We start from the raw sequence: 113238 nt of genomic DNA on the forward strand, positions 1-113238 counted from the left end.
GCCATCCCATGTTGGCGATCGCGCGTGCAGGCCACGGCAACCCCGGAATTCTCATCGACGAAATCGACAAGGCCGCGATTGGCCGCGACTATGGCCGGCTGTTCGATCGCCTGCTGGCGTTCCTGGAGTCGGAGACCGCGCGTCAATACCCTGATCCCGCATTGCAGACCACGCTGGACCTACGCCATGTTTCTTACGTCGCCACCGCCAATCACACCGACACGCTGCCGTCCCCGTTGCGCGACCGATTTCGGCAGATCGAATTTCCGAAGCCCGCCGCAGAGGACCTCGAGGCCTTGCTGCCTGCCGTGATCGCCGACATCTTGCGTGATCGTGGTCTCGACCGTCGCTGGATGATTCCGTTCACGACGGCGGAGAAGCAGGCTATTGCCCGCCACTGGCATGGCGGCTCGGTCCGCCGCTTGCGCCGGGTCGTGGAGGTCGTGATGCGCGAGCATGACGCTTGGGCCGCCCGCAACTGAGCGATGTTGTTCGATCGCGAGACGGTCCTGCCGATGCACATTATTTGTGGCGCAGGTTGCGCTCGCGTGCGTCTCGCGCCGACAGCGGCCCAGCATCGGTAGCGCCCGAGCGATCTTGGCTCCCGCACTGGACACGAGTGTTCTCGCCAGCCCAGCCCTGACTGCCCGGAAACTGCGCATCACCGGGTTGGTCTCGTCCAAAGATCGGGAGCTTAAGACCGTCAGCGATCCGGCTTGGGTTTCGGGCGGCGACGATGGGGGAGCTGCCTCGCGCGGTCGATGCTGCCGGTGCGGGGCTCTCGGGCGGCTTCGATCCTCACGTAGCCGACCAGTTTCCGGCCATGCTGCTGGTGGCCGTAGTGAGACTGGGTCTTGTCGGTACCGTGCCCCGCGGCAATAGCGACCTCCCTGCCCGCCCCGTAAGTTGCCTTCAGGTCGGCGACAACTTGGTTCCTTACGACGTAGGGCGTGATGGACACCGCGACATCGCGAAAAACACGCTCGCCAAGCCTGACAAGCGCTTTGCGGAAGGCGTCGGTTGAGGCGATCGTCACGACCTGGCACCCGCCTGCGCACAAATCGGCAAGGCACTGCGCTGGCCCTCCGATAATGGTCCAGTCCACGGTGATGGTGGTGCGGCCGGTGCCATATCGGCCACGGTGGCTCTTGGCCGGTGTATATTCGATCGAGAGCTCATTTTCTTTCATGGAAAGGCGAACGCCCAGCCGATGCACGTCGTTGCGCAGCCCTTCAGTCAATTCTTCGGGTCTGATCGCAGCGATCAGGCAAACCGCAAGCGCCGCTTGATATGGCCAGCCCTTGGAAACGCCATCCCACAGCTCTCTCGTCCAGTCGCCCCCTCTCTTGTGCAGGACTGCCAAGACGTTCTTCTTTCCGCCCTGGGCACCCTCAGATTCTTCCTTCTTTCCGCCCTGGTCACCCTCAGATTCTTCGCATTCTTCCGTCTGTTCAGCCTCAATCGGCTTCCAGCGGGAAGGCCCGTTCTCGAAGGGCAGAACGCCGGGCTCGCAAGGGGGGTCGAGCGCCAACGATTTCTCCACCGGGATCAACACCCGATGAAGCCGACGCGCATATTCCAGAGCGAGATCTGCATCGCCCCGCTCCGCGGCGTCGTAGCAGCCCCAGAAGAGGTTGATTAAAGTAATCCTTGCCGCAGTATGAAATGCAGCACGGGAAAAATAATAGGTGTGGCGGCTACTGCGCGGCCTCAACGGATCGAGATTGCCCGTTGCCAGCATGCGCTCGAACTCCCCGAGATAGGCATCGAGCGTATTCGGGCTGACTTCGCGCTTGGGAATGCGATCGCAACATGCCCGCGTACGCTCCAACAGTTTCCGGACGTTTACGTTCATTGCTGGACTAGCCTCCTTATTGTCGGACGCCGAGCGTCCAGAAAAGTGCTTGGTGTAGGATGGTCGTGATGCAGTTCGAGCCGTTGGCGACAGATCGCGTCCGACTACATGGAGGTCGGGTCTCGCGTATGCGGGTCCGAGGCTCGCGCGGGAGCAGGGCTATCCGAAAATAGTCCCGGAAACCTGGCGCGGAACGATCGGCGCCTCGGTCGCGCCGCCGAGCAATCCACATTTCTTTCCGAGTTCGCCGATCGCCGAAGAGTTGGCCCCCGCCAGAAAACCGACGAACGACGCGAGCTGAGCGGAAGACAGAGCGGTGACCAGCATGACCGCGAGCCGATCCAGCTCTTCCGGAGAAACGCCGGCGCGGCGGCTACGGCTAGAGCTACCCTTCGTCTCGTTGATGCGCTCCACGACGATTGCGAAGGTCGGGATATCTCCCGCGGCGATCTCTGCCAAGATAGCCTCGACCAACTCGGGGGCAACGCCCTTGGCGCCGAGCTTATAAGCAATACTGGAGGGTACTTTCGAAACGGCCTCGGGCCCGTAGCAGTCAGACAGCCTCGCCACGTTCATGTAGTTCTGCAGCGTGCGAAGGCTTTCGGTGTAAGCTTCTTTGCAGTAGGTGAGAAACTCACCCTTCTGCAGCTTGGATTTCACCTCGATGAGTGCTTTGCCGGCATCGATGCCACAGTCGATCGAGGATCGGATAGACGCTCGAATTTGCATCGTCAGACGCCGAACTTCCTCGCGATGCTCGGCCGGGATCTTCGTGTAGTCGTAAGTATCGACGTCCCTCATGCGGTCCTCTCAGGCTGAAACCCAGTGGACCCCCCGTAGGACTGCCGCCCTACCCCGCGAGTAGATTAGATCCCTTCGGAATTCCGTCAAGGCAATTTGATCAACTCAAATAAAAAATCTTAAAAAGCGAAATTGTTTCGCTTTCGGAAACATATAAAGACCAAAAGCACTACTTTAGTGCTTTGCTATCAGCTACTCGTCGGCACCAAGCCAATCATCATGACGAGAGCTTTTAACGAGATTGGTCCGTTAATCTCTATCCACTGATGCATCTATCAGGATTAGAGATGTGTCGTGCGCCCAACAGACCAATGGCAACTTGTTTGGCACGAGGACCGAGTGCACACACGTGCTTCGCGTGGCTCCATAGAGCACAGGCTGCCTGCCGTGCCCGAAAATACCGACGCATCGAAAATTTCGCTCTCGTCGCGCGAATTGGATGCCGGGGCAAAAAACGAAACTGTTTCGCTTTCTCGATCGGGATGCTTTTGAGCGGGAGTTCGCTACCTGCCCTTCCAGTTCGGGGCGCGCTTGTTGAGGAAAGCGTCCATGCCCTCGCGGAAATCCTCGCTCATATAGGCTTTCAGGATCAGGTCCTCGCCCTCTTCGCGCGACAGCGTGCGGCGGATGCGACGCACCGCCTCCTTGGTTGCTTCCAGCGTCAGCGGCGCATGGCTGGCGACGAGCTTTGCGGTCTCGTCGGCACGGCGCTGCAGCGTCTCGACGTCGGGCACGACCTCGTTGAGCAGGCCGAGGGCCAGCGCCTCCTGCGCCTCGACGAGGCGCGCCTTGAAGATCAGATCCTTGGTGCGGGCAGGCCCGACCAGCGCGACGACGCGGCTGATGTTGGACATCGACAGGCAGTTGCCGAGCGTGCGCGCGATCGGAAAGCCCATCCGCGTCGTCTCGGTGCCGATGCGGAGATCGCAGCAGGCCGCGATGCCGGCACCGCCGCCGGTGCAGGCCCCGGCGATGGCCGCGATCACCGGCACGCGGCACTGCTCCAGCGTGCCGAGCACGCGGTCGATGCGGGCCTCGTAGTCGAGCGCGTCCTGCGCGGTCTTGAAGGCGCGAAATTGCAAGATGTCGGTGCCGGAGGCGAACGCCTTGTCGCCGGCGCCGGTCAGGATCAGTGCCTTGATCGAACGGTCGGCGTTGATCTCCTGGCAGATCTCCGCCATGCGGTCATACATGGCGAAAGTCATGGCGTTGCGCGCTTGCGGGCGGTTGAAGGTGATCCGCGCGATGCCGTCCTGGACGGAGTAGAGCAGGTCTTCGTTGGCAGTCGGTGCGTTCATCGCGCGCTCACTTTCGTTACTTCAGTTCGTTCGCCCTTAAGCGCCCGGATCCCTAAGCGACTTGGGCCTTGGTGATCGGCACCACGTCGCGTCCCTTCAGGACGTCCATGGCCGCCAGCACGCCGCCGCTCCGATGCGGGATCTTTGCAAGATCGAGACCCATCTCGACACCAGCGAGGGTGCCCATCAGCATCAGATCGTTGAAATGGCCGATATGGCCGATGCGGAACACCTTGCCCTTGACCTTGTTCAGGCCGGTGCCGAGCGACATGTCGAAATTTTCCAGCACCACCTTGCGGAAGGCGTCGGCGTCGTGACCCTCGGGCACGCGCACGCCGGTCAGCGCCGGCGAATGCGCGGCCGGATCGGCGCATTGCGTCTCCAGGCCCCAGACCTTGACGGCGGCGCGAGTCGCTGCACTGTGGCGCTTGTGTCGGGCCCAGACATTCTCCAGCCCCTCCTCCTCGAGCATCTTCACGGCTTCGCGCAGGCCGTAGAGCAGATTGGTCGCGGGCGTGTAGGGGAAGGTGCCGAGCTTGTTGAAGCTGATGACCTCCTGCCAGTCCCAATAGGAGCGCATGCCCGGATTGGCCTTGGCAACGGCGAGCGCCTTTTCCGAGATGGCGTTGAAGCCAAGCCCCGGCGGCAGCATCAGGCCCTTCTGGGAGCCCGCGACCGAGACGTCGATGCCCCAGGCATCGTGCTCATATTCCATCGAGCCGAGGCCGGAGATGGTGTCGACCATCAGCAGCGCCGGATGTTTTGTGCGGTCGAGTATCTTGCGCACCTCCAGCGGCGGCGTCACGCAGCCGGTCGAGGTCTCGTTGTGGACGACGCAGACCGCCTTGATGGCGTGCTGCTTGTCCGCGGCAAGGCGCTTCTCGATCTCGGCGAGGTCGGCGCCATGGCGCCAGTCGCTCGGGATGAAGTCGACGTCGAGCTTGAACTTGTCGGCGATGCCGCGCCAGAGCACGGCGAACTGGCCGGTCTCGCACATCAAGACCTTGTCGCCGGGCGCGAACACATTGACCATCGCCGCTTCCCACGCACCGGTGCCGGACGAGGGGAAGATGATCACGGGCTGCTTGGTGCGGAACACCCGCTGCATCGCAGCGAGGACGGCAAAACCGAGCTCGGCGAACTCCGGACCGCGATGGTCCAGCGTCGGCATGTCCATCGCCCGCAGCACCCGATCGGGCACGTTGGTCGGTCCTGGAATCTGTAAGAAATGCCTTCCAGTATGCACGGTCATCGGCGTCCTTCCCGGTCTAGCCTTGGTTTGGTGGGCGCCGAATAGCACCATTTGACCGGCTTGTCCCCTCCTCCAAAAGAGGACGTCCGTGGATCGTGGGCCGGCCCGTCTGCCATCCGCTCCCACCGCGACCACCCTTACGTGCCGGCGATCTTCAGATGCGGCGAGGCGTTGCCTTGGGGACGCTGCTCCAAGAGCTTCATCGCGGCATCGACACCGCCGGAGCGATGTGGCACGCCGGCGACCGACAGACCCATCTCGACGCCGGTGAGCGCGCCGAGCAACGTCAGCGCGTTGCATTCGCCGAGATGCCCGATGCGGAAGACTTTTCCGGCGACCTTCGAAAGCCCAGAGCCGAGCGACATGTTGTAATTGTCGAGCACCACTTTCCGGAACTGGTCGGCATCATGGCCGGGCGGCATCAGCACCGCGGTCAGCACCGGCGAGAATTCCGAGGGCTCCTGGCAGAGCACTTCGAGCCCCCAATGATGGACGGCGGCGCGCGTCGCGGCGGCAAGCCGCTGATGCCTGGCGAATACGTTGTCGAGCCCCTCCTCGAGCAGCATCGCGATCGCCTCGCGCAGGCCGTAGAGCAGATTGGTCGCCGGCGTATAGGGGAAGAAGCCTTTTGCGTTCGGCTTGAGCATCTCCTCCCAGTCGAAATAGGAGCGCGGCATCCTGTTGGTCTTGGACGCGGCCAGCGCCTTCTCCGAGATCGCGTTGAAGCCGAGGCCGGGCGGCAGCATAAAACCCTTCTGCGAGCAGCTGACGCTGACGTCGACCTTCCACTCGTCGTGGCGATAGTCGACCGAGCCGAGCGAGGAGATGGTGTCGACCATCAGCAGTGCGGGATGGCCCGTGCGGTCGATTGCGGCGCGGATCTCGGCGATGCGGCTGGTCGCGCCGGTCGAGGTTTCGTTGTGCACGACCATGACGGCCTTGATCGCGTGCGCGGTATCCCCAGCGAGCTTCGCCTCGATCACCGCCGGATCGGCGCCGCGGCGCCAGTCGCCCGGGATGAAATCGACCTCGATGCCGAAACGGCCGGCCATCTGCCGCCACATCGTGGCGAAATGGCCGGTCTCGACCATCAGCACTTTGTCGCCCGGCGACAGGGTGTTGACGATGGCGGCCTCCCAGGCGCCGGTCCCCGACGAGGGGAAGATCACCACGGGTCCCTTGGTCTGGAAGATCTTCTGGCTGCCTTCGAGCACGGTGCGGCCAAGCTCGCCGAACTCCGCGCTGCGATGATCAATGACAGGCATGTCCATGGCGCGCAGGATGCGCTCGGGGACCGGGCTCGGGCCGGGAATCTGCAGGAAATGGCGTCCCTGATGCATGAAGACCTCCTCGTCGGCGGTAATGGACCGGCTTCTTCCATCATTTTGCATTCATTTTTTGTCTCTTCAATCGAAATTTGGTATTCGATTGTGGACGTCGACGCGACCAAACGGGCAAACTACTGTGCTGCAAATGAAATCCACGATTCCCGACACCGGAGTTCCGATCACCCCGCCCGACGCGAATGGCCGCGACCGCCAGGAGGCGTCGCTTCACGGCGAGATCCTGCTGCGGCTGCGCGACTATGTGGTCGAGGGCAACATCCCCGCGGGCGGGCGCGTTCCCGAGCGGCAGCTCTGCGAGATGCTCGGCATCTCCCGCACGCCCTTGCGCGAGGCCTTGAAGGTACTCGCCGCCGAGGGGCTGATCGAGCTGCTACCCAACCGCGGCGCGCGGGTGCGCCAACTCAGCCGGCGCGACCTGGAGGAGCTGTTCGATGTCATGGCGGGACTGGAAAGCCTGGCCGGGCGCCTCGCCTGCGAGACCATCACCGATGCCGAGATCACCGCGATCGAGCAGCTGCATTACGAAATGTACGGCCACTACCTGCACCGCGACATGCACGGCTATTTCCAGGCCAACCAGCGCATTCACGAAAGCATCGTCGCGGCCGCCCGTAACGAGACGCTGAAGACCGCCTACGCCAATTTTGCCGGCCGCATTCGCCGCGTCCGCTACTCCGCCAATTTCGCCCGGAAGCGGCAGCGTTGGGCGGAGGCGATGCGCGAGCACGAGGCCATCCTCGATGCACTGCGCCGCCGCGCCGGCAGCGAGCTCAGCGACATCTTGTTCCAGCACCTGCGCAACAAGCGGATGGCGGCGATCGAGCACCTGACCGAGCCCCAAGAGGGCGCACAGGCATCGCCCTAAGACCCGATCAGCTTGCTCATTTTGAATTCATAATGTAACCGGCAAACGCAAGAGTGAATAATCCGCTGGGCGGAACGCCCCTGTGGATCACCTCGGGATCAGGGATGACCAACGCCTCCTCGCTCGAACGACGCCTGCGCGCGGAAATGACCGGCGACGTCCTGTTCGACCGCTTCAGCCGCGGCCGCTACGCCACCGACGCCTCGTTCTACCAGATCATGCCGGCCGGCGTGGTGGTGCCCCGGACCATGGACGAGGCCTTGCTGTCGCTGGCGATTGCCCGCGACGAGGGGGTGAAGGTGACCCCGCGCGGCGGCGGCACCTCGCAATGCGGCCAGACGGTCAATGACGGTTTGGTCGTCGATCTCTCCAAGCACCTGAACCGGATCCTGTCGCTCGATGTCGAGGGCCGAACCTGCGTCGTCGAGCCCGGCATCGTGCTCGACGACCTCAACCGTCAGCTCAAAACGCACGGCCTGTGGTTTCCCGTGGACGTTTCCACGGCCTCGCGCGCCACCATCGGCGGCATGGCCGGCAACAATTCCTGCGGCGGCCGCAGCTTGCGCTACGGCACCATGCGCGACAACACCCTCTCGATGGAGGCATCGCTCGCTGATGGCACGCTGAGCCGCTTCGGCGAGGTGTCGCGCGATCTCTCCGACGTTGATGCGCCCGACAGCACCCGCGCCCTATTCCGCGACATGCTCGATCTCGGCACACGCGAGGCCGAAGAGATCGCGGCGCGCTTCCCGAAAGTGCAGCGCCGGGTCGGCGGGTACAATCTCGATGCGCTGGTGCCCCGCAATGCGCCGAACAACATGGCGCATCTCTTGGTCGGCTCGGAAGGTACCCTCGCCTTCACCACCAAGGTCGAGCTGAAGCTGTGGCCCGTGATCCGCAACAAGGCGCTCGGCGTCTGTCACTTCGGCAGTTTTTACGAGGCGATGGATGCGGCCCAGCACCTCGTCAAGCTCAAGCCGATCGCGGTCGAGCTGGTCGACCGCACCATGATCGCACTCGGCCGCGACATCGCGATGTTTCGTCCGATCATCTCCGCGGCGATCAAGGGCGATCCGGACGCGGTATTGGTGGTCGAGTTCGCGGAAGAGGACCAGGCGGACAATCTCTTGCGCCTCAAGCAGCTCACCGAAATGATGGGCGATCTCGGCTTCGGCTGGAACAAGGACACGCGCAAATGGGGCGGCGTGGTCGAGATCACCGAGCCGGCGCTGCAGAGCGGCATTGCCGATTTCCGCGCCGCCGGCCTCAACGTCATGATGTCGATGAAGCAGGAGGGCAAGCCGGTCTCCTTCGTCGAGGACTGCGCCGTGCCGCTGCCGCATCTCGCCGATTATACCGCACGGCTGAACGAAGTGTTTGCCAGGCACGGCACCAGCGGCACGATGTATGCACACGCCTCCGAGGGCTGCCTGCATGTGCGTCCGGTGCTGAATTTGAAGCTGGAGAAGGACGTCAAGGCGATGCGGGCCATCGCCGAAGAGGCCTTCGCGCTGGTGCGCGAGTACAAAGGCTCGCATTCGGGCGAGCATGGCGACGGCTTGGTGCGCTCCGAATTCCACGAGACCATGTTCGGCGAGCGTCTCGTTGCCGACTTCAGGGAGGTGAAGCGGCGCTTCGATCCCAAGGGCGTCCTCAACCCCGGCAAGATCGTCGATGCGCCCAAGATGGACGACCGCTCGCTGTTCCGCTTCAAGCCCGACTATCGCGTCGGCGAGCTGAAGACGAAGCTCGACTGGTCGGCCTATCCCGGCGCCGGCGGCGGCTTCCAGGGCGCGGTCGAGATGTGCAACAACAACGGCGCCTGCCGCAAGCTGGAGGGCGGCGTGATGTGTCCCTCCTACCGCGCGACGCGCAACGAAAAGGACGTCACGCGAGGACGTGCAAACACGCTGCGTCTCGCGATCTCCGGCCAGCTTGGCCCCGATGCGCTCGCGTCCGACGAGATGATGGAGACTTTAAAACTGTGCGTCTCCTGCAAGGCCTGTCGCCACGAATGCCCCACCGGCGTCGACATCGCCAAGATGAAGATCGAGGTGCTCGCGGCGCGGGCCGCCAGCCACGGCCTGACGCTGCGCGACCGCCTGGTCGGCTACCTCCCGCGCTATGCCAGCCTTGCTTCGCGCTTCGCGCCGCTGGCGAATTTGCGCAACCGCAGCCCGCTGCTGCGAAAGCTGTTTGAGCGCTTTGCCGACATCAGCGCGCGCCGGGCGCTACCCGCGTTCCGTAGCGACGTGTTCGTGCCGCCGGCCGAAAGCGTCGGGCCGGAAAGCGGCCGCGAGGTCGTGCTGTTCGCCGACACCTTTAATCGCATCTATGAGCGCGAGAACCTGGACGCCGCGCTGCGCGTGCTCACGGCTGGCGGCTATCGCATTCACATGCCGAAGCCTGCAAACGGCAACCGCCCTTTGTGCTGCGGTCGCACGTTCCTCTCGGCAGGTCTCGTCGACGAAGCCAAAGCCGAGCTCGACCGGCTGGTGTCGGTCTTCGCGCCCTTCGCCGCGCGCGGCGTGCCGATCGTGGGCCTGGAGCCGAGCTGCCTCCTGACGCTGCGCGACGAGCTCGCATCGCTGCGCAAGGACAACGACGCCAAGGCCGTCGGCGCCCACGCGCTGACCTTCGAGGAGTTCCTGGTGCGCGAGGCCGAGGCCGGACGGCTGCAATTGCCGCTCGGGACCGTCGCGGACAAGGCCGTGGTGCACGGCCATTGCCACCAGAAATCCTTCGGCGCGTTCAAGCCGGTCGAGCAGGTGCTGCGGCTCGTCCCCGGCCTTGAGGTCGAGACCATCGAATCGAGCTGTTGCGGCATGGCCGGCGCCTTCGGCTACGGCGCAGACACCTACGATGCCTCGATCGAGATGGCCGAGCTGTCGCTGCTGCCGGCCGTCCGACGTGCGGATCAGAATACGCTGGTCGTCGCCGACGGCACCTCCTGCCGCCATCAGATCCGCGACGGCACGCAGCGCGAGGCCCTTCACGTCGCGCGCGTGCTGGCGATGAGCCTCGATCGCGCCGAAACCGATTCCACTTCTCCAGCTGCAAAGGAAACCAGCCATGGCTGACCTCACGCTCGACACCGCCCGCAAGATCCTCGACGCCGCTTTCGCAAAATCCGCCGAGCTGAAGCTCAAGCCGCTGGTCGTCACCATTCTCGACGCGCGCGGCGTGCTCAAGCTCGCCGCCGCGCAGGACGGCACCAGCCTGATGCGCGCCGAGATCGCCCACGGCAAGGCCTATGGCGCGCTCGCCATGGGCATGGGCTCGCGGGCGCTATTCCAGCGCGCGCAGGAGCAGGCCTATTTCATCGACGCCGTGAACACGATTGCGAAGGGCGCACTGGTGCCTGTTCCCGGCGGCGTGCTCATCATGGACGGCACGACGCTGATTGGCGCGGTCGGCGTCTCCGGCGACACCTCCGACAATGACGAGGCCTGCGCGGTGGCGGGCATCCAGGCGGCGGGGTTGAAGGCGAACGCGGGGTAGCGGTCTGCATCCAGGCTACAAGGTCGTTCGCTGCCCGCAGCGGAAAGGTCTCTGGATTTGCTTCGCTCCGCTCGCCATGACGAGCTGGTGGCACGCTCTCACTACACTTTCGTTGTCATCGCCCGGTCTGATGTTCAGCCCGGGGACATGACCGACGGGTGTTCGGGGACATAGCCGACACATCATAGTGCAGGGATTTGGCAGTAAAGGGAGGCCAAGTCCATGCCCTGGCGAGAGGTGTCGGTGATGGTTCAGCGGCGGGAGTTCGTGCGGCTTGCGATGCAGGAGGGAGCGAACCGGCGGGAGCTCTGCCGGCGGTTCAATATCCATCCCGACACGGGCTACAAATGGCTTGCACGATGGCAAGCGGATCACCGTCTGCCGCCTTCGCTAAAGCTTCGGCGCCCCTGGACCTTCACCCCGGCGAAGCCTTGGCGCAGCCGGGTCGCGGGCATGACAGTCACGGTGTACGTGCGTGCGTCGTTCCTTCGCGCCCCATCCTCACCTCCCCGTCCAGACCGGCTTGCGCTTCTCGCTGAACGCCTTCAGCCCCTCCTTCGCATCCTCGGTCATTGCCAGCAGCGCGATCTGGCTTTCGGTGTAGGCGATGCTCTCATCGAACGACATCGCGGCGATGGCGCGCATGGCGTATTTGCCGCGGCGGATCGCGGTCGGGGATTTGTCGACGATGCGGCTGATCAGCCAGTCGACCTTGGCGTCGAGCTCGGCGGCGGGCACGACGTAGTTGAGCAGGCCCGCAGCTTGCGCGGCCTTCGCATCGAACGGCTCGCCGGTCAGCGCCCATTCGTTGACGAGACGAGGCGGCGCGCTCCTCTGCAACAGGCTCAGCACCTGCATCGGAAACACGCCGACCTTCACCTCGGGCAGACCGAAGATGACGTGATCGGCGGCAACCGCCATGTCGGTCATGCAGAGCAGGCCCATGCCGCCGGCCATGCAGACGCCACTGAGGCGCGCGATCGCCGGCTTGGTCGCGTTCTGGGACAGGCGCAGCAGGTCGGCATAGTCGACATTCGGCTTGGAATGATCCATCGCGAACGCCGCGCCGGAGTTCTGCAGATCCGCGCCCGCGCAGAACGCCTTGTCTCCCGCGCCCGTCAGCACAATGACGCGGACGTCCTTGTCCTCATGCGCGTCGCGATAGCCGCGTGTGATGCCGGCGATGACATCGCCGTTCAGCGCGTTGCGTTTCTCCGGCCGGTTGATGGTGATCCAGAGCGCCTGCCCGCGCTTTTCGATGATGACGGCAGTGGTGTCGGTCATGGCACGCTCGCTTCATTGGCTCCGTTTTACCGCCATTTGCGGCAGCTCGGGCGAGAGGTGCAAGCGCAAACTGCGGGGCCGCGCCGCTTTAGCGCCTCGACACAAATTGCGCGGCGATCCCCATGCGCACTCAGGCGACCGCTTTCCTGATCCAGACCTTGTTGTCGTGGAACGCGGCCCCGCCGATCGGAGCGATCGTGTCCGCGCCCGTCAGCATGTTGATGCCGCGGCCGCCGATATGGCCCTTGTTCGGGTGAACGGATTCGGCAATCAGCACGCCGCGCCGCACGCCCTCGAACACGGTTGCGACCAGTGTGGTCTCGCCGCGGCTGTTGCCGAGCGTCACCGCATCGCCATCGGCGATGCCGAGCGTGGCTGCATCCAGGGGATGGATCATCACGCTGGCCCTGCCCTCGCGCGCCTGCGACGACGGCGTCTCGTTGAAAGTCGTGTTGAGGAAGCTGCGCGAGGGGCTGGTCGCGAGGCGGAACGGGTGGTCCTGGTCGGTATGCTCGATCACGGCCCAATGGTCCGGCAGCGAGGGCATCTTGTCGAAATCGCCCATCGTCCGGCCGAACGGCGGGTGCGCCCAATCCGCCCTGAAGTGGAATTTCCCGTCGGCGTGGGCGAAGCCGTCGAGATAATGCGAGGTGCGGAAGTCCGGCTGCAGGTCGCGCCAGATGTCGGCTTCGAGGCCGGCGATGTCGCCGTGATTGCTCAGCTTCAGCGTCGCGTCGATCAGTTCACGCGGCGTCATCTCGAAGCCCGGATGCTTGGCGCCGAGCCGCGGCGCCAGCGCCTGCAGCAGCTCGTGGTTGGAGCGGCATTCGCCGGGCGGATCGATCAGCTTCGGCCCGACCGAGATGTGCTGGTGACCGCCGCCGTAATAGAGATCGTCATGCTCCATGAACATGGTCGCCGGCAGTACGATGTCGGCCATCTCGGCGGTCTCGGTCATGAACTGCTCGTGCACCGCGACGAACAGATCCTCGCGCGCAAAGCCCTGCCGCACCAGCGACTGCTCCGGCGCCACCGTCATCGGGTTGGTGTTCTGGATCAGCAGCGCCTTGACCGGGCCCTTGCCCTGCAGAGCTTCGGCATCGCCGGTAAGGATGCGGCCGATCTGCGACTGGTCGAGCGCGCGCGTCGACTTGTCGATGGCGTCGTGGCCTTCGATGATGGATTCGTTGAAATGCCACAGCGCGTAATTGTTGAAGAAGGCGCCGCCGCCTTCATATTGCCAGGCGCCCGTCACCGCGGGAATGCAGAGCGCCGCATGCATCTGCGTCGCGCCGTTGCGCGAGCGGGTGAAGCCGTAGCCGAGGCGGAGGAAGGTCCGCTTGGTCTCGCCGACCGCCTTGGCAAAGGCCTCGATCTCCGCGACGGGCACGCCGCAGATGGCGGACGCCCATTCCGGCGTGCGCGTCTTCAGATGCGCCTCGAGCTCGGCAGGGCAGTCCGTGTATTTATCCATGTAGGCGCGGTCGGCATAGCCCTCGCGGAACAGGACATGCATCACGCCGCAGGCGAAGGCGCCGTCGGTGCCAGGGCGCAGGATGATCTTGATGTCGGCCTGCTTCATGGTCTCGTTGTCGTAGATGTCGACCGCCGCGATCTTGGCGCCGCGCTCCTTGCGGGCACGGGAGGCGTGCGTCATCACGTTGACCTGGGTGTTGACGGGGTTGGTGCCCCAGATCACGACGAGGTCGGACAGCGCCATCTCGCGGGGGTCGACGCCGGCGATCTTGCCGGTGCCGATCGCAAAGCCGATGCGCGCGACGTTGGAGCAGATCGTCTGATAGAAGCGCGAATACTTCTTGACGTGCGTCAGACGGTTGAGCCCGTCGCGCATCACGAGGCCCATCGTGCCGGCGTAGTAGTAGGGCCAGACCGATTCCGCCCCGAACTCGCGCTCGGCCTGATTGAAGCGCTGCGCGATCTCGTCGAGCGCCTCGTCCCACGAGATGCGCGCGAACTGACCGGAGCCTTTCGGCCCAATGCGGCGCATCGGGAATGTCAGCCGCTCGGGGTGATGGATGCGCTCGGCATAGCGGGCGACCTTGGCGCAGACGACGCCGGCCGTATAGGTCTGTTTTTTCGAACCTCGGACGCGGCCGATGCTGCGGCCCTCGACCACCTCGACATCGAGGGCACAGGCCGAGGGGCAGTCGTGCGGACAGGTCGAATGGCGGATCTCGATCTTGGCGTGCTGGTTCATGTCCAGTTCGTAACACCAAATTACCAGCCGGCCGAGCGCATTTATCCGGCAAGGCCCATGCGATTTGCTCAAACCGCGCATGCTGCAGGTTCCTGCTGCGGCCGCGAAATGCGGACCGCCACACCGACATCCGCCCGGTATTCCCGGCCCAATCACTGCCGTGAGGCGTCGACAGTCCGCATTCCCTGCCGCTACAGTACCGGCCAACAAGAACGATATCAGGGAGGTGGGCATGACAGCCCGAAGCTTCATGCTGGCGCTGGCGGCCGGCCTGCTCGCAGCATTCTCCGCATCCCCCTCCTCCGGGCAGGATTATCCCAACCGCGCAGTCCGGATCGTGGTGCCCTTTGGCGCCGGCGGGCCGGCGGACGTCGCGGCCCGGCTGATCGGCAACGTGCTCCAGGAGAGCTTTGGCCAGCCCTTCGTGATCGAGAACCGCACCGGGGCAGGTGGCGTCATCGGCACGGTGGAAGCTGCGAAATCGCCGGCCGACGGCTACACGTTGCTGATGATGTCCAACACGCAGACCGCGAATGAATCGCTGCTGACGCCGGACAAGCGCAAATACGAGCTGATGCGCGACCTCGCGCCGATCGCGCCGGTGAACTATTCCGATCTCGTCATCGTGGTGAACCCGCAGGTCCCGGCGAAGACGTTGCCAGAGTTCATCGCGCTCGCCAAGGCGCAGCCGGGCAAGCTGAACTACGCCTCTTCCGGCCAGGGCACGCCCTATCACATGGCCGGCGAGCTGTTCAAAGCGATGGCGGGCATCCATATCGTCCACGTGCCCTATCGCAACAGCGGCGAGGCGCGCAGCGGCGTGATCGGCGGACAGGTGCAGATGATGATCGACGCGGTGCCGGCAATGGCCCCGAATGTCGCCGAAAACCAGGTCCGCGCGCTCGCCACCACGGGCAAGCAGCGTTCCGCGGTGCTGCCGAACGTGCCGACCGCGATCGAAGCCGGGGTGCCTGGTTACGAGGCCACGATCTGGCTCGGCCTGATGGCGCCCGCGGGCACACCCAAGGCCGTCATCGACAAGCTCAATGCGGCGGTGAACGCAATGGTGAAGCGGCCCGACATCGTCAAGCTCTGGACCGAACAGGGCGCCATGCCCATGTCGATGACGCCGCAGGAATTCGACAAATTCCTGCGCGGCGACATTGAAAAATGGGCCGATGTAGTCAAGAAGTTCGACAGGTCCTGAGGCCGCACTGCTCATGCCCTCTCTTCAATTCCGCCTCAATGGCGCAGCGATCGCCGTGGACGTCGATCCGGACCAGACGCTGCTCGACGTGCTGCGCAGCCGGCTCGGCGTCACCGGTCCGCATTTCGGCTGCGGAGCCGGTGAGTGCGGCGCTTGTCATGTTATGGTCGACGACCGCGCGATGACCTCCTGCGACATGCCGATGTGGTCGGTCGAGAACAAGGACGTCGTCACGGTGGAAGGCCTCGGCACAATGCAGCAGCCGCATCCGCTGCAACGCGCCTTCATCGCCGAGCAGGCGATGCAATGCGGCTATTGCGTCTCGGGAATCCTGATCAGCGCAGCCGCGCTGCTGAAACGGAATCCGTCGCCGACGGAGGCCGAGGTGAGAGAGGCGCTCGACCGCAATCTGTGCCGCTGCGGATCGCATAATCGCATGGTCCGTGCCGTGCTGCGCGCAGCCTCTGAGATGGCCGAGCCATGACCTCCCCTGCCCCGAAACTGCCGGTCAGTCTCGTGGCCAATCCCAGGCTGTCATCTTGGGTGCAGTTCACCGATGGCGGCCGCGTGGCAATCTCGCCCGGCAAGGTCGAGATCGGCCAGGGCATTGTCACGGCGCTGGCCCAGATCGCGGCGGACGAGCTCGACGTCGATCTCGGCCGCATTGACATGATCCGCGCCTCGACGGCGATGAGCCCGAACGAAGGTGTCACCTCGGGCAGCCTGTCAATCCAGCAATCCGGCCGTGCGCTGCGCCATGCCTGCGCCGAGGTGCGGCAACGTTTCCTCGCGGCCGCATCGGAACGTCTCGGTGTCGATGCAGCGTTGCTCGATATCGATGACGGCACGATCTCGGGTCCCGGCAATGTCAGGACCAGCTACTGGGAGCTCGCTGGCGAGGTCTCGCTCGACCGCGACGCCACCGCGGGCGCGCCAGCGAAGAGCGCTGCGGGGCGCGCCCTCGCCGGACATTCGGTCCCGCGGGTCGACATTCCCGACAAGGTGTTCGCACGACCACGATTCATCCACGATTGCCCGCTGCCTGGCCTGCTCCACGGGCGCGTGCTGCGGCCGGATGTCTCGCGCGCCAAATTGATTGCTCTCGACAAAGTCGCGACGGGTGCGGTCCCCGGCCTCGTCACGGTCGTCCGCGACGGCAGCTTTGCAGGCGTGGTTGCCGACAGCGAGGCCGCGGCGGAAGCCGCTCTGAAGATCTTGCGCAAGGGCGCGACATGGTCGACCGGCGAACCGCTGCCCGATGAAGACGATCTCGCGGGCTTCCTGAAAAGCCAGCCGGTCCAGACCACCGTCATCGACGCCAGGATGGCGACCTCTCCGAAGCAAGCCATGCGGACCTTGCGCCGGCAATACACCCGCCCCTACATCGCGCATGCCTCGATCGCGCCCTCCTGCGCCATGGCGCGATGGGAGGGTGATCGGGTCCACGTCTGGACGCACAGCCAGGGCATCTATCTGCTGCGCGCTGATCTCGCGATCGTGCTCAAGCTGCCCGCAGAAAGCATCATCGTCGAGCACATGGAGGGCGCCGGCTGCTACGGTCACAACGCGGCCGACGACGTCGCGCTCGATGCCGTGCTGCTGGCGAAAGCGGCCAGCAGCCGTCCGGTGCGGGTACAGTGGTCGCGCCATGACGAGATGAGCCATGCGCCGTTTGGTGCGGCGATGGCCATCGAGATCGAGGCTGACCTCGATGCGGACAATGAGATCGTCGGCTGGCGCCATGCGATCTGGAGCAACGGCCATGCGGCGCGGCCCGGACGCGCGGCGCAACCGGCGTTGCTCGCGGCTAGCGAGATCGAGAACCCTTATCCGCGCATGATCTCTTCCAATCCACCGGCTGCGAATGGCGGCGGCGGTGATCGCAACTCCGTACCTCTCTATGATGATTTTCCAGCCTGGACGATCACGAGCCACCGGCTGCTGACGATGCCCGTGCGCACCTCCGCGCTGCGGACCCTCGGCGCGCAAGGCAATGTATTCGCCATCGAGTCCCTGATCGACGAGATCGCGGCCCTGCGGGGCGAGGACCCGATCGCATTCCGCTTGCGCCACCTGCGCGACGAACGGGCGAAGGACGTGATCCGCGTCGCAGCGCGACGCGCGCAGTGGAAGCCGCAGAAGCGATCCGGCATCGGCTACGGCGTCGGCTTTGCCCGCTACAAGAACACGGGGGCCTATTGCGCCGCGATTGCGGAGATTGAAGGCGCGGAGGACATCCGCGTGAAGCGGCTGACGCTTGCGGTCGATGTCGGCGAGGCCATCAATCCCGATGGCGTCATCAATCAGATCGAGGGCGGCGCCATCCAGGCCACGAGCTGGGTGCTGAAGGAGCGCGTCCGCTTCGACCGGACGCGCATCACCTCGGCCTCCTGGACCGACTATCCGATCCTGAGGTTCAGCGAGGTGCCGGCGGTGGATGTCGAGATCATCCAACGGCCCGAGATCGAGCCGGTCGGCGCCGGTGAAGCCGCGCACGGCCCGGTGACGGCAGCGATCGCCAATGCGGTCTACGATTGCCTCGGCGTACGCGTGCGCGACCTGCCGATTACGCGCGACCGGATCATTGCAGCTGCGGAGCTTGCATCGTGACCACCGTGAATATTTTGAGCGGGGGTGCCGCGCAAGGCCTGGTGCGCGGCCTCACTGAGACCTTCAAGGCGCAGACCGGCCTCAGTATCGACGGCGAGTTCGGCGCAGTCGGCATCATGGCCGACAAGCTGCGCGCCGGTACGGCGGCCGATCTCGTGATCCTGACGCAGGCGCTCCTCGCAAAACTGGCCGAGGAGACGCTCGTCATTCCCTCCTCGATCGCGAATGTCGGCCGGGTCGAGACCGCACTCGCGGTCCGCAGCCGCGATCCCCGGGTGGAGGTGAAGACCGAAGCCGATTTGCGCGAGATGCTGCGTTCCGCCGACGCCATCTACGTCCCGGACACGAAGGCGTCCACGGCGGGACAGCACATCGCAAAGCTGATGGATCAGCTCGGCATCGCCTATGAGGTTGCTTCGCGCCTGAAGATATTTCCGAACGGCGCGACGGCGATGCGCGAGCTTGCGGCCTCCACTGCGCAAAGGCCGATCGGCTGTACTCAGGCCACCGAGATTATTGCCACCGACGGCATCGCATTGTCGGGATCACTGCCGCCGGGCTGCGAACTCGTGACGATGTACACGGCCGGCGTCACCGCGCGGGCCGCACATCCAAAGGAGGCCGCTGCGCTGGTGGCATTATTGACCGGCGCAGACCGGAGGGAACTGCGCCGGCGCGTGGGATTTGCCGACTAAACGGCCGGCCTATTTGTGCAGCTGGGTGAGCCCGGTCGGCGGACCGTCGACCGCGGTCCAGCCGCCGTCAACGAACAGCGTGCTGCCGCTGACATAGCTCGCGGCGTCCGAGGCCAGATAGGCCACGGCAGTCGCGACTTCGTCGGCGCTGCTCCAGCGATTGAACACGGTGTGGCCGGCGTAGAGATTGTAAATGTCGGGCCGCTGCTTGAATGGGCCGGTCAGCGCGGTCTCGGCGATGCTGGGCGCGATCGCGTTGACGCGCACGCCGGCATGGCCGACCTCGGAGGCAAAGCCCTTCACCAAGAGGCCTATCGCTGCCTTGGTCGAGCCGTAGACGCCGAGGCCGGGCTCGATGGTGACCGCGCGCACCGAGGAGCAGGCGATGATGCTGCCGCCGTTCTGCTCCACCATGATGCGGCCGAAAGCCTGGAAGAACCACACCGTGCCCTTGACGTTGAGATTGAGGACGCGATCGAGATCCTCCTCGGTGTAGTCGAGGATGGTCTTGCGGATGTTGAGCCCCGGCGTCGTCACGGCAATGTCGAGCCGCGGAAACTTCTGCATGACGGTTTTGGCTAGCGCATTGACATCAGCAGCGCTTGCGGCGTCGCAACTAGCTGCCTCCGCCCAGCCGCCCCTGTCGCGAATGCCGGCGGCAGTTGCCTCCGCCGCATCAAACGCGCGATCGGCGCAGACGACGCGGGCGCCGAGATCCGCAAGCGCCTCGGCCGATGACTTGCCGATGCCGGAAGCCGCGCCAAGCACGACCGCGGTCTTGCCGGTGAGATCGAAGAGCTTGCGATAGTCCGTCACTGATAGCTTCTCCCTGGTGCTGCTAACCCTTGTAGCCCATCAAAAGACGCGGCAGCCACAGCGAGAATGCAGGAACGTAGGTCACGAACATCAGCGCTGCGATCAGCGCTGCATAGAACGGCAGGATGGTCCGCATCACCGCCCCCACCGAGATGCCGCCAATGGCGCAGCCCACGAATTGCGTCGTTCCGACCGGCGGAGTGTTGAGCCCGAGGGCGCAGTTGATCAGCATCAGCATGCCGAACTGCACCGGATCCATGCCCGCCTTCATCGCGATCGGCAGGAAGATCGGGGTGCAGATCAGGATGGTCGCCGCCATGTCCATGAACGTGCCGAGCACGAACAGGATGATGTTGATGAGCAGGAAGATCATCCAGGGTTGCGTCGACACCTTGCTCATCAAATCGCCGGCGAAGTCGGCCACCTCATAGAGCCCCATCAGGTACTGGAACATGGTGGAGACGCCGATCAGGAGCAGCACCACACCCGTCGTCTTCACCGCCTTGGCCGCGGCCCGCAGGAAGTTCTGCAAAGTCATGGTGCGGTAGATCAAGAAGGTCAGCAGGATCGTGTAGGTGACCGCAACGGCGGCGGATTCGGTGGCCGTGAAGACGCCGGACAGGATGCCGGCGAGGATGATGCCGACGATCAGCAGGCCCGGCAGCGCGGCCGCGAACGAACGGAAAACCTCGGCCCAGCCCGGGAACTTGCCGGCGGGATAGCCGCGCTTCACCGCGACCGCATAGGCGGCGACCAGCATGCACACCATCAGCACCAGCGCCGGCAAAAGGCCCGCGGCGATCAGGGCGCCGATCGAGACCTTGCCGCCGGCGGCCAGCGCATAGATGATCATGTTGTGGCTGGTCGGCATCAAGGCTCCGACCAGCGAGGCGTGGGTGGTGACGTTGACGGCGTAGTCGGTGTCGAACCCTTCCTTCTTCATCATCGGGATCATCACCGCACCCATTGCCGACACGTCGGCTACGGGCGAGCCCGAGACGCCGCCGAACAGCGTGCAGGCAACCACGTTCGACATGCCGAGGCCACCGCGGATGTGCCCGACGAGGTTCTTGGCGAGCTTCACGATCTTGTCGGCGACGCCGCCATGCAGCATCAGCTCGCCGCTGAAGACGAAGAACGGAATGGCGAGGAACGAGAAGATGTTCATCCCCGACATCATCTGCTGGAAGATGACGGCGACCGGCAGGCCTTCGTAGAGGATGGTGCAGATCGCCGACAGGCCGATCGCGAAGGCGACGGGGACGCCGAGGACGAGAAAGCCGAAGAAGGTGGCGCCGAGGATGATCAGTTCCATGAGGGGACGACCTCTTCGCCGCGCAGGAGCGCAATGATGTGCTCAATTGAAAACGAAACGATCAGGATGCCGGAGGCGATCAGCGGCACGTAGCGGATCACCTCGGGCAGGCCGAGATTGGGGATCTTCACGGTGCCGACCGATGCCCCGAGGATCCAGCCGTTATAGGCCATCGCAATCCCGAACACGGCCACCAGGACGTGGATCACGATCTCGATCTTCTCTCGCACATGATGCGGAAGCATGACCAGCAGACTGTCCATGCCGATGTGTCCGGCATCGCGCACGCCGACGGCGGCGCCGATCAGCGTGACATACAGAATGAGGACCAGGGCAAGATTCTCGGTCCAGGTCGGGCTGGAATTGAGCACGTAGCGTCCGAACACCTGGTAGAAGACGATGGTGACGATGACGACCAGTCCGGCCACCGACAGATACATGCCCACGCGCGCGATGGGTGCATTGATCCGCGAGAGCAGGCCGGAGGACGGCCGTCCCGTGACCGCCTCCTGCTCGTGATCTGCGACGTGTGGGTCTGTCATCCCGCGCCTCTCTCGCGAGGGTCCGGTGTCACCTTGCAGCGACGCCGGACCCGATCCGCCGTGCTTCTACTTCGTGTCCTGGATGCGCTTGACGAGGCTCTGCAGCTTCTCGTCGCCGGCGAACTTCTGATACACAGGCTTCATCGCATCGACGAACTCCTGCTTGTTGGCGATGGTCACGACCTGAACGCCGGCTGCCTCGACGGTCTTGCGGGAGGCCTGCTCACGCTCGTCCCAGAGCTTGCGCATGACGGGGACCGATTCCTTGGCTGCCTTGCGGATCATGGCCTGATCGTCCTTGCCCAGTGTGTCCCAGACCTTCTTCGACATGACCAGGACTTCGGGCGCGAGCGAGTGCTCGGTGACGTTGTAGAACTTAGCGGCCTCGAAGTGACGCGAGGATTCGTAGGACGGCCAGTTGTTCTCGGCAGCGTCCACGAGGCCGGTCTTGAGCGCGGTATAGACCTCGCCATACGGCATCGGAGTCGGATTGGCCCCGAGGCTCTGGATCATGCCGACCCACAGGTCGGACTGCTGCACGCGGATCTTCAGGCCTTTGAGGTCGGCGAGCGACTTGACCGGTGCCTTGACGGTGTAGACCGAGCGCGCGCCGCTGTCGTAATAGGCAAGGCCGACCAGGCCCGCAGGCTCCATCGCGGCCAGGATCTCATCGCCGATCGGACCGTCGAGGACGGTGCGCATGTGCTGCGTATCCCGGAAGACGAAAGGCAGGCAGAGGGCGATGGTTTCGGGCACGAAGTTGTTGAGCGGCGATGAGTTGATGCGCATCATGTCGAGCGCGCCGATCTTGAGCTGCTCGATCGTGTCCTTCTCTGAGCCCAGGGCCCCATTGGGAAACACCTTCACGCCGAGCTTGCCGCCGCTCGCGGCTGCGAGCTGCTTGCCCATGAACTTGACGGCCTCGACGGTCGGATAGTCGGCAGGGTGCACGTCGGCGGAGCGGAAATCGCGTGCGGTCGCCAGGGACGCTGAAACCGCCAGTGCAACGGCTGTGATGATACCGGTTAGCGTCTTCATCTGGGCTTTCCTCCTGGGTTGATTGGATTGATTATATCGTTGTCGGGGCGGCTGCTGGCCGCCTTGGGTCGCTCCACTTCAGGTGTGAAGTCAAGCACCAAGTCGTCCCTAGGGCGGCCGGCATTCTCTGTCCAAGCCAAATCCGGCATCGATCAATGCAAGAGTTGCATCGATCGATCTGGGGCAAGTCATGGAGAGCACGGGCCTGGTTGGCGTCGCCCGCACGTGAATTGACGCTACCAAGATGGCCCCTCAAGATGTCGGAAACTTCCGGATCTACTTGAGGGAATGCCCATGCCGCGGAAGCTGATCGATATCTCGGTGCCGCTCACAAACGACGTGACCGCCGATCCGCCCGGCAATCACCCGACGATTCAGTATATCGATCACCAGCAGGGCCTGCCGCGCATGCTGCAGTTCTTCGACGGCCTCAAGGCGGAAGACCTTCCGGACGGCCAGGGCTGGGCGGTCGAGCAGGTCTCGCTCTCCACCCACAACGGCACTCATCTCGATGCGCCCTGGCACTTCCATCCGACCATGAACCGCGGCGAGCGGTCGTGGACCATCGACGAGGTGCCGCTGGAATGGTGCTTTCAGCCCGGCGTGAAGCTCGACTTTCGGCATCTGCCCGACGGCTACGTGGCGAGTGCCGAGGATGTCGAGAAGGAGCTGAAGCGCATCGGACACCGGCTGTCGCCGCTGGAGATCGTCGTCGTCAACACCAGCGCCGGCGCAAAATTCGGCAAGGCCGACTACGTCAATTCCGGCTGCGGCATGGGCTATGAAGCCACCATGTACCTGCTCGAACGCGGCGTGCGGCTGACCGGCACCGACGGCTGGAGCTGGGATGCGCCGTTCGTCTACACCGCCAAGAAGTATGCCGAAACAAAAGATGCCGGCCTGATCTGGGAGGGCCATAAGGCGGGACGGCATATCGGCTATTGCCATCTCGAGAAGCTGCACAATCTCGACCTGCTGCCTTCGACAGGATTCACGATCTCGTGCTTCCCGGTGAAGATCGAGCGCGCCTCCGCAGGCTGGACCCGCGCGGTCGCCATCATCGACAACTAGGCCAGAAGCGTCACTCGCCGTCGAGGCCGCTCTCGGCGAGCTCGCGCAGTGCGTCGGTATCCAATACGACGATGGCGCCGTGCTCGAGGCGGACCCAGTGACGGCCGGCCCAGGCGCGCAATTGCTTGTTGATGCTCTCGCGCGTCATCCCGACCATCTCGCTGATCTCCTGCTGCGTGATGGCGAGCGTGCCGCTGCCGGAATCGAGCTTGCGCTCTTCGGTGAGGCCCAGCAACGCACTCGCGAGCCGGCCCGGCAGATTTTGGAGGATCACCTGCTCGACCTGCTGACTGGTCCAGCGCAGACGCGCACACAGCAGCTCGATGAATTTCATCGCCAGCGCCGGCTGGCTCTTCACGAAGGGCAGGAAGTCCCGACGATCGATGACGTAGAGCTCGCAATTGGTGTTGGCGGTCGCATCCGCCGACCTGGGAGCGCCGTCGAGCACTGCGATCTCGCCGAAAATTTCGCCCGGGCCGATCAGATTGAGGATGGCGTTCCGTCCATCGGGCGACGAAGAGGAAATCTTGACTGTGCCGGCGATCACCGCGAACAGACTGTTGCCGGGATCGCCCTTGGCGGCGATCGTTGCGCCGCGCTTGACCGTGGTGTGCTTGGCGTAGCGGCAGAGCTGATCGAGCGCGTCCGGCTCCAGATCCGCGAAGATCGGGTGCTTGCGCAGGACCGATAGTTTGTTGCCCGCCGACTGTCGCGGGTCGCCGGTCTTGTCCTGAGGCACGCCGCGTTGCTCCTAAGACTACGAGGCACTGGGTTCCTGCGTAGTCAACGTTATCAGGCTTTTCAACCGGAAAGCACGCGCGCGATTTGAGGCAAATGCCACGAAATGGCCGTGGTAAAGTCGCAAGGATGCATCCGAAGGATGTGTCGATACATCACCGTCGATGCAGAGTTGCAAGCAGCGCAAGCCGATATTGCGTTGAGGCGCTGCCGAACGCCCGCGCCCGCTTGCGCATCGGTCGTCGGCGCGCCGGACGCGGACGATGAGCTTCCGCGCTTGGACCCGGGATGAGCCGGCCGGTGCTGGTTTGCCGGTCTGCCCAAGCCAGAACTGCGGCAAATGCGACGAAGATCGCGACGACGACAATGGTCACCAGCAACGCATCAGCGGGCATCATGCTCCTCCCGGATTCGGCTCGCGTCGAGGCCATGGCCGCGGCCTGACCTTGAGCGCGACCTGCCGCTCACGCCAGCCGAGTAGAAAGGTCGCAACCTTCTCGTCGGCCGCGCCTCGGCCGAGCAGGACCCCGGCCACGCAGCGTCAGGGCGTGATATCGAGCTCGCCAACGAAATTCACGGCGCCTCCATCGAAGCCCTCCAGCTCGAGGCCCGTGCGCTGCTGGCCCGGGTGTCCGGCGCAGTGCATCATCCGCTCAGCACGATCGTGCCGGCGCTGGTGCCGCTGATCGCGCTCATGCTCAAGAATTTGCGGACGACGGCCAAGACGTCCGCCGATGCAAGTTCAGAGCTTTAGCCTGACGTCGCAAATATCAGGCTCGGCCGGATCCGGCTTGACCTCGAAGCCGAGCTGCCGGCACATGTCGAGCATCACGGTGTTCTCCTGGAGCACGTCGCCCGATATGAACTTCAACCCTTCCGCCCGCGCGTAGTCGATGATCAGCTGCATGAGGGTCCAGCCGAGTCCCCTGCCTTTGAGATCGGACCGCAGCAGAATCGCGTATTCGCCGCTCTCGTAGATCGAGTCCGAATGGAGCCGGACGACGCCGACCATTTCGCCGGTGGCCTCGTCGAATGCGATGAAGGCCATCGCACGTGCATAGTCGAGCTGGGTCAGGCGCGCGATGAACTCGTGGGTGAACTCCTTCATCGGTGCGAAGAAGCGCAGGCGAAGGTCGTGCGGCGTGACGTGACGCAGGAATTCGTGGATGGTCGGCTCGTCCTCAGGGCGCATCGGCCGCACGAAGATGCGCCAGTCGTCCTTGAGCTTGAGGCGCCGCTCCCATTGCGACGGATAGGCGCGAACGGCGAAATTGGCCGGGCCGGAGCCGGCGAACTTCCGCTGCGGCGGCCCGACCGCGACGCGGGCATCCACCGCGGTCACGCCGGTTTCGTCCGCCAGCAGCGGATTGATTTCGAATTCGCGGATCTCGGGAATGTCGGCGGCCATCTGCGCCAGCTTGACCAGCACCATGGCCACGGCATCCTGCTTGACCGCCGGCACATCGCGGTAGGCCTTCAGCAACCGCGACACGCGCGTGCGGTCGATCAAATCGCGAGCCAGTTGCAGATCGAGCGGCGGCAGCGCAAGCGCCTTGTCGTTGATGATCTCCACCGCCGTCCCGCCGCGGCCGAAGACGACCACCGTACCGAAGGTCGGATCGTCGGCGAGACCCAGGATCAGCTCGCGGGCCTTTGCCTTGACGACCATCGCCTGGACGATGACGCCGCCGAGGCGGGCTTCCGGACGCAGCTTCTTCGCCCGCGCGAGAATGCCGGTGGCAGCGCCTCGCACGGCTTCGGGAGTGGTCAGGTTGAGCACGACGCCGCCGACATCGGATTTGTGGATGATGTCGCGCGACATGATCTTCAGCACGACGGTGCCGCCCTGTGCGAAGATATGCTTCGCATAGGCCACGGCCTGCTCGACATTGGTTGCCGCATAGGTCGGCACCATCGCGATGTCGTAAGCTTCGAGCAGATGCTTGATCTCGACAGGCTCGAGCCATTCACGACCGTCCGCGATCGCGGCGGCGACGATCTCTCTCGCCCCCTGGGTGTTCGGAACGAACGTATCGGGCATCGCGGGAGGCACCTGGCTCAGCTCCTCCACCACTTCGCGGTGCCGGACCAGATGCATGAACCCGCGCACGGCATCGTCCTCGGTGGGATAGTTCGGCACACCGGCGCCGGAGAGTGCCTGAATGATGTGCTGATCGGCCCCAACCCAGGCCGCCAATACGGGCTTCGCCCACCGGCGGTGCTGCTCGCGATACTTGCCGACGAGCTCCGTCACGGTCGTCGCGATCTCGGCGGCCGAGGCGATCGCGGTTTGCACGTTGAGGACGAGGACTGCGTCATTGTCGCGATCGGCCAGCAGTTCCTCCAGCGCCGCCGCGTAGCGCGAGGCATCGGCGTCGCCCACGATGTCGACGGGATTTGCACCGGACCAGGTCGGCGGCAGCGCCGCATCGAGCTTCTTGCGCGCGTCGGCCGAGATGGTTGCCGGAACTCCGCCGAGCTCGACCAATCGATCGACGGCGAGGACGCCGATGCCGCCACCGTTGGTCAGGATGGCGAGACGCTTGCCCGTCGGGGATTCGACACGGCCCAGTGTCTCGGCACAATCGAACAGCTCACGCAGATCAGACACCCGCAGCACGCCCGCGCGGCGGAACGCCGCCTCGTAGACGGCGTCGGCACCGGCAAGCGCGCCGGTATGCGTGGCAGCGGCCTTCGCACCCTGCGCCATGCGGCCAGACTTCACCACGACGACAGGCTTCACGCGCGCGGCGGCGCGCGCAGCCGACATGAATTTGCGCGCGTCCTTGATGGCCTCGATGTAGAGCAGGATCGCGCGGGTCTTGTGATCCATCGCGAAATGGTCGAGCAGATCGGCAATGTCGACGTCGATCTGATCGCCGATCGAGACGATACCGGAGAAGCCGACGCCGCGCTGCGCGGCCCAATCCACCATGCCGGCGGCAATCGCGCCCGATTGCGAGATCAGCGCGAGGTTACCCGTTCCCGGCATGTGCGCGGCGAAACTGGCGTTCAGGCTGACGCCGGGCATCATGATGCCGAGGCAGTTCGGCCCGATCAGCCGCATGCCGTGCTTGCGGGCAGCAGTGCTTGTAGCCTCGTGCAGCGATCCCGGCCCCTGGCCGAGCCCGGCCGAGACGATCAGCGCACCCGCAGACCCGCGACGCCCGGCTTGGTCGATAATGTCTGGAATCTCGCTCGCGGGCGCGGTGATGACCACGAGTTCGGGCACGAAGTTCAACCTGTCCAGGCTCTTCACCGCCGCGACACCGCCGATCTCGGCATGGCGCAGATTGACGAGGCCAAACTGCCCCTTGAATTCGGCCTTGCGAATGTTCTCCAGGACGGCACGTCCCACCGACGCCGGACGGGCGCTCGCCCCGACCAGCGCAACTGAGCGCGGCGACAGCAGGTTGTTCAGACGATAAATTGACATGGAAGCAAATACGCCGGGTCACCGGCGGTTCCGATGGTTGACGATCAGGCCGGAAGCAGGCGCCTGGTGTGAAATCATAACCCAGCACAGTGGCTGGCCAATGACGGTCTTTGTCACACCACCCCATACGATCTTATTCAGGCGCGAATGATGATAGGCGCCCATCACGATCGTATCGATACCATGGGAATTCGCGCAGCTTGCCAACACCTTGCCGGACACCGTGTTCCCTCGACGAGAGCCGCTCCGGATTGCATGATCGCGTCAGTCTTGTCCTCCGCCACAGTCAGCACGCGAACCGAGGCGGCAGCCCGAACGACGGGCAACGCGTCGTCGACTGCACGCGCGGAGTGATCCCAGGCAATCATGACGTTTTCGAATTCGGGCCGAAGTTCGTCCGCGAGATGTTCGGGACAGAGCAGAAGAGGTCGACCCGATTCGAACAAGCAGGCCTCGACCATGCCTCCGTTCGGCTGTCGTGCGGTTTTACCGGAACCAGCGTGAGGTCGCTGAAGCGGGCATGCTCGGCCAGGATCGCCCCGATCTGATCCGCAGGCAGCTTACCCGATCGGCTTTGGGCGCGCATGTTGGCCCGAGAAGCTGCGTTGCTGAAGGCGTTCAGGAGCTGTTGCATGTCGCCGGCCCCAGGACTGGCTTGCACGAAATCGCGATCGTAAGGCAGCATCACCTTCGGCCGCTCGAAAACATCTTCTTCCTCGAGCACGAGCGCGGTGATCCTGGCGCCGAGATCCGCTGCGACAGCCACGCATTTCTCGATCGCAACCAGGGCTGGCCCGCGCGGCTGGCCGACAAGGGACAGCAAGACGTCCTTGATGGGCACCTCAGCCACCACAATAGGCCGGCTGACGTCGAGACGCTTGATCCTCGTCAAGGTAGGGGAAACTCCGTCCGGTCGCCCGGGAACAGGCGTTGACCGACGTCAAGGACTGGCCGCTGGGTCATTCTATGAATACTTCAATCGGAGCGGTTCGCCCCGGAGAGACTCATGCGTGCGATGGTGTTGTCGACCCCACGAGCACGGCTCCAGATGGAGGAGCGGCCTGACCCGATGCCGGGCAAGGGTCAGATCCGGGTGAAGATCAGCGCCTGCGGCGTATGCCGGACCGATCTTCATCTCGTCGATGCCGAGTTGCCCGATATTCGTTATCCGATCGTGCCTGGCCACGAGATCGTCGGCCGGGTCGATCTCGTAGGCCTAAATGTGACAACACATGCGCCTGGCGACCGGGTCGGCATTCCCTGGCTCGGCTTCACCTGCGGAAAGTGTCGCTTCTGCCGGGAAGGTATGGAAAACCTCTGCGACGCCCCGCTGTTCACCGGCTACACGCGCGACGGCGGTTACGCAACCCACACCATCGCCGACGCACGCTACGCTTTTCCGCTCGGTGAGACCGGGAGCGACGTGGAGATTGCGCCTCTGCTGTGCGCAGGCCTGATCGGCTGGCGCTCGCTGGTCCTCGCCGGCCCCACCGACAGGCTCGGCCTCTACGGTTTTGGGGCGGCCGGCCACATCATCGCGCAAGTCGCGGTTTGGCAGGGACGATCCGTCCATGCATTCACGCGACGCGGCGACGCGGCTGCGCAAGACCTTGCGCGCCGTCTCGGCGCGGTCTGGGCCGGGTCATCCGACCAAATGCCGGACGAGCCGCTCGATGCCGCGATCATTTACGCACCGGCCGGCGAGCTTGTCCCGGCAGCGTTGCGCGCCGTCCGCAAAGGCGGTCGCGTCGTATGTGCCGGCATCCACATGACCGACATTCCAAGTTTTCCGTATGACCTGCTCTGGCAGGAACGGCAGTTGGTCTCGGTCGCCAATCTGACCCGGCGGGATGGCCTCGATTTTCTAAAGATCGCTCCGCAAGCCGGCGTGCGCACCGAGACGACGGCGTTTCCGCTCGATCAGGCCAACGAGGTTTTGAGCATGCTGCGGAACGGCCAGATCCTCGGCGCGGCCGTGCTGACGCCCTGATGGTGCTTCGGATGTCCGCTTCGCTGAAAGATGAAATGACGGCCCAGGAGCGCGTCTTCCAGATGCTGACCGAACATCCTGGCGTGACGCGGATCGACACCCATGCAGCCTCGGTGTTCCTGGACGCAAAGCGCGCGCTGAAGATCAAGCGCGCCGTCCGGTTTCCGTTCCTCGACTATTCGACACTCGAGAAGCGCAAGGCGGCCTGCGAGGAGGAGATCAGGATCAACCGGCCGCTGGCGCCGCAGATTTACCACCGCGTCGTGGCAATCACAGAAGAGCCGGATGGAACGGTGAAGGTCGACGGCGCTGGCCGGCCGATCGAATATGCGGTCGACATGTCGCGCTTTGACGAAGGCAGGACGCTCGATCATCTGGCCAAGGCCGGCCCGCTGGACACAAAGCTCGCCTCTGCGGCTGCCGACGCAATCGCCGCGTCACACGCGGCGGCGACGCGCGCCAATGGAAATGCATGGGTCTTCTCCATCCCTGCCCTTATCGACGGCAACAGCAACGGTTTGCGGGCCGGAGGACATTTCAGCGCGGAAGACATCGAAAAGCTCGGAAAAGCCTCGCACGCGGCATTTCTACGCATTCATCCCCTGCTCGCAGAGCGCGGCCGCCGGGGCTTCGTGCGCCGCTGTCATGGCGATCTGCATCTCGCAAACATCGTCCTGATCGATGATCGGCCCGTGCTGTTCGATGCGATCGAGTTCGATGCGCAGATGGCAACGGTCGATGTGCTCTACGATCTCGCATTCACGCTGATGGACCTGTTGCAGCACCGTCAGCCAAGCGCGGCGAACATGATCCTGAACCGCTATCTCGCCATCACGCCGGCCGACAATCTCGACGCGCTCTCGGCCCTGCCGCTGTTCATGTCGATCCGGGCGGCGATCCGCGCCCAGGTTGCCCTGGCACGGCAAAAGCGACCGCATTCCGATGCCCCCGCTATTGTTGACCAGGCACGGCGCTATTTTGAACTCGCCCAGATGCTGATCCATCCTCCTGCTCCGCGTCTGATTGCGGTCGGCGGGCTGTCCGGCACCGGAAAGACGGTCCTGGCGCACGCGCTCGCGCCGGTCGTCGCGCCGCAGCCGGGAGCCGTCGTGCTGCGCAGCGATCTCGTCCGCAAGCAAATGTTCGGGGTCGCGGATACGCACCGCCTGCCGCCATCCGCCTATTCGCCGGAGGTTACGGCCCGCGTCTACGACACACTGGCTCAGCACGCCCGGCGGGTGCTGGCGCAGGGCCATTCGGCGATCATCGACGGCGTATTCGCACGCGAGGACGAACGCGATGCGGTCACCACGCTCGCGCGCGAGCGCAACGTGTCGCTGCACGGTCTGTTCCTGGTCGCAGACCTCGCGACCCGGCAAGCGCGGATCGGAAGCCGCCGGGGAGACGCATCGGATGCCACGCAAGAGGTTGCCGCGCTGCAAGAGCACTATAATATCGGCCATGTCGACTGGGCGACCATCAATGCATCCGGGACACGAGAGCAGACGCTCCAGAACTGCCGCGACGCGATCGCTGCGGGGCAAATAGGGCAATCGGATTGATGCGGGCAAGGATGTCGCGATCCATCACAAGCTCGACGGCAACCGCGCATGCCAAGCCGGCGGCGCGGCGCAACGCCCTGCCCGCCCGCCTCAGCCCCGGCATGGCCTGCGATACGGCGTTCCGGATCATCGCCCGCCGTCACCTCGACGCCGTGCTCGCTCAGCACGACGGCACTTGCCGCGGCGATCCCGACGCGCTGCACCAGATCCGCATCGCACTGACGCATCTGCGAACTGCCATCCGCTTCTTCTCGCCGATGGTCGACGATGCCCGGCGGCCGAATGTCTGGGCCGAACTGAAATGGCTGAACGGCCAGCTCGGCATGGTGCGGGATCTCGACGTGGCCATCGAGCGGGTCGTCGCCGAGAGCGGTGACGAGCTTGCCGTGATCGCCGAGCTTCAGCACTGGGACGAGAAACGGGCCGAGAGCCACCGGCTGCTGGCGCGCGCGCTGCAATCCGCGCGTTACCGCCGCCTGGTCGAGCAGACCTCGATGTGGATCGATAGCGGCCCCTGGTCGACCCGGCGCAGCAAGGAAGCCATTCGATTGCGCCGCCGCACGCTCGCCGACCACACGAGTGAACGGCTGACGGAGTGGGAGACGACGCTGCTCAAGAAGGCCCGGAAACTGAAAAGGCTCGATGTCGCGAGACGTCACCAGTTGCGGCTCCTCAACAAGCGGCTGACCTATTCGGTCGAGTCGCTTGCGGATCTGTTCGCCGATGGAGCGGCGGCGGCGAAGCAGAAGTCCATGCTCAAGCAATTGCGCAAGGCGCAACGGTCGCTCGGACAGCTGAACGACGATGTACGGGGACAGGCGCTCGCGTCATCGTTGAACGGCGCCGTCCTTGATGCCGGCCATCGCTTCCTCAATCGCAAGCGGGAAAAGAAGCTGTTGCGAACGGCGTCAGTGGCCTACCGGAAACTGGACAAGGCCAAGCGCTTCCGCTCCTCGGACCTCGCGACGAGCTCCGAGCCGGAGGTCTAAGGCGCGATGAGATTGGGATGATCATCATCGTCCAGCTTACTGTTTGAGCATGATCTACTCGGAAAACCGCTTCACACTTTTCAGATAATGGTCTTCCGACCCGGCATGATCAGGCCGATCATGTCGAGCGCGGCCATGACGCCCAGCCTCCGACCATCACGGAAGATACGGCGCTCGCGGAGATCGTCGATCTCATGGAGCGAAACAACGGGACGACGATCACATTCGCAGCCGCATCATCGACACCATGGAGAGGAACGACTGGTGTCCATTCGGGCTGAACGTCATCATACGCGACGGTATCGTTCATCCCAGCGGCGTCATCACCGAGGAGCGCGCACGGCAGGCCGCGATCGTCGCAGCGGAGAACGTCGAGGGCGTCACGAAGGTGCACGACCATCTGTGTTGGATCGACACCATGTCGGGCGTCTATCTGAACTCGCCCGAGGACGACGAGCTCGCCAAGGCGAGCTAATGCGAAATGGCCTTAGGATGAATCGATTGTGGCGGCTCGTTCACCTCTCCCGCTTGCGGGAGAGGCAGGCCGCCTCTGGCGGCCGTCATCTCAAACACGCCGAGGCAAAGCCTCGGCTATGGCGAAGCACCGGGTGAGGGCTTTCTCCTCTTGGGGATTGTCCCATTGCGGAAGCGCCCTCTCCCCAATCCTCTCCCGCAAGCGGGAGGGATCGCACCTCCGTCGTTGCGCAATGATACCTCATTTCATCGCGGCTTAACCAAGGCGAGCCGATCGCGGCCAAGCTCAGCGCGGAATGACGGCGGTGGCTTCGATCTCGACGCGCGCCGCCTTCTCCACGAGGCGAACGACCTGAACCAGCGCCATCGCAGGATAGTGCGCTCCGAAGACGTCGCGGTAGACCCTGCCCAGCTCCTTCAGATTGGCCAGGTACTCGTCCATATCGACGACGTACCAGGTCAAACGCACGAGGTGCTCCGGGCGGGCACCGGCCTCGGCCAGGATCGCGGCGATGTTGCCGAGGGTCTGACGCACCTGCGCGACGAAGCCGTCGGCGAGACGCTCTTCGGCGTCCCAGCCGATCACCCCGCCGGTCACGACGATGCGCCCCTCGGCAGCCATGCCGTTGGCATACCCCTTCGGCACCGGCCAGCCTGATGGCTGGAGGATCTGCGCCTTGATGCGCGTCCCGTCCTCGGCTGCTGTCGGCAGCACCGCGAGTTGCGAGCCCTTCGGCGTCGTCACAGACAATTCTCTATCCTTCTCTCATTCCGCAGCGACGCCTGAGGACGTCACTGCGGCCTGCGCCAGCTGCCGCAGCGCAAAGCGTTTCAACTTTCCGGTCTCGGTCTTCGGCAATTGCGTCACAAATTCGATGGCGCGCGGATATTTATACGGCGCGATCTCGCGTTTGACATGCTCCTGCAACTCGGCCACGAGCTGAGCGTCAGGCGTCACGCCCGGTGCGGCAACGACATAGGCCTTCACGATCATGCCGCGCGCCTCGTCGGGGGCGCCGACCACACCGCACTCGGCGACCGCCGGATGCGTGAGCAGCGCCGCTTCGACATCGGTCCCTGCGATGTTGTAGCCGGCCGACACGATCATGTCGTCGGAGCGCGACTGGTACCAGAAATAACCATCGCCATCCATCAGATAGGTGTCGCCGGTGATGTTCCAACCGTTCTGGACGTATTTCCGCTGCCGCTCGTCGGCGAGATACCGGCAGCCGGTCGGCCCGCGCACGGCGAGGCGGCCCATCGTCCCGGGCGGCACGTCGCGGCCCTCGTCATCGACGATCTTGGCCTCATAGCCCGGCACGGGCTTTCCGGTGGCGCCGGGGCGGATCTCGTCCTCAGTCGCACTGATGAAGATGTGCAGCAGTTCGGTCGAACCGATGCCGTCCATCAGCTTGATGCCGGTGGCCTTCAGCCACGCTTCGAATGTCGGCTTGGGCAGCGTTTCGCCGGCAGAGACGCATTTGCGAAGCGAGGAGATGTCGCGGCCTGCGAGCTTGCCGAGCATGGCCCGGTATGCGGTCGGCGCCGTGAAGCAGACCGTGGTCTTGTACTGCTCGATCGCATTCAGAATGTCGTCCGGCGTGGTCTTCTCCAGCACCACGAAGGAGGCGCCGATATGCATCGGGAACAGCACGCCGCCGAAACCGAAGGTGAACGCGAGCGGCGCCGAGCCGATGAAGCGATCCTTCTGCTCGGCCCGCAAGATGTTGCGCGCATAGCCATCGCAGACCGCGAGCATGTCGCGATGGAAATGCATGGTGCCCTTGGGATCGCCTGTGGTGCCCGAGGTGAAGGCGATCAGGCAGATGTCATCGGCTGCGGTATCGAGAGCCCTGAACTCGGGGCTCGCATCCGCAATCAGCGCTTCGAGCGAATCGGAGGCGTCATTGCCCCAATAGACGACGCGCTCGAGACCGGGCGCTGCGGCCTTCGCCTTCTCCATCTCCTCGGAGAGTTTTCCGTCGCACAGCGCCAGCGTGATCGCCGCTTTCTGGATCGGATAGGACAGCTCCTTGGCGCGGAGCAGCGGCATCGTCGCTACGACGATGCCGCCGGCCTTGATCACCGCGAGATAGGTCGCGACCATCATGGGGTTATTGGCAGAGCGCAACAGCACACGGCCGCCGGCGACGAGACCAAGCTTGCCGACCAGCACGTTCGCGATGCGGTTCACCAGCGCCTGCAGCTCGCGATAGGTGTAGCTGACGCCAGGGCTGATGACGCAAGGTGCATCGCCCTGGCCCTGCTCGACCCAGCGATCGAGGAAATAGCTGACGCAGTTCAGTCGCGGGGGATAGCGCAGCTCCGGCCGCGAGAAAATGAATTCGGGCCAGAGCTCGCGCGGCGGCAGATGCTGCTGCGCGAACGTATCGACATGGGCCGTCGCGGCATTGCCGTCACACGGACCCGACACTTGAATCTTGGCGGCGTTGGCCATCGCACGCTCCTTTCAGCATGGATTGCACCCGGCAGCACGATCTGGAAAACATTTTAGGCTTAAAACAATTTCGCGCAATAGCGGATTTTGGGCATGCCGTGCTTTTTCCTGCGGCAAAGGGGATCGGCGGTCTGCTCGGCCGGCCGGTTTATGGCCGGCGCCGGGCGGCGGATTTCTGCGCCGAAGCCTTGGTCTTGGCCAAGAGGCGCATCAATTCGCGCACATCCTTCGGGGAGAGGTCAGCGAAGAGATCGGCGATCCAGGTCTCGTGTTCCGCAGCCATCCTGCGAAACTCGGCACGCCCGAGCTTTGTGAGACGGATCACCTGGACGCGGCGGTCCGTCTCCGAGGTGCGCCGGTCGAGATGGCCTGATTCCACCAGACGCTCGACGAGACCGGTGACGTTCCCGTTGGAGACCATCATGCGCTTGGAGACGTCGGACAGCGTCATGCCGTCAGGCGCCTTGTCGAGCTGTGCCATCAGGTCGAAACGCGGCAGCGTGACGTCGAACCGCTGCCGCAGCCGGCCGCGCACCTCGCCCTCGATCAGCGTCGTGCAGGTCAAGAGCCGCAGCCACAGCCGAAGCTCTTCGGCGTGGTCCTCCGGTGTTTCGACGGCCTTGGTCTCGGAATCGAGCATGTTGCTGCAGTCACTCACGGCCGGCATTTGGCGCCGGCACGGATTCCCCAACGTTTTGAGCTTCAAATAAATCGGCGCCGGCTGCAAGTCCAAAGCTGCAATAATCGACCGCACGTCAATTTCTTTAGGCTTCAAATAATTGGCGCGCCGCTTGCATGCGCAGCTGCCCGCGGGATAGCCGCCTCGAGCTCGGCTTGCCGCGGCGGCCGTCATCGGCATAAGCTTGGATCGAAGTACGTGGCTTGCAGCGCAAGCCAATCGACGCGAGGGAAGATGATGAAGACGCAAATGACCTTAGCCGCAGCCGCAATGCTGCTCGGCACCGTGGTGACCCCTGCCCTCGCCCAGGAAAAAATCAAGCTGGGTGTGATCGTGACCCTGTCGGGACCTGCCGCCGCGCTGGGCCAACAGGTTCGCGACGGCTTCACGCTCGCAGTGAAGGATCTCGGCAGCAAGATGGGCGGCCGCGACGTCGAGGTCGTCGTCGTCGACGATGAGCTGAAGCCGGATGCAGCGGTGACGAAGGTCAAGGGCCTTCTCGAGCGCGAGAAGGTCGACTTCGTGGTCGGCCCGATCTTCTCCAACATCCTTCAGGCGATCCACCGGCCCATCACAGAATCGAAAACCTTCCTGATCAGTCCCAATGCCGGGCCGTCGACCTTCGCCGGCAAGGACTGCAACCCGTTCTTCTATGTGACGTCGTATCAGAACGATCAGGTGCACGAGATCCTCGGCAAGGTCGCGCAGGATCGCGGCTACAAGCGCATGTACCTGATGGTCCCGAACTATCAGGCCGGCAAGGACTCGGTCGCGGGGTTCAAGCTCGACTATAAGGGCGAGATCGTCGAGGAATCCTACATGCCGCTGAATACGCTGGATTTCCAGCCGGAGCTGTCCAAGATCTCGTCGCAGAAGCCTGATGCTCTCTTCACGTTCATGCCCGGCGGCCTCGGCGTCAATCTCGTCAAGCAATACCGGCAGGCCGGGCTCGCCGATACCATTCCGGTGCTCTCGGCGTTCACGGTGGATGAATCGACCCTGCCGGCGCAGCAGGACGCGGCCGTCGGCATGTTCGGCGGCGCGAACTGGGCGCCCAATCTCGACAATCCCCAGAACAAGAAGTTCGTTGCCGCCTACGAGGCCGCCTACAACAGCGTTCCCGGCACCTACGCCTTCCAGGCTTACGATGCCGCGATGCTGATCGACAGCGCCGTCAGGGCCGTGAAGGGCAACCTGTCCAACAAGGACGCGGTCGCCGCCGCTTTGAAGAAGGCCGACTTTACCTCGCTGCGCGGTGCCTTCAAGTTCAACACCAACGGTTATCCGATCCAGGATTTCTACCTGACCAAGGTGGCCAAGCGTCCGGATGGCAAGTTCCAGACCGAGATCGTGCAGAAGGTCTTTGAGAATTACGGCGATCGCTATGCCAAGGATTGCAAGGCGGCGAACTGAGCCGAAGCGTGTTACGGGAGGACTGCAATGAAGAGTGAAATCACCGGCATCACCCGCGCCAATGAGGGCATCCAGGGCATTTCCTGGAACATCCTCGGCCAGACCTACGTGCCGAAGAGCTACGCCGAGAACAGTTTCTCCTGGCATGCGACGCTGCCGCCGGGCACCTTCGTGCCGCCGCACATTCACCCCGACCAGGATGAATATCTCTACATGCTGGAGGGCAAGCTCGATTTCGTGCTCGGCAATTCGGAAGCGCAGGCAACGGCAGGCGACCTGGTCCGCCTCGGCATGGGCGTGCCGCACGGCATCTTCAACAAGTCGGAGCAGACCGCAAAGGTGCTGTTCTGGGTCTCCCCGAGCCGCAAGCTGTTCGACCTGTTCTGGGGCCTTCACAACATGAAGGAGCAAAAGCCCGAGGACGTGGTGGCGATGGCCGCCGAGTTCAACATCCACTTCCTACCGCCGCCGCCCGGCGGCTAGCAGCCTGTCTTAAGCGCGCACGGCCGCAAGTCCCGGCACCGCGGCGAAACCGGCCTTCGTGGCATAGCCCCGCACGATCGCCTCGCGCTGGGAATAGCTCAGCACATTGTCGACATTGTCGAAGCCGTCGGGCGCGAGCTGCTCGACGGCGTCGATGACGCCCTCGGGGCCGCCGCGCCGATTGGAGCGGACGATCTCGGCCGTCATCGGCAGGCGCTTCTTCTCGTACTCCAGCAGCGCCTGGCGCGGGTGTTCGGCGCGTACCAGCGCATCCGCAAGGCAGCGCGCGTCAAGGATCGCCTGCGAGGCGCCGTTTGATCCGACCGGATACATCGGATGCGCGGCATCGCCGAGCAGCGTGACTCTGCCCGACGACCAATAGGGCAAGGGATCGCGGTCGCAGGTTGGATACTCGTAGAATTCGGGCGTTGCCGAGATCAGGCTCTTCACGTCAATGTAGGGAACCGAGAAGCGCGCGACATGCGGCATCAGCTCCTCGCGGCGGCCCGGGCGCGACCAGTCCTCCTTGCGCGGTGGCGGGGCATTACCCTCGCCGATCTTCACCAGCACCGCCCAATTGGTCAGCCGGCTTGCCGGGCTCGATCCTTCCGCGATCGGGTAGATCACCACCTTGGCATTGAGCCCCCCGGCCACGATCATCGACTTGCCGGTGAGGAACAGCGGCCAGTCGCGGGCGCCGCGCCACAGCATCAGCCCATTCCAGCACGGCGGGCCCTCATTGGGGAACAGCGTCTCGCGGACGCGCGAATGGATGCCGTCGGCGCCTATCAGGATATCGCCACGCGCGGTGTGGACGTGCGCGCCGGCGCGATCGAAGAAGTAGGCCGTGACGCCGCCCTCGTCCTGCGTGAAAGCACCAAGCCGGCAGCCGGTGTGAATTGCGTTCGCGCCGAGCCGCTCCTCGACCGCGCGATGGATGACGCGCTGAAGCCGGCCGCGGTGGATCGAGAATTGCGGCACGTCGTGACCGGCGTCGATGCCGCGGGCTTCGCGCCAGACCTCCTGGCCATGGCGGTTGAGATAATAGAGCTGATCGGTGCGGATCGCGACGTCGTCGAGCTTCTGCAACAGTCCGAGCCCGGCCAGTTCCCGCATGGCATGCGGCAGCGTGTTGATGCCGACGCCGAGTTCGCGAATGGTGTCGGCCTGCTCGTAGATCTCGCAATCCAGGCCGCGCGAGCGCAACATCAATGCCGTGGTGAGGCCACCGATACCGCCGCCGACGATAATCGCCTTCATCGCCCTAACTCCACTCGAAACACAGGCAATGGGTTAACGTCGCACGGGCGGTCACTCCGCCGCAAGCGGCTTTGTCGCCTCCGCCTTGAGCTCGGCCCGGGTCTTGGGCTTAGCCTTAATTCTCAGCTCCTCGAGGTCCTGCCGGTCGCGCACGCTGTTGCGGAAGATCTGATCTTTGCCGGGCAGATATTGCGGGGGGCAGAAAGCGTCGTTTGCCCCATACCAGGCCGCCGCCTTCATGGTGAAGAAGGGGTCGACCAGGTGCGGACGGCCGAGTGCGACGAGATCCGCCCGGCCGGCGGCCAAGATCGTGTTGGCTTGGTCAGCCGTGGTGATGTTACCGACGCACATGGTGGCCACGCGCGCCTCGTTGCGGACCTGGTCCGAAAAGGGCGTCTGGAACATGCGCCCGTAGACGGGCTGCGCATCACGCACGGTCTGACCGGTCGAGACGTCGACGAGATCGACACCCGCCTCGGCGAAAGCGCGCGCTACGGCGACGGCGTCGTCGCCGGTGATGCCACCGTCCGCCCAGTCGGTTGCGGAGATGCGTACCGACATCGGTTTGTGCAAGGGCCACACCGCGCGCAGCGCCTCGAAGACCTCGAGCGGGAAGCGCAGCCGATTTTCGAGCGCGCCGCCATACTCGTCCGTACGGGTGTTCGTGAGAGGGGAGATGAAGCTCGCGAGCAGATAGCCGTGGGCGCAGTGCAATTCGAGCATATCGAAGCCGCAGCGCTCGCCGCGCTCGGCCGCCGCGACGAAAGCGTCTCTCACCGCTTTCATGCCGGCCCGATCGAGCTCACGCGGCACCTGGCTGTCGGGAAAATAAGGTAGCGGTGAGGCCGAGAAAACTTCCCAGCCGCCCTGCTCCAAGGGACGGTCCATGCCGTCCCACATCAACCTGGTTGCGCCCTTGCGGCCGGCGTGGCCCAGTTGCAGGCAGATTTTCGCGGCCGAATTGGCGTGGACGAAATCCACGATGCGCCGCCACGCGGCCTCCTGCTCGTCGTTCCACAGGCCGGCGCAGCCGGGGGTGATCCTGGCGTCGCGGCTGACACAGGTCATCTCGGTGAAGATCAGCCCGGCACCGCCGATCGCGCGCGAGCCGTAATGCACGAGGTGGAAGTCGGTCGGCACACCCTCCCGCGCCGAATACATGCACATCGGCGACATCACCGCGCGATTGGCGAGCTTCATCTCCCGCAAGCGGAACGGCTGGAACAGCGGCACCATCGGCCGATCGGTGTCGACATCGAAGCCGCTGCTGCGTACCTGCCTGGCAAACGACTTGTCGACCTCCGCCACGAAATCCGGCGCGCGGAGCTTCAGATTGTCATATGTGATCGCCTTCGAGCGCGTCATGACGCCGAAGGCGAACTGCACCGGGTCGAAATTCCAGAAGCGGTCGACGTGCTCGAACCAGACCAGCGAGACGTCGGCGGCATGCTGCGTCTTCTCGACCTCCTCGCGGCGGCCGTTCTCGTAGATCTGCAGCGCCGCCTCGATGCTGGGCGCCCTCTCCATGGCTTCGGCCAGCGCAATTGCATCCTCCATCGCAAGCTTCGTGCCCGAGCCGATCGAGAAATGCGCGCTGGCCTTGGCGTCGCCGAGCAGGACCATGTTGTCCTTGACCCAGCGCTTGCTGCGGATCATGGGGAAGTTGCGCCACATCGAGCGGTTCGTCAGCAGCTTGTGCCCATTGAGGAACCAGCCGAAGATGTCTGCCATCCGCGCGGCGGACTGAGCCTCGTCCAGCCCTGTCAGCCCCGCCCGCTCGAACGTTTCAGGATCGGTCTCGAAGATCCAGGTCGAATGCCCAGCCTCATACTGATAGGCATGGGCAATGAACGGGCCCCACTCGGTTTCCTGGAAGATGAAGGTGAAGGCATCGAGCGGCCTGGTCGATCCCATCCAGGCGAACTTGTTGGAGCGGACGTCGACCTCCGGCTGGAAATGATCGACGTATTTCTCGCGGAAACGGCTGTTGATGCCGTCGGCGATGAGGATGAGATCGGCATCGGCGAAGCGGGATTCATCGCCGATGTCCACCTCGAACTGCAGCGCGACGCCAAGCTCTCGCGCACGCTCCTGAAGGATCAAAAGCAGCTTGCGTCGCGAGCAGCCGCAAAAGCCGTTGCCGCCGACCCGGTGCACCGTGCCGCGGAAATGCACGGCGATGTCGTCCCAATAGGCGAATTCCTGGGTGATGCGGCGGTAGCTCGGAAGATCGTGCTTCTCGAAATTATCGAGCGTCGCATCCGAGAACACCACGCCGAAGCCGAAGGTGTCGTCGGCGCGGTTGCGCTCATACACGGCGACGTCGGCGCTTGGCCGCTGCTTCTTCAGCAGGATTGCCGCGTAAAGACCCGCAGGTCCGCCACCGATGATCGCGACTTTCATGGGAGCCTCGCCAATTCGACCGGCCATGAAAACTATTTTAAGCCTAAAATAATTTCGTGCAAGCCCCATTCCTGGCTTGGCTCAGGATAATAGCGGCCGGCTCAGTCGCCCCTGAAGACCGGCCTGACCTTGTTGGCGAACGCCTCGAAAGCACGCTCGAAATCCGCCGTAGTCATGCACAGCGCCTGGGCAACGGCCTCCGCTTCGATCGCCTCCTCGACCGACATCGCCCATTCCATGGCGAGCATCCGCTTGGTCATGGTGTTGGCAAAGGTCGGCCCTTCGGCGATCTGTTTCGCCAGAATTTGCGCTTGGGGCAGCACCTGCTCCGGCGTGACGATGCGGCTGAAGAAGCCCCAGCGCTCGCCCTCTTCCGCAGTCATGAACCGGCCGGTGTAGAGCAGTTCGGAGGCGCGGGACTGCCCGATGATGCGCGGCAGGATCGCACAAGCACCCATGTCGCAGCCGGCCAGCCCCACCTTGTTGAACAGGAACGCCACCTTCGCCCCGCTTGCCGCAAGGCGCATGTCCGATGCCATGGCGATGATCGCCCCGGCCCCGGCGCAGATGCCCTCGACCGCGGCCACGATCGGCTGCGGGCAGGCCCGCATCGCCTTGACGAGGTCGCCGGTCATCCGCGTGAAGGCGGTCAGCCCCTTGGTGTCCATCTTCACGAGCGGACCAATGATCTCGAACACGTCGCCGCCGGACGAGAAATTGCCGCCGGCACCGGTGACGACGATGGATTTGACCGCGTCGTCGAAAGCGCAGGCACGGAAGAAATCGGTCAATTCCCGGTAGCTTTCGAACGTCAGGGGATTCTTTCGTTCGGGGCGGTTGAGCGTGACCGTGGCAACGCCGTCGACCACGGCCAGCAGGAAGTGCTGCGGCGAATAGTCTGCAAGCGGCACGGTGACGGGATTGGCGGGTCTGCTCATGCGATCTCCTTGGCTTCCTTGGTTCGGGCCTTGCGCAGCTTAGATTTCACCACCGGCAACCGCGATCGCCTGTCCGGTGATCGCGCCGGCGCCCTCGCCGCACAGCCAGAGAACCGCGTCAGCGACCTCCTGAGGCGTGATCAGGCGCCCTTGCGGATTGTGTTTCGCAAGCTCTGCGACGGCCTGCTCGCGGCTACGCCCCGTCTTCTTCATGATATTCTCGATGCTGCCGGCAACGAGATCGGTGTCGGTGAAGCCGGGACATACCGCATTCACGGTGACGTTGCTTCCAGCCATCTCGAGGGCAAGGGACCGCACGAACCCGACCACGGCGTGCTTAGCGGCAGCGTATGCGCTGACATAGGCGTAGCCTTTGAGCCCGGCCGTGGACGCAACCGCGACAATGCGGCCATAGGGACGATCTTTCATGCCCGGCAGCACAGCCTGGACGGCGTGGACCACGCCCATGAAATTGACATCCATCATGCGCGCAAAAAGGGCGGTATCCGATTTCGCAAACGGCGCCGATTCAGCGCTGCCCGCATTGGCAATGAGAATGTCGATCGGCTTGCGCGCACTTGCCGCGGCAATGGCGCCTTTCAGTGACGTTTCGTTCGAGACATCAGCGACAGCCGCAAAGTGCGCGGCACCTGCATTGACCGCCTCTTCGAGAACCGCCGCATTTCGGCCAAGCACGGTCACGGTCGCGCCAGCGCCGACCAGAGAAGCAGCTATCGCACGGCCGATGCCGCGACCGCCTCCGGTCACCAGCGCATGCGGCGAATGCGGCAATCCGGACATGCGCTGGCTCCCTGGGCTGCTGATCGTTCCCCGATATATTTTAACCTTCAAGTTTTTGCAACGAAAGCGCCGATCGACATCGCGAACGCCCGCATGGCGCCCGGCCCGAAAATTGCTTTAAGTGTAAAATTATCGCTTCCCATCGCCGGCAAGCCTGTTAGCATCGAAGGGCCCAGCAAAAAGGATGTCGCGTGTCGCAGCCTGTGCCAATGATAACAAAGGACGGACGCTTCGCCTATGAGGCCGCGGGCGATCCGGGCGCGATACCTCTGATCTTCCTGCATGGCATCGGCGGCGCGGCGCGGGCCTGGCGGCGGCAGCTTGCCAACTTCGGCGACCGCTTCCGCGCGATCGCATGGGATATGCCGGGTTATGGCGGATCGGCGCCGCTCGCCAGCGTCAGCATCGCTGCCCTGGCGGAAGCACTCCAGCAGTTCATCGAGCAACTCGGCGTCAGCGGGCCTGTTCTGATCGGCCATTCCATCGGCGGCATGATCGTCCAAAGGTGGCTGGTGCAGTTTCCCAAACTGGCACGCGCGGTCGTGCTGGCGCAGACCAGCCCGGCCTTCGGCAAGGCCGACGGCGACTGGCAGAAATCATTCGTCGCGGCGCGGCTCGGGCCGCTCGAGCGCGGGGAGACGATGAAGTCGCTGGCCCCGTCGCTGGTGAAGGAACTCGTCGGCGACGATCCGGATCCGAACGGGATGGAGCTTGCCCGCGAATGCATGGGGAGCGTGCCTGAGGCCAGCTATCGCGCCATGATGCTGGCTCTCATCGGCTTCGATCAGCGCAGCACGCTTGGGAATATCTCCGTTCCCACCCTGCTGCTGTCCGGCTCAAAGGACAACAACGCGCCTGCGCCGATGATGGCAAAGACGGCGACCTTTATTCCGGGAGCTGAATATGTCGAGCTCGCCGGCGTGGGCCATCTCGCCAATCTCGAACGCCCCGGTGCCTTTGACGGCGCTCTCGCCCGGTTTCTGAACTCTCTCGCGACCAAAGCCTAAGGTAACTGCGCGATGACCATGCAAGTCAGCAAGACGATCGGCACGACCAACAAGGTTGCGCTGGATGCGCCGATCTTCGATCCTGTCGCGTTCCGCTTGAGCGACGAGCAGGCCGGCATCGTCACGCGCGCCCGCGAGATCGGCCAGAGCGTGTTCGCTACGCGCGCGGCGGCCTACGATCGCGAGGCGATCTTCCCGACTGAGAATTATCGCGACCTGCATCGCGTCGGCCTGCTCGGCATTGCCGTCCCCAAGAAGCACGGCGGCCTCGGCGCGAACTATCAGACCTATGCCTTGGCGGCCGCCGAGATCGGCCGCTATTGCGGTGCGACCGCGCTGACATGGAACATGCACGTCTGTTCGACGCTATGGTCGGGTCCCCTTGCCGACGATCTCGACATGGACAAAGAGACGCGCGCCGAGCACGAACGGCGGCGCGCAGTCCACTACAAGCGCATCGTCGAGGATGGCGCAATCTATTCGCAGCCCTTCTCCGAAGGAGGCGCGGCGGCTGCCGGTGGGGTCGCATTCGGCACGGAAGCAAGGCCGGTCGAAGGCGGCTGGATCATCAACGGCAAGAAGATCTTTGCGTCGCTCTCCGGTCATGCCGATTATTACGGCGTGCTCTGCACCGAGATTGAGGAAGGCGAGAAGGCTTCGCGCCGCAACACGCTTTACCTTGCGATTCCCGCCAAGTCGGAAGGTGTTTCCGTCGTCGGCGATTGGGATCCGCTAGGCATGCGCGGCACGGTCTCACGGACGCTTCTGTTCAAGGACGTGTTCGTGCCGGATGATTCCGCGCTGATGCCCCGTGGCGTCTATTTCCAGGCCGCGATGCGCTGGCCGCACATGTTCCTGACGCTGTCGCCGACCTATATGGGTCTCGCACAAGCCGCCTATGACTTCACCGTACGTTACTTGCGCGGCGAGGTTCCGGGCATGCCGCCGGTCAAACGGCGGATGTACCCGACCAAGCAGATCGCGGTCGCGCAGATGCAGATCAAGCTGGAGCAGATCAAGACAATCTGGTTTCAGGCAGTGACCGAAGCACGCGCCAATCCGACCAAGGAGCAGGTTCTGCGCGCCTATGCCGCGCAATATTCGGTGATGGAGGGCGCCAATGAGCTCGCCGCGCTCGCGATCCGCACCTGCGGCGGTCAGGCCATGCTTCGCTCGCTGCCGCTGGAGCGGATCTATCGCGACAGCCGCTGCGGCTCGCTGATGCTGCCCTGGACCGCCGAGCTCTGCCTCGACCGAATCGGGCGCGAAGCGCTGTACGAGGCCGGCGAAACGGACGACTGACGGTGGACCTCTGTAGCCTGATCGACCGCAATGCGGCGTTCGCGCCAGACAAGACAGCCATTGCCTTCGAAGGCGAGCAGCTGAGCTACGCGGCATTCGCCTCGCGCATCGAACGGACCGCGACGGCGTTGAAGCAACAGCTCGGCGTCGGCCGCGGCGACCGGGTCGCGATTTTGAGCCTGAACCGGCCGGATTATCTGGTCCTGCTCTACGCGTGCGCGCGGCTCGGCGCGATCCTGGTGCCGCTAAACTGGCGGCTGGCCGTCGCCGAGCAGCTATTCATTCTCGGCGATGCCGGCGCCAAGGTCCTGGTGCTCGAGCAGGCATTTTCCGGAGTGCTTGCCGAGCTTGGGCAGACTGCGCCGGAGACATCCGTGGTCGGTCTCGACTTCCCGCCACCTCGCGGTGTGACATTTGAAGCTCTGCTGGCTTGCAGCCAGGGCAGCGGCCGCACCCCTCACACCGACCTCTCCTGCCCGCTCCTCATCGTCTACACCTCAGGAACGACGGGGCGGCCGAAAGGCGCAGTGCTGCGCCAGGAGGCGCTGTTCTGGAACGGCGTCATGAGCCAGCACATGCACAACATGACATCCGACGACCACGTGCTGACTGTGCTGCCGTTCTTCCACGTCGGCGGCCTCAACATCCAGACCACGCCGGCGCTGCAGCTGGGCGCGACGGTCACGGTCCATGCGCGCTTCGCGCCGGATGCCGCGCTTGCGGCCATCCAACAGGAACGGCCGACACTCACGGTGATGGTGCCTGCGATCCTGCAGGCGGTGAGCGAGCATCCTGCCTGGCCGACCACTGATCTTTCGTCACTCAAGGCCATCGCCACCGGCTCGACCATCGTGCCTCCTCACCTGATCGAGCGTTTCGTCGCGCGCGATGTCCCGGTACTTCAGGTCTATGGCTCGACGGAAACCTGCCCGATCGCCGTCTACACGCGGCTTGGCGGCGACCTTTCGCGCGCGGGATCGACCGGCCTTGCCGGCTTGTGCTGCGAAGCCAAGGTGATCGATCAGGCCGGCAACGAACTGCCCGCGGGCACGCCAGGCGAGATTACGGTGCGCGGGCCCAACGTGTTCTTTGAATATTGGGGCAACGAGGCCGCAACGCGCGACGCGTTGCACGACGGCTGGTACCGCACCGGTGATATCGGCCTGTGCGATGCCGACGGCTATTTCTGGGTCCGTGACCGCAAGAAGAACATGATCATATCAGGCGGGGAAAACGTCTACCCGGCCGAGGTCGAGCGCGTTTTGCTCGAACATCCTGATGTCAGCGAATGCGCCGTGATCGGCCGGCCCGACCCGCGCTGGGACGAGGTGCCGATCGCCTATGTCATTGCGAGATCCGGCTGCCGGCTCGAAGCGGACGAATTGAGGGCGCATCTTCAGGCACAACTCGCGCGCTACAAGGTGCCGCGCGAGATCGTCTTCGTCACCGATCTGCCGCGGACGGCACTGGGCAAGGTCCAGCATTTCGTACTGAAGCAGCTTGATGCGCAGTCCCGCGCGCAAGGAGAAGCATCTTGAAGATCGCAGTTCTAGGTGGGGGAAACGGCTCTTTCGCGGCCGCGGGCGATTTTGCTCTGTCGGGGCATGAGGTGCGGCTTTGGCGCCGCGATGCCGGTCAAGTCGCAGCACACCGCGCCGCCGGCTCGCGCATCCTGGTCAAGGATCATAACGGCCGTCACGACCTGAAGCTCGCGCTGGTCACGACCGAGATCGCCGAAGCCGTCGACGGAACGGAGTTGATCCTGTGCCCTGCCCCGGCCTTCGCGCAGCCGGATATTGCCCGTCTGCTTGCCCCGCATCTGCGGGACGGTCAGGTCGTATTTCTGCCGCCGGCGACGTTCGGCTCGATGATCTTCGCCCAAGCGGCACGGGATGTCGGCAACCACGCCAGGGTGAGCTTTGCCGAAACCGGCACGCTGCCCTGGCTGACCCGCAAGCACGGAACGTTCGAGGTCGCGATCACCATCCGCGCCAAGCGCCTGCCCGTCGGTGTGTTCCCGCTTGATCAGGCGCCGCATGCACTCGAAATCATCGGACGCGCTTTCCCGGGCGTGATCGAACCGTGCGGAGATGCGCTATCCGGCGCGCTGATGAACGCAGGCCCGATCATTCATCCGCCGTTGATCGTGATGAACGCAGGCCCGATCGAGCATTTCGAACGCTGGGACATTCACAAGGAAGGCACACAAGCCGCGATTCGCCGGGTCACCGACGCGCTCGACGCCGAACGCATCGCGGTGCGCGAGGCGCTCGGCTACGGCGCGCCGCATTTCCCGCTCGCCCATCACTACGCGAAGGAAGGCGAGATCTGGATGTATGGCCGCGGTTCGCATGATCGTCTGACCGATTCCGGCGACTGGCGAGAGCGGATAGTGCTGACCGAACACCGCTACATGCGCGAGGATCTGCGGCTCGGGCTGTCGCTGCTGGTCTCCGTCGCTGGCCTTTCTGGCGTAGCCACGCCGTTGGCCAAGGCATTTCTGTCGATTGGCGGCGCTGTCTGTGGCGAAGATTTTGCGCGAAGTGGCCGGACGCTCGAAACACTGGGTCTTGGCGATCTCAGCAAGGCCGAACTGCAGACGCTGCTTCGCAACGGATTCTGATCGATGAGCAATCGCGTCAATATCGCCTGTCTCGGCGCCGGCCGCATGGGACGCGGCATCGCCGTCGCGTTCGCCTATGCGGGACATGCGGTCACGATGGTCGACGTCAAGGCGCGCTCCGCGGCGGAGTTCGCCAAGCTGGAAGCGGATGCGCTTGGCGAGGTCAGGACGACCTTTGCCAGCCTGGCGAAGCTGGGGCTCTTGACCGAGGCAGATGTAGATCCCCTTGTCGCACGAGTCTCAGTGATCGCGGCCGGCCAAAGCGAGGAAGCACTATCCGACGCCGGGATGGTCTTCGAGGGCATTCCTGAGGTCGTCGAGCTCAAGCGCGAGGTGCTCGGGGCGGCTTCAAAGCAGGTCGGTCCGGATACAGTCATCGCGTCGACAACCTCGACCATCCTCGTCGATGATCTATCCGGCGCGATCGTTAACCCTCGCCGCTTCCTGAACGTGCACTGGCTTAACCCGGCCTATCTGATCCCGCTGGTCGAGATCTCGCCCGGCAGAGCCACTGATCCCATCGTCGTCGACGAGGTCAAGGCGCTGCTCGAAGGCATCGGCAAGGTCCCGGTGGTCTGTGCAGCGACGCCCGGCTTCATCGTTCCACGGATCCAGGCGCTGGCGATGAACGAGGCCGCTCGCATGGTCGAGGAAGGGGTCGCCAGCGCCGAGGAGATCGACAAGGCGATCCGTTACGGTTTCGGCTTCCGCTACGCCGTGCTCGGCCTGCTCGAATTCATCGATTGGGGCGGCGGCGACATCCTATACTACGCAAGCAGATATCTGGAAGGCGCGCTCGGCAGCGAGCGTTATCGGGCACCGGATGTCATTTCACGCAACATGCATGAAGGCCGGATCGGCCTGCGCACCGGTGCAGGCTTTCTCGATTATTCCGGGCTCGACGTCGACGTCTATCGCGCGAAGCGGCTCCAGGCCATGGTCGATCTGCTCCGACACTTCGGACTAGCGCGCCCCCCGGTGCTCGACCGCAACTAGCCAAAGACGTCCTGGAGCACGCCCTCCCGGACCACCGTAACGCCATCGAGCTCGATCGTCGTGCCCATTATCGGCAGATCGAAATGCCCCGCCGTGTAACGGCCGGCGAATTCATTGGCGCCGGTTGAGAACAGGAAATTGCCGGAGACGGCCCGAATCTCGGTGCCGTTGGTGTCGCGCTGATCATACATCGACAGCGCCTCGTAGCGCGCGCCGGAGTTCATGCCGAAGCCGACATGCGAGACCGCATAGGCTTCGCGATCTCCCCAGGCAGCGAGATAGGCGCGCATCATCGCGGCATCCGTGCCCTCGCCTTCCAGCTCGACGACATAATCGTCCTTCAATGTCATCTTCACGGGCGATGTCAGGTAGCGCTTGAAGGTGAGATTGATGTCACCAGGCGCCATCACCAGAGTGCCGTTGATGGCCCCGCTCTTGGGGAAGCTGACGACGATACCGCCGGGCCAATGTGCCAGCGTGCCGGGCTTGTCGGTCCAGCCCCACACACCAACCGTCGAAGCGCCGACCATGTCGACATCGAGCGCCGTGCCGGCCTTCGAGGTCACCCGCATCCGCTTGGTCCCCCGCAGCATCTTCGCCGCCGCGCGAACGCGCTTCTCAAGCGCGGAATCCGGCACCATGCGCTCCAGCGCTTCGGGATGCTCGTTGGAGATCACCAGGATCCGCGCGCCGGCCTTGAGGATCTCGGGCGTTTCCACCGCATGCATCAGGCCTTCGATGGTGCAATCCACCACAAACCCGGCCTGCTGAAGCGCCGTGATGACTGGCCGGAGCTTTTGCATTGCCTCGCTCGCGCCGGTGGAGCGCACCGGAACGACATGACGGTTACGCGGTGTCGGCATCACCAAGTGAAACGGCCGCGCGCCCATGCGCAGCAGGGCCAGCTCCGCAAGATGCACGTTCAACGCACGCGACTGGGTTTCCGAGAGGATCGCCGCGGTATCGCCGGCCTTGACGGCGCATCGCTCAAAGATCTCGCAGAATGCGTCAATCCATTTTGCTTCGATGCGATCAGCCAGCATGGTTCTCTCCCGGTCTTCTATTTGTTCGTTACGCTTCGGGAAACCCCCGAAGCAGGTACGATCGCACGGCGCCCAGCAGGCCATTCAGGATCAAGCCTAGCAGCGATATCGTGATAAGCGGGACGAACATGTCCACTGCCTGGAAGGTGCGGGCCGCCGTCACGAGCGCGTGGCCTAGTCCATCCGTCGATGTGATCATCTCGGCCAGAAACACCACGATACAGGAAATGACAAGGCCGATCCGGCACCCAGTCAGGATCGATGGCATCGCCGCAGGCAGCACCACCTTGAAGAGGATTTCATAGCGTGGTGTTCCCGCCGCCATAGCCGACCAGATCAGCTTCTGCTCGACGGTCGATGCACCATAATAGGTCGACAGCAGAATGGGAAAGAGCGCGTCTGCGGCCACCAATGTGACCTTCGATCCGTGACCGAACCCGAGCAAAAGCAGGAGCGCCGGATAGAGCGCGACCTTGGGCAACGGCGCCAAGACGCGGACGATCGGACGAACCACGGCGTTGATCGCCGGATTGGCGGCGGCGGCGATGCCGATACTGACCCCGAGCACGACCGCAATCGCAAACCCGGCAAACAGGCGAATCAGCGTTGCTGCGATTTCCTGCTGGAACGTCAACGTCACGAGCTGCTGAAGCAGCCGGCTGAAGACGAAGCCCGGCGGCGGCAGCAAGACCGCGGGCGCAAGGCCGAATGACACCAGGCCCTGCCACAGGGCGAGGATCAGCGCGATCGGCGCAACGCCGAGAAGGACGTTTGGGGAGAGAAGGCGCGACATCATGAGAAGCTCAGCGGCATGTCGAACTGCGGCTCGGACCAACGCACGAGTCTGGCACGAACACTTTCGAAAATCGCGTCGAGGCAAATTCCCATTGTCCCCACGATGATGATCATCGCAAAGACGGTGTCGTATTGGCCCATGTCGAGCGCATTGAACAGGATGTTGCCGGCGCCCGACTGACGGGCGATCATCTCGCTGGTGATCATCGTGATCAGCGCCAGCACCAATCCCGTGCGGCATCCGGTCAGGATTTCCGGCAGCGCCGCGGGCAGCACGATCCGCACCAGGCGTTTCGCAGACGAAAGCCCCATCGCGGCACCCGACCACAGCATCTTCTCCTCGACCGCCTTGGCACCCTCGAAACTGTGATAGATCACGGGAAGGCTGACGCCCAGAAAGATCACCAGTGTCTTCGTGGCGTCGCCAACGCCCAGCCAGAGCATGATAATCGGCATCAAGGCGGCCTTCGGCACCGGATAAATCACCATCAGGAGCGGATTGAAGAAGGCCGCGATGCCTCGGCTGCGTCCCATCAACAGACCCAGCGGAATCGAAACCAGCACCGCCACACCGAAACCCATCGCCATGCGGCGAAGCGAAGCCAGGATGTTGGTCAAGGATTCCCTGTCGCCGAGAATGTCGGGAATTGCCCGGATCGCCTCGATCGCCGTGGGGAAGCTGTCGTTCTTCAGCGCAAGCGAGGCGACCTGCCACACTGCCAGCAATCCGATGCAGGCCAGCACCGGAGCAGCCCGCCTGGTCAAGACAGCCGACGATATCATGAGAAAGGCCCGGCTTCGTCGCTCTCATCGAACATGCGCTCGATATCGACGACGTACTTCTGGTAGCGCGGATCCAGCAGCAGCTCGTTGCGGCGGCGCGGTCGCGGCAGATCGATATCGATGACTTGTCGGATTCGGCCGGGCGATTTCGACATCATGACGACCTTGTCCGAGAGGAAGACGGCCTCGTCGACCGAATGCGTGACGAACAGCACCGTCTTGCGGTCGCGCTCCCAGATGTTCAGAAGATCGTTCTGCAGGCGCGTCCGTGTGTGCGCGTCGAGCGCACCGAACGGCTCGTCCATCAGCAGCACTTCGGGGTGGTAGGCGAGTGTGCGCGCCAGTGCCACGCGTTGCTTCATGCCACCCGACAATTCCTTGGGATAGAAATTCTCGAAGCCCTTGAGGCCGACCATCTCGATCAAGGCCCGGCTCTGCGCCTCGGCCTCGGCGGTGCACAGACCTTGCTGACGCGGGCCATACATCACATTGCCCAGCACGGTTTTCCAGGGAAACAGGGCAAACTCCTGGAACACCGGTCCGCGATCCGGACCCGGCCCGGTGATCGTGTGTCCCCTGATTTTCGCCATGCCGCTGGTCGGGCGGACAAAACCGCCGACGATATAGAGCAGTGTCGACTTGCCGCAGCCGGACGGACCTAGGATAGAGACGAAGGCTCCCTCTTCGATCGTCAGCGAGATGTCCGATAGCGCCAAATGATCCTTGCGCGCCGAGGTTTGAAAGACCTGGGAGACACGATCGATCTCGATGATTGCAGAAGCCGGCTCTTGTGAGTTCACCGGTCTCATCCATTTGCTCGATCTTGCAGGCACTACCGTCATCCTGTCTTTCGCCTCACGCGCACGAACATTCAGCGGCACGACCTTAGCAAGAAGCCTGCCAGACGGGTGGTCGTTTTCGCACCCGTTCAGTGCGTCATTCGAACCACGGCCATTCTGCCGGGCCTTCATGCGTCACGGCTCCGCCCGGCGCCTGCCCAACCAGTCGCGCATACTTTGCAAGCGCACCCGCACGGTGACGCGGCGGACGCGGCTTCCAATCGCGGCGCCGCGCGGTGAGTTCCTGCTCATCGAGCAGGAGATCCATCCGCCGGTTTGCGGCATCAATCCGGATCCTGTCACCGTCGCGAACAAGCGCCAGCGGACCGCCAACAAATGCCTCGGGGGCCACGTAGCCGATGCACATGCCGCGGGTCGCGCCGGAGAACCGGCCATCGGTGATCAGCGCCACTTTTTCGCCCATACCCTGCCCGTAGATCAGTGCGGTGACGCCGAGCATTTCGCGCATGCCGGGTCCGCCGACCGGGCCTTCGTTGCGGATCACGAGGACCTCGCCCGCCTTGTAGCTGCGCTCACGCACCGCTACGACACAAGCTTCTTCATCCTCGAAAACATGCGCCACCCCTTCGAAGAACTGGCTCTTCAGGCCCGCGACCTTGATCACCGCGCCATCGGGGCAGAGATTTCCCTTCAGCACCACCACACCGCCGTCAGGCATAATCGGCGCACGAACAGACTGGACAACCTCTCCGTCCGGTGCGTTAGCCGCGCCATATTCTTCAGCAAGCGTGCGGCCGGTAACGGACAGGCAGCTGCCATCGATATGGCCGCTCTGGATCAGCTCGCGGATCACAACCGCCGCGCCACCGATGTCATAGACATCCTTTGCCGTGTACTTGCCCCCGGGGCGCAGATTCCCGATTAGCGGCGTCCTGGCAAAGACTTCACCCATGTCATCGATTGTGAATGCGATGCCCGCCTCGTTCGCAATCGCCGGAAGGTGCAGCGCGGCGTTGGTCGAGCCGCCCGTCGCGGCAACGATCGCCGCTCCGTTTTCCAGGGATTTCCGCGTCACGATATCGCGCGGCAACGGTCCGCCACGCGCGAGCATCTCCATGATCAGCCGCCCGGCGTGCTGCGAGATCTGCGCACGCTCCGCATAGACACCAGGCACCATGGAGACGTTGGGAATAGTCAACCCCATCGCCTCGGAGACCATGCCCATGGTGTTCGCGGTGAATTGGCCGGCGCACGCGCCGATGGTCGGCAAGCAAGCACGCTCGATCCGCTCAAGCGTGGCGCCGTCGATGTCGCCAGTCATGAAGCTGCCGACAGCCTCATAGGAGTCGAGCACCGTCAGCGTACGCCCATCCACGCGGCCCGGCAGCGAGCTGCCGCCATAGATGAAGATAGACGGCACGTTGCAGCGAACCATGCCCATCATCACGCCGGGAAGGGTCTTGTCGCATCCGCCGTATCCGATCAGCGCATCGTAGGCCAGCCCCTGGACGACGGCTTCGATCGAATCGGCGATCAGCTCCCGAGAGAACAGGGAGAACTTCATTCCCTCGTGGTTCATGCTGATGCCGTCGGAAACCGAGACGGTCGAGAACTCGCGCGGCGTGCCGCCGGCTTCCTCGATTCCAGTTTTGGCCGCAGCCACCTGGAAGTCGTGGGTCATGTTGCAGGGCGTCTGCTCGCCCTTCATGCTGACAATGCCCACCATCGGCTTGGCAATCGCGGCGTCGTCGAGCCCCATGGCGCGCATGAATGCACGATGCGGGGCTCGGTCGAGCCCGTCTGTTGTAACCCGTGATCGCAACTTCTTCATATTTGCATCTTCTTCATGCAGCGTCCCGGATGATCCGGCACGCCACGATCTTACGCGCGATAATTCGCCCGCCTCTATTGCAGCGGAGCGACGATCGTCTGATGCTTGAACTGTGCGACATCTAGCTTCGGCAGCATTCCTGTCTCTGCATAGATATCCAGCATCTTCTGGATCGCGGGGAAGTTTGGTGCTGCGCCCGGATCGCGACCGAAATCGTTGTCCTTGAGCAGATAGGTCTCGAGCACCGGAACGGGCGCCTTGAGCACTTCGGACACCACCTTCAAGGTTTCCTCGCGGTTGGCCAGCGCCTTCTTCATGCCTGACGTGATGTCACGGACATAGGCTTTGACCAGCTCCGGATTCTTGTCGACGAAGTCAGCACGGCAGGCTTCCAGGATGTGTACGATGTTTGGCATGGCCTGGGACAACGAAAACAGCTTCCTGGTGCCGCCCTTCGCCTCCGCGCGCGCGGCAAACGGCTGGTTCATGTTGACCGCATCTACGCGGCCTTGACGCAGCGCGTCCTCGGAGACGGCAAAGCCGACCTCGACCAGCTTGATGTCCTTGGCCGGATCGACGCCATTCTGTTTCAAGAGCAGATTGAACGGCCCTTGCGTGCCGCCACCGATCACGGAAATGCCCACCGTCTTGCCCTTGAGATCCGCGATTGTCGTGATGGGCGAGTCATCCTTGACGGCCCAGTAGACCGAGAAACCGCCGGGCTTCTCGAAAACGTGCTGCGCCACGATATAGGCCTTGAGATTGCCGCCGACCACGCCGTTGGCGAGCGACAGCGGCGCCTGGGTCGCACAGTCCAACGCACCGGCCGCCAATGCCTGCGTCATCGGCGCGGTGCCCTGGAATTGGGTCCATTCGATATTGTAGGTCTTACCGATGCTGGGAAATTCGGCCGGCCTGCGCATCATCCAATATTTGGATTCCTCGGCCGGAATCGTCCAGCCGACGCGGATCGTCTGCTGCGCCCATGACGGGCTTGCCCCCGCGCTCGCGGCCGCTGCCGCCCCCAAAGCCAGGATCCACCTCGAAACGGTTCGCATCGTGCCACTCCGCTACTCTGGCGCCGTCCGGCGCCCGCCAACCCGACCGCCTCAAATGTTTCATGGTTCAAACAATGAGGCAAGCCATGCGAGCAAGCGGTTTTGCCGTTCGATGTGCAATGTATGGTAAAGCGGCGTCGCGATGCGACAGAAGGAGGCAACCTATGGCTGATGAGAACAAGGCAAACGCGCAAGGCACCGAGAAGCTCGGCTATCTCGGCCTTGGACTCATGGGAACGCCGATGGCCCGACGCCTGCTCGAGGCCGGCTATCAAGTCGCTGTCTGGAACCGCTCGGAGGGCAAGGTGGCGCCGCTCGCCAAGGCCGGTGCCCAGCGCGCGGTCACGCCTCGTCATCTCTTGGTGAACTCGGATATCGTCTTCATGTGCGTGACGGATGCGGCCGCGGTCGAAGAGGTGATCTTCGGGCCCGAAGGTCTGGCATCGGCGCCTGGTTCGGGCAAGCTTGTCGTCGACTTCTCGTCGATTCATCCAGACGCGGCGCGCGATCTTGCAACGCGACTAAAAGACGCCAACGGTGCGGGCTGGATCGACGCGCCGGTATCCGGGGGCACGAAGGGCGCCGACGAAGGCACGCTCGCCATCATGGCGGGCGGAGAAGCTGACGACATCGAGAGGGTGCGGCCCTATGTTCTGGCCATGGCACGCAGGTTCACTCACATGGGGCCGGTCGGCGCCGGCCAGACCACAAAGCTTTGCAACCAGGTGATCGTCGGATGCGCGATGGCCGTGCTCGCGGAAGCAACGCGCCTGGCCGCGAACGCCGGAATCGATGCCAATCGATTGCCCGAAGCGCTCGCCGGCGGCTTTGCAGATTCAATCCCGCTCCAGCTGTTCGTGCCACGGATGGTGCAGGGCATTCACACCCCGCCGCTCGGCCACATCGCCACGATGCTCAAAGACCTCGATACGGTTGCCGATGTCGCACAGGCGACGTCGACGCCGGTGCCGATGGCTTCGCTTGCCGGACAGCTCTTCAGGCTAGCGAAGGCCGCGCGAGGTGCGGACGCGGACGCGTTGGAGATCTACAAGCTTTCAGCGACAGAGCGCCACGCTGTCTAGGGCGACCTGAAGAGCGTTAAGGCGCCTTCTTGCGCTCATCGTCGGCCATGAAGCGACCGAACGCCCCTCTCGCGAAGAGCAGCGGCTCCGTCGCATTGTAGGTATAGGCCTCGACCGCGCCGAGAAAGATCACGTGGTCGCCGCCATAGTAGCGATTCACGGAGCGGCATTGAAAGTTGGCGACGCTCTCGGCGAGCACCGGCGCGTTGCCGAGGCCAGGTGTCCAGCCGACGCCGGTGAACTTGTCATCCGACGATTTAGCGAATTTGTTCGCAAGTTCTTGTTGCGAAGCGCCAAGAACGTTGACGCTGAAATGGCTGGCGTTCTGGAAGATGATCAGGCTCGAGGAATAGACGACGAGGCTCCACAGAACGAGCGGAGGATTCAGCGAGACCGAGGCGAACGAATTGCACGTCAGTCCGTAGGGCTTGCCGTCGGGCGCTGCCGCCGTGATGATGGTCACGCCCGTTGCGTAGGTTCCGAGCGCGTTGCGAAAGTCGCGAGGATCGATCTGGGAGCTGTCGCTAGCGAACTCGTTAGCGGGATCGGGAGCACGGGGCTGCTTCGGCAGATCATTCATCGGCCGACCTCACAGCGTGAGATTCTCGGACGGCAGGCCCAGCGCCACCCGTCCATAATTGGTCCCCGCCGCATCGAAATTGAACGCGAGATGCGAGTTGATCGCGTGCGCATCACGGAACTGCCGCTGCAACACGCCGGTCGTGAACAGACCCCGCGCGCCGCTCGCGGCAAACAGCATCGAGACCGCGTCCGTGCACAAGTTCACTGAAAAAGATCCGTCGCGCCGATATCTGGTCTTGGTCGCCATGTCAGGGATATGGCCGCACCGTGCGTCCTCCATGGCCTGGAGACACGCCGACCGCATGATCAGGCGTGCGGCATCGATCTTGGCCGAGGCTTCCGCGATCTTGATCTGGGTGCTCTGAAAATCGCTCAGCTTGGCCCGGTTGTAGGTCGAAATGCGATGGCGTGCGACCTCCGTGTAATCGTCGAGACACGCCTGCGCATTGCCTAGCGCAACGCCGGAGAGGACGTAAGGAAATAGCGAGAACACGGGGAGCGCATACAGCGGATTCGGGTTGACCTTGCTTCCGGGTGTCGGGCCTCCGGCAAGGTCCCCCACGGCGACCGACATATGGTCAGCCACGAAGGCGTCCCTGACCTCCACGTCGCAAGATCCCGTCCCGCGCAGTCCGGCCACGTTCCAAGTGTCCAGCACCTTGTAATCGCCTTTCGGCAGCAGAAAAATTCGATACTCGATGCCGTCCGCCTCGTCGTCGGAGTAGACCACGCTTGCAAGCATATTCCATTCGCAGGAGGCAACGCCCGAGGAGAATGGCCAGCTACCGTGCAGCCGGTATCCGCCCTCGACCCGCGTGGCGCGTCCGGCGGGAAAAATGAATGAGGATGCGATCAGAGCGTCCGGATCGCGGCCCCAGACCAGATCCTGCGCCTTCTGCTCGAACATGCCGAGCATCCAGTGATGGCTCGCCAGATTGGCGAGATTCCAGGCTACCGACGCATCCGCCTGCCCGAGCAGCTCGGCGCAATCGACGAGAGCGACATAGTCGAGCTCGGCCCCGCCAATCCGGGCCGGTTGGAGCATTCGGAACAGGCCAGCGTCATGAAGATCGATCTCGGTTTCCGAGGGGAGCTGCCGCAGCTCCTCCGTCCGCGCCGCCCGCTCGCGTAATCGCGGCACGAGGCCGCGGGCCTTCGCGATCATTGCCGCATAGGCGCCTTCGCCGGCTTGCGGCGCGGCGGACCGTCCCATGCTCGGCTTTCGATCCGGCGCCATTCGTGTCCCTCAATTTCACGTATTTATGCGGCCGCCCCTTCGCCAAATCAAGCCAATGCAGCCGGCATTGCAAAGCATCGATCCGCGCGCTGCACGTGCCTGGTGCCATGGGACCGTCCTTGGGCTCACGTCGGCGTCGAGGGCCTGCCGGAACCAAACACACCTTTCTGGGTAAACTCCGTGATCCGACGTTCGTCGTAACCGAGGATGTTGCGCAAGACGTCCTCGGTATGCTCGCCCAACAGGGGCGCCGCAACGGGATCGATCGCGGCGGTTAGGCTCATGGTAATGGGCGGCTCGATGTTGGGCACCCATTCCGCTGTAGGGTGCGGAATCCGGTTCAGGCGATGGCGCTCGCGAGCCTCGGGCGCATTGAAACCCTCCTCGACCGTCCGGAGATAGCCGACCGGGATATTCGCCAGCTTCATCTTCGCCATCCAGTTCTCCAGAGTATCGCTGGCAAAGACCTCTGCAATGGCTGCCCGCAAGAGCTCCTTGTTCTCCGAACGAGCTTTGCGCGTGGCAAACCGCGGATCGGAGATGAGATCGGGCCGATTCAGGACCTCGACCACGAGCCGGCGGTAGAGCCGGTCGTTGGCGCATGCCATGTAGAGCGGCCCGTCAGAGGCCTCGTAGACGCCGACGGTGGGAGAGCCGCTCGGCGAATTGCCGAACCGGCCGGGATTTTCGCCGTTGATGAGATAGGCCATGCCATAGAAGCCGGTCATCGCCATCGCGATATCGAACAGGGCGACTTCGACATGTTGGCCGCGGCCGAGCCGGTCGCGCGCCAGCAACGCCAACAGGATTGCATTGCAGGCAGACATGCCTGTCGCCATGTCCACGATGGGCGGACCGGTACGAACCGCTGGGCCGTCGGCAAATCCGTTGAGCGACATGAAGCCGCTTTCCGCCTGCGTGATGGGATCGAAGCCCGGACGCGAGGCAAACGGTCCGGTACGTCCGTAGGCGGAGATCGAGCAATAGACCAGCCGAGGATTGAGTGGCGCGACCGACTCATAGTCGAGCCCGAACTTCTTCATGACCCCACTCGAAAAATTCTCCACCACCACATCTGCTTTGCGGATGAGATGCAGCGCGATCTCTCGAGCCTCCGGCACGGCAAGGTCGAGCGCAATGCCGCGCTTGTTGCGGTTCAGGCTGAGATAGGCGGCGCTTTCGCCGCCAATCTCGGCGTGCTCATAAGCACGCGTGTCGTCGCCGCCGTCGGGATTCTCGATCTTTATGACGTGCGCGCCATAATCGGCGAGCGTCTGGGTGCAGGCCGGCCCGGCGACCACGCGCGTGAAATCGACGACCAGCAGACCATCGAGCGCACTCGGCCCTCCCGTCCCTCGCGACGAACGTACCGGCAGATGAGGCTTGGTGGGCATCGACAGCGCTCTCCCTTGCATCGGCTTATGGCCGCCGAATTTCCTGCAAGAGCAAACTTAAAGCCTGACGCTGCCAACTTCGCAAGTGTTTCACCCGCATTGCCTATAAACGCAAAAGAAGCCCGGCAGCCGTCCGGCTGCCGGGCTTTTCGCCATCCTGCGCATACAGGCTACGCCACACCTCTGATGAACCATTACACACGCGTTCCGCGTCGCGGGAAACGCTCCCCAGCGCTCACCGTAGCCACTTTCTCCAGTAAAGTGTATGCGACCAGGCCCAAGGTACCTCGGGCTCATAGAGCCGATAACCTGACTGGATGAAGTTATTGGCAGACACGGGATTGTCTGTCGTATCCGAAACGACACTGTCCCATCCAACGCGGCGCCCCTTGCCTCGATCGCCCGCATCAGCCTGATTTGCAACCCGTGCCCCCAATGCCGGCGCAAGACTCCGACCCTGGAGAAGTAGCCGCTATTTCGTACATGCGTCGACGGCACAACACCAGCAAAGGCGACCGCATTATCACCGTGATAGGCCAGCCACCACGCTCCAAGGTCGAACTGGGGCATTGCCGCAGCATCGAAGAATGTCAGCTGATGCAGATCGGCCAAGGTGTCGGCGACGTCTTCATCAGACGCATCGACGATACGAATTCTGTACATGGCATACCCATTGGCGACGGACAACTCGTTCCATCGTGCGGTGGCGTTCGCCGCCGAAAAAGTCTCACTTGCCCAGCGCGACCTTGACGCCTAGCCAAATGGCCCCCATCAATCCGGTGGCGACCACGGCGATCACGGCCTTTGAACGTATAACTCTGCGCCTGTTCCACGCTTCTCCGCCAGCGCCGCAGATGCTGAAAGTCAGCTCTCAGCTCCTTTCGATCGTCATCTTCGATTCCAAGAGACGTCAGCAGCGACGCCACCACTTTCGCGACGATCGCATCAATGCTCTCCTGCTGGATTCTGTGCTGCTCCGCCAGCGTCTCGGCAATGATGGCCTTGATCTCGTCATCCACGATCTTCACCGCTTGATGATCCTTGCAACGTTCTCGAAGCCGCGTTTGGCAAAGTAAAAGGAGACCACGAGATTGGCCGTGATCGCCGCAAATCCGGCGAGGGCGTCCGTCGTGCCCAAACCAAGGACCTTGTCCCAGACCAGCAGCTTTGCGAAATACAGCGTCACGCAATATCCCATCAGCTTGTCCGGCTCGTACCAGTGCCCGATTTCGGCTCCCGGAGACTGCAGCGGCGCGGGCGGACCGCGCCCAGCGCCGCGGGCCGGCACGTTCGCGCGTGCTCGGCCAGCAAATGGTTCGGACGGCGGCGCGCCGATCGGCGCTCCATGAACGCGTATCAAGTGAGTGCGTGGCCGCAATGCGCCGCCGCCGTCCGATCTCGGAATCGAGACGAAAAAAACCCGCGGCGGATGTCTCCGCGCGGGTTGAACCAAACTCGTCTCGATGATGTCAGTATGTCGGTGTTTTGCCCGACGTGTCAAACTCTGTGTTGAGCGCGATTGTCATCACACGAAGAGGACATAAAAAAAGCCCGCCGCAGATTGCGAACCAAAGACGTTTCGATGATGCCATTCTGCCAGTGTTTTGCCCGACGTGTCAAACGAACGATTTCGCGTAAGCCGCGTTAGGCGATCAGGAGGGCGGCCATGACACCTCAGAGGACCCCATCTAGGACGTCACGAAATCTTCCGGGACCAGCGCCGCGCATCAACAAGGAACGTGCCGCGCAGGATGAGAGCATCGAACATACCGAGGAGACGGAAGACAAGAATCGCGATCTCGTGCATGGCGACGGCGGCAGCATCGATCTGCCCACAGAATCCGGCGATTTGTCGAAGGACGATTAGGCCGCTTAGAAAGCAGCGCGCATCTCGATGATGCCATTCTGCCGGTGTTTTGCCCGACGTGTCAATCGACGCGCCAAAAAGCAAGCGCCTCCTCCCAGCTCGATATGTGGTGCGCAAGGGACTTGCTTCAAGCCCCCGATGATCGCGTAGAAGCCTCGACCCAACCACGAGTCGAGGGTCAACGACATTGCCGGTACTGCTTCGGACATCCCGTTCACGGACGAGCGCAAGCCGCGCGTCAGCCAGCGGCCATGCGGTCGTCATCGCGGGCGGCGGCCCGACCGGACTGATGCTGGCCGCGGAGCTCGCGCTGGCACATATCGACGTCGCAATCGTCGAGCGGCGTGCGAACCAGGAGCTGTCAGGCACGCGCGCCGGCGGACTGCACGCGCGCAGCATCGAGATCCTCGATCAGCGCGGCGTTGCGGATTGCTTCCTGCGCGAAGGACGGATCGCCCAGCTCGCCGGCTTCGCCTGGACCAGGCTCGACATCAGCGATCTCCCGACACGCCATGGTTACGGGCTCGCGCTGCGACAGAGCCAGATCGAGCGTCTTATGGCCGAGTGGGTCGCGGAGCTCGCGGTCCCGATCTATCGCAGCTGTGCAGTGACGGGCTTCGCGCATGACGAGACCGGCGTCGACGTCACGCTAGCCGGCGGCGACACGTTGCGCGCAAATTATCTGGTCGGCTGCGACGGCGGCCGCAGCGTGGTGCGCAAGACGGCCGGCATCGACTTCGCCGGCTCCGATCCGACGCTGAGCAACCTCATGGCCGAAGTCGAGATGCGCGAGGAACCGGAATTCGGCCTGCGTCACGATGCGCTCGGCTTCCATGGCCTCAGCAAGACCGAGAGCGGGCGCGTGCTGGTCGTCGTGACGGAAGCGATGCTCGAGCGCAGCGGCGAGCCTACCCTGCGCGATCTTAGCGAAGCTCTCGCCGCCGTGTACGGCACCGATTTCGGGGTGCACAGTCCCGCCTGGATCTCCCGCTTCACCGATGCGGCGCGACAGGCCGCATCCTATCGCAAAGGGCGCGTGCTGCTCGCCGGCGATGCCGCACACATCCATCACTCCGTGGGCGGACAAGGTCTCAATACCGGCCTGCAGGACGCAGTCAATCTCGGCTGGAAGCTGGCGCAGGTGGTCAAGGGCATCTCGCCCGACAGCCTGCTCGACACCTACCATTCCGAACGCCATGCCGTCGCCGCGCGCGTGCTGCGCAACACCAGGGCGCAGATCGCCCTGCTCCGCCGTGCCGACGACGGCCTCATCGCCGCGCGCGAAATCGTCTCCGAGCTGCTCGTCATGGACGAGCCGCGCAAGCGTTTTGGCGCGATGATGAGTGGGCTCGATATCCGCTACGATCTCGCCGAAGGCCACGCGCTGCTCGGACGGCGCATGCCCGATCTCGATTTGATGCTCGACGGACAGAAGCTGAGGCTGTTCACGCTTCTGCACAGCGCGCGCGGCGTGCTGCTCGATTTTGGCAAGCAGGCGGCATCGACGTCACGCCCTGGGCGGATCGCATAGAGATGGTCGATGCCGATTACTACGGCGCGTGGCAGCTTCCGGCCATCGGACAGGTCGTCGCGCCCAAGGCCGTGCTGGTCCGGCCCGACGGGCACGTGGCCTGGGTCGGAGACCAGAGCCGCCGCGGGCTCGCGGAGGCGCTGACGAAATGGTTCGGACCGGGTGGCGCGTAAAGTACGAACGCCTCATGCGGCGTCAAACAAACAAGCCCGCGGCATACCCGCGGGCTTGTTCCGAACTCTTTCGATGATGCCATTCTGCAAGTGTTTTGCCCCGACGTGTCAAATGCCTGTTCTCGCTCCGCCACATAATTTCATTCCAGCCGAGGCCGTATCCAGCGAGAGAACCACTCCTCACCGTCATTGTGCGAATTGCCGAGGCCGTCCACTCTGCCTGCGTTCCCGCCAGTGATGGTGAACAGAAATTCCTCCGCCACAACTTATTATTGCTGAAGCGAAGAGGCCGTGACATCTCCGGCGGCGCTTGGGATGCAGAGCCGTGTGCGCGCGCCCTCTCATTCTCGCGAAGGGGTCGACAAAGGCTCAGAGTTTTAGGACATCTCGAAAATTGATTCTCTTGAGACCCGCGGACTTGCAGGCGTCCTTGAGGTCCTGATCGCATATGATACCCGGATCGTGGTATGCCATGCGGAAAATATGAGCGTTGCCGATAGCCTCCTCTCTGAAGACCAGTTTGTCACCGAGGGAGAGATCGTAATATTTCTGGCCGTGGTCGATATAGCGCACATCGTTTCGGATTCCGATGCGCAAGCGCGATTGCGATTCGTCCAGCGCGTCTAGAACGCGGACAACATCGCAGAGCCAATATTTGGGTTCATCATAGATACCGTGCGGCATTCGCACACTGCACGGCACAAATACAAAGGCCTCGGAATCAAGCCCCTCGAACACTGCCTTGGTCCGGTCCGAAATGAGCCACCAGTGATAACAGAGCTCGAGGTCGTACGGCAGACTGCCGACCTTTTTGTCAAACACATAAGGCGCATGCGGTATAGAAGCGGGCAGACGATGTACTCGGTAAGGAGGAGGATGCTCTCGTCCTCAAGCCAAAAGCCCGGCCTGCCTCTACTAAAATCGGGACCTATTCTGTAGAAGCGGCGCTTTCGTGCTCCGGGTCGCTTCGCAACAGAAATTGCTTTCTCGTCACTCATGATTGAGCTTCGTTGAGTATCGTGCCTGCAGCGACACACCGCAAAGACCACGATGAACCACCCAACAATAAAGCCCGCGGCGTCCCCGCGAGCCTTGTTCGGACTCTTTTCGATAATGCTATTCTGCCAGTGTTTTGCCCGCCGGGTCAAACGATCGATCTCGAGCAAGGAACCTGTCGGCACGTATCGGCCGGAAAGTCACTCGTCGACATCAGTGTTTGAATTCATCAGCACAACAAAACACCGGCAGCCCTCCAAAAACATCAGAGCTCTTGTACCGAACCGCAATCCGCTCACTCGCACTCGCTCCGATCGTATCGCCGTCCTTCACCACGTTTCCATGTTCGATCAGATACACGGAAAGTCCCGCCACCTTGTCGAACAACGCCGGAAGAGCGAGCTTGCCGGTCACAAATTCGATCTCACGGCCGACAAAGGCGGACAATCCCATCGTGATCGCTCCGATCTTCGCACCTGACCGGAACGGAAGAATGTCGACCCATAGTCTGAAGGGGTAGTCTGGATACGGTGCGAACGACCAGCGAGACTCCTCGAGCCATACATCGGCTGGCCGTGCCACCCGGCCCGCCCACACCACGCCACAAGATTCCGGCACCGCCGCAATCAACGCGCCGTCGTCAGGCGGGCGGCGATCAACGGCCGCTCACTTTTTCCGAGCAGCGAGACGATCATGTGACCTCGATGCCTCGTCGCCACAGCCTTTCCTTCCGGCCAGGTTCGCGCAGCGCGTTCCCACAGCCCCGATCCTGCGGAATGGGTGCCGGCATCGACATGACCGCAACAAGCTGGTCGCCGCACCGAATGAGCGGCGAATTCGCTTGAACCGGTTGCGCCTCTTCATTGTCCGCCGTCTCCGTTGCCAACTCCGGATGTCGGGCGCGAAGGGCCTTGGCGACTGCTGACATGTCCGGCGTCACCGGCTTGTTCAATAGGACCAAAGCCAGAAGCGAGCTACTCATCGACTATCCCGCAAGAATTCGAGAACGAGCCGATACTTCGGCTCTTCGCCTAAAGGTTGAAATGAGGTGTTGAGTAGGAACATTGTCAACAAACGTTCCCCTCTCGTCGAGCGGGCGCAAGATGGCTCTGGACTCATGCCAATGCCGCTGTCGAGGCGAAGACGCGCGGGCTGAGCCTCGCCACCGGAGGCGCCCCGGCGATCGAGCCGGCACTGTCGCCGTATCGCGAGCGCGGCTTCAGCAATAGCGAGGCGTTCGCCGATGGGCCGAGCGCCTTCAAACAGTTTGCTGGACGTTGTGCTTCAATCCGCCCCAATGCAAGAAATCTGCACCGCATCCTGTCACGCGAAGTCGTCGTCCGCTTCTTGCTTCGAAGGCGCGTCCTGCGTCTTGCGTCCAAGAAACGTATCGGGTGGCGGTTGCTTCAACAACTCGCGGCATTCGCGCACGATCTGCCGCATGTATTCGGCCTGCTCATGTTCGACAGGCAATGGCCGATAGACCCGCATCTGGTGCTCCCTTCGCTTTTGCAGGCGGGAGCGCGCTCGGTCTCTCAGCCACCGACGCCCACGGACGAAAGCCTTGGCCGGTGATGTCCTACAAACTAGCTGGAGTCGCTTCGGTTCAAAAATGAACTTTGGTGTCACGCGCGCAAGATGAGTAAGTGACGCAAACGACTGAACTTGCACCTGAAAATTTAATACGCGCAACATATCAAATGATGTGACTCCGCTTTGCCAGGAGCATAAGGTTAAGCCATCAAGGCTTGAGGCATCGATCGGCGATGAGAACGCCAGTTGCGCTCCCGCCCTACTCCAACGAGGAGCCGCGCCATGCTGAAGCGGCGTCGTTTCAAACAGACCACGACACTGAACGAAAGACTCGCGGACGAGGCCGCTCGCTGCCGCGAGGAAGCGCGCACACTGGCACCGGGCCGCCGCCGTGAGATGCTGCTGCGTCAGGCGCGGCAGGACGAGACGGCCATGCAGATCGAGGCCTGGCTCCGCTCGCCCGGCCTGAGGGCGCCGACATGACGCAGCAATATCGCGCTTATCTCGTCGGCGAGAACGGCGTCTTCCGCTCCGCCGAAGCCTTTGAAGCCTCGTCCGATTCCTCTGCCTTGGCCTTTGCGAAGCAGTTCACGCGGCTGGGCAAGGTCGAGGTCTGGCAACTCGGCCGGAAGATCGCCGTGCTGGAGTCCGAGCAGTCTCGGCTACTCGAGCCAACCCGCCCGACACTGACGCGTCAATGATCGCGTGCGTGCGATCGCAACACCCCCTCACTCCTCCGCAAGCTTGCGCTCGATCTCGGCGAACGAGCGCTGCACGCCGACTGCGACATCGTGCTGGTCGAGTGCGTCGCGCTGGAGCACGCGCAGGCCGTGCCCACGGGCGCTGGCCGGCGCCGTGCCGTGTTCAAAAACTGGTCGATGACGCCCTTGGCGGAGCGGGATGGCCTTGGGATCGCCCCTGGCGATCAGGAGCCGCAACAGGCTCTGACATTCGGCCAAACCGGGCATGGCCTCTCTCACCTTTGCTGCGATCTCGGCTTCGGCCGCTTGACCGGCTGGGTATGGATACCGAACAGCGCCAGCAACAGCGCGACTTCTTCCTTCGAACCGATCTGGATCATGATTGTCTCTCCTGTTCGCTCCGTTGGTCGGGGCTTGGCCCGGCGGAGTTCAGGACGATCCGGTTTCAGCAATGTTTCAGGCGTGTTTCGTCGGGGCGATCTGCGGCGACAGGCCTCACAAAGCCACACGACAAAAGCCCCGCGATGCGGGGCCTTCTTTCATCCCGAACGCCAGCCATCGTCGCGACGCCGGCGCTCGCCTATGGTCTCATTTTGCCAGTGTTTGTCCCACGGGGCAAACTTTATCTCAAATGCAGCAAAGCGGATTCGGCGAAACGAAATCTCTCCGCGTCATGCTGGGACATGTCGTCTGGAACGGCGGCAAGCCGGAGAGATCTTCAATGTACTACGTCGCTGCTGCATTGCTGGTGCTGTCGGGACTATTCTATTCCGCGAGCCATCATGAGCTCGGCCAATTCGGAGCAGACGCGTGCAGTTATGGCGGCACCTTCTGCGACAATCCGGTGGTCCTTTTCACCGGCGCGGCGCTGGCCGCCGCCTGGGGCATGCTCGTCAGCGTCAAGTAGGACGCTGGGCGCAGCACCACTTCCATGCGGCATCCGCCACCGCCACCGGGCGCGAAGCCTGGCGAACGGGCGTGACGTCCTGAATTGCTCGATGATGGCAATCTACCCCTGTTTTGCCCGACGGAGCAAGCAGACTTAGCATTATCAGAAATGCGCGGCTCGCGTGGCCGGGAACTTTCATTCCCTCGTCGGCATTTGCTATGAAGATACAACCCTGACTGAGGCCCCCTTCCATGAGCGACAGCGACGCGGCCCCCACAAAATCCGCGCCGACGCTGCTGCAACGATTGGGGCCCGGCCTCGTCACCGGAGCTGCCGACGACGATCCGTCGGGCATCGCCACCTATTCGCAGGCCGGCGCGCAATTCGGCTACGGTCTGCTGTGGACCGTATTTCTGACCACGCCATTCATGATCGCGATCCAGCTCGTCAGCGCGCAGATCGGACGCGTCACCGGCAAGGGGCTGGCCGCCAACGTCGTGAAGGTCGCACCGCGCTGGGCGGTTCTGGCGCTGGTCGCCATGCTCGTTGCCGCGAACACGTTCAACATCGCCGCCGACATCGCCGCGATGGCCGAGGCCCTCTCACTCGTCATCGGCGGCCTGAACCACGAGCACGCGCTGATCTTCGCGGCCGGCTCGACCCTGCTCCAGGTGTTCCTGCCGTACCGACGCTATTCGCCCGTATTGAAATTCCTCACCTTGGCGCTGTTCGCCTATGTCGCGACCGCCTTCACCGTCAGGATTCCCTGGAGCACGGCGCTGCTCGCCGCGGTGTGGCCGAAGGCCAATGTCAGCGGCGATTATTTTCTGATGGTGGTCGCCGTGCTCGGCACCACCATCAGCCCCTATCTGTTTTTCTGGCAGGCCTCGCAGGAGGTCGAGGAGATGAACCAGGGCAGGCGTGACAAGCCGCTTCGCCAACTCAAGCACGGCGGCCGCCCGGAGCTCGCGCGCATCAGGGCCGACACCATCTCCGGCATGCTGCTCTCCAACAGCATCGCCTTCTTCATCATTCTCACCACGGCGTCGGTCCTGCACGCCAACGGTGTCACCAACATCAGTTCGGCCACGGAAGCGGCTGAAGCGTTGCGGCCGCTCGCCGGGGATTTCACCTTTGCCCTGTTTGCGACCGGCATCATCGGCACCGGCTTGCTCGCCATCCCCATCCTGGCGGGCTCGGCCGCTTACGGCGTCGCAGAGATCTTCGGCTGGCGTGCCACGCTGGAGGCGAAGCCGGACGAAGCGGCCGGCTTCTACACCATCATCGCCGCGGCAACCCTCATCGGCTTCGGCCTCGGCTTCACCGGGATCGACTCGATCCATATGCTGGTGTGGAGCGCGGTGCTCAACGGCATTGTCGCCGTCCCCATCATGGCGATGATGATGCTGATCGTCTCCAGCCGCGCGATCATGGGCCGCTTCAGGGCCCCCTCATGGCTGATCGCGCTGGGCTGGCTCGCCACCGCGCTGATGGCGCTGGCCGTCCTCGCTTTGCTGGGTTCGTCGTTGACTGGATGACGCGACTGCGCACGATTGCCGCGCGCATTCGCCGAAGACGAGCGGTCGCAGCAGCCGAGAGCGCTACGGCGTCACGGGATTGACGGTGGGGGACGTCTTGGGTCCCGGCCGCACTGGCTCGATCGGCGACTTCGGTTTGGTCGGTAGCACCGTGGCGCCAGCGGCCCGTGCCGCGTCTCCCGTGGTCGCATACATTGCAACATGGGCCGGCTGCGTCTTGGCGCGGCTCCAGGGTCCGTGGTCGACGATCAGCATTGCAGCAATCGTCACACCCGCGACGATCAGCGCGATCACGCCGGGATGGCGGAGGGCGGCGGAGATGGAGCTTGCGAAACGGGCAATTGTCATCGAAGGATCCGCTATCTTCTCTATCGCAGGTTAATGCGATAGCGCCCCATCAGGTTCCCGTTTCCATCAAGCAAGTTCCGAGCCAACAGCGCCTTTCCTATTGCTTTGCCGAAACCAAATTCCGCGCCGTGAACACGTTTCCGACTGCTGCGCTTTCAGCACACACGACCGTCCGCCGCTTTACTCGCCCGGCGCGATTGCGTTGCTGGGTGTCGGCCGGTCGGTGATCTGCTGACCGAATAGGCTGCCGATCAGCTCAACTGCAGTACGCGCGGTCCGACCACGTTCGTCCAGGAAGGGATTTAGCTCGACGATGTCGACCGATCCTACGACGCCGGAATCGTGCAACAGCTCCATGATCAGGTGCGCCTCGCGATAGGTGGCCCCACCCGGCACTGTGGTGCCGACGCCCGGCGCCACGCAAGGGTCGAGGAAATCAACGTCGAAGCTGACATGCAGCACGCCATTGCCCGCCTTGACCCGCTCGATGACGCGGCGGATCAGGACGGCGACGCCGAATTCGTCGATCTGGCGCATGTCGACGATCCTGATCCGGCGCGAGCGCATCAACTCCTTCTCGAGCTTGTCGATCGAACGGGCTCCGAACAGGTCCAGCTTGTCCGGATTGATCGAAGCGCGCGGATCGTCACCCAGCAGGCCGTCGAGGCCGGGCTCGCCACACAAGAACGCGGCTGACATGCCGTGCATGTTTGCCGTGATCGTCGTCTCCGGCGTGTTGTAATCGGCGTGGGCATCGAGCCAGAGCACGAAGAGCTCGCGTCCACGTTCCTGCCAATGACGCGCCATCGCATTGACCGATCCCATCGACAGCGTGTGATCGCCGCCGAGGAAGATCGGCAGCGCGCCGGTTGTCGCGATCTCATAACCTTTGCGGCTCAGCACGCGCGTCCAGCGCTGGATCTCGCGGTAGTGATTGGCTTTTTCGGGCGGGCTGTCGGTGAGGTCCGGGACTCCGGCGACGGAAAGATCACCATGATCGAGGACCTCGAAATCCAGGCTTTCTAGCAGTGTCGCAAGGCCGGCGGTGCGCAGTGCGGCAGGACCCATCAAGGTGCCGCGCTGCGAGGCCCCCATGTCGATGGGAGCGCCGAGCAAGGCGATGCGCCGGGCTCGATCCGCCATGGTTCGATCGGTCACGGCTGTCTCCTGACATCAGCAAGGTTGACCTAGCCTAACAGAGATTCGCACCCGTCGTTTCCCGGGGAAGGTCCGCCCGAACAAATCATCCGGAACAAAATCCCGCGCGCTGAATTGCCCATCCAAGGCCGGCACCCGCCGTCAATCACGGCGCCTGTCGCGGATAGCCAAAGGTCATCAGACCCGCTGTTCAAAACGAGCGCTCGCGCGGATAGCCAAAGGTGTCGGCCCGCATGTCAGGCCTGGAGGTCGCGCCCGTGAGCACGGAGATACCGCAACCCACTTCCCAACCCGGTGTGGCCGAGCGTGCCATCGATGCAGCGACGGACGTCTCCCGCACGATCGGCGAGGTCGCGGGAGGCCTGCGCGCAGCTGTCGACCGCCTGACCTCTACGATCGAGGAAGCGCGAAAGCCTGGCGGAACTCTCGCGACAGTCGCGGCGATCACGCGCGAAGCACCGCTGACCAGCCTGTTCGTCGCATTCCTCTTTGGCGTCGCAATAGCGCGCCGGCGGTAGCAGCAAACCACCCTGCTCAGGCCGCGCTGACAGCCTCGGGCTCCGCGGCCAGGAACTGCTTTTCGAATGCCGCGGCAGGCATCGGACGGCCAAAGAAATATCCCTGCCCTTCCCCGCATCCCATGCTGACCAGGAGGTCGGCAGTTGCTTTGTTCTCGATGCCTTCAGCCACGACCGTCAGACCGTGCTGCTTGCTGAGGCCGATCGTCGAGCTGACGATGGCAGCATCGTCGGAATTCGCGAGAAGCCCAAATACGAACGATCGGTCGATCTTGAGCCCGTCGAGCGGAAACTTCTTGAGATAACTCAGGCTCGCATAACCGGTACCGAAATCATCGAACAGGATTCGGACGCCGAGCTCCTGAATCCGCTTGAACATGGCGAGCACACGGCGTTCGTCATGGAGCAGGATGTTTTCGGTGACTTCGATTTCGAGAAGCGATGGCGTCAGCCCCGTCGCGTCGAGCAGGGCCGCGACCGAATGCGCGAGATCGCCGGATTGAAGCTGCGAGGGCGCGAGGTCGAGCGCGACGCGCACGTTGTTGCCGGACAATTCCCAGGCTCGCGCTGGCGGCAGGCGGTTTCCATCACCCAGTTCGCGATCCGCTCCGACAGGGCCGACGTGTTGACCACCGGCATGAACTCTCCGGGCGAGACGTAGCCGCGCACCGGATGTCGCCAGCGAATGAGCGCTTCGGCTCCGACCAGACTGCCGTCGATCAGACGAACCTGCGGCTGGTAGAATAGTTCGAACTCGCCGCGGTCGGCGGCAAGTGCCAGCTCCCGTTCCAGCGTCAGCCGGTTTTCGAGCTCCTGCCTGATCACGCTTTCGAAGATCACATGGCTGCCGCGCCGGGTCCTCTTCGCGCGGCTCAGCGCCAGATGGCCATTGCTCAGGAGATCATCGGCCTTTTGCCCACCTTCCGGATAGACGGCAACGCCAACGCTGATCCTGACGCGGTGCTGTCGCGCGCCCGTTGCGAGTGGCGCTTCAAACGCGTGCGCGATCCGCTCGGCAAACGCTGCGATCGGCTCGCCGACTTTCGCGCAATCGATCGCGATGGCAAATTCTTCCCCGCCGAGCCGGGCCACGATCGCCTTACCATGGACTTCGCTCTGGAGACGCTCGGCAACCGCGCGCAGCACGAGGTCGCCGGCCGAGTGTCCGAGCATGTTGTTGATCTCTTGGAAGCCGTCGAGCCCGAGCACGAGCAGGGCGATGCCGGAAGACCGCCGCTCTGCCGCACGGATCAGATCGGTGAGGCCAGCTTGCAGCATGCTCCGGTTGGCAAGCCCGGTCAGCGCGTCGTGTTCGGCCAAGTATCGAATACGCTCAACTTCACGTTTGCGGACCGAAATATCGCGCAGGATCGCTCCGTATCTCCCCCGATCGCATCGCAGCGGTCTATCAGCCTTATCTCGCCAAGAAGGTTTCGCAGGCGGACCTCGCCGCGATCGCCGGCACGATCAGCGACCTCTACCGCGAAGCCGGATTCCACTTGAGCCGGGCCATCGTGCCGCCGCAGGACATTGCCGACGGCCACGTCCGCCTCCAGGTCATCGAAGGCGCAATCGTGCAGGCCGAGCTGAAAGGCGACGGCGCCGAGCAGTTCGGCGTAAGGCCGATGCTCGGCCCGGTTCTGGCCGAACAACCGTCGCGGCTGGCAACACTCGAACGCCAGCTCTTCCTGATCAGCGGCAAGCCGGGCGTCCGGATCACCGACACCGCGCTGGAAGAGATCGGCGGTACGACCGGCCGCTTCCGCCTGACCGTCTATCTGAAGACCTGGCACGTCTTCTCCTCGTTCGGCCTGGACAATCTCGGATCGTCGCCGGTCGGTCCCTGGCAAACCTACGCCACCGGCGCGTTCAACTCCTATCTCGCGCCCGGCGACGCGCTGGCGGTCAACCTGTCGACCATTGCCAACGATCCCCGCGAGCTCGGCTTCGTACGCCTGTCCTATGACGCGCTCGTCGGCGTCGACGGTGTCCGCCTCGGTGCTTCCGTCCTGTACAGCGCGGTCCGGCCGGGTGACTCACGCCGCCTCGACAGCGACATCACCACCACCGAAGCTTTCGAGGTGCGAGCAAGCGCCGTGCCCTTCATGTCGCAATCCTCCGGGCTGACGCTTACCGTCGCCGGGACCTTCAGCAACGTGTCCGAGCATGACATCTACGGCCCCTGGTACAACGACCACATCAGGACCGTCGGCCTGACCGCCGACTACCGGCTCCAGGATCGCTTCGGCGGCACCAATCTCGCGACGCTGACCTACCGCCAGGGCCTCGACATCTTTGGCGCATCGCATTTCGACGATGATCTGTTATCGCGCGACGGCGCCTCGTCGAACTTCTCGGTGCTGAACTTCTGGTTCACGCGCTACCAGACGCTCAACGACGCCTGGTCGCTCAAGCTCTCGGCTGCGAGCCAGACGGCATCACGGCCATTGTTCACCTCGCAGCAATTTTATCTTGGCGGCGCGGCCTTCGGCCGAGGCTATGGCGCAGCCGAGATCAGCGGTGACAACGGCCTTGCCGGCTCGGCCGAACTGCGCTTCGATCAGAAGCTCAATTTCCGCTATTGGGCGGGCTATCAGCTCTACGTCTTCGGCGACGCAGGCGCAGTCTGGAATGACGGTTATCGCCTGAGCGATGGGCTGTCGCTGACATCGGCCGGAGCCGGCGTGCGGTTCTTCCTGCCATACGATCTCCAGGCCGATCTCGGCGTGGCGGTCCCCTTGAGCTACCGGGCGCCGGACAACGAGCGCCGTAGCCCGCGCTTCCTTTTCACGCTCTCGAGCGCGTTCCGGCTCTGCCCCGATCGCAGCAAGGCCGGCTGCCTTTAACTGTTGTCTGGTGCGATGGCACCCGGGCGGCTTTCGGGGCGCCGCTCACAGACTTGCCTAAATTTAATCTGAGCGGCCCGAGACATAGGTGACAGAACGTACCGGGCACATGGGTTACACTTTCCGCTTTTGTTCTGCGGGAGGTGTGGATGCCGTGGAAAGCGAGTTCGGTAATGGAGGAGCGCCTTCGCTTTGTCGCCCGCCTGTTGGACGGGGAAGCCATGACGGATGTCTGCCGGGAGTTCGGCATCTCCCGTAAGACCGGCTACAAGATTTTCGATCGCTACAAGGAACATGGCCTGGAGGCGCTGAGCGACCGCTCCAGGCGGCCGGTTCGCTACGCCAATCAACTGCCGGCCCAGATCGAGACGCTGATTGTCCAGCTCAAGGCCGAGAAGCCGCATTGGGGGGCCCGCAAGATCCGCGAACTCCTGGTGCGACGGCTCGACGGCGATGTCCGGGTGCCGGCCAAAAGCACCATTCATGCGGTGCTCGATCGCCACGGCCTGGTCAGGCGGGGCGGCGGGCCGCGCCATCGCGCGCGCGGCACGTCGCTATCGCAAGGGACTGCCCCGAACGATGTCTGGTGCGCCGACTTCAAAGGCGAGTTCAAGCTTGGCAACAGCCATTACTGCTTCCCGCTGACCGTCAGCGATCATGCCGCGCGCTTCCTGCTGCTGTGCGAGGCGCTCGACTCCACGCGCGAGGAGCCTGCCATGACCGCCTTCGAGCGCCTGTTCCGCGAGCGCGGCCTGCCGCTTGCCATTCGGTCCGACAATGGCGTGCCGTTTGCCAGTCCCAATGCCTTGTTCAATCTTTCCAAGCTCTCGGTATGGTGGCTCCGCCTCGGTATCGCCATCGAGCGCATCAAGCCAGGTCATCCGCAACAAAATGGCCGGCACGAGCGCATGCACCTCACCCTCAAGAAGGAGGCCACCAGGCCGCCTGGCTTCAACAGCCTGCAACAGCAGGAGCGCTTCGATGCCTTCGTGCACGAGTTCAATACCGAGCGCCCCCACGAGGCGCTCGGCATGAAGTGCCCTGCCGAGGTCTACACGGCCTCAGCGCGGGCCTATGCCGGCCTGCCGGAGTTGAGCTATCCCTTCCACGACCGCGACGTCGTCGTCACTGCCTGCGGCCGCCTCTGCCTGCATCGCAAGAGGATCAACATCTCAACCGTCCTGGCTGGCCAGAAGCTCGGCATCAAGGAGGTCGACGAGGGCATCTGGCTCGTCAGCTTCATGCATTACGATCTCGGCTATTTCGATCTCGAACAGAAGACCTTGCAACCTCTCGACAACCCGTTCGGTCCGAGGCCCATCACCGATGTCCCCGCCACGACCACGGCGCCCTGACGGAGACGCGCTCTTGTGCATTCTTGGCATGGAAGGCCACTTGCTTGGCTCCGCTGTCGCGGTCAACCCCCGAAGCCCGAAGGGGCGCGGCACGCGCGGGGTTGACGGCGATAGCGCGAGCCGAGCAAAAATAGCCGTGCCATGAATGCGTCACGCTGAAATGCAGCAGATTGCAGGCCATCTCAATTTGAAGCGAACTTGGAGCAGATGACTTTGAAACCCCGCGACAACCCGATCGGCACGAGGTTGTCACCCATCTCTTAGGTACGTTTCGTTACCCATGTCTCCGGGCCGGACAATCCCGTAACCCGCTCACGATCGTCGATCCGGGAGTTCCCAATGACCACGTTCAGTCAAAATTGATTGAGAACGAAGCCATGAAGAGGGTGTTTGCGATCCTGGCGTTTCTCTGCGTCCTCGGCGTCGGGGAATATCTTGTCGTGAGCCGGTTCGCGATCCGCCACGAGACCTTGACCCTGTTCGACGTCTCGCGCCAGCGTCCGATCGCGGTCGAGATCGCCGTGCGGCGCGACTACGAGACCAAGGCCAATCTGGGCCTCTGGAAGCTCCCGCTCGCCATCATCAGCAACGGGAACACTGTCAAGGCTACCGAATATTCCTTCCTTGCCAACGTGCTCGCCGCGCGAGGCTATCTGGTTGCCAGCATCCAGCAGGACTTGCCGAGCGATCCGCCATTGATGACCCATGTCGGTCAGCCCTATGTCGGCCGGCGCGAAGTCTACATCCGTTGCGAAGCAAACATCCTCTTCGTGCTGGGCGAACTGAAGAGACGGCAGGAGAACGTCGAATACGAGCACATCACGCTGGTCGGCCATTCCAACGGCGGCGATGTCTCCATGTATGTCGCCCATCAGCACCCCGAGTTGGTGTCGAAGGTGATCACGCTCGACAATCTGCGGGTGCCTTTCGTGCTCAGCGATCATCTGAAGATTCTCTCGTTCCGCTCGAAGGATCCTCATTTCTTGACCGACCCCGGCGTCCTGCCGACGCCGGAACAGGCCAAGGCGGGCGGCATCGACATCGTCCACACCGGCGCACAACATACCGAGATGAGCGACCGCGGTCCTGATGCGGTCAAGGAGAAGATTCAGGCGACGCTCGACCATTTCCTGCGCGACAGTGCCAGCAGCGCGCTGGCCCCCGCCGATACGGGAAGCCCGATGATCATGAATCCGGGCGACTATTAGCCGGGAGCGCTTTGCGGCAGATCAAGGCGGCTAGCGAGCCGGCAAGGTAGAAGTGCGGTGCAGCGTCGGAGACACACGTGTCGCACTATACCGAAAGTCTCGATGCGAAAAGCCTTGATACGAAATGTCTCGGCCGGCCCGCGGGTGCAGCGGTTTTGCGAAAAATCATGCTCAAACAATAGCCTGACGATTCATCCCGAACGATCACGACCTGCCACCAATGCAAATCCCTGCCGGAGGACCGGCAGGGATCAGCAGAAAGGATGACGGACGGCGAATGAAATCATCCGGTGGCCCGTCATGGACCTGCGCAAGTATCGAAGCGCGGATCTCCATGCCACACAAGATCAATTTGCGGGCACATTGTACACACGCCGAGAATCAGGACGACTTGCCCTTGCCTGATTGCATGAGACTGCCGGTCATCTGGCGCATGTGATCTCCGGCGCTGGTGAACTGACTGCGCAGGAAATCGGACTGGATTTGCATCGCTTCCTGGAGATCGGTGGCATGCACCAGCTTGCGGGCATGCTCGAAGGCCGACTTCATGTTCTGCTCTGTGAAAGCCAGCGCCTGCTTCGACACCTCAGTCCCCGCGCCGGGAACGGTCGACATCGATTTGGTGGCGGCTTCAAAAAACATGCCGAATGCCTTTTCCGCCTGGTCGATCGTCTTTTCGGCCAAATCGCGCAGTTCGGCCGGAACCTCGAGCTTTGGTTCAATCATGGTCGCACTCCTCCCTTTTCCCAACTGAATACCACACTTGCCGGACCGCCTTCCAGCGGCCAGCCTCGGGGGAACGACGCCGGCGAGCCAGGTTCTGGCAAGAAAAGAGGGGAGACGAATGGACCCGGCACGCGGCCGGATTCAGCACAAGGGGTGCTCGGGAAGAGCTTCTTCGGTGGCGAGATCTTCGACCAGCTTGATCACTTCGAAACGCTGCCGAGGCGCGAGCTTCAGGAATGCGCGGAGCAGACGCAGACTTTCGACAGTGCTGCTTGTAGGCACACCGAGCTTGAGATGCAGCTCAGCCGCGAAATCGAGGTTTTTCATCTCGCACCTATGACAAGCATCGGCCTTCGTGATCCACTCGAGAACCGAACGCCGCAACAGAACCTATCCCGACGAACTCTCGGCCGGGACGCCCGCCGGATTGGCACGCTGAACGACATTCAAACGGCGGCCCCAACCATTTGGTTGTAACTATGCCAAGCAACAACCTATCCGGCAAGCTCAATCGTGGGTATTGCGATGCTTGGTCTGCATCACGCCACGGTGATTCCGGATATCAGGAATACCGACCGCCGTCACCCACCTGCGTCAAGAAGTGGCAACAATCACGCACACAACCCCTGATCGCCGGCAATCCGGCGCATACCCGTTATCGTTGAGTCCAATCGCCGCGGTTGCATCGCCAGCATGAAAGTCGATTTTGCAGCCGGTCTCCGGTCTCGGTCCTGGCGCTGCTGCTCGCGGCAGGATCCATCCGTCTGGATTCCGCCGTGAACCGTTGTCCGCGAGCGAGCGACCAAGCCGTTGCGGCACGGCCACGCAGATAAGGGCGCCATGGCTGAAGACTCTTTGATTTGGGCGCGCGTCAGCACCAAGAGGACGACGGCATGCTTTCTCGCTGCGATCTCATCAAGGGCGCCGCTGTCGCGCTTCTCACCCTTTCGATACAGGGCGCATGGGCCCAGGAGACCAAGATGAACCTGTTCAAGATCGTCACCATCAAGGACGAAATCGTCGTCGGATTGTCAGCGGAGGAGCTTCAGGCGCTCGGCGGCAATGATGCGAGCGCCGTTGCACACGCGCTGGCACAGAAGGGCGATCTCACCGTCTGGCAATACAACGTGCATCGTGGGCCGAACGGCGAATTACAGCAAGCGCCGACTGCAAAGATCGCGCTTCTGGCCAACGCCTCGCTCCGCGTCGAGCCTTACACCACACCCTACCAGATTGTCCCTCATCCCTAGCAACGGGCTGCGACGCCGGCGGCCAAGGCTGCCGGCGTCGCGCAATCATCTACGCCGGTCCGCTCGCGGCGTTCCCGTCTCCGTCGCGAAGCCGTAGACCAACGCCAGCCGATCCAGGCATTCGCGAAAACGCCGCGCAAAATAATCGTTCCAGCGCTGCGTGCGGACGGCGCGACGTTGCCCGATCTGATCCATGGTCAGACCAAGCACCAGCACGTCGTGCACCAGCGCGGCGCCATCGGTGCCGAGCTCGCGCTCGACCCGGTTCAGCCGCAGCACCGCCTGTCGCTGGCTGTCGGTGACCGGCTCGCGCGTGCCGGCACCATCGATATATTCGCGCGTCGTATCGACCGCTTGGGGGCCGCGCTCCGCCCGCTCCCAATCGTTCTGGAAGGCGCGGCCGCCGCGGTATTGCGCCTCGTCGATCTGGTGGTGCGCGTGCAGCCGGCCGAGCGGATCGCTACGGATCGAGCGGATGGCCAGGATCTTCTCACCTGAATCGAGCGCGAGCGGATTGTCCACCTCGACCTCCGCCACCTCGGCGTTGAACGGCACCTCCCGCGACCGCCGGTCGTAGATCTGCGCCAGTTTGTAAGATTTGTTGCGTCGGGCACGAGCCACTCGGATTCTCCTTGCAAGTCTGACGATTGAACGGACGGCTGCACCTTCAGGCGGCCGAAACCAACTTCAGCACGACGGGGCCTGCAACACGGGCAGACCCAGCCTCGGAACGGCGGGTCAGGCGGGCATGCGGCGTGCAATAGCTGGAGCTCGGCTGGCGGGGGTGGCCGCAGAAGGTGATTTCCTCTCCGTCCTTGTCGCCGCCATAGGGATAGCGGCAGTCGGTCGGCTCGAGCTCGACCAGTTGGATCAGGCGCGGCTGGACGCCGACGCAACGCAACTTGACCCGCGCCGCAGGCGTCATCGCCGACTTCGGCGGCAGATTCAGGTTCGGCAACGCCGCCCGACGCGGCGAAAGCAAGCTGGGTTCATCCGGCACGATCGACGGGCTCGTCATCCATTGCGGCACGACGAGCCCGAGCCGCTTGGCGCGGCCGACCACCGCGCTGCGCGTGTAAGCCGTTCCAAACCTTGCGTTAATCTGTCTTCCGATCTCTGCATAAGACATGCCTTTGAGAAAATAGTCGCGAAGCGCGTCGGAGTGCTCCGACGGCCAATGGCCCGGTTCCATGCTGCTGTCCTGTGATGCGCCTCCCACCAACGAACGACGGGGAGGCGAAGCACACATTCCGTTATTCCGAATATGGTGTCAAGCAATTAATTCTGATATTCATAATTGCATCAATTCCGAATTTCGGATTATAAGAGGCGAGACGGTGCGCAATCGAGGGAATCACCATGTTGGACGTAGCAATGATCGAGCGGGGCCTGGAGAAGACGGGCAAGAGCAAGGGCGGCCTCGCGGCGGCTATGGGCGTGCGCCCCGGCGCGGTATCGGAGATCCTCGGCGGCGAGCGCCTGGTGAAGGCCTCGGAGATCATTCCGATCATGGAATATCTCGAGCTCAATCTCGCGCCGATCATGGGCCGCGTCGGAGCCGGCGCGGTGATCGAGCCGGACTATGAACAGGTTCCGCCGGAAGGTCTCGGCGACGTCACGCTGCCCTTCCCCATCATGGAAGAGACGATCGCATTCGAGATCGTGGGCGATTCGATGCTGCCCAAGTACGAAAGCGGCGACGTGATCGTGGTCTACAAGGACCAGCGCCATCCGCTGTCGAGCTTCTACGGCGAAGAGGCGGTGGTCCGGCTCAAGACCGGCGAGCGCTATCTGAAGACCATCGAGCGGGGAAAATCACCCTCTGTCGTCAATCTCACGAGCTTCAACGCCAAGCCGATCGTCGGCGTCAAGCTCGACTGGGTCGGGGAGATCTGCCTGTCCATGCCCAAGGGGCAGCTTGAGCGGCTGCGCGCGAAATCGGCGCGCCCCCGCAAGAAGGGCAAGTAAGGGAGCGCACGGCCTGCGATTTCTTTAATACCGAAATCCGCGGTTGACAACATTCCGATTTTCAGAAATACTTGCCGCGTTCCCGACCACGGGGCGCGGCAGGATCGTTTTCATGCAATATTTCGTCGTGATGATCGATTATGGGCGGCGGGGCCGCGAGGCGGTGGTCGATCCCGAAATCACAAGGCGCGAGGTCGTCTCCCGGATCGCCTCGGGCGAATACCAGAACATCTCGTTCATCCACGAAATCGTCGAGAATGCGGTCGAGGATGTGACCGAGGCCATCCTGACTGAGGCTGCCTTGCCCCAAATACCGCCCGAAGACGTCGACCTCCAGGCAATCCGCCTTGATCACACCCGCGATCTGCACAAGCACGATCGGACGTGACGCAAGCTGGGCAGCTCGCGTCACGGCCCGACCGAGCATCAGACCAGGAGAACGGTCGATCCCGTGGTCTTGCGCGCCGCAAGATCGGCATGGGCCTTGGCGGCCTCCTTCAGCGGATAGGTCTGGTGCACCTCGATCTTGACCGCGCCGGACTTGACGACGTCGAACAGTTCGTTCGCCATCGCAACCAGATTTTCGCGCTTGGCGGCGTAGGTGAACAACGTCGGACGCGTAACATAGAGCGAGCCCTTCTGGGCGAGCAGGCCGAGATTGAGCGGCTCCACCGCGCCGGAGGACTGGCCGAACAGTGCGGCGACACCGAGCGGGGCGAGGCAGTCCAGCGACTTCAGGAACGTGTCCTTGCCGACGGAGTCGTAAACCACCGGCACTTTCTTGCCACCGGTGATCTCGTCGACCCGCTTCACGAAATCTTCCCGGGTATAGATGATCACATGGTCGCAGCCATGCGCCTTGGCGAGCTTCGCCTTCTCGTCGTTGCTGACCGTGCCGATCACGGTCGCGCCGAGATGCTTGGCCCACTGGCTCAAGATCAGGCCTACACCGCCAGCCGCGGCATGAAGCAGGATGGTATCGCCCGCCTTCACCCGATAAGTCTGTCGGATCAGATATTGCGTGGTGAGCCCCTTGAGCATCATCGCCGCCGCGGTCTTGTCATCGACGCCGTCGGGCAGCTTCAGCAGACGATCGGCGGGAATCAGCCGGGCCTCCGAATAGGCCCCGAGCGGCGAGGCGCCATAAGCGACGCGATCGCCCGGCTTCAGATCAGTGACGCCGGGCCCGACCTCCTCGACGACGCCGGCCGCCTCGCTGCCGAGCCCGCTCGGCAGTTGCGCCGGATAAAGGCCGGAACGGTTATAGATGTCGACGAAATTGAGGCCGACAGCGGTGTGGCGGATGCGCGCTTCGCCGGGTCCAGGCTTGCCGACGCTGACCTCCTCCCAGACCAGGACTTCCGGACCGCCGGTTTTGTGAAAGCGAATGGCATGCGTCATGGGCGTGCTCCCTTATCGTTGAGGTGAAAGTCCGAACACCGGATCGGCCTGTCAAATAGGCATTTGGTCCGCCCGTTACAGTACAGAGCCGTAACAAGAATGTCACAGCGAGCGACAAACGGTCGTCGTTCCGTCTCTGTTCGAAAGAGTTGATGAGGGCTCCAGAGCAACCGGAAGTATTTTTTGCGCGGGGTTGATGGTCGCCTGCGAGGGAGAGCCGAGATGCCAGCTTATGTTCAGCATCATCTGGATATCGAGATCGCGCCTGTGATTTGCCCCACCTGCATGGGGTTCCTGCCGATGTATGTGCGCGAGGTCGAGCCGCATTGGAGTCTTGCCAAGATCGACTTCGTCTATGAATGCGCCGATTGCGGAGCCGAGCTTAGACAGACGATCCGCAAGCCGGAGCCGCTGCGGCACTGATCGCGACCGGCGCCCCGCTCGACTATTTGCGCGAAGCGGAAAAAGCGCCGTTCGCGCGGGTCTGAGGTCTCCCAAACGAGGCTTGTTCTTTGCCGGGAACGCAGGCAGAACAAGCCTCAACCAAGACCTTTGGGAGCGCCCATTCGTGGCAGATCAGAAGGCCTCGACCTCGATCGAGGCAGTGGAGAGCGGCCTCGCCGCGCAAGGTTATATCGCGAGCCGGCAAATCGCGACCGCCGTCTATTTGTCGCAGCAAATCGAGAAGCCGATCCTGGTCGAGGGCCCCGCGGGCGTCGGCAAGACCGAGCTTGCCAAGGCCATCGCCGCTTGGCGCGGCATGAAGATGATCCGCCTGCAATGCTACGAGGGCCTCGACGAAGCCAAGGCGCTCTATGAGTGGAAATACGCCAAGCAACTTCTCTACACGCAGATCCTCAAGGACAAGCTCGGCGAAGTGCTCGGCGGCGCGCAGACGCTGCACGCCGCGCTCGACCAGCTCCATGATTTCGGCGACGTGTTCTTCTCCAAGGAGTTCGTCGAGCCCCGCCCCCTGCTCCAGGCGCTGGAGCAGCCGGGTGGCTGCGTGCTCTTGATCGACGAGATCGACAAGTCGGATGCGGAATTCGAATCGCTGCTGCTGGAGATCTTGTCCGACTTCCAAGTCACGATCCCCGAACTCGGAACCGTCTCGGCCATCACGCCGCCGACCGTGATCCTCACCTCCAATAGCGAGCGCGACCTCGGCGACGCCCTGAAGCGGCGCTGCCTGCATCTGCATATCGGCTTCCCCGAGCAGCGGCTGGAGGAGCGCATCGTCGAAAGCCGCGTGCCCGGCATTTCGCAGACGCTGCGCCGGCAGATGGTCGGCTTCATCCACGAGATCCGCTCGCTCGATCTGAAGAAGCTGCCCTCGGTCAGCGAGACCATCGACTGGGCGCGCGTACTTGTGTTGCTCCAGGCCGCCGAGCTCGACACCGAGATCGTCAAGGACACGCTCAACGTGCTTCTGAAATACGAAGCCGACATCGAGGCCGCAGCGCCGCAGGTGACGACCTTCATTGCCAAGGCGGCGCGGTCCAACGTCTTCGGTTGACGCCGATGCGCGAGAATCTCAATCGTTTCTTTCGGGCGGCGCGCGGCGTCGGCGTTCACGTCTCGCCTGCCGAAAGCATCGATGCGATGCGCGCTGTCGCGCAGGTCGGCATCTCCGACCGCGCCGTCCTGCGCGACGCGCTGCTCCTGACACTTGCCAAGTCGCGGGACGAGAAGCTCGCGCTCGGCGACTGCTTTGATCTCTTCTTCAGTCAGCCGGAGCCGCGGCAAGACCAGCCCGAAGCCGACAATAACGACACTCCGCAGGACGCGGATCGGACGCCTTCCTCCGGCGCTCCCGAAGGTTTGGGCCCGCTCGCGCAGATGCTGCTATCGCAGGACCGCAATACGATCGCGGCCGCCATCGCCAGCGCCTCCGGGGCGGCCTCCCTTTCCGACATCCGCTACTCCACCCAGCGCGGCATCTTTTCCAGCCGCATCCTCGACGCCATGGGCCTCCAGCGCCTGCGCGACGATCTGGAGGAGCTGACCGCAACCAACCCGGCACTGGCCGAACGTCTACGCGCCGCGCTCGACGCCTTACGCGAAGCCGTGCGCGATACGGTCTCTCAGGGGCTTGCACTCTATGCCCGCGAGGAGGCCGAAAACCTCCGCAACGAGATCCTGCGCAATGCTCCGCTTGCCCGCATCGAGCGGCGCCAAGTCGCCGAGATGCGCGCTCTCATCCGCCAGATCGCGCGCCGGCTGCGCGAGCGCTATTCCAAGCCGCGCAAGCGCCAGCGCCGCGGCCATCTCGACGTTCGGCGCACGCTCCGCCGCAACGCGGCCTGGGGCGGCGTGCCGTTCCTCACGGCATGGAAGCGCAAGCATCGCGACCGGCCGAAGATCGTAGCCCTGTGCGACGTCTCGGGCTCCGTTGCGCAAGTATCCGATTTCTTTTTGCTGCTGATCCACTCTCTGCACGAAGTGGTCGACGATGTCCGCTCCTTCGCCTTCTCCTCGCACCTGATCGAGGTCAGCGAGATCCTGGAATCGAAGTCGCCGGAGGAGGCGATGTCCGAGATCATGTCCAAGGTCGGTTTCGGCTCGTCGGACTATGGCTCTTCGCTGGTCGATTTCGAGAAGGGGTTCATGAGTTCGCTGACGCCGCAGACCACGGTGATCGTGCTCGGCGATGCCCGCAGCAACAATCTCGACCCGCGCGCCGACATTTTGCGCCGGATCGCCGACCGCTCGAAGCGACTGGTCTGGCTCAATCCCGAGGGTCGGCTCGCCTGGGGCTTTGGCGATTCCGAGATGCCGCGCTACGCGACCTTCTGCAGCGTCGTGCGCCAATGCGCCACGGCGCAACAGCTTGAGCGCGCCGTGTCCGATATCGTGGCGACTTATCAGTGAGCAACAATGGCCGCCGGCGTCAGGCGGCGTTCGGCTCGGCCTGCGCGAGATTGCACTCCCGAAAGTGACGGGCGACTTCGTCGAGTGCGCGCTGCTCCCACTCCTGAGCCCGTGCGAGCCAGAATACTATCGATCATCATTTCTGTGCATATTGCGACGCGGAATGGGACAGCGACCCTTCCTGTGCACTGCGATAGTTCGCACCGCAACATCAAGTACAGATCATCAATTAGTGATCGAGAATCGGAACGATGTTCGTGCGCCAACGATCTTAACGCTTGTGGCGCAACGAAGTGCGGCAATTTGTGAAGAGACATTCTAAACGACGCACCGAATTCTCGACTCATTGTCGTCGCATGGTTTTCATGCGGTGCCGCTAACAGGGGCGCGCGACTGGACTATCGCTTGAGGCAAAATGAGCAACGACGTTGACTTCGATCTTTCGCCGGACCAATGGGAAGCTCTGCGCACACTTCGCAATTCGACGTCGAGCGGTCGCCTCTCGAAGGCTTACATGATCGAAAGTCTCGTCAAGCTCGGCCTCGTCGTCATCGATGACGGCGTGCCGGCGATGACCCCCGCGGGACGCAGGGTGCTCGTGCGCGGATCATGCCGGCTGCTGGATCTCGTGGCATGACACGGGCGCACGACGACTGACCGCGGGCCCTGCGGCTTCTCGGCGGCCACACGATGAGTCCCCGCCCCGCAGTGCACCGGTGAAGAGGTGCCGCGCGGCGTCCCCGATATCACGCCTGCGATACTTCCGGGATCTTCGCGACAATCTGGCACGGTTGTTGCTCCTTTTTTGACGCTCAAGACGCGTCAGACCGGGGTAGTCCACCATGTCGACCATCACTGCGGCACCCGCCGCCGAGCCGAAGCCGCTCTATACCTCGCTCTTCGTCCAGGTCCTCGCCGCTCTGGCGCTTGGCGTGATCCTGGGGATGGCGGTTCCGGACTTCGCCGTCGGGCTCAAGATCCTCAGCGACGCCTTCCTGAAGCTGATCTCGATGATCGTGGCGCCGATCGTGTTCTGCGTCGTCGTGCACGGCATTGCCGGCGCGGGTGATCTCAAGAAGGTCGGTCGGGTCGGCGTCAAGGCGCTGGTCTATTTCGAGGTCATGACGACGGTGGCACTCGTCGTCGGCCTGCTGCTCGCCTACATCTTCGGCCCCGGCCACGGCATGAACATCGATCCCTCGACCCTCGATGCCAAGGCGCTCAACACCTATGCCGACAATGCCCATAAGCTGTCCGGCGGCGGCATCGGCGCCTTCCTGATGAACGTGATCCCGACCACCTCCTTCGATGCACTTTCGCGTAACGACGTGCTCCAGGTGCTGTTCTTCGCGGTGCTGTTCGGCGTCGGCCTAGCGCTGGTCGGCGGCGAGAAGGGCGCGCTCATCACCTCCGTCATCGACGCGGCCTCCACCGTGCTGTTCCGCGTCATGGGTCTGATCGTGCGCGTCGCCCCGCTCGGCGTGCTCGGCGCGGTCGCCTACACCGTCGGCAAATACGGCGTCGGCTCGCTGAAGCAGCTCGTGTCTCTGGTACTGCTGTTCTACGTCTCGGTCGGCATCTTCGTGCTCGGCGTGCTGGGTGGGGTGATGGCGCTCGCAGGCATCAACATCCTCAAATTCCTCGCTTACCTGCGCGAGGAGCTGACCATCGTGCTCGCCACCGCCTCGTCGGATGCGGTGCTGCCCCAGATCATGAAGAAGCTGGAGCGCATGGGCGTGAAGGACTCCGTCGTCGGTCTGGTCATTCCGACCGGCTATTCCTTCAACCTCGACGCCTTCTCGATCTATCTCACACTTGCGGTCGTCTTCATCGCGCAGGCCACCAACACGCCATTGTCCTTCGGTGATCTCCTGCTGGTGCTCGGCGTTTCGCTCATCACCTCAAAGGGTGCGCATGGCGTGCCGGGCTCGGCCATCGTGATCCTGGCCGCCACATTGAACGCGGTGCCGAGCATCCCCGCGATCGGCCTTGTGCTGGTGCTGTCGGTCGACTGGTTCATCGGCATGGCCCGTGCGCTCGGCAATCTCGTCGGCAATTGCGTGGCCACGGTCGTGGTCGCGGCCTGGGAAGGCGACCTCGACCGCGCCAAGGCGGCCAAGGTGCTCGAAGGCGGCGAGCTTGTGGACGTCACGGCGGGGTAAGGTCGATCAGTCATTCCACTGGAGGAGCGGCGTTCCATACGCCCTCCTCCAGACAGACAGAAAGCGCGGAAACCAGGAGTGGGCCACCGCGCCCTTGTAGGCCCAGGTTCGATACTTCAGACCGTGTTCCGAGATCAGCTCCTGATAGCCGCCGTGGACTTCGGTGGCAATGCGAATGTCCTTCAATATACCTTGCGCGCAGGCCCGGTAGGTATCGCCCCCCGAGGCCTCATCGAAGTCCAGCATACGATCTGCAAACTCGACATTGAACGTAGGCCAGGACGAACGCCCCTGATAGGCCGGTGCCGCGATCTTGTGGATGATCTTGTTGCGCGGATTATCCGCCGACACCAGGAAGTGGAACGTGCTGGGGATGCGAAAGCGCGGTTCGGCGATGATGAGATCCGCCGTCGCCGCGAACAGCGCGCGCTCGGTGGCATCGTTCATATTCCAGAAGCCGCGATGCACGCTGACGAAATCCAGCGCAACCGACGATACCGGTGAGCTCGCCGGACCATCCAGGGAATGCCTGATATGGCCATCCTTGCCGAATAGGCGGAGCAGGTCGTTCTTGTACTGCGCGAGGTCGCGCCCGAGCAGCCGCTTCAGCTCGTTCTCGTTGACGATCCCGAGCTGCACGCCCCACACGAAGGTCGTGTAGACCGAAGCATTGGTCACGAAGCGCCTGCGTTCGGCGCGGGTGTCTGTTGCAGCGGAGCGAGGTGCGTGGACATCGCAAAGCAAATATCCGGTGCCGTCATCATTGAACGGTTCGAGCTCGCTTGCGAGCTGGAGGATCGCCCGCTTCAGGTCATCGCCATATTCGGCCAGCAACAGGCGGCCTGCCTGTGCGCATTGCGACATCGCCAGATAGGACGACGTCCTCTCCTCGGCAGAGATCATCTGCTGGAGGCCGGCGAGAATGCCGAGCAGCGTATCCGAGGGCCGCGAGAAATAGTTCACGCCGAGATACCGGCCGCGGCCCGCCGGCACGAGGGTCGTGGTGACGACGTTGGCGCGAACCGCCTCCAGCAGCAGGCGCACGCTCTTCTCGAGCAGACGTACCCGCCGCACCGCGTCCTGCGAGTCCATGATCGTGTTGGGATCGAGCACGTCAGGATAGAACCAGGCGAAGTCGCGGGAATAATAGGCGGAGGCGTGCGGCGCGCCCGTGACGAGGAAGGCCTCGCTCACCGAGAACGCGCTGTCCATCGAATACCGATAGAGGTCCTCGATGGCCGACAATGAATGATGCGACTTTCTCAGGAACCGATCACCGAGGAAATTGACCGCCTGAAGCGCGTTGGCGACAAAAGTCGCAGCCATGCCCTGGTAAAACCGGTTTGCGCGATGTGACGGCGGAGGAATGTCGCTGTTCATGTGCACTTGGTGTCTCGCGATGCCGGCGATGGCCGGTCACCATGCCAAGCATGATCGATTCGTGTCTCGCCCCGATGACGAACGGCGGTCCGGCTGTTCAGCTCGCTCCGGCGCGGCTGTCCCGCGTCTGAAAATTCTCAATCACCCTGAGCAACACCCGGGCGCCGGCGTCGGCATCGGCGAGTTCGACATGCTCGTCCGGGTGATGGCTGATGCCGCCGCGGCAGCGGACGAAGATCATGCCGACATCGGCAATTTCGATCATCGCCATGCCGTCGTGCCCAGCCCCGCTCGGCAGCTCGAATACGGAAAAGCCTTCGGCTTCGATCGCCTGCGCGATCTGCTCCTTGAGCCACGGCGCGCAAGGCGCGGTGCGGTTCTCATGGGTGACGTCCAGCTGAAGGGCCAGCTGCCGGCGCTTGGCGATCGCTTCGATCTGGCGGACGACGTCGGCCACCGCGCGCTTGCGGTGCATGTCGGTCGGCGCGCGCATATCGATGGTAAAGGATACTTCGCCCGGAATGACGTTGGTCGCACCGGGCCTCGCCTGGACGTAACCGACGGTGCCGACCAGGCCGCCCTCGTCGGTTCGGCAAAACTGCTCGATCGCACCGATGCATTCGGCCGCGCCGGCGAGCGCATCACGGCGCAGCCCCATCGGCACGGTGCCGGCATGACCGGCCATCCCGGTCAGCCGGGCGGCAAGGCGCGTGGCACCGGCAATCGCGGTGACGACGCCCACGGGCAGGTTCTGCGCTTCCAGCACCGGCCCCTGCTCGATGTGCAATTCGAGATAGGCAAGCAGTTCGCGGCGCGCCCGCGCGGCCGCGCCGATATGGTCGGGATCGAGGCCGAACTGCACGAGCGCGTCGCGCATCGACACGCCGTCGCTGTCGCGCGTATTCAGGACGCTCTCGTCAAAAGTGCCGGCCACCGCACGGCTGCCGAGCAAGGTCGACGCGAACCGCACCCCCTCCTCGTCGGCAAAGCCGATCACCTCGATCGCAAACGGCAGGCGCTTGCCGCGACGGTTGAGATCGGCGACGCAGGAGATCGCGGTGATCACACCCAGCGGTCCATCCCATTTGCCGGCATCTCGCACGGTGTCGTAATGCGAGCCGAGCATCAGGCACGGCGCGCCCGGCCGGTCGCCTTCGTAGCGGCCACAGACATTGCCGATTGCGTCGAGACGGGCGCTCATGCCGGCTTCGCGCATCCAGCCAAGGATGAGGTCCGCCGCCTCGCGCAGCTCTTTGGTGAGATAGATGCGGGTGAGATTGTCACCTGTTTCCGAGATCGCCGCCAGATCGTTGATTCGGCGCACGATGGTTTCGCCGAGCGATGCATCTTGAACGGCGTTAACGGCCCCCATCTCGACAAATTTCCTCTTCTCTGGGCCGCGGGAGTTGCTGTCTCGGCGCCAAACGGTACGAGTTCGGTGCCGGCCAAATCACGCACCCGCGCCGGCCTCAACACGCGCGTGATTAGCATGAATGCGAGTATGCGCCAGACTGCCTCGTCCCGGTCGTGCACGAGGGCGGGCCAACGCCTGTATCGGTATCCGGCACTTTTCCATATCAGGATCTTGATGGCCCGCATAATCAATATTTTTCAAGCGGTTATCCGAAAACTGCGCTCGCCAACAACCGTCCGACCGGCTGCTGGTGATGTTCCACGGCAAATTATGTATGAAGCACGGATCAGCGAAGCCGACCTTCATCCTGGTCGGCCGGCGCGCGGCCGGTACTGATCGTGGAGCAGCGATGGACGGCATGTCCGAACGTGACGAACACTTCCTACGCCTGTCCTTCGCGGTCGCCCGCCGCTCGCTCACCCATGGCAACCATCCCTTCGGCTGCATCGTCGTCGCGGCCGAGGGCAAGGTGCTCATCGAGAGCGAGAACGGCTACATGCCGGATCATGACGGCACCGCGCATGCCGAACGGCTCGCGGCCACCCAGGCCTGTCGTACCCTCAGTCGCGAGGTGCTGGCGAAAGCCACGCTTTATTCGTCAGCCGAACCCTGCGCGATGTGTGCGGGCGCGATCTACTGGGCCGGCATCGGCCGCGTCGTTTATGGCCTCAGCGAGCATCGCCTGCGCGCCATCACCGGCAACCATCCGGAGAACCCGACCCTCGACCTGCCGTGTCGCGAGGTCTTTGCCAGCGGGCAGCGGCCGACGGAGGTCGTCGGCCCGCTGCTCGAAAAAGAGGCCGAAGCGCTGCACGACGGCGTTTGGACGAAGTAGCAGCTCATTCAAAAGGAGGTGACGCCGCGGAGGTTTGGCGCGGCGCCATCGTCTTTCACCTGCAGAGCGTCAGGCGGTCAGAACTTCACGGTGATACCCGAGTAGAGCGAGGACTCGGTGCAGGAGCCCGTGCTCACCGTCCGACCACCAACGGCCGTGGTACAGCCGACCGCGAGGTTGTGATCGAGACCGAACTTGTTCTGCCAGTAGCGGTAGGCCACCCAGACGTCCACGAAATGGGAGTACTTGTCACCCCAGGCTGCCTTCGAAGCATCGAAGGTCAGACGGATGGGCTCGGAGTTCAACTCAACCGCCGTGTTGTAGACGCCATTCGCCGGGCTGTAGGGAAGCGGCTGGGTGTCGGTGCCCTTCTTGCCGTACCAGCCGGCGCGGCCGCTGATCGAGAAATACTGCATGTTCGGCGGCAGGAAGCCGAGGTCCATGTAGTAATTGACCTCGACAGCCCAGGTTGGCTTGAACGACGTGTTGCCGTCGGCAAGACACGTGACGCCGGGAACGCCTGGACCGAACAGGCCACACTGGCTGAAGGAATTGTGGTTGGCGAACTCCCAATAGACCAGCGGCGCGACGTTGATGTAGCCCTTGTAAGGCAGATCGAATGCAAACTGCAGACCGCCGACGACGTCGCGCTTGGCAGCGCCGAAATACCGGTTCTCGGTATTGGCATCCATGCCGACCTCGAAGGAGATGTTGTGCAGCGGCCCCGCGGTGAAGGCCTTGGTGTCGAAGAGCTCGTTCCAGCCGAAGGTCGAGCGGAACAGGCCATAGATTTCGGTCGCACCGGCGCAGGACGCCGGCGCACCGAAGATCGTGCCGGCGTTGGTGCATGGCCCGGCCGGATCATTGTGATCCGACTTGAACATGGAGATGGTGAAGAAGTTCGTGCCGTAGGCCCAGAGGTCGAAGTGAGTGAAGGAATAGACCTGCTTGGTGGTCTTGCTGTCGATCGACCCGTCTGGCCGGAATGACCACGCGCCGGGCTGCGACGCATTGAAGATGTATGAGAATGTGACGCGATTATCGATCACCAGGAAGAACGGAAGGTCCGAAGCCTTCTTGGCCGCCTTGACCGGCAGATCCGCCCCCTGAGCTAGGCCGCCGGTGGCCAGCGTAGCGAGCGACAGCGCCGCTGCTGCCACTGCCGTGTAACGAAACGACATCCTGAATACCCCCTCGTTTGACAGGCAAAAATGAACGCCCCCTGTGGGTGCGACACTTGCGCCGATCTCCCAGGGTGAGAAGCCTCAACTTTTCACATGGCGTGCCGCTTGTTTCGGCAGGACGCGACGAACCATGGTCGAGATTGCAGTGGCCACGCACGCAGGGAGCAGCGGAGAAGGACCACTGTTGCCGAACATTCCCTGATTGTTTTTATTCGGATTTTCTTGATCGCGCCCAATGCGATGCCAGGTCCGAGCAGCCGTCGCAACCGCTGCGCTTCGAGCCGTGAACGGACCGACGCGTCATTGCTCAACATGGCGTCAGGTCTGCACAGCGGGTTCCGATTTGGCTTGGACCGTCACAAATTTGCAACAGGCGCCGCTCGCAGGCGCTGTCGCTCCCGGAGTCCAAGTACCGTTTGCTGGTCGCCCAGAATCGAAGACGACCGCTGGGCCGATCGCCTGCCGAAGCGTTGAGCAAGGGATGATGCTTTTTCACATCTTACGTCGCGGTTCAAACTGGCCCACTATCGAGGCACTTCACCCATGCAAGCGCATCAGCGAATGTTAGATTCGACGCCCAACGGCCAGCATTCCGGCGATTCCCCGCTCCTGAGGACGATCGGACTCACCAAGCGTTATGGTGATTTCCTCGCCAACGATTCCATCGACATCGACATCTGGCCGAGGGAAATCCACGCCCTGCTCGGCGAGAACGGCGCCGGCAAGTCGACGCTGGTCAAGTCGATCTACGGGCTGATCCAACCCAGCGCCGGCGAGATTCGCTGGCAGGGCCAACGGATCGTGCTGTCCGGTCCGTCCGAAGCACGCAGCCGCGGCATCGGCATGGTGTTCCAGCATTTCTCGCTGTTCGACAATCTCACGGTCGCCGAGAACGTCGCGCTCGGCCTCGACGGCAAGGAATCCTTCAAGGACATGTCGGCCCGGCTGGAGCAGGTATCGAAGACTTACGGTCTACCGCTCGATCCCAAACGAGAGGTCTGGCAACTCTCAGTCGGTGAGCGCCAGCGCATCGAGATCGTCCGCGCTTTGATGCAGGATCCCAAATTCCTGATCCTGGACGAGCCCACCGCGGTGCTGACCCCGCAGGAGGCTGACCAGCTTTTCATCGTGCTGGAGCGGCTCAAGGCCGAAGGCCGTGCTATCCTCTACATCAGCCACAAACTCGAGGAGGTCAAGCGGCTCTGCGGCACCGCGACGATCTTGCGCGGCGGCAGGAAAGTCGAGACCTGCAATCCCAGGCTCGAGACCGCTGCCTCGCTTGCGCGGATGATGGTCGGCGGGGAGATCAAGGAAGTGAAGGCCGTATCCGGCCGCAAGACCACTGTGCCGCGGCTCGTCGTCAACGACCTCTCGCTTGCCCCCAGCGAAGCGCATGGCGTGCGGCTCGAGCATATTTCGTTCGAGCTCAAGGGCGGCGAGATCCTCGGCATCGCGGGCGTCGCAGGCAACGGCCAGGAGGAATTGTTCGCCGCGCTCTCCGGCGAGCGCCTCGCGAAGGATCCCGGAACGGTGGTGATCGAAGGCATTGCCGCCGGTCATCTCTCGATCACACAGCGGCGCAAGCTGGGCGCGGCTTTCGTTCCCGAGGAGCGGCTCGGGCACGGCACCGCACCGCGGATGAGACTGTCGGAGAACGCGTTGCTGACCGGACACGCTGCCAGCGGCATGGTCCACCACGGGTTCATCGACACCGCGGCCACGCTGAAGACAGTTGACCGCGCGACGGAAACCTTCGACGTCCGCAAGGCCAAGCGCGATCCGGAAGCGGCAAGCCTCTCCGGCGGCAACCTGCAGAAGTTCATCGTGGGGCGCGAGATCCTGCGCAATCCGGCGGTGCTGGTTGTGAGCCAGCCGACCTGGGGCGTCGACGCCGGCGCTGCCGCGGTGATCCGCCAGGCGCTGCTCGATCTCGCAAGCGCCGGCGCCGCCGTGCTGGTGACCAGTCAGGATCTCGACGAGCTTGCCGAGATCGCCGACAGCATCGCCGTGATGTTCCATGGCCGGCTCTCGGCCCCGCTCGCGACAAGCGAAGCGACCCGCGAAAAGCTCGGTCTGCTCATGGGTGGCAGCAGCCTGGAACCGAAGGAGGCCGCGCATGCAATTGGTGCTTGAGAAGCGCGCCGAGCGGTCGAACACGATCGCGCTGGTCTCGCCCCTGATTGCGATCGGCCTGACGATCGTCACCATGACCATCCTGTTCGCGATCCTCGGCAAGAATCCGCTGCTCGCGCTCCACGCCTACTTCATCGCGCCCCTGACCGACGGCTATTCGCTCCAGGAGATCGCGGTGAAGGCAACGCCGCTGGTGATGATCGCGATCGGGCTGTCGCTCTGCTATCTCGCCAATGCCTGGAACATCGGCGCCGAAGGGCAATTCCTGATCGGTGCAGTGGCCGGAAGCTGGATCGCGGTGAAGACGCAAGGCACCGACGCCGGCGCTTGGGTGTTGCCGGCGATGCTCGTGCTCGCGGCTGCAGCGGGCGCGCTCTATGCGCTGATCCCGGCGATCTGCAAGGTCAAGTTCGGCGCCAGCGAAATCCTGACCAGCCTGATGCTGGTCTATGTCGCCGACCTCTTCCTCGACTATCTCGTGCGCGGTCCCTGGCGCGATCCGCACGGCTTCAACTTCCCGACCACGGCCGAGTTCGATCCAGTGGCGACAGTGCCGCTGCTGATCGAGGGCGGGCGGCTCCATCTCGGCTCGATCATCGCCCTGCTCGTCGTCGCCGCAGCGGCGATCCTGCTCGGGCGCACCATCAAGGGCTTTGAGATCCGCGTGGTCGGCGCGGCGCCGCGTGCCGCACGGTTCGGCGGCTTCAATGCCAACCAGCTGATCATCCTGACCTTCGCGGTCTCCGGCGCGCTGGCCGGCCTCGCCGGAATCATCGAGGTCGCAGGCCCGGTCGGGCACCTCCAGCCCGGCATTTCGCCGGGCTACGGCTTTACCGCGATCATCGTCGCCTTCCTCGGCCGGCTGAACCCGCTTGGAATATTAATTGCAGGCCTTTTCCTCGCATTGACCTTTATCGGCGGCGAGCAGGCTCAGATCGCGATGAAGATTCCGTTGGACGTCACCAAGGTCTTTCAGGGCATTCTGCTGTTCTACGTGCTCGCCTGCGACTCCCTGATCCTTTACCGCTTCAAGCTGGTCTTCCCAAGCCGACAGGTGACCCGTGGAGCTGGTTGAGGCCATCATCCTCGCGGTGCTCGCCGCGTCGACGCCGCTGCTGATTGCGGCGACCGGCGAGCTCGTGACCGAGCGTTCCGGCGTGCTCAATCTCGGCGTCGAGGGCATGATGATCGTTGGCGCCGCCTGCGGCTTTGCCGGCGCGTGGCTCACCGGATCGATTCTCGTCGGCGCGCTGCTCGGCATCGTTGCGGGCACGCTGATGTCGCTCGTCTTCGCGCTGATGGCGCTCGGGCTCGCCGTCAACCAGGTCGCGACCGGTCTCGCACTGACCATCCTCGGCATCGGCCTCTCAGGCCTGATCGGCGCCGGCTTCGTCGGCGAGCGCATCACGCCGGCCGTGCACCTCCATATTCCCGGCCTGACCGACATTCCGCTGATCGGCCGTGTGCTGTTCGGCGAGGACGGCTTCGTCTACTTCTCGGTCGCACTGATCGTCGGCGTCTGGTGGTTCCTGTACCGCACGCGGGCGGGATTGATCCTACGCGCCTGCGGGGACAATCACGTCTCCGCGCATGCACTCGGCTATCCCGTGCTGCGCATCCGCACCTTCGCGGTGATGTTCGGCGGCGCCTGCGCGGGTCTTGCCGGGGCCTATCTGCCGCTCGCCTATACGCCCTTCTTTATCCCCGGCATGACCGCGGGCCGCGGCTGGATCGCGCTGGCGCTTGTCGTGTTCTCGTCCTGGCGGCCGGGCCGGCTCGTGGTCGGCGCCTATCTCTTCGGTGCTGTGACGATCCTGCAATTGCATGCGCAGGGCTGGGGCGTCGGCATTCCCTCGCAATTCATGTCGGCGCTGCCTTACCTCGCGACCGTCATCGTCCTGGTCTTGCTCTCCCGTGCGCGCACCGGCGGCTCGACCGCGCCGGCCGCGCTCGGCACGGTGTTCGTTCCCGATCGCTGAATTTCGTTTCCGCGGCGTGCGCGATGGGGCGCGCGCGTTGCGGATCGTGGCTTTCCCCTGATGTTGGAGATTGATTATGAGGAAATCACTTCTTGCATTGGCTATCGGGCTCTTGCTTGCCGGCAGTGTCGGTGCAGCCTCCGCCGCCGACAAGCTGAAGGTCGGTTTCATCTATTTGGGCCCGATCGGAGATCTCGGCTGGACTTATCAGCACGACCTCGCGCGTCAGGCGCTGGTGAAGGAATTGGGCGACAAGATCGAGACCACTTACCTCGAGAACGTGCCCGAAGGTCCCGACGCCGAGCGCTCGATCGAACAGCTCGTCCGCGCCGGCAACAAGCTGATCTTCACCACGTCGTTCGGCTACATGGATCCGACGCTGAAGGTCGCCAAGAAATATCCGAACGTGCATTTCGAGCACGCCACCGGCTACAAGCGCAATCCGAACATGTCGACCTATTCGGCCAAATGGTATCAGGGCCGCTACATCCAGGGCCTGATCGCGGCCAAGATGTCGAAATCGGGCGTGCTCGGCTATATCGGCTCGTTCCCGATTCCCGAGGTCGTCTCCGGCATCAACGCCACGATGCTTGCGGCGCAGACCATCAACCCGAATATCAAGGTCAAGATCATCTGGGCCAATACCTGGTTCGACCCGGGCAAGGAGGCCGACGCCGCCAAGGCGCTGATCGACCAGGGCGCCGACGTCATCATGCAGCACACGGACTCGCCAGCGGCGATGCAGATCGCGAGCGAACGCGGCAAACTCGCCTTCGGCCAGGATTCCGAGATGATCAAGTTCGGGCCCAAGACCCAGCTCACCTCGATCCTCGATACCTGGGCCCCCTACTACATCGAGCGCGTCAAGGCCGAGCTCGCCGGCACCTGGAAGTCCGAGGACACCTGGGGCGGCCTCGACAGCCACATGTTCGCGATGGCGCCTTATACCAACATGCCTGACGATGTGAAAAAGATGGCCGAGGATGCCCAGGCCGCGATCACCGCGGGCAAGCTGCATCCGTTCAAATGCCCGATCGTTGGGCAGGACGGCAAGCCGGTCGAGTGCAAGGGCGGCGATCACCTCGATGACGGCCAGATCCTCGGCATGAACTTCTACGTGAAAGGCATCGACGACAAGCTGCCGGGCAAGTAGCACGCTTCTTGCATCGCCTAAATCACCTGCTCCTCCCGGAGGAGGTTCGGAGGGGGTGGCCAGAAGCACCCGGCACTTGTGGCTGCCCCCTCTTTCTATCTGGCCCCCGATTATCCCCCCTGCATGGCCCGCGCCGCGGAACTATGGCGGCGGATGAGGTCTGCGACATCGAGGCCCGGGATCGCGCCATCGATCACCGCCCATTTTCCAGCCACCATCACCCGATCGGCGCGATGCGCCCCGCACAGCACCAGGGCGGCCAGGGGATCGCCGTGGCCGGAGAAGCGCAGCTCATCGAGCTTGAACAGCGCGAGGTCCGCCGCCTTGCCGACCGCGATCTCGCCGAGCTCCGGACGGCCGACGCAGGCTGCCGAGCCCTTGGTCGCCCAGCGCAGCGCATCGCTGTGGCTGACCCTCGTCACGCCATAGCGCGCCCGTTGCAGCAGGAACGCGGCCCGCACCTCCTGCATCAGGTTGGAACCGTCGTTGGAGGCCGAGCCGTCGACACCAATGCCGATCCCGACGCCGGCCTCTTCCATATCGCATACCGGGCAACAACCGGACGCCAGCAGCTGGTTGCTGCACGCGCAATGGCTGACGGTCGTGCCGGCCTTGCCGAGCCGTCTCATCTCGTCCGGATTGAAGAAGATTCCGTGGGCGAGCCAGGTGCGCGCGTTGAGCCAGCCGCATTGCTCGAGATAATCCAGCGGGCGGCAGCCATACATCTGCTCGCAGAACCTGTTCTCGTCCTCGGTTTCGGCGAGATGGGTATGCAGGCGCACGTCGAGCTTGTCGGCGAGATCGGCGGTGGCCCGCATCAGCGACGTCGTCACCGAGAAAGGTGAGCACGGCGCGAGCGCGATCTGCACCATCGCGTCCGCGCCGCGCTGGTGGTGCTTGGCGACCAAGCGGGCACTGTCGGCAAGGATGGTTTCCTCGTCCTGCACGACGCTGTCGGGCGGCAGGCCGCCATCGCGCTGCGACAGGTTCATCGAGCCGCGCGTGAGCAACACCCTTAACCCGAGGCGCTTCGCCACCGCCACCTCGATATCGACGGCGTCTTCGAGTCCGGCCGGGAATACATAGTGGTGATCGGTCGTGGTGGTGCAGCCGGAGAGCAGCAGCTCGGACATCGCCACGGTGACGCCGAGCTCGAGCGCTTCCGGCGTCAGCCTCGCCCACACCGGATAGAGCGCCTGAAGCCAGGGGAACAGCTCGCGGCCCATCGCGGCCGGCAGCGCCCGCGTCAGCGTCTGATAGAAATGATGATGGGTGTTGATCAGGCCCGGCAGCACCACGTGTTCGCCCGCGTCGAACACCGCGACGTCAGCGGTTGCGGGCACACCGCCGGCCGGCACCAGCTCGACGATCCGGCCGTCCTTCACCACGATGCCGCGCTCGGCACGGTCGGCGAGGATGGCCAGGGGATCCCTGATCCATGTCGGCCTTGTGTCACTCATGATCCTGCTTCTCCTCACACCCGCTGACGGCAGGCCTGCAAGGCGGAGGACGACCGCGTCCCTGCTCCGACTTGTTGTTGCCACTTGTTGTTGCCACTTGGCTCCCGTCTTGCAACACTTTCTCTTGACCATTCACCCGGCGGGAGGGTTGGCGCAGCCATGGACTTGAATACCATCACAGCGGTCGCCCATCCGCAAACGCGCTCGCAGCTGCCCGTTTGGACGGCAGGTGATGCTTGGCTCGCAGGCGGCACTTGGCTCTTCTCGGAGCCGCAAACGCATTTGACACGACTGATCGATCTCACCGATCTGAAATGGCCGGCGCTGACACTCACCGAGAGCCACCTCAGCATCGCCGCCACTTGCACCGTCGCGGAGCTCGATGGACTCGCCTGCCCGTCCGATTGGCTCGCGGCACCGCTGATCAACCAGTGCTGTCGGGCCTTTCTTGCTTCGTTCAAGATTTGGAAGACGGCAACGGTCGGCGGCAATCTCTGCATGTCGCTGCCGGCCGGACCGATGATCTCGCTCACATCAGCGCTCGACGGAGTCTGCACCATCTGGAAGGCCAGCGGCGGAGAGCAGAGGCTTTCCGTGGTCGATTTCGTCACAGGCAACCAGCGCAACCGTCTCACGCCGGGCGACCTGCTCCGGCAGATCGATGTCCCCATTGTCGCACTGAAGCGCCGCACCGCCTTTCGCCAAATTTCGCTGGCGCCCGTCGGCCGTTCGGCAGCACTGCTGATCGGAAGTCTCGAAGCCGATGACACGCTGACACTCACAGTCACCGCGTCGACGGTGCGGCCGATCCAGCTTCTCTTTCGCAAAGCCCCGGATGCGAGCGCACTTCGCACCGCGCTCATGCAGCAGATCACGGATGACCTGTACCATACGGACATCCATGGCAAGCCGCTCTGGCGCAAGCATATGACGCTGCGGTTAGCCGAGGAAATTCGCAGCGAACTCCTGGGAGCGACGCGGCCATGAGCTTCGAGGTCAACGGCAAGGCGTTCTATCAGGAGCCACGCGCCGGGCAATGCCTGCGCACGTTCCTGCGCGAGCTCGGCCATTTCGGCGTGAAGAAGGGCTGCGATGCCGGTGATTGCGGCGCCTGCACCGTGCTGCTCGACGGCGAGCCGGTACACAGCTGCCTGATCCCGGCGTTCCGCGCCGAGGGACGCACCGTAACCACGGTCGAGGGGCTCGGCGGCGACCACGGCGCCCATCCGATGCAGCAAGCCTTCCTCGACGCGCAGGGTTTTCAATGCGGCTTCTGCACCGCCGGCATGATCCTGACCTGCGCCTCGCTGAACCAGGCGCAGCGCACCGATCTCGGCAGCGCGTTGAAGGGCAATATCTGCCGCTGCACCGGTTATCGTTCGATCGAGGACGCGATCCTCGGCAACACCAATGTCGAGGCGATCGTCGAGACCGGCGCCGCCTTCGGCCGCAGCCTGCCGGCGCCCGCGAGTCCCGATATCGTGCGCGGCAAGGCACGCTATACCTTCGATACCGCAATCGAAGGCCTGTTGCACATCAAGCTGCTGCGCTCGCCTCATGCTCACGCCAGGATCGTCGCAATCGACAAATCGGACGCGCTTCGCGTTCCCGGCGTGCACGCCGTGCTGACGCATGAGGATGCACCGCCTGTCCTGATCTCGACTGCGCGGCACGAGAGGGACTGGATGGATCCCGAGGACACCCGCGTTCTCGATGACGTCGTCCGCTTCATCGGCCAGAAGCTCGCCGCCGTCGTCGCCGAGACCGAAGCCGCCGCCGAGGAGGCGTGCCGGCGGATCAAGGTGGAGTACGAGATCCTGCCCGCGCTGATCGATCCCGAGCAGGCGATGAAACCGGATGCGCCCGTTCTTCATCCTGACCGCACCACCGCGAACCGGATCGCCGATCCCCAGCGTAACCTCGCGGCGGAGACGCATGGCGAGTTCGGCGATGTAGCCGCAGCACTCGCCACTTCCGCCGTCACCTATGAGGCGACCTTCCACAGTCACCGCGTGCAGCACGCCGCACTGGAGACTCACGGCGGGCTCGCTTGGCTCGACGATGCGGGCGTGCTCAATGTCCGCACCTCGACGCAGGTGCCGTTCCTGACCCGGCGCGCGCTGTCGGACATCTTCCAGCTTCCCATGGACAAGGTCCGCGTGTTCTGCGAACGCGTCGGCGGCGGCTTCGGCGGCAAGCAGGAGATGTTCGTCGAGGACATCCTGGCGCTTGCCGCGCTCAAGACAGGGCTCCCTGTGAAGCTGGAACTCACCCGCGAGGAGCAGTTCATCGCGACCTCGACGCGGCATCCGATGCGGATCCACATCAAGGCCGGCGCCGATGCCGGCGGCAAGCTCACCGCGCTCCAGCTCGACGTGCTCTCCAACACCGGCGCCTACGGCAATCATGCCGGCCCCGTGATGTTCCACGCGCTGTCCGAGTCCATCGCCGTTTACAATTGCCCGAACAAGCGGGTCGACGGCTATGCCGCCTACACCAACACGGTGCCGGCGGGTGCGTTTCGCGGCTATGGCCTGCCGCAGGCCCTCATCGCGGTCGAGGCGGCGATCGACGAGCTGGCGAAGCAGCTCGGCATCAGCCCCTACGAGATGCGCCGGCGCAATATCATCAAGCCCGGCGATCCCATGCTGTCGCCGCCGCCGTCCGAATATCACGACGTGCTCTATGGCTCCTATGGACTCGACCAGTGCCTCGACCTCGTCGAGCGCGCGATGCAGGCCAGTGGCCCGCAGCCGGAGCTGTCGCCGGAATGGCTGGTTGGTGACGGCATTGCGCTGACCATGATCGATACGGTGCCACCGGCCGGCCATTTCGCCGATGCCACGATCGCGCTGCGCGATGACGGCGGCTTCGATCTCACCGTCGGCACCGCCGAGTTCGGCAGCGGCACCAGCACCGTGCATCGGCAGATCGCGGCGACGACGCTTGCGACCACTGTCGACCGCATCCGCCTGCGCCAGTCCGACACGGCGCACGGCGGCCACGACACTGGCGCCTATGGCAGCGCCGGCACCTTCGTCGCGGGCAAGGCGACGCATGCCGCAGCCGCGCAGCTTGCGACCGAGCTGAGGGCGGCCGCCGCCGGCGCGTGGCTGTGCGACGTGGACACCTGCGTGCTCGATGCCGACGCCGTCGTCAGCGGCGTACGCCGCATGTCCTTTACGGAACTGGCCAAGCTCGCCCGCGAATGCGGCCAACCCTTCGCAGGCACCGGCAGCTCGAACGGCACGCCGCGTTCGGTCGGTTTCAACGTGCAGGGCTTTCGCGTCGCGGTGAACAAGGGCACCGGTGAGCTCAGGATTCTCAGGAGCGTGCACGCCGCGGACGCGGGCGTCGTCGCCAATCCCATGCAGTGCCGCGGCCAGGTCGAAGGCGGCGTGGCGCAGGCGCTCGGCGCTGCGCTCTACGAGGAGATGGTGATCGACGCCACGGGGCGCGTCATCAACCCGAAATTCCGAGATTATCACCTGCCCTCCTTCGCCGACGTTCCGCGCACGGAGGTGTTCTTCGCCGAAACGTCCGACACGATCGGACCGCTGGGCGCAAAGTCGATGAGCGAGAGTCCGTACAATCCGGTTGCCGCTGCGCTCGGCAACGCCATTGCCGATGCCACCGGCATCCGCTTCACCGCGCCGCCCTTCAAGCCGGATCGGCTGTTTCCGGCGCTGCTCGACAAGTTTGGTGGCTAGAGCATGTTGTTTTTGGCTGGAATCGGGATTCCCACCGGGAGCGATTTCTGATTCAACATCCATGCCGGAGGGCGGAGGCCGGCATGGATGACGCGACCCTATTCGGAAGACATCCGGGAACGGGCTTTGGCGCGAGCTGACGCGGGAGAAACAGTTCGTTCGATTGCCGAGGCGCTCCAGATCAGCGCCTCCTGCGTGACGAAGTGGAAGAATCTGAGACGGGATACCGGAGGCCTGTCACCTGGCCAAATCGGCGGCCACAAGAAGCGGGTTCTGTCGGATGCCAACGCCGACTGGCTGCGCAAACGCATTCGCTCGGGGCCATTCACTTTGCGCAAGCTGACGCAGGAACTGGCTGCACGCGGGATCAAGACAGACGTGCGGGCGGTGTGGACTTTTGTTCACACCGAAGGGCTCAGCTTCAAAAAAAACGATTCTACCAGCCGAGCAGGATCGTCCCGACGTCGCCCGTAAGCGGACCCGCTGGAAAGCACATCAAGGCAGGATCGACGTCGCGCGGTTGGTGTTTATCGACGAGACGTGGATCAAAACCAATATGGCACCACTGCGCGGCTGGGGGCCTTGCGGGCAGCGCCTCCAAGCCTCTGCACCTTTCGGCCATTGGAAGACAATGACCTTCATCGCGGCGCTGCGTCACGATCGGATCAGCGCGCCTTGGGTGATTGATGGTCCCATCAATGGTGAGCTCTTCACGCTGTACGTCGAGAAGGTGTTGGCACCCACCCTCGCACCGGGTGAGATCGTCGTTCTCGACAATCTTGGCAGCCACAAGGGCAAAGCGGCTCGCCAAGCCATCCGCGCCAGAGGCGCCCACCGCATCTTCTTGCCGCCCTACAGCCCGGACCTCAATCCGATCGAGCAGGTCTTCGCCAAACTCAAACATCTCATGCGAGCTGCCGAGCCCCGTGACGTGGAGGCAACCTGGAGAAAGGTTGGTGAACTCCTCGATCTCTTCTCCAAGGAGGAGTGCACCAACTACTTCAAAAACTCAGGCTATGTTTCCGTATAAAAACATCATGCTCTAACTGCCGCGATAGGTCGAATAACTCCAGGGCGTGACCAGCAGCGGCACGTGGTAATGGCTTTCCGGCTCGCTGATCGCAAAGCGCAGCGGGATCTCGTCGAGGAACGGCGGCTCCGACAGCGGCACGTTGCGCTCGGCGTAATAACTGGCGACGCGGAATCTGAGCTCGTAGCGGCCAATCGGCAGCGGACGACCGCCGATCAGTGGCTGGTCGGTGCGGCCGTCCGCGTTCGTGACGGTCCGCGCGATGATGCGGCTCTCGCCGAGGCTCGCGAGCTCCACGAGCTCAACCGGGATTCCCGGCGCGGGCTCGCCAATGTGATTGTCCAGCACATGAGTCGAGAGCCGGCCGTGCACCTTCAGCCGATCGTCGGCAATGACGAGCTGATCCAGCCGCAGCGCCGAGATGCGGCCGATCTCCTCGATCGCACGCCTTATCTCGGTCTTGACGATGTTGGGCTGCCGCGTCTCGAAGTCGCGCAGCACGGAATCCTTGGTGTGACGGCGCACGCAGACGATATAGGGGATGCCGAATTTTTCGCGATAGGCGTTGTTGGCACGTTCGAACGCGGCGTATTCGGCTTCCGACAGCCGGTCGAGGCCGGCGCTGTTCTGCTCGTCGGTCGATTCCGCCGTGAGGCCGGCGGCGCGCTGGGTCTTGTTGGCGAGATCGGGATGCGCCCGGATCAGCGCCAGCTGAACGTCAGGCTCTGCACCCTGGATCGCCGCAATCAGCGCGGCGTGCAACTGGTTGATTCCGGCGAACGGCCGCTTTGCCGCAAGCTGCTCGGCGATCCATGGCGAATATTCGACGACATTGGCGAGCGCCGCGACGAATTCGGCCCGGCTTGCAGCGTTGAGATCGGCGAGCGGGATCTGCGACATCATCCTCTCACCCGATCTCGAATGCGTCGGCGGCAAGATGGGCGTGCTTGTCGTGCCAGTGCTGCGCGATCTGCAACCGCGTCGGCACCCAGACGCGCTCGTGCTTGCCGATATGATCGAGGAAGCGCATCAGCCCGGCCGCGCGGCCGGGCCGGCCGGCGAGGCGGCAGTGCAGGCCGACCGACATCATCTTCGGCGCGGTCTGCCCCTCCGCGTAGAGCACGTCGAAGGCGTCCTTCAGATAGGTGAAGAACTGCTCGCCTTCGGCAAACCCTTGCGGATTGATGAAGCGCATGTCGTTGGCATCGAGCGTATAGGGAATCATGAGCTGCTTGCCGTTCGCGCCCCTGACCCAATAGGGCAGATCGTCGGCATAGGAGTCGCACAGATAGAGGAAGCCGCCTTCCTCCATCAGCAGGCGGTTGGTGTTGATCGAGGAGCGCCCGGTGTACCAACCGAGCGGCCGCGATCCTGTCACCTCGGTGTGGACGCGAATGGACTCCGCGATCTCGGCGCGCTCCTGCGCCTCGGTCATGTCCTTGTGCTCGATCCATTTCAGGCTGTGGCTCGCGATGTCCCAGCCCGACTCCTTCATCGCCGCGACGATCTCGGGATTGCGCTTGAGCGCAGTGGCGACGCCGAACACCGTGGTCGGCCACTTCCGCTCGTTGAACATCCGCCACAACCGCCAGAAGCCGGCGCGCGAGCCATACTCGAACATGGATTCGATATTGGCATGGCGCTGACCCGGCCAGGGCTGCGCACCGAGCACGTCGGACAGGAACGCTTCCGAGGCGCGGTCGCCGTGCAGGATGTTGTTCTCGCCGCCCTCCTCGAAATTGACGACGAACTGCACCGCGATCCGCGCCTCACCTGGCCATTGCGGGTGCGGCGGATTGCGGCCGTAGCCGCGGAGATCGCGCGGGTAGCGAGGCTCACTCACTCAGACTTCCTCGAAGCGGATCGGCAGCGCGCCTTTCCACAGCACGCTCTTGCCGAGTGTCGCCAGATTCTCCAGGCCCGAGGTCAGCGTGATGAAATGGTTGCCGGCGAGCTGGCCCATCTTGCTCGCGAAATGCACGCCGCCATAGGCCAGCAGGATCTCGGTCTCGCTGATGCCGCCCGGATAGAGGATGATCTGGCCTGGCGCGGGATAGCTGGTGTGGTTCTCGTAGCCGACGCCGAAATCGAGGTCGCCGAGCGGCATCCACACGCCCTCGCCGCTCCAGCGCACATGGATGATGTGGCTTTCGAACGGCAGCGCCTTGCGGAAGGCGGCCACTGTCTTGGGTGCCAGCTGCTCCTCGAAACGGGCATCGAAGGTGAAATCGCCGGCGCGGATAACGAGTTTGCTCATCTCATCTCTCTGGATCGGGGGCTAGAGGCCCCGCGGGGAACCTTCAGCAAAAAGCACTCCATCGGGCTTCGCGCAAGGGGCGGAGTCGCAATCACCTGCGATCGTAGGACCAGCCGAAAATGCCGCTACGCCGCACCTCCGGCTCCGGCTCGGCGGCTGCCGCAGGCGGCGCCTCCTTCAGTTCCGCCTGCGGCGGGGGTGCGGGCGGCGCCGGCAGGTTCTCGCATTTCATGGAATAGACCAGCTTGCCGTCCGCGGTCCGCCCGATCGGCGCGCAGGGATCGGGATGCGCCGCAGCGGTCTTCGGTGTCATCTTGACTTGCGCGGCTGCGGGCGAAGCGATCAGCAGCAGGACCAGCAGATATCTCGACATCGTTGTCGCCTGGGAACTCAGTTGCCCCATTGAACCGGATTGCGGCGGGCAAGTCCATCGGGGGCCAAGGGCAGGCTGCCGAATATTTAGCCGGGACCAAAAATTTTGCTCGCTCCATCGTGATGGCGCCGCCGCTGATATCGAGAAGGCCCATCGCCATGTCAGCCTGGACGACGACATCTCTCACAGCCGGAGCGTCGTCACGGGAGAGACAACGATGCAAAAGACTTTCACCTTTCTCGGCGCCATGCTGATTGCCGCCGCCACCGTCCAGACCGCCGCCGCAAGCGACCGCCACCACGCCCGCAAGGCGCAACGCGCTCCCATCACGCAGTCGGTCCGCGACTCCAATGCCGCGCTCTGGCCGTCGCAGCCAACGGCGCCCGATTGGTCGCGCTATGCCAACGGCGCGATGTCGGCGCCGGCGGGACGGTGATTTGCCGATGCGTTGCATGTCGGCTTTTGCTCGTGTGTCCCGGACCAGCCGCAACCCGTGAAGCGTTGCGGCGCAGAGCCGGGACCCAGGGCAACACGGCACGGGCGCGGCGACATGGGCCCCGGCTCTGCAGCGCATCACTCCGGACGATACTTTGCATTGCCGGGCACCCTGCGCTGCGCCCGGGGCACGCGAGAGGCGTGTGGTACACGCTCTCTCCTCCTCGTCATTGCGAGGAGCCCTTGCGACGAAGCAATCCTGAATCGCGCCGCGGAAAGATTCTGGATTGCTTCGCTGCGCTCGCAATGACGGAGTGTGAGGTGACAGCATGTGCGTGGCTGCAGACATGCCTTCGCGTCCTCGCGGCGCAACTCGCCCGAGCTTTGCTTCGTCGCTTCCCCCTCTGAAAGCCAAGAGCAACTGTGGCGAAGTAGCCCGGCGATCGGCCGGCCTCAAGGCTGGCGCTGGCGCGCCCCCGCCTGCGGCGGCTGACGGCCTTGACCCCGTCCGCTCACCGGTCTGTTGGCTTTGCATGCGCTCGGCCGAGGTCCGAGCGCGAGATAGGCGCGCTCGTCAGGCCACCCTGTATTTCTTCGGATCCCACGTCTCGCCGCGCGCGATCATGGTGTTGAGGATGATGATCAGCTTGCGCATACAGGCGACGATCGCGACCTTTGGCGGCTTGCCCTTGGCAATCAGCCGTTCGTAGAAGGCCTTGAACACCGGATTGTTCAGCGTTGCGGCACCGACACAGGGCATGTAGAGGGCATTTCGCACCCAGCGGCGGCCACCCTTGATGCAGCGTTCACCTCGACGTTTGCCGCTATCATCGTCATAAGGAGCAACGCCCATCAACGCGGCGGCAACTTCGTCGCTCACCTGCCCCAGCTCCGGTAGTCCTCCAAGCAGCGCCATTGCGGTCCCCTCAGCAAAGCCTGGTACGCTCTGGATGATCTCGGCGCGTTTGGCAAAGTCCGGCGTTGTCTTGATCGTCGCCGCGATCGCGGTCTCGAGCGCGGCGATTTCGTCAGCCAGCTTCTTAAGAAGACGCGCGCGAGCCTTCTGAACAAGGGCCGGCGCCTCATGCTCCTTCTGCATTTCCAGGCGAGCCCTGACGTCAAGCAGGCCTTGGCGTCCCTTCACCAGTGCCTTCATCTCCTCGTGAGCGGGATTGTCGACTTGGCTGGGAGCCTCGCCGAATGTCTCGGCGAACCAGGAGATCATCTCCGCGTCGATCTTGTCATTTTTCGCAAGGCGTCCCGCCGATTCCGCAAAGTGGCGAACCCGTTTGGGATCGACGATCCGTACTTCCAGCCCTGCTTGGCGCAACGCCTTGGCCCATACCCGCTCGTAGCCGCCGCTTGCCTCCATCACTGCCTTGCCGACCTGATGCTTGCGAAGCCATGCAATCAAGCTCCGTCGCCCCGTCGCGGTTGTTGGGCAAGTCTTCCGCTCCGTTACGGTCCGAATGCACGCATCAATCTTGTCTTTAGCGACATCGATGCCGACGACAACCAGATCGTCTTGTGTCATCATCCACTCCCTTCCTTGCCTGGTACGGGCTCGCAGCCCTTGCAACTGTTCGGGTTCAGGAAGACACCGGAGCTGTCCCTTGCTCTTTAGCAGGCTCTGTCGCCTTTGGGCGCAACGGGCTCAGTTCCGGCAACGGGCGGTTCTGATCCAACCGCCCGTTGCCACATTCTGGCAGATTTCGGGGACACAAGGGCGCAGGGAAGACCGCATAGGCGTTAAGTTTGTTCTTGAGTGTTGGAATCACACGTGATTCCAAGGCGGGATGGCAGACGAATCGCTTCTGAACGAGGACTGGAGGAGAGTGGTTACGCAGCTCGGCGGGGCTGCGCAGCTTGAAATAAGTGCGCGCCAGACGAAGGCTTTCGTGCGGCGGCGCCAAATTCCAGATGCGGTGTCGTTACTTCGGCTGATGCTGGCCTATTGTCTGGGTGAAAGAGGGTTGAGATCGACAGCCGCGTGGGCGGCTTCTGTTGGCCTTGCCGACCTCAGCAGCGTGGCGTTGTTCTATCGCCTGCGTCAATGTGGCGATTGGTTTGCAGTGCTGGTGGAGGGCTTGCTCGCTGCGGCAGCCCCGAAAGCGAGCCGAGGCCGCCTGATCCGCATTATCGATGCGACGACAGTGCCTCAGGCAGGACCGGCTGCGCGCAGGAACAGTGAGCTTTGGCGCGTTCATAGTGCATTCGATCTGCCATATGAGCGCTTCGGTCACTTCGAGCTGACAGATCAGCAAGAAGGCGAAACGTTTGACCGGATACCGGTGGTCAAGAACGAGATCCGCATTGCTGACCGCGCTTATCTACAACCTGACCGCATCGCCGCTGTGCGCGACGCCGGGGCAGACGTTTTGATCCGAGCGGGCTGGAAGAACGCACGTTGGCTTGATGCCAAAGGCCTTCCGTTCGATCTGATGGCCCAATTGCGTGCGGCGAAGGCGCACGGACTGATCGATCGGAGGATTTGGATCAAACGCAAGGACGGTGCGCCTCTGGCTATGCGTCTGGTCGCAGTCAAGAAGCCCGCCGGTGCAGTCGCGGCTTCGCGCCGTAAAGCCCGGCGCGACGCACAAGACGAAAACCGCGTCATCTCCAAAGAAACTCTGGAAGCCGCGGATTGGGTCATTCTGGTCACGTCGCTCGCGCGGGACGAGTTCTCCACCAAGGATGTACTCGCGCTCTATCGACTGCGATGGCGCATCGAACTTGGCTTCAAGCGACTGAAGAGTCTGATTGGTCTCAAGACGCCACCTGGAACCGATCCGCGCTCCGCCAAGCCCTACTTGCTGGCACACCTCTTGATCATCCTGCTGCTCGAGCCGCTTGCCCGCGACTTCGAGGACTCTCCCCGCTGGACGCAGGCCGCCTGACGGCACCTGGCGCTTGGCGTGTTTTGCAACAACTCGTTGCATCCTTGCTACAAGCGATCATTCCACAACCAACCATCCGTTGCTTTCGCCGCAGAAAGCGAGCGCTTGGGCGGCACCTGCGCGAGCCTCCTCGAAAACGTCCGTATCAATCGATGCTCGCGCTACCTTAACGCCTATGGGGAAGACCGGGTGCTGACCTCGCACCCGCGGTCTGCTGCGCGAAAGGATCGCGCAAAAAGACCGCACAGCAGCATACAGGTGGAGCCAATCACTCGGCCTTCCCTGCGCGACGGCTTATACCGCGCTCCCCTGGGAGCCGAATTCCTTCTGGCCTCCCTCGCGCTCACGGAATTCACCAGCACCGCGCCGGTTGACGCGACTGCCGCCTCCGCAAGAGCTTGACCGTAGCAACGACGGCCAGGACCACACGGTTTTGCCGTACGCACGGTTCGCTTGTTCGCCACAGGGTCCGATGGCGTTGTGCACGTTGCCATCGAAGTATGACGAAACGAACCTGACAGCGCCGTTCGTCCGCACGATGCCTTGGGGCTCACGGAGAGCAATCCGCCCTGCCCCTGGCTGTTCGCGCCGACGCTGCTGCGTCCACCGCAAGCCCGGCTCGCGACTATGACGACCTCATGATCGCCCCTCGAGAATGAGCCGGGATGCGCGAACACATACGACAAATCCGAATTTCGGTAAAGTGGAATATTTTCGCGCCCGTGGGTTGACAGAGAAGCGAAACAGGCCCGCGCATCAAAAAAGGGCGGCACAAGGCACCGCCCTTTTCGCGCGATCCAAGCTGGCCAGCATTGAAAACGACCGTTCAATATGGCCCGTAATGGTAGCCGGGATCGTAGTAGGGACTACCGTAGTAGGGACGCGGACCATAACCATAATAATAGCGGTTCTCGTAGTAGTCGCGGCGCCGCTGCTCAGCGATCACTCCGCCGATGATACCCGCGGCGGCGCCCATAAAGGCAAGGCCTGCCGCACTCGGTCCGCGTCGATAATAGTGGCGACGTCGGGCGCTGAAATCGGTGGCGCCGGCGGAGGCCTGACCTGCCGCAGCAGCCTTGGCGGACACGGCCGGGGCCGCATCTGGGGATGCTGCTGCTGAAGGCGCCACCGAAGCGGCGAGCAGCGCCAGACTCGCGAACGCGGCCAGGACCGTGCTGCGGCGCGCCGCGGAAATCATCGGTGCATCACTCATCTCGATCTTCCTCTGCTTTCGCCCAAACACATCCGTAAGCAAACAGTCCGTAACGCGCAGATCACTGAAATGGTTTCATGAACGCGGCGATCTGCCACGCCTTGAACCATTGTAAACCGAATGATCAGATCCAGCTTGCACCATCCAACCTGAGCGGATAATGAACAGCCGCGCCGTTTTCGGCTGCCGTAAGCGTTTCACGTGAACCAACGCATCAACCGACGCCGTCGGGATCGATGCCATTTGCAGGGTTCAACGTGACTGACGCGTCCTTTTCCAAGAGAGACCAGATGATTGCGGTTCGCAAACTGCCGGCGCGCTATGCGCCGATCGTAATGCCATTCGTGCTATCCATCCTCATGACGGCGGTGGTGTCGATCATCTCGACGCTGCGAAGCCTCGGCGCAACGCCGGCGTTCCTCGCGGCCTGGCCGGGCGCCTGGGCGCTGTCATGGCTGGTCGCCTTTCCGACGCTGCTATTGGTCCTGCCACTGGTCCGCCGGATCGTGGCCTGGCTCGTTGCAGCCCCACCCGGCCGATAGGGGAGCGCTTACGACAGCGCCCCGAGCACGCCCCTCGTCGCCTTGTCGATCTCCTCGACATAGCGGCGGCGGGCGAAGGTCTCGGTGAGGAAGCCGACCACCTTGCGGCTGTCGGTGGAATCGACCACCGCCAGCATCTCGGCCTCGGCTTCGTCGAACACGGCCATCGCCGACTTCACGTTCATTTCCGGGATCAGCACGATGTCGACCAGGCGGGCGAGCTCGATCACCTGGATATCGTCGGCGATGGCGTCGAGATCGCTGGAGAACAGGTCGGGCAGCATGACGAGGCCGACATATTCGTCAGCATTGTTGACGATGACGATCCCGGGCCGCGAGCCCAGCGCGAATTCGGCTCGCGTCGCTGCGATCGTCGTGGTCGACGGCACCTTGCCGACATCGGAGCGCATCAAGCGCTCGACCGTGAGATTGCGCAGCCAGCCGACGTCGTTGGCGCTGCGGATGGTCTCGCCGCGCAGATGCAGGCGCCAGGTCGAGAACGAATGGCCGAACATGAAGCGCACGCAGATGGAGGTGACGATGCAGCCGGCCAGCACGACGGCGGTGACGTCGACATTTCGGGTCATCTCGAGCACGAGGAACGACATCGTAAGGGGGCCGCCGACGATGGCGACCCCGAGCGTCGCCATGCCCGTCAGCATCGCGACGAGCGGATCGATCGCGAAGTTCGGGCTGATGAGCAGCAGCACCGCGGCAAAGAACTTTCCGATCAGGCTGCCGACGAACAGCGAGGCGAAGAACAGGCCGCCGCGGAAGCCCGAGGCGAGCGAGATCAGGCAAGCCGTCACCTTCAAGCCGATGATCAGCGCGATCAGACCGATCGCCATGTCGTGAAACAGATCGAGCACCATGGCGCCGTGGCCGGCTGCCAGCACCTGCGGCGTGACGATCCCAAAGCCGCCGACGATGAGGCCGCCGATCACCGGACGCAGCCATACTGGCATCCAGGCGAACAGGCGCTCGAACGTCGGCGAGGAGCGCATCACGGCGATACCGACGCCGCTGGTGACGAGGGCAAGCCCGATCAGAGCCAGGTACTGCTCGACGCCGACGGCGCTGACCTTGGGTATCTCCAGCGAGTAAGGCGCGCCGCCTAGCCATTGCGCGGTCAGGGCACCCGCGAGCGAGGCCGCCAGGATCGGCGCGGCGCTGCCGACCGAATAGACGCCGACGATGAGCTCGCAGGCGTAGAAGGCGCCCGTGATCGGCGCACCGAACGCCGCCGCGATCGCCGCAGCGGCGCCGCAACCGACCATCAGGCGCAGATCGTTGCGGCGCAGGTTGAAGAACTTGCCGAGCAGCGAGGCGATACCCGAGCCGATCTGGGTATAGCCGGCCTCCAGGCCAACCGAGGCGCCGCACCCGTTGGAGATCAGGGTCTGGCTCGACACCACCACGCTGTCCCGCATCGAGAGATTGCCGCCGCGCAGCGCGTTGGCCTCGATCGGGTCGACCGCGTTCGAGATCTTCATGCGCCGCCGCGACCATTCCATGATGCCGAGCGCCAGCCCTCCGAGCGCGGGCGCGATCAGCGCTGCCCAAGGACTGACATACGCGTTCGAGGACAGGCGGACGTCGATGGGAATGCCGTAGATCACGACGTGCGCGATCTGGGCGATTTCGGCCATCAGCGTCACGATGGCGCCCGCGAGCGTGCCGATCACCAGCGCGAACGGGATCAGGTAGAACTCGTTGCTGCGCAACAGGGCGCGTATCCGAACCATGGTGCGGTTCGTCCCCTTGCGATCGACGAGATGTCTGATCCGCACGAACACCTTCTGCCCGCCCTACCCTTCCGACAGGCCGTAACCGGCCATGCGCTGGCGGACCCGTTCGATCTCGTCGCTCGGAAGCAGCGGCGGTTGTCCGATCTGAAGGCAGCCGTGATACTGCCGTGCCAGCGTCTCGACCTCGACCGCGAGCCACATCGCCTTGTCCAGCGTCTTGCCGATCGCGATCATGCCGTGATGGTCGAGCAGGCAGGCAAGCCGGCCCTCCAGCGCCCGCACCGCATGATCGGACAGCTCGACCGTTCCGAACGTCGCATAGGGCGCGCAGCGGATGCTGTCGCCGCCGGCAGCCGCGATCATGTAGTGCACCGGCGGAATCTCCATGCCCATGATCGCCAGGATGGTGCAATAGGTCGGATGGGCGTGCACGACGGCATTGACGTCAGGCCGCGACTTCAGGATGTCGCGATGGAAGCGCCATTCGCTCGACGGCTTCTGATCGGGCGCGTGTGCGCCGTCCATCGCCATGAAGACGATCTGGTCCGGGGTCATGGTCTCGTAGGGCACGCTGGTGGGCGTGAC

General features: G+C 63.5%; 101 protein-coding genes and 9 pseudogenes (2 of these 110 running past the window's edge). 51 read left to right on the forward strand and 59 right to left on the reverse strand.

The features are described 5' to 3' along the window. A protein-coding gene (locus tag P6U28_RS20785) for an AAA family ATPase (RefSeq protein WP_407119746.1) crosses the window boundary here: on the forward strand, positions 1-482 show its final stretch. Its footprint begins 1090 nt before the window's first position; the window shows 482 of its 1572 coding nt (coding positions 1091-1572); its start codon lies off the left edge, out of view; the stop codon is at positions 480-482. 221 nt (positions 483-703) lie between these two features. Here the strand turns inward: P6U28_RS20785 and P6U28_RS20790 are convergent, their stop codons facing one another. From P6U28_RS20790 to P6U28_RS20810, 5 genes are all read right to left on the reverse strand, one after another. Further along, positions 704-1855, reverse strand: coding sequence for a hypothetical protein (locus P6U28_RS20790; RefSeq protein ID WP_122402285.1), 1152 nt, complete (start codon positions 1853-1855; stop codon positions 704-706). Positions 1856-2014: 159 nt separating this feature from the next. After that, complete coding sequence (locus tag P6U28_RS20795) at positions 2015-2656, reverse strand: hypothetical protein (protein ID WP_129144149.1); 642 nt, start codon at positions 2654-2656, stop codon at positions 2015-2017. 503 nt (positions 2657-3159) lie between these two features. Then, entirely contained in the window at positions 3160-3954 is a 795-nt protein-coding gene (locus P6U28_RS20800; protein ID WP_407119747.1) for an enoyl-CoA hydratase/isomerase family protein, read from the reverse strand. Positions 3955-4006: 52 nt separating this feature from the next. Next, positions 4007-5206, reverse strand: a complete 1200-nt coding sequence (locus P6U28_RS20805; RefSeq protein ID WP_407119748.1) for a pyridoxal-phosphate-dependent aminotransferase family protein — start codon at positions 5204-5206, stop codon at positions 4007-4009. A 137-nt stretch (positions 5207-5343) separates the two neighbouring features. Next, on the reverse strand, positions 5344-6546 hold the full coding sequence (locus P6U28_RS20810; protein ID WP_407119749.1) for a pyridoxal-phosphate-dependent aminotransferase family protein: 1203 nt from the start codon (positions 6544-6546) through the stop codon (positions 5344-5346). Between the two features lie 133 nt (positions 6547-6679). Here P6U28_RS20810 and P6U28_RS20815 point away from each other — a divergent pair, with 133 nt between their 5' ends. The 4 genes and pseudogenes from P6U28_RS20815 to P6U28_RS20830 form a co-directional block, all read left to right on the forward strand. After that, positions 6680-7417: a GntR family transcriptional regulator gene (locus P6U28_RS20815; RefSeq protein WP_407123088.1), complete on the forward strand. Its 738-nt coding sequence runs from the start codon at positions 6680-6682 to the stop codon at positions 7415-7417. A gap of 104 nt (positions 7418-7521) precedes the next feature. Then, positions 7522-10497: an FAD-binding and (Fe-S)-binding domain-containing protein gene (locus P6U28_RS20820; protein ID WP_407119750.1), complete on the forward strand. Its 2976-nt coding sequence runs from the start codon at positions 7522-7524 to the stop codon at positions 10495-10497. Next, positions 10490-10918: a GlcG/HbpS family heme-binding protein gene (locus tag P6U28_RS20825; protein ID WP_407119751.1), complete on the forward strand. Its 429-nt coding sequence runs from the start codon at positions 10490-10492 to the stop codon at positions 10916-10918. Before P6U28_RS20820 ends, P6U28_RS20825 begins: the two co-directional genes overlap by 8 nt. Positions 10919-11140: 222 nt before the next feature. Further along, positions 11141-11296: pseudogene (locus tag P6U28_RS20830) on the forward strand (helix-turn-helix domain-containing protein); the annotation flags it as partial. Positions 11297-11419: 123 nt separating this feature from the next. Here P6U28_RS20830 and P6U28_RS20835 read toward each other — a convergent pair. Together P6U28_RS20835 and P6U28_RS20840 are read right to left on the reverse strand one after the other, a co-directional pair. Beyond that, positions 11420-12202 carry an enoyl-CoA hydratase/isomerase family protein gene (locus P6U28_RS20835; protein ID WP_407119752.1) on the reverse strand — a complete coding sequence of 261 codons (783 nt, stop codon included), beginning with the start codon at positions 12200-12202 and terminating at the stop codon, positions 11420-11422. A 130-nt stretch (positions 12203-12332) separates the two neighbouring features. Further along, positions 12333-14420, reverse strand: coding sequence for a molybdopterin oxidoreductase family protein (locus tag P6U28_RS20840; RefSeq protein WP_407119753.1), 2088 nt, complete (start codon positions 14418-14420; stop codon positions 12333-12335). 232 nt (positions 14421-14652) lie between these two features. On the opposite strand from P6U28_RS20840, the gene P6U28_RS20845 reads away from it, so the two are divergent. From P6U28_RS20845 to P6U28_RS20860, 4 genes are read left to right on the forward strand one after another with little or no spacing between them, the layout of a single operon-like run. After that, on the forward strand, positions 14653-15627 hold the full coding sequence (locus P6U28_RS20845; RefSeq protein WP_164936985.1) for a tripartite tricarboxylate transporter substrate binding protein: 975 nt from the start codon (positions 14653-14655) through the stop codon (positions 15625-15627). A gap of 13 nt (positions 15628-15640) precedes the next feature. Further along, positions 15641-16111, forward strand: coding sequence for a (2Fe-2S)-binding protein (locus P6U28_RS20850; RefSeq protein WP_129144156.1), 471 nt, complete (start codon positions 15641-15643; stop codon positions 16109-16111). Beyond that, positions 16108-18237, forward strand: a complete 2130-nt coding sequence (locus P6U28_RS20855) for a molybdopterin cofactor-binding domain-containing protein (protein WP_407119754.1) — start codon at positions 16108-16110, stop codon at positions 18235-18237. The genes P6U28_RS20850 and P6U28_RS20855 overlap by 4 nt, the downstream gene beginning before the upstream one ends. Continuing rightward, positions 18234-18932 (forward strand): molybdate ABC transporter substrate-binding protein, encoded by a 699-nt coding sequence (locus P6U28_RS20860; RefSeq protein WP_407119755.1) that lies wholly within the window; start codon positions 18234-18236, stop codon positions 18930-18932. The genes P6U28_RS20855 and P6U28_RS20860 overlap by 4 nt, the downstream gene beginning before the upstream one ends. A 9-nt stretch (positions 18933-18941) precedes the next feature. Here P6U28_RS20860 and P6U28_RS20865 read toward each other — a convergent pair whose 3' ends face one another. The 4 genes from P6U28_RS20865 to P6U28_RS20880 form a co-directional block, all read right to left on the reverse strand. Next, on the reverse strand, positions 18942-19748 hold the full coding sequence (locus P6U28_RS20865; RefSeq protein ID WP_407119756.1) for an SDR family NAD(P)-dependent oxidoreductase: 807 nt from the start codon (positions 19746-19748) through the stop codon (positions 18942-18944). A 22-nt stretch (positions 19749-19770) separates the two neighbouring features. Next, positions 19771-21063, reverse strand: coding sequence for a TRAP transporter large permease (locus P6U28_RS20870; RefSeq protein ID WP_122402270.1), 1293 nt, complete (start codon positions 21061-21063; stop codon positions 19771-19773). Further along, a complete protein-coding gene (locus P6U28_RS20875) occupies positions 21054-21605 on the reverse strand; it encodes a TRAP transporter small permease (RefSeq protein WP_407119757.1) in 552 nt (183 codons plus the stop codon). Before P6U28_RS20875 ends, P6U28_RS20870 begins: the two co-directional genes overlap by 10 nt. 66 nt (positions 21606-21671) lie before the next feature. Continuing rightward, the gene (locus P6U28_RS20880) at positions 21672-22643 is read right to left on the reverse strand and encodes a TRAP transporter substrate-binding protein (RefSeq protein WP_407119758.1); all 972 of its coding nucleotides are present in this window, start codon (positions 22641-22643) and stop codon (positions 21672-21674) included. A 294-nt stretch (positions 22644-22937) separates the two neighbouring features. Here P6U28_RS20880 and P6U28_RS20885 point away from each other — a divergent pair, with 294 nt between their 5' ends. Continuing rightward, positions 22938-23714: a cyclase family protein gene (locus tag P6U28_RS20885; RefSeq protein ID WP_122406551.1), complete on the forward strand. Its 777-nt coding sequence runs from the start codon at positions 22938-22940 to the stop codon at positions 23712-23714. Positions 23715-23724: 10 nt separating this feature from the next. On the opposite strand, the gene P6U28_RS20890 is transcribed toward P6U28_RS20885, so the two are convergent. Beyond that, positions 23725-24453 (reverse strand): Crp/Fnr family transcriptional regulator, encoded by a 729-nt coding sequence (locus P6U28_RS20890; protein WP_122402267.1) that lies wholly within the window; start codon positions 24451-24453, stop codon positions 23725-23727. A 528-nt stretch (positions 24454-24981) separates the two neighbouring features. On the opposite strand from P6U28_RS20890, the pseudogene P6U28_RS20895 reads away from it, so the two are divergent. Next, positions 24982-25206: pseudogene (locus P6U28_RS20895) on the forward strand (phage holin family protein); the annotation flags it as partial. On the opposite strand, the gene P6U28_RS20900 reads toward P6U28_RS20895, so the two are convergent. Continuing rightward, positions 25195-27888, reverse strand: coding sequence for a GNAT family N-acetyltransferase (locus P6U28_RS20900; protein WP_407119759.1), 2694 nt, complete (start codon positions 27886-27888; stop codon positions 25195-25197). The pseudogene P6U28_RS20895 and the gene P6U28_RS20900 sit on opposite strands and share 12 nt — an antisense overlap. Before the next feature lie 18 nt (positions 27889-27906). Beyond that, positions 27907-28729 (reverse strand): annotated as a pseudogene (locus tag P6U28_RS20905) (universal stress protein). Positions 28730-28894: 165 nt separating this feature from the next. Here P6U28_RS20905 and P6U28_RS20910 point away from each other — a divergent pair. The 4 genes and pseudogenes from P6U28_RS20910 to P6U28_RS20925 all read left to right on the forward strand — a co-directional run. Beyond that, positions 28895-29878 (forward strand): zinc-dependent alcohol dehydrogenase family protein, encoded by a 984-nt coding sequence (locus tag P6U28_RS20910; RefSeq protein WP_407119760.1) that lies wholly within the window; start codon positions 28895-28897, stop codon positions 29876-29878. A gap of 35 nt (positions 29879-29913) precedes the next feature. Then, the gene (locus tag P6U28_RS20915; RefSeq protein ID WP_407119761.1) at positions 29914-31440 is read left to right on the forward strand and encodes an AAA family ATPase; all 1527 of its coding nucleotides are present in this window, start codon (positions 29914-29916) and stop codon (positions 31438-31440) included. Between the two features lie 11 nt (positions 31441-31451). Beyond that, entirely contained in the window at positions 31452-32429 is a 978-nt protein-coding gene (locus P6U28_RS20920; RefSeq protein ID WP_407119762.1) for a CHAD domain-containing protein, read from the forward strand. A gap of 104 nt (positions 32430-32533) precedes the next feature. Continuing rightward, positions 32534-32904 (forward strand): annotated as a pseudogene (locus tag P6U28_RS20925) (BON domain-containing protein); the annotation flags it as partial. A 285-nt stretch (positions 32905-33189) separates the two neighbouring features. Here the strand turns inward: P6U28_RS20925 and P6U28_RS20930 are convergent. The 3 genes from P6U28_RS20930 to P6U28_RS20940 all read right to left on the reverse strand — a co-directional run bounded on the left by P6U28_RS20930 (position 33190) and on the right by P6U28_RS20940 (position 36028). Beyond that, on the reverse strand, positions 33190-33654 hold the full coding sequence (locus P6U28_RS20930) for a RidA family protein (RefSeq protein ID WP_174221568.1): 465 nt from the start codon (positions 33652-33654) through the stop codon (positions 33190-33192). Between the two features lie 15 nt (positions 33655-33669). Further along, complete coding sequence (locus P6U28_RS20935; RefSeq protein WP_407119763.1) at positions 33670-35361, reverse strand: benzoate-CoA ligase family protein; 1692 nt, start codon at positions 35359-35361, stop codon at positions 33670-33672. A gap of 148 nt (positions 35362-35509) precedes the next feature. Beyond that, positions 35510-36028 (reverse strand): MarR family winged helix-turn-helix transcriptional regulator, encoded by a 519-nt coding sequence (locus tag P6U28_RS20940; protein ID WP_162500193.1) that lies wholly within the window; start codon positions 36026-36028, stop codon positions 35510-35512. Between the two features lie 249 nt (positions 36029-36277). On the opposite strand from P6U28_RS20940, the gene P6U28_RS20945 reads away from it, so the two are divergent. Both P6U28_RS20945 and P6U28_RS20950 read left to right on the forward strand, forming a co-directional pair. Continuing rightward, on the forward strand, positions 36278-37453 hold the full coding sequence (locus P6U28_RS20945; RefSeq protein WP_162500569.1) for an ABC transporter substrate-binding protein: 1176 nt from the start codon (positions 36278-36280) through the stop codon (positions 37451-37453). A 27-nt stretch (positions 37454-37480) separates the two neighbouring features. Continuing rightward, a complete protein-coding gene (locus tag P6U28_RS20950) occupies positions 37481-37936 on the forward strand; it encodes a cupin domain-containing protein (RefSeq protein WP_407119764.1) in 456 nt (151 codons plus the stop codon). 9 nt (positions 37937-37945) lie between these two features. Here P6U28_RS20950 and P6U28_RS20955 read toward each other — a convergent pair whose 3' ends face one another. The 4 genes from P6U28_RS20955 to P6U28_RS20970 form a co-directional block, all read right to left on the reverse strand. Next, complete coding sequence (locus tag P6U28_RS20955; RefSeq protein WP_407119765.1) at positions 37946-39196, reverse strand: flavin-dependent oxidoreductase; 1251 nt, start codon at positions 39194-39196, stop codon at positions 37946-37948. A 51-nt stretch (positions 39197-39247) separates the two neighbouring features. After that, positions 39248-41599: a bifunctional salicylyl-CoA 5-hydroxylase/oxidoreductase gene (locus P6U28_RS20960; protein ID WP_129144170.1), complete on the reverse strand. Its 2352-nt coding sequence runs from the start codon at positions 41597-41599 to the stop codon at positions 39248-39250. A 101-nt stretch (positions 41600-41700) separates the two neighbouring features. Further along, positions 41701-42537, reverse strand: coding sequence for an enoyl-CoA hydratase family protein (locus P6U28_RS20965; RefSeq protein ID WP_122402257.1), 837 nt, complete (start codon positions 42535-42537; stop codon positions 41701-41703). Positions 42538-42576: 39 nt separating this feature from the next. Then, positions 42577-43338, reverse strand: a complete 762-nt coding sequence (locus P6U28_RS20970) for an SDR family NAD(P)-dependent oxidoreductase (RefSeq protein WP_122402256.1) — start codon at positions 43336-43338, stop codon at positions 42577-42579. A 209-nt stretch (positions 43339-43547) separates the two neighbouring features. Here P6U28_RS20970 and P6U28_RS20975 point away from each other — a divergent pair, with 209 nt between their 5' ends. From P6U28_RS20975 to P6U28_RS20995, 5 genes are read left to right on the forward strand one after another with little or no spacing between them, the layout of a single operon-like run. Continuing rightward, complete coding sequence (locus P6U28_RS20975; protein ID WP_244607945.1) at positions 43548-44345, forward strand: alpha/beta fold hydrolase; 798 nt, start codon at positions 43548-43550, stop codon at positions 44343-44345. A 12-nt stretch (positions 44346-44357) separates the two neighbouring features. Then, positions 44358-45647: an acyl-CoA dehydrogenase family protein gene (locus P6U28_RS20980; protein ID WP_122402254.1), complete on the forward strand. Its 1290-nt coding sequence runs from the start codon at positions 44358-44360 to the stop codon at positions 45645-45647. Between the two features lie 2 nt (positions 45648-45649). Beyond that, positions 45650-47185 (forward strand): class I adenylate-forming enzyme family protein, encoded by a 1536-nt coding sequence (locus P6U28_RS20985; protein ID WP_407119766.1) that lies wholly within the window; start codon positions 45650-45652, stop codon positions 47183-47185. Further along, positions 47182-48270 carry an NAD/NADP-dependent octopine/nopaline dehydrogenase family protein gene (locus tag P6U28_RS20990; protein ID WP_122402252.1) on the forward strand — a complete coding sequence of 363 codons (1089 nt, stop codon included), beginning with the start codon at positions 47182-47184 and terminating at the stop codon, positions 48268-48270. The genes P6U28_RS20985 and P6U28_RS20990 overlap by 4 nt, the downstream gene beginning before the upstream one ends. Positions 48271-48273: 3 nt before the next feature. Further along, positions 48274-49266, forward strand: a complete 993-nt coding sequence (locus P6U28_RS20995; protein WP_407119767.1) for a 3-hydroxybutyryl-CoA dehydrogenase — start codon at positions 48274-48276, stop codon at positions 49264-49266. Here the strand turns inward: P6U28_RS20995 and P6U28_RS21000 are convergent. The 6 genes from P6U28_RS21000 to P6U28_RS21025 all read right to left on the reverse strand — a co-directional run bounded on the left by P6U28_RS21000 (position 49263) and on the right by P6U28_RS21025 (position 55576). Further along, positions 49263-50309: a peptidase M29 gene (locus P6U28_RS21000; protein ID WP_407119768.1), complete on the reverse strand. Its 1047-nt coding sequence runs from the start codon at positions 50307-50309 to the stop codon at positions 49263-49265. The genes P6U28_RS20995 and P6U28_RS21000 overlap by 4 nt on opposite strands. Before the next feature lie 28 nt (positions 50310-50337). Beyond that, on the reverse strand, positions 50338-51105 hold the full coding sequence (locus tag P6U28_RS21005; protein ID WP_122402249.1) for an ABC transporter permease: 768 nt from the start codon (positions 51103-51105) through the stop codon (positions 50338-50340). Further along, positions 51102-51887 (reverse strand): ABC transporter permease, encoded by a 786-nt coding sequence (locus tag P6U28_RS21010; RefSeq protein ID WP_209295652.1) that lies wholly within the window; start codon positions 51885-51887, stop codon positions 51102-51104. The genes P6U28_RS21005 and P6U28_RS21010 overlap by 4 nt, the downstream gene beginning before the upstream one ends. Further along, the gene (locus tag P6U28_RS21015) at positions 51884-52729 is read right to left on the reverse strand and encodes an ABC transporter ATP-binding protein (RefSeq protein ID WP_407119769.1); all 846 of its coding nucleotides are present in this window, start codon (positions 52727-52729) and stop codon (positions 51884-51886) included. The genes P6U28_RS21010 and P6U28_RS21015 overlap by 4 nt, the downstream gene beginning before the upstream one ends. A gap of 94 nt (positions 52730-52823) precedes the next feature. Then, positions 52824-54518, reverse strand: a complete 1695-nt coding sequence (gene ilvD / locus P6U28_RS21020; RefSeq protein WP_407119770.1) for a dihydroxy-acid dehydratase — start codon at positions 54516-54518, stop codon at positions 52824-52826. A gap of 74 nt (positions 54519-54592) precedes the next feature. Next, entirely contained in the window at positions 54593-55576 is a 984-nt protein-coding gene (locus tag P6U28_RS21025; RefSeq protein ID WP_209295655.1) for an ABC transporter substrate-binding protein, read from the reverse strand. Between the two features lie 164 nt (positions 55577-55740). Between P6U28_RS21025 and P6U28_RS21030 the strand changes: the two genes are divergently transcribed. Further along, the gene (locus P6U28_RS21030) at positions 55741-56658 is read left to right on the forward strand and encodes an NAD(P)-dependent oxidoreductase (RefSeq protein WP_209295656.1); all 918 of its coding nucleotides are present in this window, start codon (positions 55741-55743) and stop codon (positions 56656-56658) included. 16 nt (positions 56659-56674) lie between these two features. On the opposite strand, the gene P6U28_RS21035 is transcribed toward P6U28_RS21030, so the two are convergent. The 7 genes and pseudogenes from P6U28_RS21035 to P6U28_RS21065 all read right to left on the reverse strand — a co-directional run bounded on the left by P6U28_RS21035 (position 56675) and on the right by P6U28_RS21065 (position 61822). Further along, the gene (locus P6U28_RS21035; protein ID WP_122402244.1) at positions 56675-57238 is read right to left on the reverse strand and encodes a flavin reductase family protein; all 564 of its coding nucleotides are present in this window, start codon (positions 57236-57238) and stop codon (positions 56675-56677) included. A gap of 9 nt (positions 57239-57247) precedes the next feature. Then, positions 57248-58477 carry an acyl-CoA dehydrogenase family protein gene (locus P6U28_RS21040; protein WP_209295657.1) on the reverse strand — a complete coding sequence of 410 codons (1230 nt, stop codon included), beginning with the start codon at positions 58475-58477 and terminating at the stop codon, positions 57248-57250. Between the two features lie 125 nt (positions 58478-58602). Continuing rightward, the gene (locus tag P6U28_RS21045) at positions 58603-59871 is read right to left on the reverse strand and encodes a CaiB/BaiF CoA-transferase family protein (protein WP_129144181.1); all 1269 of its coding nucleotides are present in this window, start codon (positions 59869-59871) and stop codon (positions 58603-58605) included. A gap of 235 nt (positions 59872-60106) precedes the next feature. Continuing rightward, positions 60107-60534, reverse strand: a pseudogene (locus tag P6U28_RS21050) (GNAT family N-acetyltransferase). Between the two features lie 64 nt (positions 60535-60598). Further along, positions 60599-60899: pseudogene (locus tag P6U28_RS21055) on the reverse strand (hypothetical protein). After that, positions 60896-61159: a hypothetical protein gene (locus tag P6U28_RS21060; protein WP_312016194.1), complete on the reverse strand. Its 264-nt coding sequence runs from the start codon at positions 61157-61159 to the stop codon at positions 60896-60898. Before P6U28_RS21060 ends, P6U28_RS21055 begins: the two are co-directional and overlap by 4 nt. 408 nt (positions 61160-61567) lie before the next feature. Continuing rightward, entirely contained in the window at positions 61568-61822 is a 255-nt protein-coding gene (locus P6U28_RS21065; RefSeq protein ID WP_209295659.1) for a hypothetical protein, read from the reverse strand. Positions 61823-61925: 103 nt separating this feature from the next. Here P6U28_RS21065 and P6U28_RS21070 point away from each other — a divergent pair. Then, positions 61926-63442: pseudogene (locus P6U28_RS21070) on the forward strand (FAD-dependent monooxygenase). 369 nt (positions 63443-63811) lie between these two features. Here P6U28_RS21070 and P6U28_RS21075 read toward each other — a convergent pair. From P6U28_RS21075 to P6U28_RS21090, 4 genes are all read right to left on the reverse strand, one after another. Beyond that, positions 63812-64264, reverse strand: coding sequence for an imm11 family protein (locus P6U28_RS21075; RefSeq protein ID WP_407119771.1), 453 nt, complete (start codon positions 64262-64264; stop codon positions 63812-63814). A 387-nt stretch (positions 64265-64651) separates the two neighbouring features. Beyond that, positions 64652-64891 (reverse strand): DUF4261 domain-containing protein, encoded by a 240-nt coding sequence (locus P6U28_RS21080; RefSeq protein ID WP_245163025.1) that lies wholly within the window; start codon positions 64889-64891, stop codon positions 64652-64654. A 238-nt stretch (positions 64892-65129) separates the two neighbouring features. Further along, on the reverse strand, positions 65130-65420 hold the full coding sequence (locus tag P6U28_RS21085) for a hypothetical protein (protein ID WP_245163027.1): 291 nt from the start codon (positions 65418-65420) through the stop codon (positions 65130-65132). 341 nt (positions 65421-65761) lie between these two features. Further along, a complete protein-coding gene (locus tag P6U28_RS21090; protein ID WP_160118810.1) occupies positions 65762-65929 on the reverse strand; it encodes a hypothetical protein in 168 nt (55 codons plus the stop codon). 324 nt (positions 65930-66253) lie between these two features. Here P6U28_RS21090 and P6U28_RS21095 point away from each other — a divergent pair, with 324 nt between their 5' ends. Both P6U28_RS21095 and P6U28_RS21100 read left to right on the forward strand, forming a co-directional pair. Beyond that, positions 66254-66454, forward strand: coding sequence for a hypothetical protein (locus P6U28_RS21095; RefSeq protein ID WP_122402242.1), 201 nt, complete (start codon positions 66254-66256; stop codon positions 66452-66454). Beyond that, positions 66451-66672 carry a hypothetical protein gene (locus tag P6U28_RS21100; RefSeq protein WP_122402241.1) on the forward strand — a complete coding sequence of 74 codons (222 nt, stop codon included), beginning with the start codon at positions 66451-66453 and terminating at the stop codon, positions 66670-66672. Before P6U28_RS21095 ends, P6U28_RS21100 begins: the two co-directional genes overlap by 4 nt. Before the next feature lie 27 nt (positions 66673-66699). Here P6U28_RS21100 and P6U28_RS21105 read toward each other — a convergent pair whose 3' ends face one another. Continuing rightward, complete coding sequence (locus P6U28_RS21105) at positions 66700-66939, reverse strand: hypothetical protein (RefSeq protein ID WP_209295662.1); 240 nt, start codon at positions 66937-66939, stop codon at positions 66700-66702. Positions 66940-67393: 454 nt separating this feature from the next. Here P6U28_RS21105 and P6U28_RS21110 point away from each other — a divergent pair, with 454 nt between their 5' ends. Both P6U28_RS21110 and P6U28_RS21115 read left to right on the forward strand, forming a co-directional pair. After that, a complete protein-coding gene (locus P6U28_RS21110; RefSeq protein WP_122406545.1) occupies positions 67394-67579 on the forward strand; it encodes a hypothetical protein in 186 nt (61 codons plus the stop codon). Between the two features lie 233 nt (positions 67580-67812). Further along, a complete protein-coding gene (locus P6U28_RS21115; RefSeq protein ID WP_407119772.1) occupies positions 67813-69099 on the forward strand; it encodes an NRAMP family divalent metal transporter in 1287 nt (428 codons plus the stop codon). Between the two features lie 63 nt (positions 69100-69162). Here P6U28_RS21115 and P6U28_RS21120 read toward each other — a convergent pair whose 3' ends face one another. Then, complete coding sequence (locus P6U28_RS21120; RefSeq protein ID WP_122402239.1) at positions 69163-69447, reverse strand: hypothetical protein; 285 nt, start codon at positions 69445-69447, stop codon at positions 69163-69165. A 180-nt stretch (positions 69448-69627) separates the two neighbouring features. Continuing rightward, positions 69628-70605, reverse strand: coding sequence for an arginase (rocF, locus tag P6U28_RS21125; protein ID WP_209295663.1), 978 nt, complete (start codon positions 70603-70605; stop codon positions 69628-69630). A 257-nt stretch (positions 70606-70862) separates the two neighbouring features. Between rocF and P6U28_RS21130 the strand changes: the two genes are divergently transcribed. Then, on the forward strand, positions 70863-71123 hold the full coding sequence (locus tag P6U28_RS21130) for a hypothetical protein (protein ID WP_174221567.1): 261 nt from the start codon (positions 70863-70865) through the stop codon (positions 71121-71123). A 16-nt stretch (positions 71124-71139) separates the two neighbouring features. Here P6U28_RS21130 and P6U28_RS21135 read toward each other — a convergent pair. Continuing rightward, positions 71140-72515: pseudogene (locus tag P6U28_RS21135) on the reverse strand (putative bifunctional diguanylate cyclase/phosphodiesterase); the annotation flags it as partial. On the opposite strand from P6U28_RS21135, the pseudogene P6U28_RS21140 reads away from it, so the two are divergent. From P6U28_RS21140 to P6U28_RS21150, 3 genes and pseudogenes are all read left to right on the forward strand, one after another. Then, positions 72503-73969: pseudogene (locus P6U28_RS21140) on the forward strand (ShlB/FhaC/HecB family hemolysin secretion/activation protein); the annotation flags it as partial. The pseudogenes P6U28_RS21135 and P6U28_RS21140 sit on opposite strands and share 13 nt — an antisense overlap. Positions 73970-74118: 149 nt before the next feature. Then, positions 74119-75324: an integrase core domain-containing protein gene (locus P6U28_RS21145; protein WP_122400437.1), complete on the forward strand. Its 1206-nt coding sequence runs from the start codon at positions 74119-74121 to the stop codon at positions 75322-75324. Between the two features lie 377 nt (positions 75325-75701). Continuing rightward, positions 75702-76532 (forward strand): alpha/beta fold hydrolase, encoded by an 831-nt coding sequence (locus tag P6U28_RS21150; RefSeq protein ID WP_407119773.1) that lies wholly within the window; start codon positions 75702-75704, stop codon positions 76530-76532. A 381-nt stretch (positions 76533-76913) separates the two neighbouring features. On the opposite strand, the gene P6U28_RS21155 is transcribed toward P6U28_RS21150, so the two are convergent. Together P6U28_RS21155 and P6U28_RS21160 are read right to left on the reverse strand one after the other, a co-directional pair. Further along, positions 76914-77258 carry a phasin gene (locus P6U28_RS21155; RefSeq protein WP_122402235.1) on the reverse strand — a complete coding sequence of 115 codons (345 nt, stop codon included), beginning with the start codon at positions 77256-77258 and terminating at the stop codon, positions 76914-76916. Positions 77259-77399: 141 nt separating this feature from the next. Continuing rightward, positions 77400-77585: a hypothetical protein gene (locus P6U28_RS21160; RefSeq protein WP_122402234.1), complete on the reverse strand. Its 186-nt coding sequence runs from the start codon at positions 77583-77585 to the stop codon at positions 77400-77402. Positions 77586-78151: 566 nt separating this feature from the next. Between P6U28_RS21160 and P6U28_RS21165 the strand changes: the two genes are divergently transcribed. Next, on the forward strand, positions 78152-78508 hold the full coding sequence (locus P6U28_RS21165; protein ID WP_407123089.1) for a hypothetical protein: 357 nt from the start codon (positions 78152-78154) through the stop codon (positions 78506-78508). A 45-nt stretch (positions 78509-78553) separates the two neighbouring features. Here P6U28_RS21165 and P6U28_RS21170 read toward each other — a convergent pair whose 3' ends face one another. After that, positions 78554-79129: a hypothetical protein gene (locus tag P6U28_RS21170; RefSeq protein ID WP_407119774.1), complete on the reverse strand. Its 576-nt coding sequence runs from the start codon at positions 79127-79129 to the stop codon at positions 78554-78556. 46 nt (positions 79130-79175) lie between these two features. Further along, positions 79176-79700, reverse strand: a complete 525-nt coding sequence (locus P6U28_RS21175; protein ID WP_407119775.1) for a GcrA family cell cycle regulator — start codon at positions 79698-79700, stop codon at positions 79176-79178. Between the two features lie 167 nt (positions 79701-79867). Here P6U28_RS21175 and P6U28_RS21180 point away from each other — a divergent pair, with 167 nt between their 5' ends. Together P6U28_RS21180 and P6U28_RS21185 are read left to right on the forward strand one after the other, a co-directional pair. Beyond that, positions 79868-80476 (forward strand): S24 family peptidase, encoded by a 609-nt coding sequence (locus tag P6U28_RS21180; RefSeq protein WP_024343287.1) that lies wholly within the window; start codon positions 79868-79870, stop codon positions 80474-80476. A gap of 112 nt (positions 80477-80588) precedes the next feature. Next, on the forward strand, positions 80589-80864 hold the full coding sequence (locus P6U28_RS21185) for a hypothetical protein (RefSeq protein ID WP_407119776.1): 276 nt from the start codon (positions 80589-80591) through the stop codon (positions 80862-80864). Positions 80865-80902: 38 nt separating this feature from the next. Here the strand turns inward: P6U28_RS21185 and P6U28_RS21190 are convergent, their stop codons facing one another. Then, positions 80903-81877 (reverse strand): quinone oxidoreductase, encoded by a 975-nt coding sequence (locus P6U28_RS21190; RefSeq protein ID WP_122402230.1) that lies wholly within the window; start codon positions 81875-81877, stop codon positions 80903-80905. 222 nt (positions 81878-82099) lie between these two features. On the opposite strand from P6U28_RS21190, the gene P6U28_RS21195 reads away from it, so the two are divergent. From P6U28_RS21195 to P6U28_RS21215, 5 genes are all read left to right on the forward strand, one after another. Beyond that, entirely contained in the window at positions 82100-82300 is a 201-nt protein-coding gene (locus P6U28_RS21195; protein WP_122402229.1) for a hypothetical protein, read from the forward strand. Between the two features lie 145 nt (positions 82301-82445). Continuing rightward, on the forward strand, positions 82446-83393 hold the full coding sequence (locus P6U28_RS21200) for a MoxR family ATPase (RefSeq protein WP_162500191.1): 948 nt from the start codon (positions 82446-82448) through the stop codon (positions 83391-83393). Between the two features lie 5 nt (positions 83394-83398). Then, entirely contained in the window at positions 83399-84748 is a 1350-nt protein-coding gene (locus P6U28_RS21205; RefSeq protein WP_407119777.1) for a vWA domain-containing protein, read from the forward strand. Between the two features lie 415 nt (positions 84749-85163). Next, complete coding sequence (locus P6U28_RS21210; protein WP_129144192.1) at positions 85164-85385, forward strand: hypothetical protein; 222 nt, start codon at positions 85164-85166, stop codon at positions 85383-85385. A gap of 205 nt (positions 85386-85590) precedes the next feature. Further along, the gene (locus P6U28_RS21215) at positions 85591-86910 is read left to right on the forward strand and encodes a dicarboxylate/amino acid:cation symporter (protein ID WP_122402226.1); all 1320 of its coding nucleotides are present in this window, start codon (positions 85591-85593) and stop codon (positions 86908-86910) included. 6 nt (positions 86911-86916) lie between these two features. Here P6U28_RS21215 and P6U28_RS21220 read toward each other — a convergent pair whose 3' ends face one another. Both P6U28_RS21220 and P6U28_RS21225 read right to left on the reverse strand, forming a co-directional pair. Further along, positions 86917-88290 (reverse strand): hypothetical protein, encoded by a 1374-nt coding sequence (locus P6U28_RS21220; protein WP_407119778.1) that lies wholly within the window; start codon positions 88288-88290, stop codon positions 86917-86919. A gap of 97 nt (positions 88291-88387) precedes the next feature. Next, positions 88388-89662: an allantoate amidohydrolase gene (locus P6U28_RS21225; RefSeq protein WP_129144193.1), complete on the reverse strand. Its 1275-nt coding sequence runs from the start codon at positions 89660-89662 to the stop codon at positions 88388-88390. 391 nt (positions 89663-90053) lie between these two features. Between P6U28_RS21225 and P6U28_RS21230 the strand changes: the two genes are divergently transcribed. After that, positions 90054-90539 carry a nucleoside deaminase gene (locus P6U28_RS21230; RefSeq protein ID WP_407123090.1) on the forward strand — a complete coding sequence of 162 codons (486 nt, stop codon included), beginning with the start codon at positions 90054-90056 and terminating at the stop codon, positions 90537-90539. 77 nt (positions 90540-90616) lie between these two features. Here the strand turns inward: P6U28_RS21230 and P6U28_RS21235 are convergent, their stop codons facing one another. Further along, positions 90617-91720, reverse strand: a complete 1104-nt coding sequence (locus P6U28_RS21235) for a hypothetical protein (RefSeq protein WP_122402224.1) — start codon at positions 91718-91720, stop codon at positions 90617-90619. A gap of 564 nt (positions 91721-92284) precedes the next feature. On the opposite strand from P6U28_RS21235, the gene P6U28_RS21240 reads away from it, so the two are divergent. The 4 genes from P6U28_RS21240 (at position 92285) to P6U28_RS21255 (ending at position 96988) form a co-directional block, all read left to right on the forward strand. Continuing rightward, on the forward strand, positions 92285-93856 hold the full coding sequence (locus P6U28_RS21240; RefSeq protein WP_407119780.1) for an ABC transporter ATP-binding protein: 1572 nt from the start codon (positions 92285-92287) through the stop codon (positions 93854-93856). Further along, positions 93840-94931 carry an ABC transporter permease gene (locus tag P6U28_RS21245; protein WP_129144195.1) on the forward strand — a complete coding sequence of 364 codons (1092 nt, stop codon included), beginning with the start codon at positions 93840-93842 and terminating at the stop codon, positions 94929-94931. Before P6U28_RS21240 ends, P6U28_RS21245 begins: the two co-directional genes overlap by 17 nt. Next, positions 94918-95835, forward strand: coding sequence for an ABC transporter permease (locus tag P6U28_RS21250; RefSeq protein ID WP_407119781.1), 918 nt, complete (start codon positions 94918-94920; stop codon positions 95833-95835). The genes P6U28_RS21245 and P6U28_RS21250 overlap by 14 nt, the downstream gene beginning before the upstream one ends. Before the next feature lie 76 nt (positions 95836-95911). Beyond that, positions 95912-96988 carry a BMP family ABC transporter substrate-binding protein gene (locus P6U28_RS21255; protein ID WP_407119782.1) on the forward strand — a complete coding sequence of 359 codons (1077 nt, stop codon included), beginning with the start codon at positions 95912-95914 and terminating at the stop codon, positions 96986-96988. A 110-nt stretch (positions 96989-97098) separates the two neighbouring features. Here P6U28_RS21255 and P6U28_RS21260 read toward each other — a convergent pair whose 3' ends face one another. Beyond that, the gene (locus tag P6U28_RS21260; protein ID WP_407119783.1) at positions 97099-98448 is read right to left on the reverse strand and encodes an 8-oxoguanine deaminase; all 1350 of its coding nucleotides are present in this window, start codon (positions 98446-98448) and stop codon (positions 97099-97101) included. Positions 98449-98607: 159 nt separating this feature from the next. On the opposite strand from P6U28_RS21260, the gene P6U28_RS21265 reads away from it, so the two are divergent. The 3 genes from P6U28_RS21265 to P6U28_RS21275 all read left to right on the forward strand — a co-directional run bounded on the left by P6U28_RS21265 (position 98608) and on the right by P6U28_RS21275 (position 103188). Then, the gene (locus P6U28_RS21265; protein ID WP_129144211.1) at positions 98608-99435 is read left to right on the forward strand and encodes an FAD binding domain-containing protein; all 828 of its coding nucleotides are present in this window, start codon (positions 98608-98610) and stop codon (positions 99433-99435) included. After that, complete coding sequence (locus tag P6U28_RS21270; protein ID WP_407119785.1) at positions 99432-102158, forward strand: molybdopterin-dependent oxidoreductase; 2727 nt, start codon at positions 99432-99434, stop codon at positions 102156-102158. The genes P6U28_RS21265 and P6U28_RS21270 overlap by 4 nt, the downstream gene beginning before the upstream one ends. Positions 102159-102245: 87 nt before the next feature. Continuing rightward, a protein-coding gene (locus tag P6U28_RS21275) for an IS630 family transposase (RefSeq protein ID WP_122401624.1) occupies positions 102246-103188 on the forward strand; the annotation gives its coding sequence in 2 pieces (ribosomal slippage) (positions 102246-102581 and positions 102583-103188; 942 coding nt in all). A 12-nt stretch (positions 103189-103200) separates the two neighbouring features. Here the strand turns inward: P6U28_RS21275 and uraD are convergent. From uraD to P6U28_RS21295, 4 genes are all read right to left on the reverse strand, one after another. Then, positions 103201-104088 carry a 2-oxo-4-hydroxy-4-carboxy-5-ureidoimidazoline decarboxylase gene (gene uraD / locus P6U28_RS21280; RefSeq protein WP_407123091.1) on the reverse strand — a complete coding sequence of 296 codons (888 nt, stop codon included), beginning with the start codon at positions 104086-104088 and terminating at the stop codon, positions 103201-103203. Positions 104089-104095: 7 nt separating this feature from the next. Then, the gene (gene puuE / locus P6U28_RS21285; protein WP_122402215.1) at positions 104096-105031 is read right to left on the reverse strand and encodes an allantoinase PuuE; all 936 of its coding nucleotides are present in this window, start codon (positions 105029-105031) and stop codon (positions 104096-104098) included. Further along, positions 105032-105445: a DUF3830 family protein gene (locus tag P6U28_RS21290; RefSeq protein WP_014493672.1), complete on the reverse strand. Its 414-nt coding sequence runs from the start codon at positions 105443-105445 to the stop codon at positions 105032-105034. Between the two features lie 91 nt (positions 105446-105536). After that, positions 105537-105818, reverse strand: coding sequence for a hypothetical protein (locus P6U28_RS21295; protein WP_209295674.1), 282 nt, complete (start codon positions 105816-105818; stop codon positions 105537-105539). A 217-nt stretch (positions 105819-106035) separates the two neighbouring features. Between P6U28_RS21295 and P6U28_RS21300 the strand changes: the two genes are divergently transcribed. Beyond that, the gene (locus tag P6U28_RS21300) at positions 106036-106254 is read left to right on the forward strand and encodes a hypothetical protein (protein WP_209295675.1); all 219 of its coding nucleotides are present in this window, start codon (positions 106036-106038) and stop codon (positions 106252-106254) included. Positions 106255-106827: 573 nt separating this feature from the next. Here P6U28_RS21300 and P6U28_RS21305 read toward each other — a convergent pair. Further along, a complete protein-coding gene (locus P6U28_RS21305; protein WP_407119786.1) occupies positions 106828-107790 on the reverse strand; it encodes an IS110 family transposase in 963 nt (320 codons plus the stop codon). Positions 107791-108049: 259 nt separating this feature from the next. Here P6U28_RS21305 and P6U28_RS21310 point away from each other — a divergent pair, with 259 nt between their 5' ends. Next, complete coding sequence (locus P6U28_RS21310) at positions 108050-109150, forward strand: IS4 family transposase (RefSeq protein ID WP_407119787.1); 1101 nt, start codon at positions 108050-108052, stop codon at positions 109148-109150. A gap of 826 nt (positions 109151-109976) precedes the next feature. Here the strand turns inward: P6U28_RS21310 and P6U28_RS21315 are convergent. Next, positions 109977-110363, reverse strand: a complete 387-nt coding sequence (locus P6U28_RS21315) for a hypothetical protein (RefSeq protein ID WP_209296156.1) — start codon at positions 110361-110363, stop codon at positions 109977-109979. 290 nt (positions 110364-110653) lie between these two features. On the opposite strand from P6U28_RS21315, the gene P6U28_RS21320 reads away from it, so the two are divergent. Continuing rightward, on the forward strand, positions 110654-110905 hold the full coding sequence (locus P6U28_RS21320) for a DUF2798 domain-containing protein (protein ID WP_122406541.1): 252 nt from the start codon (positions 110654-110656) through the stop codon (positions 110903-110905). Between the two features lie 8 nt (positions 110906-110913). On the opposite strand, the gene P6U28_RS21325 is transcribed toward P6U28_RS21320, so the two are convergent. After that, positions 110914-112701, reverse strand: coding sequence for a chloride channel protein (locus P6U28_RS21325; protein WP_122402211.1), 1788 nt, complete (start codon positions 112699-112701; stop codon positions 110914-110916). Between the two features lie 12 nt (positions 112702-112713). Continuing rightward, positions 112714-113238 carry the 3' portion of an L-fuculose-phosphate aldolase gene (locus P6U28_RS21330; RefSeq protein ID WP_174221566.1) on the reverse strand. Its footprint extends 129 nt past the window's final position, so 525 of the gene's 654 nt are visible here — the last part of the coding sequence; its start codon lies off the right edge, out of view; its stop codon occupies positions 112714-112716.

The organism is Bradyrhizobium sp. STM 3561, from assembly GCF_045571455.1.
GTDB lineage: Bacteria > Pseudomonadota > Alphaproteobacteria > Rhizobiales > Xanthobacteraceae > Bradyrhizobium > Bradyrhizobium vignae.

What these genes read in the sequence shown, in the direction of transcription:
- P6U28_RS20790 (WP_122402285.1), bottom strand. Translation starts at nt 1,855, where the DNA reads ATGAACGTAAACGTCCGGAAACTGTTGGAGCGTACGCGGGCATGTTGC.
- P6U28_RS20795 (WP_129144149.1), bottom strand. Translation starts at nt 2,656, where the DNA reads ATGAGGGACGTCGATACTTACGACTACACGAAGATCCCGGCCGAGCAT.
- P6U28_RS20800 (WP_407119747.1), bottom strand. Translation starts at nt 3,954, where the DNA reads ATGAACGCACCGACTGCCAACGAAGACCTGCTCTACTCCGTCCAGGAC.
- P6U28_RS20805 (WP_407119748.1), bottom strand. Translation starts at nt 5,206, where the DNA reads ATGACCGTGCATACTGGAAGGCATTTCTTACAGATTCCAGGACCGACC.
- P6U28_RS20810 (WP_407119749.1), bottom strand. Translation starts at nt 6,546, where the DNA reads ATGCATCAGGGACGCCATTTCCTGCAGATTCCCGGCCCGAGCCCGGTC.
- P6U28_RS20815 (WP_407123088.1), top strand. Translation starts at nt 6,680, where the DNA reads ATGAAATCCACGATTCCCGACACCGGAGTTCCGATCACCCCGCCCGAC.
- P6U28_RS20820 (WP_407119750.1), top strand. Translation starts at nt 7,522, where the DNA reads ATGACCAACGCCTCCTCGCTCGAACGACGCCTGCGCGCGGAAATGACC.
- P6U28_RS20825 (WP_407119751.1), top strand. Translation starts at nt 10,490, where the DNA reads ATGGCTGACCTCACGCTCGACACCGCCCGCAAGATCCTCGACGCCGCT.
- P6U28_RS20835 (WP_407119752.1), bottom strand. Translation starts at nt 12,202, where the DNA reads ATGACCGACACCACTGCCGTCATCATCGAAAAGCGCGGGCAGGCGCTC.
- P6U28_RS20840 (WP_407119753.1), bottom strand. Translation starts at nt 14,420, where the DNA reads ATGAACCAGCACGCCAAGATCGAGATCCGCCATTCGACCTGTCCGCAC.
- P6U28_RS20845 (WP_164936985.1), top strand. Translation starts at nt 14,653, where the DNA reads ATGACAGCCCGAAGCTTCATGCTGGCGCTGGCGGCCGGCCTGCTCGCA.
- P6U28_RS20850 (WP_129144156.1), top strand. Translation starts at nt 15,641, where the DNA reads ATGCCCTCTCTTCAATTCCGCCTCAATGGCGCAGCGATCGCCGTGGAC.
- P6U28_RS20855 (WP_407119754.1), top strand. Translation starts at nt 16,108, where the DNA reads ATGACCTCCCCTGCCCCGAAACTGCCGGTCAGTCTCGTGGCCAATCCC.
- P6U28_RS20870 (WP_122402270.1), bottom strand. Translation starts at nt 21,063, where the DNA reads ATGGAACTGATCATCCTCGGCGCCACCTTCTTCGGCTTTCTCGTCCTC.
- P6U28_RS20875 (WP_407119757.1), bottom strand. Translation starts at nt 21,605, where the DNA reads ATGACAGACCCACACGTCGCAGATCACGAGCAGGAGGCGGTCACGGGA.
- P6U28_RS20880 (WP_407119758.1), bottom strand. Translation starts at nt 22,643, where the DNA reads ATGAAGACGCTAACCGGTATCATCACAGCCGTTGCACTGGCGGTTTCA.
- P6U28_RS20885 (WP_122406551.1), top strand. Translation starts at nt 22,938, where the DNA reads ATGCCGCGGAAGCTGATCGATATCTCGGTGCCGCTCACAAACGACGTG.
- P6U28_RS20900 (WP_407119759.1), bottom strand. Translation starts at nt 27,888, where the DNA reads ATGTCAATTTATCGTCTGAACAACCTGCTGTCGCCGCGCTCAGTTGCG.
- P6U28_RS20910 (WP_407119760.1), top strand. Translation starts at nt 28,895, where the DNA reads ATGCGTGCGATGGTGTTGTCGACCCCACGAGCACGGCTCCAGATGGAG.
- P6U28_RS20915 (WP_407119761.1), top strand. Translation starts at nt 29,914, where the DNA reads ATGACGGCCCAGGAGCGCGTCTTCCAGATGCTGACCGAACATCCTGGC.
- P6U28_RS20920 (WP_407119762.1), top strand. Translation starts at nt 31,452, where the DNA reads ATGTCGCGATCCATCACAAGCTCGACGGCAACCGCGCATGCCAAGCCG.
- P6U28_RS20935 (WP_407119763.1), bottom strand. Translation starts at nt 35,361, where the DNA reads ATGGCCAACGCCGCCAAGATTCAAGTGTCGGGTCCGTGTGACGGCAAT.
- P6U28_RS20940 (WP_162500193.1), bottom strand. Translation starts at nt 36,028, where the DNA reads ATGCCGGCCGTGAGTGACTGCAGCAACATGCTCGATTCCGAGACCAAG.
- P6U28_RS20945 (WP_162500569.1), top strand. Translation starts at nt 36,278, where the DNA reads ATGAAGACGCAAATGACCTTAGCCGCAGCCGCAATGCTGCTCGGCACC.
- P6U28_RS20950 (WP_407119764.1), top strand. Translation starts at nt 37,481, where the DNA reads ATGAAGAGTGAAATCACCGGCATCACCCGCGCCAATGAGGGCATCCAG.
- P6U28_RS20955 (WP_407119765.1), bottom strand. Translation starts at nt 39,196, where the DNA reads ATGAAGGCGATTATCGTCGGCGGCGGTATCGGTGGCCTCACCACGGCA.
- P6U28_RS20960 (WP_129144170.1), bottom strand. Translation starts at nt 41,599, where the DNA reads ATGAAAGTCGCGATCATCGGTGGCGGACCTGCGGGTCTTTACGCGGCA.
- P6U28_RS20965 (WP_122402257.1), bottom strand. Translation starts at nt 42,537, where the DNA reads ATGAGCAGACCCGCCAATCCCGTCACCGTGCCGCTTGCAGACTATTCG.
- P6U28_RS20970 (WP_122402256.1), bottom strand. Translation starts at nt 43,338, where the DNA reads ATGTCCGGATTGCCGCATTCGCCGCATGCGCTGGTGACCGGAGGCGGT.
- P6U28_RS20975 (WP_244607945.1), top strand. Translation starts at nt 43,548, where the DNA reads ATGATAACAAAGGACGGACGCTTCGCCTATGAGGCCGCGGGCGATCCG.
- P6U28_RS20980 (WP_122402254.1), top strand. Translation starts at nt 44,358, where the DNA reads ATGACCATGCAAGTCAGCAAGACGATCGGCACGACCAACAAGGTTGCG.
- P6U28_RS20995 (WP_407119767.1), top strand. Translation starts at nt 48,274, where the DNA reads ATGAGCAATCGCGTCAATATCGCCTGTCTCGGCGCCGGCCGCATGGGA.
- P6U28_RS21000 (WP_407119768.1), bottom strand. Translation starts at nt 50,309, where the DNA reads ATGCTGGCTGATCGCATCGAAGCAAAATGGATTGACGCATTCTGCGAG.
- P6U28_RS21005 (WP_122402249.1), bottom strand. Translation starts at nt 51,105, where the DNA reads ATGATGTCGCGCCTTCTCTCCCCAAACGTCCTTCTCGGCGTTGCGCCG.
- P6U28_RS21010 (WP_209295652.1), bottom strand. Translation starts at nt 51,887, where the DNA reads ATGATATCGTCGGCTGTCTTGACCAGGCGGGCTGCTCCGGTGCTGGCC.
- P6U28_RS21015 (WP_407119769.1), bottom strand. Translation starts at nt 52,729, where the DNA reads ATGACGGTAGTGCCTGCAAGATCGAGCAAATGGATGAGACCGGTGAAC.
- ilvD (WP_407119770.1), bottom strand. Translation starts at nt 54,518, where the DNA reads ATGAAGAAGTTGCGATCACGGGTTACAACAGACGGGCTCGACCGAGCC.
- P6U28_RS21025 (WP_209295655.1), bottom strand. Translation starts at nt 55,576, where the DNA reads ATGCGAACCGTTTCGAGGTGGATCCTGGCTTTGGGGGCGGCAGCGGCC.
- P6U28_RS21030 (WP_209295656.1), top strand. Translation starts at nt 55,741, where the DNA reads ATGGCTGATGAGAACAAGGCAAACGCGCAAGGCACCGAGAAGCTCGGC.
- P6U28_RS21035 (WP_122402244.1), bottom strand. Translation starts at nt 57,238, where the DNA reads ATGAATGATCTGCCGAAGCAGCCCCGTGCTCCCGATCCCGCTAACGAG.
- P6U28_RS21040 (WP_209295657.1), bottom strand. Translation starts at nt 58,477, where the DNA reads ATGGCGCCGGATCGAAAGCCGAGCATGGGACGGTCCGCCGCGCCGCAA.
- P6U28_RS21045 (WP_129144181.1), bottom strand. Translation starts at nt 59,871, where the DNA reads ATGCCCACCAAGCCTCATCTGCCGGTACGTTCGTCGCGAGGGACGGGA.
- P6U28_RS21080 (WP_245163025.1), bottom strand. Translation starts at nt 64,891, where the DNA reads ATGGGATTGTCCGCCTTTGTCGGCCGTGAGATCGAATTTGTGACCGGC.
- P6U28_RS21085 (WP_245163027.1), bottom strand. Translation starts at nt 65,420, where the DNA reads ATGAGTAGCTCGCTTCTGGCTTTGGTCCTATTGAACAAGCCGGTGACG.
- P6U28_RS21090 (WP_160118810.1), bottom strand. Translation starts at nt 65,929, where the DNA reads ATGCGGGTCTATCGGCCATTGCCTGTCGAACATGAGCAGGCCGAATAC.
- P6U28_RS21095 (WP_122402242.1), top strand. Translation starts at nt 66,254, where the DNA reads ATGCTGAAGCGGCGTCGTTTCAAACAGACCACGACACTGAACGAAAGA.
- P6U28_RS21100 (WP_122402241.1), top strand. Translation starts at nt 66,451, where the DNA reads ATGACGCAGCAATATCGCGCTTATCTCGTCGGCGAGAACGGCGTCTTC.
- P6U28_RS21105 (WP_209295662.1), bottom strand. Translation starts at nt 66,939, where the DNA reads ATGCCCGGTTTGGCCGAATGTCAGAGCCTGTTGCGGCTCCTGATCGCC.
- P6U28_RS21110 (WP_122406545.1), top strand. Translation starts at nt 67,394, where the DNA reads ATGTACTACGTCGCTGCTGCATTGCTGGTGCTGTCGGGACTATTCTAT.
- P6U28_RS21115 (WP_407119772.1), top strand. Translation starts at nt 67,813, where the DNA reads ATGAGCGACAGCGACGCGGCCCCCACAAAATCCGCGCCGACGCTGCTG.
- P6U28_RS21120 (WP_122402239.1), bottom strand. Translation starts at nt 69,447, where the DNA reads ATGACAATTGCCCGTTTCGCAAGCTCCATCTCCGCCGCCCTCCGCCAT.
- P6U28_RS21145 (WP_122400437.1), top strand. Translation starts at nt 74,119, where the DNA reads ATGCCGTGGAAAGCGAGTTCGGTAATGGAGGAGCGCCTTCGCTTTGTC.
- P6U28_RS21150 (WP_407119773.1), top strand. Translation starts at nt 75,702, where the DNA reads ATGAAGAGGGTGTTTGCGATCCTGGCGTTTCTCTGCGTCCTCGGCGTC.
- P6U28_RS21155 (WP_122402235.1), bottom strand. Translation starts at nt 77,258, where the DNA reads ATGATTGAACCAAAGCTCGAGGTTCCGGCCGAACTGCGCGATTTGGCC.
- P6U28_RS21160 (WP_122402234.1), bottom strand. Translation starts at nt 77,585, where the DNA reads ATGAAAAACCTCGATTTCGCGGCTGAGCTGCATCTCAAGCTCGGTGTG.
- P6U28_RS21165 (WP_407123089.1), top strand. Translation starts at nt 78,152, where the DNA reads ATGCTTTCTCGCTGCGATCTCATCAAGGGCGCCGCTGTCGCGCTTCTC.
- P6U28_RS21175 (WP_407119775.1), bottom strand. Translation starts at nt 79,700, where the DNA reads ATGGAACCGGGCCATTGGCCGTCGGAGCACTCCGACGCGCTTCGCGAC.
- P6U28_RS21180 (WP_024343287.1), top strand. Translation starts at nt 79,868, where the DNA reads ATGTTGGACGTAGCAATGATCGAGCGGGGCCTGGAGAAGACGGGCAAG.
- P6U28_RS21185 (WP_407119776.1), top strand. Translation starts at nt 80,589, where the DNA reads ATGCAATATTTCGTCGTGATGATCGATTATGGGCGGCGGGGCCGCGAG.
- P6U28_RS21190 (WP_122402230.1), bottom strand. Translation starts at nt 81,877, where the DNA reads ATGACGCATGCCATTCGCTTTCACAAAACCGGCGGTCCGGAAGTCCTG.
- P6U28_RS21195 (WP_122402229.1), top strand. Translation starts at nt 82,100, where the DNA reads ATGCCAGCTTATGTTCAGCATCATCTGGATATCGAGATCGCGCCTGTG.
- P6U28_RS21205 (WP_407119777.1), top strand. Translation starts at nt 83,399, where the DNA reads ATGCGCGAGAATCTCAATCGTTTCTTTCGGGCGGCGCGCGGCGTCGGC.
- P6U28_RS21210 (WP_129144192.1), top strand. Translation starts at nt 85,164, where the DNA reads ATGAGCAACGACGTTGACTTCGATCTTTCGCCGGACCAATGGGAAGCT.
- P6U28_RS21215 (WP_122402226.1), top strand. Translation starts at nt 85,591, where the DNA reads ATGTCGACCATCACTGCGGCACCCGCCGCCGAGCCGAAGCCGCTCTAT.
- P6U28_RS21220 (WP_407119778.1), bottom strand. Translation starts at nt 88,290, where the DNA reads ATGAACAGCGACATTCCTCCGCCGTCACATCGCGCAAACCGGTTTTAC.
- P6U28_RS21225 (WP_129144193.1), bottom strand. Translation starts at nt 89,662, where the DNA reads ATGGGGGCCGTTAACGCCGTTCAAGATGCATCGCTCGGCGAAACCATC.
- P6U28_RS21230 (WP_407123090.1), top strand. Translation starts at nt 90,054, where the DNA reads ATGGACGGCATGTCCGAACGTGACGAACACTTCCTACGCCTGTCCTTC.
- P6U28_RS21235 (WP_122402224.1), bottom strand. Translation starts at nt 91,720, where the DNA reads ATGTCGTTTCGTTACACGGCAGTGGCAGCAGCGGCGCTGTCGCTCGCT.
- P6U28_RS21240 (WP_407119780.1), top strand. Translation starts at nt 92,285, where the DNA reads ATGTTAGATTCGACGCCCAACGGCCAGCATTCCGGCGATTCCCCGCTC.
- P6U28_RS21245 (WP_129144195.1), top strand. Translation starts at nt 93,840, where the DNA reads ATGCAATTGGTGCTTGAGAAGCGCGCCGAGCGGTCGAACACGATCGCG.
- P6U28_RS21255 (WP_407119782.1), top strand. Translation starts at nt 95,912, where the DNA reads ATGAGGAAATCACTTCTTGCATTGGCTATCGGGCTCTTGCTTGCCGGC.
- P6U28_RS21260 (WP_407119783.1), bottom strand. Translation starts at nt 98,448, where the DNA reads ATGAGTGACACAAGGCCGACATGGATCAGGGATCCCCTGGCCATCCTC.
- P6U28_RS21265 (WP_129144211.1), top strand. Translation starts at nt 98,608, where the DNA reads ATGGACTTGAATACCATCACAGCGGTCGCCCATCCGCAAACGCGCTCG.
- P6U28_RS21270 (WP_407119785.1), top strand. Translation starts at nt 99,432, where the DNA reads ATGAGCTTCGAGGTCAACGGCAAGGCGTTCTATCAGGAGCCACGCGCC.
- uraD (WP_407123091.1), bottom strand. Translation starts at nt 104,088, where the DNA reads ATGTCGCAGATCCCGCTCGCCGATCTCAACGCTGCAAGCCGGGCCGAA.
- P6U28_RS21290 (WP_014493672.1), bottom strand. Translation starts at nt 105,445, where the DNA reads ATGAGCAAACTCGTTATCCGCGCCGGCGATTTCACCTTCGATGCCCGT.
- P6U28_RS21295 (WP_209295674.1), bottom strand. Translation starts at nt 105,818, where the DNA reads ATGTCGAGATATCTGCTGGTCCTGCTGCTGATCGCTTCGCCCGCAGCC.
- P6U28_RS21300 (WP_209295675.1), top strand. Translation starts at nt 106,036, where the DNA reads ATGCAAAAGACTTTCACCTTTCTCGGCGCCATGCTGATTGCCGCCGCC.
- P6U28_RS21305 (WP_407119786.1), bottom strand. Translation starts at nt 107,790, where the DNA reads ATGATGACACAAGACGATCTGGTTGTCGTCGGCATCGATGTCGCTAAA.
- P6U28_RS21310 (WP_407119787.1), top strand. Translation starts at nt 108,050, where the DNA reads ATGGCAGACGAATCGCTTCTGAACGAGGACTGGAGGAGAGTGGTTACG.
- P6U28_RS21315 (WP_209296156.1), bottom strand. Translation starts at nt 110,363, where the DNA reads ATGAGTGATGCACCGATGATTTCCGCGGCGCGCCGCAGCACGGTCCTG.
- P6U28_RS21320 (WP_122406541.1), top strand. Translation starts at nt 110,654, where the DNA reads ATGATTGCGGTTCGCAAACTGCCGGCGCGCTATGCGCCGATCGTAATG.